Annotated in this window: 119 protein-coding genes and 1 pseudogene (1 of these 120 running past the window's edge); 41 read left to right on the forward strand and 79 right to left on the reverse strand. The window is 61.1% G+C overall.

The features are described from left to right. From rpoA to argC, 32 genes are all read right to left on the reverse strand, one after another. A protein-coding gene (rpoA, locus tag GU3_RS00845; RefSeq protein ID WP_014290659.1) for a DNA-directed RNA polymerase subunit alpha crosses the window boundary here: on the reverse strand, positions 1-983 show its 5' portion. 7 nt of this gene lie to the left of the window's left edge; only the first 983 of its 990 coding nucleotides appear in the window; the start codon lies at positions 981-983; its stop codon lies beyond the left edge, outside the window. 24 nt (positions 984-1,007) lie between these two features. Beyond that, a complete protein-coding gene (gene rpsD, locus GU3_RS00850; RefSeq protein ID WP_014290660.1) occupies positions 1,008-1,628 on the reverse strand; it encodes a 30S ribosomal protein S4 in 621 nt (206 codons plus the stop codon). A gap of 30 nt (positions 1,629-1,658) precedes the next feature. Continuing rightward, the gene (rpsK, locus tag GU3_RS00855) at positions 1,659-2,051 is read right to left on the reverse strand and encodes a 30S ribosomal protein S11 (RefSeq protein ID WP_014290661.1); all 393 of its coding nucleotides are present in this window, start codon (positions 2,049-2,051) and stop codon (positions 1,659-1,661) included. A gap of 14 nt (positions 2,052-2,065) precedes the next feature. Then, entirely contained in the window at positions 2,066-2,422 is a 357-nt protein-coding gene (rpsM, locus tag GU3_RS00860) for a 30S ribosomal protein S13 (protein ID WP_014290662.1), read from the reverse strand. A gap of 146 nt (positions 2,423-2,568) precedes the next feature. Continuing rightward, entirely contained in the window at positions 2,569-2,685 is a 117-nt protein-coding gene (gene rpmJ, locus GU3_RS00865; RefSeq protein WP_014290663.1) for a 50S ribosomal protein L36, read from the reverse strand. 26 nt (positions 2,686-2,711) lie between these two features. Next, positions 2,712-4,043, reverse strand: coding sequence for a preprotein translocase subunit SecY (gene secY, locus GU3_RS00870; protein ID WP_014290664.1), 1,332 nt, complete (start codon positions 4,041-4,043; stop codon positions 2,712-2,714). 8 nt (positions 4,044-4,051) lie between these two features. Further along, positions 4,052-4,486, reverse strand: coding sequence for a 50S ribosomal protein L15 (rplO, locus tag GU3_RS00875; protein WP_014290665.1), 435 nt, complete (start codon positions 4,484-4,486; stop codon positions 4,052-4,054). 4 nt (positions 4,487-4,490) lie between these two features. After that, positions 4,491-4,673 (reverse strand): 50S ribosomal protein L30, encoded by a 183-nt coding sequence (gene rpmD / locus GU3_RS00880; RefSeq protein WP_014290666.1) that lies wholly within the window; start codon positions 4,671-4,673, stop codon positions 4,491-4,493. A gap of 6 nt (positions 4,674-4,679) precedes the next feature. Then, positions 4,680-5,180 (reverse strand): 30S ribosomal protein S5, encoded by a 501-nt coding sequence (gene rpsE / locus GU3_RS00885; protein WP_014290667.1) that lies wholly within the window; start codon positions 5,178-5,180, stop codon positions 4,680-4,682. Between the two features lie 14 nt (positions 5,181-5,194). After that, on the reverse strand, positions 5,195-5,548 hold the full coding sequence (gene rplR, locus GU3_RS00890; RefSeq protein WP_014290668.1) for a 50S ribosomal protein L18: 354 nt from the start codon (positions 5,546-5,548) through the stop codon (positions 5,195-5,197). Positions 5,549-5,557: 9 nt separating this feature from the next. Beyond that, complete coding sequence (gene rplF / locus GU3_RS00895; protein WP_014290669.1) at positions 5,558-6,091, reverse strand: 50S ribosomal protein L6; 534 nt, start codon at positions 6,089-6,091, stop codon at positions 5,558-5,560. 9 nt (positions 6,092-6,100) lie between these two features. After that, complete coding sequence (rpsH, locus tag GU3_RS00900) at positions 6,101-6,493, reverse strand: 30S ribosomal protein S8 (RefSeq protein ID WP_014290670.1); 393 nt, start codon at positions 6,491-6,493, stop codon at positions 6,101-6,103. 22 nt (positions 6,494-6,515) lie between these two features. Next, positions 6,516-6,821, reverse strand: coding sequence for a 30S ribosomal protein S14 (rpsN, locus tag GU3_RS00905; protein WP_014290671.1), 306 nt, complete (start codon positions 6,819-6,821; stop codon positions 6,516-6,518). Between the two features lie 11 nt (positions 6,822-6,832). Then, positions 6,833-7,372, reverse strand: a complete 540-nt coding sequence (gene rplE / locus GU3_RS00910) for a 50S ribosomal protein L5 (RefSeq protein ID WP_014290672.1) — start codon at positions 7,370-7,372, stop codon at positions 6,833-6,835. Positions 7,373-7,384: 12 nt separating this feature from the next. Then, a complete protein-coding gene (rplX, locus tag GU3_RS00915; RefSeq protein ID WP_014290673.1) occupies positions 7,385-7,702 on the reverse strand; it encodes a 50S ribosomal protein L24 in 318 nt (105 codons plus the stop codon). Between the two features lie 10 nt (positions 7,703-7,712). Further along, a complete protein-coding gene (rplN, locus tag GU3_RS00920; protein ID WP_014290674.1) occupies positions 7,713-8,081 on the reverse strand; it encodes a 50S ribosomal protein L14 in 369 nt (122 codons plus the stop codon). Positions 8,082-8,241: 160 nt separating this feature from the next. Continuing rightward, positions 8,242-8,502 (reverse strand): 30S ribosomal protein S17, encoded by a 261-nt coding sequence (gene rpsQ / locus GU3_RS00925; protein ID WP_014290675.1) that lies wholly within the window; start codon positions 8,500-8,502, stop codon positions 8,242-8,244. A 1-nt stretch (position 8,503) separates the two neighbouring features. Beyond that, positions 8,504-8,695, reverse strand: a complete 192-nt coding sequence (gene rpmC / locus GU3_RS00930) for a 50S ribosomal protein L29 (protein WP_014290676.1) — start codon at positions 8,693-8,695, stop codon at positions 8,504-8,506. After that, complete coding sequence (gene rplP, locus GU3_RS00935; RefSeq protein ID WP_014290677.1) at positions 8,695-9,108, reverse strand: 50S ribosomal protein L16; 414 nt, start codon at positions 9,106-9,108, stop codon at positions 8,695-8,697. The genes rpmC and rplP overlap by 1 nt, the downstream gene beginning before the upstream one ends. Positions 9,109-9,120: 12 nt before the next feature. Beyond that, positions 9,121-9,816 (reverse strand): 30S ribosomal protein S3, encoded by a 696-nt coding sequence (gene rpsC / locus GU3_RS00940; RefSeq protein WP_014290678.1) that lies wholly within the window; start codon positions 9,814-9,816, stop codon positions 9,121-9,123. An 18-nt stretch (positions 9,817-9,834) separates the two neighbouring features. Then, complete coding sequence (gene rplV / locus GU3_RS00945; RefSeq protein WP_014290679.1) at positions 9,835-10,167, reverse strand: 50S ribosomal protein L22; 333 nt, start codon at positions 10,165-10,167, stop codon at positions 9,835-9,837. Between the two features lie 10 nt (positions 10,168-10,177). Next, positions 10,178-10,456 (reverse strand): 30S ribosomal protein S19, encoded by a 279-nt coding sequence (gene rpsS / locus GU3_RS00950; protein WP_014290680.1) that lies wholly within the window; start codon positions 10,454-10,456, stop codon positions 10,178-10,180. Positions 10,457-10,477: 21 nt separating this feature from the next. After that, entirely contained in the window at positions 10,478-11,302 is an 825-nt protein-coding gene (rplB, locus tag GU3_RS00955; RefSeq protein ID WP_014290681.1) for a 50S ribosomal protein L2, read from the reverse strand. A 17-nt stretch (positions 11,303-11,319) separates the two neighbouring features. Beyond that, on the reverse strand, positions 11,320-11,622 hold the full coding sequence (gene rplW / locus GU3_RS00960) for a 50S ribosomal protein L23 (RefSeq protein ID WP_014290682.1): 303 nt from the start codon (positions 11,620-11,622) through the stop codon (positions 11,320-11,322). After that, positions 11,619-12,224 (reverse strand): 50S ribosomal protein L4, encoded by a 606-nt coding sequence (gene rplD / locus GU3_RS00965; RefSeq protein ID WP_014290683.1) that lies wholly within the window; start codon positions 12,222-12,224, stop codon positions 11,619-11,621. Before rplD ends, rplW begins: the two co-directional genes overlap by 4 nt. 17 nt (positions 12,225-12,241) lie before the next feature. Then, complete coding sequence (gene rplC, locus GU3_RS00970; protein ID WP_014290684.1) at positions 12,242-12,880, reverse strand: 50S ribosomal protein L3; 639 nt, start codon at positions 12,878-12,880, stop codon at positions 12,242-12,244. Positions 12,881-12,901: 21 nt separating this feature from the next. Next, on the reverse strand, positions 12,902-13,213 hold the full coding sequence (gene rpsJ / locus GU3_RS00975) for a 30S ribosomal protein S10 (protein WP_014290685.1): 312 nt from the start codon (positions 13,211-13,213) through the stop codon (positions 12,902-12,904). Positions 13,214-13,646: 433 nt separating this feature from the next. Continuing rightward, positions 13,647-15,029: an argininosuccinate lyase gene (argH, locus tag GU3_RS00980; protein WP_014290686.1), complete on the reverse strand. Its 1,383-nt coding sequence runs from the start codon at positions 15,027-15,029 to the stop codon at positions 13,647-13,649. Between the two features lie 206 nt (positions 15,030-15,235). Further along, positions 15,236-16,447 (reverse strand): argininosuccinate synthase, encoded by a 1,212-nt coding sequence (locus tag GU3_RS00985; RefSeq protein WP_014290687.1) that lies wholly within the window; start codon positions 16,445-16,447, stop codon positions 15,236-15,238. Between the two features lie 6 nt (positions 16,448-16,453). After that, on the reverse strand, positions 16,454-17,362 hold the full coding sequence (locus tag GU3_RS00990) for an ornithine carbamoyltransferase (protein ID WP_014290688.1): 909 nt from the start codon (positions 17,360-17,362) through the stop codon (positions 16,454-16,456). A 10-nt stretch (positions 17,363-17,372) separates the two neighbouring features. Beyond that, positions 17,373-18,158, reverse strand: a complete 786-nt coding sequence (argB, locus tag GU3_RS00995) for an acetylglutamate kinase (RefSeq protein ID WP_014290689.1) — start codon at positions 18,156-18,158, stop codon at positions 17,373-17,375. Between the two features lie 6 nt (positions 18,159-18,164). Then, positions 18,165-19,178, reverse strand: a complete 1,014-nt coding sequence (gene argC / locus GU3_RS01000) for an N-acetyl-gamma-glutamyl-phosphate reductase (protein WP_014290690.1) — start codon at positions 19,176-19,178, stop codon at positions 18,165-18,167. A gap of 247 nt (positions 19,179-19,425) precedes the next feature. Between argC and argE the strand changes: the two genes are divergently transcribed. The 9 genes from argE to GU3_RS01045 all read left to right on the forward strand — a co-directional run bounded on the left by argE (position 19,426) and on the right by GU3_RS01045 (position 29,801). Continuing rightward, a complete protein-coding gene (gene argE, locus GU3_RS01005) occupies positions 19,426-20,577 on the forward strand; it encodes an acetylornithine deacetylase (RefSeq protein ID WP_014290691.1) in 1,152 nt (383 codons plus the stop codon). 113 nt (positions 20,578-20,690) lie between these two features. Beyond that, positions 20,691-23,312, forward strand: a complete 2,622-nt coding sequence (gene ppc, locus GU3_RS01010) for a phosphoenolpyruvate carboxylase (RefSeq protein WP_014290692.1) — start codon at positions 20,691-20,693, stop codon at positions 23,310-23,312. A 219-nt stretch (positions 23,313-23,531) separates the two neighbouring features. After that, positions 23,532-23,993, forward strand: coding sequence for a Cys-tRNA(Pro) deacylase (ybaK, locus tag GU3_RS01015; protein WP_014290693.1), 462 nt, complete (start codon positions 23,532-23,534; stop codon positions 23,991-23,993). Between the two features lie 90 nt (positions 23,994-24,083). Continuing rightward, entirely contained in the window at positions 24,084-25,343 is a 1,260-nt protein-coding gene (locus GU3_RS01020; RefSeq protein WP_014290694.1) for an imelysin family protein, read from the forward strand. A gap of 67 nt (positions 25,344-25,410) precedes the next feature. After that, on the forward strand, positions 25,411-26,796 hold the full coding sequence (locus tag GU3_RS01025; protein WP_014290695.1) for a di-heme oxidoredictase family protein: 1,386 nt from the start codon (positions 25,411-25,413) through the stop codon (positions 26,794-26,796). Continuing rightward, complete coding sequence (locus tag GU3_RS01030) at positions 26,793-27,791, forward strand: imelysin family protein (RefSeq protein WP_014290696.1); 999 nt, start codon at positions 26,793-26,795, stop codon at positions 27,789-27,791. Before GU3_RS01025 ends, GU3_RS01030 begins: the two co-directional genes overlap by 4 nt. Then, the gene (locus GU3_RS01035) at positions 27,791-28,867 is read left to right on the forward strand and encodes a DUF1513 domain-containing protein (protein WP_014290697.1); all 1,077 of its coding nucleotides are present in this window, start codon (positions 27,791-27,793) and stop codon (positions 28,865-28,867) included. Before GU3_RS01030 ends, GU3_RS01035 begins: the two co-directional genes overlap by 1 nt. Positions 28,868-29,071: 204 nt before the next feature. Next, positions 29,072-29,323 carry a GlsB/YeaQ/YmgE family stress response membrane protein gene (locus GU3_RS01040; RefSeq protein WP_014290698.1) on the forward strand — a complete coding sequence of 84 codons (252 nt, stop codon included), beginning with the start codon at positions 29,072-29,074 and terminating at the stop codon, positions 29,321-29,323. A 76-nt stretch (positions 29,324-29,399) separates the two neighbouring features. Then, positions 29,400-29,801, forward strand: a complete 402-nt coding sequence (locus tag GU3_RS01045) for an NUDIX hydrolase (protein ID WP_014290699.1) — start codon at positions 29,400-29,402, stop codon at positions 29,799-29,801. A gap of 45 nt (positions 29,802-29,846) precedes the next feature. Here the strand turns inward: GU3_RS01045 and metL are convergent, their stop codons facing one another. Then, positions 29,847-32,279 carry a bifunctional aspartate kinase/homoserine dehydrogenase II gene (gene metL / locus GU3_RS01050; RefSeq protein ID WP_014290700.1) on the reverse strand — a complete coding sequence of 811 codons (2,433 nt, stop codon included), beginning with the start codon at positions 32,277-32,279 and terminating at the stop codon, positions 29,847-29,849. Further along, a complete protein-coding gene (gene metB / locus GU3_RS01055) occupies positions 32,280-33,440 on the reverse strand; it encodes a cystathionine gamma-synthase (protein WP_014290701.1) in 1,161 nt (386 codons plus the stop codon). A 177-nt stretch (positions 33,441-33,617) separates the two neighbouring features. Here metB and metJ point away from each other — a divergent pair, with 177 nt between their 5' ends. Then, positions 33,618-33,944, forward strand: coding sequence for a met regulon transcriptional regulator MetJ (metJ, locus tag GU3_RS01060; protein ID WP_014290702.1), 327 nt, complete (start codon positions 33,618-33,620; stop codon positions 33,942-33,944). Positions 33,945-33,980: 36 nt separating this feature from the next. Here the strand turns inward: metJ and cysQ are convergent, their stop codons facing one another. Beyond that, positions 33,981-34,790 (reverse strand): 3'(2'),5'-bisphosphate nucleotidase CysQ, encoded by an 810-nt coding sequence (gene cysQ, locus GU3_RS01065; protein WP_014290703.1) that lies wholly within the window; start codon positions 34,788-34,790, stop codon positions 33,981-33,983. A 2-nt stretch (positions 34,791-34,792) separates the two neighbouring features. Further along, positions 34,793-35,350 (reverse strand): ADP compounds hydrolase NudE, encoded by a 558-nt coding sequence (gene nudE, locus GU3_RS01070; RefSeq protein ID WP_014290704.1) that lies wholly within the window; start codon positions 35,348-35,350, stop codon positions 34,793-34,795. 160 nt (positions 35,351-35,510) lie between these two features. Here nudE and hslR point away from each other — a divergent pair, with 160 nt between their 5' ends. The 3 genes and pseudogenes from hslR to pckA all read left to right on the forward strand — a co-directional run bounded on the left by hslR (position 35,511) and on the right by pckA (position 38,703). After that, a complete protein-coding gene (hslR, locus tag GU3_RS01075; RefSeq protein WP_014290705.1) occupies positions 35,511-35,903 on the forward strand; it encodes a ribosome-associated heat shock protein Hsp15 in 393 nt (130 codons plus the stop codon). An 18-nt stretch (positions 35,904-35,921) separates the two neighbouring features. Next, the gene (gene hslO / locus GU3_RS01080) at positions 35,922-36,785 is read left to right on the forward strand and encodes an Hsp33 family molecular chaperone HslO (RefSeq protein WP_014290706.1); all 864 of its coding nucleotides are present in this window, start codon (positions 35,922-35,924) and stop codon (positions 36,783-36,785) included. A 305-nt stretch (positions 36,786-37,090) separates the two neighbouring features. Next, positions 37,091-38,703, forward strand: a pseudogene (gene pckA, locus GU3_RS01085) (phosphoenolpyruvate carboxykinase (ATP)). Positions 38,704-38,763: 60 nt separating this feature from the next. On the opposite strand, the gene GU3_RS01090 reads toward pckA, so the two are convergent. Further along, positions 38,764-41,268 (reverse strand): bifunctional diguanylate cyclase/phosphodiesterase, encoded by a 2,505-nt coding sequence (locus tag GU3_RS01090; protein ID WP_014290709.1) that lies wholly within the window; start codon positions 41,266-41,268, stop codon positions 38,764-38,766. A gap of 116 nt (positions 41,269-41,384) precedes the next feature. Beyond that, positions 41,385-42,272: a LysR family transcriptional regulator gene (locus GU3_RS01095; protein ID WP_014290710.1), complete on the reverse strand. Its 888-nt coding sequence runs from the start codon at positions 42,270-42,272 to the stop codon at positions 41,385-41,387. A gap of 140 nt (positions 42,273-42,412) precedes the next feature. On the opposite strand from GU3_RS01095, the gene fdhD reads away from it, so the two are divergent. From fdhD to GU3_RS01110, 3 genes are all read left to right on the forward strand, one after another. After that, complete coding sequence (gene fdhD / locus GU3_RS01100; RefSeq protein WP_014290711.1) at positions 42,413-43,207, forward strand: formate dehydrogenase accessory sulfurtransferase FdhD; 795 nt, start codon at positions 42,413-42,415, stop codon at positions 43,205-43,207. A gap of 353 nt (positions 43,208-43,560) precedes the next feature. Next, positions 43,561-44,037, forward strand: coding sequence for an Lrp/AsnC family transcriptional regulator (locus GU3_RS01105; RefSeq protein WP_148265934.1), 477 nt, complete (start codon positions 43,561-43,563; stop codon positions 44,035-44,037). Between the two features lie 39 nt (positions 44,038-44,076). After that, positions 44,077-44,322 carry a Rho-binding antiterminator gene (locus tag GU3_RS01110; protein ID WP_014290713.1) on the forward strand — a complete coding sequence of 82 codons (246 nt, stop codon included), beginning with the start codon at positions 44,077-44,079 and terminating at the stop codon, positions 44,320-44,322. 4 nt (positions 44,323-44,326) lie between these two features. On the opposite strand, the gene GU3_RS01115 is transcribed toward GU3_RS01110, so the two are convergent. The 4 genes from GU3_RS01115 to GU3_RS01130 all read right to left on the reverse strand — a co-directional run bounded on the left by GU3_RS01115 (position 44,327) and on the right by GU3_RS01130 (position 48,250). After that, the gene (locus tag GU3_RS01115; protein ID WP_014290714.1) at positions 44,327-45,118 is read right to left on the reverse strand and encodes a hypothetical protein; all 792 of its coding nucleotides are present in this window, start codon (positions 45,116-45,118) and stop codon (positions 44,327-44,329) included. Between the two features lie 188 nt (positions 45,119-45,306). Further along, entirely contained in the window at positions 45,307-47,112 is a 1,806-nt protein-coding gene (locus tag GU3_RS01120; RefSeq protein ID WP_014290715.1) for a DUF4105 domain-containing protein, read from the reverse strand. Then, positions 47,112-47,477: a hypothetical protein gene (locus GU3_RS01125; RefSeq protein WP_014290716.1), complete on the reverse strand. Its 366-nt coding sequence runs from the start codon at positions 47,475-47,477 to the stop codon at positions 47,112-47,114. The genes GU3_RS01120 and GU3_RS01125 overlap by 1 nt, the downstream gene beginning before the upstream one ends. A 146-nt stretch (positions 47,478-47,623) precedes the next feature. Beyond that, positions 47,624-48,250 (reverse strand): DUF1826 domain-containing protein, encoded by a 627-nt coding sequence (locus GU3_RS01130; RefSeq protein ID WP_014290717.1) that lies wholly within the window; start codon positions 48,248-48,250, stop codon positions 47,624-47,626. Between the two features lie 94 nt (positions 48,251-48,344). Between GU3_RS01130 and zigA the strand changes: the two genes are divergently transcribed. The 7 genes from zigA (at position 48,345) to GU3_RS01165 (ending at position 56,739) form a co-directional block, all read left to right on the forward strand. Then, a complete protein-coding gene (gene zigA, locus GU3_RS01135; protein ID WP_014290718.1) occupies positions 48,345-49,544 on the forward strand; it encodes a zinc metallochaperone GTPase ZigA in 1,200 nt (399 codons plus the stop codon). A 59-nt stretch (positions 49,545-49,603) separates the two neighbouring features. After that, positions 49,604-50,086, forward strand: a complete 483-nt coding sequence (gene greB / locus GU3_RS01140; protein WP_014290719.1) for a transcription elongation factor GreB — start codon at positions 49,604-49,606, stop codon at positions 50,084-50,086. A 3-nt stretch (positions 50,087-50,089) separates the two neighbouring features. After that, positions 50,090-52,414: a Tex family protein gene (locus GU3_RS01145; RefSeq protein WP_014290720.1), complete on the forward strand. Its 2,325-nt coding sequence runs from the start codon at positions 50,090-50,092 to the stop codon at positions 52,412-52,414. Positions 52,415-52,646: 232 nt separating this feature from the next. Continuing rightward, positions 52,647-53,723: an ADP-ribosylglycohydrolase family protein gene (locus GU3_RS01150; RefSeq protein ID WP_014290721.1), complete on the forward strand. Its 1,077-nt coding sequence runs from the start codon at positions 52,647-52,649 to the stop codon at positions 53,721-53,723. A gap of 65 nt (positions 53,724-53,788) precedes the next feature. Further along, a complete protein-coding gene (locus tag GU3_RS01155; RefSeq protein WP_014290722.1) occupies positions 53,789-54,472 on the forward strand; it encodes a pseudouridine synthase in 684 nt (227 codons plus the stop codon). A 103-nt stretch (positions 54,473-54,575) separates the two neighbouring features. Further along, complete coding sequence (locus GU3_RS01160; RefSeq protein WP_014290723.1) at positions 54,576-55,001, forward strand: GNAT family N-acetyltransferase; 426 nt, start codon at positions 54,576-54,578, stop codon at positions 54,999-55,001. A gap of 175 nt (positions 55,002-55,176) precedes the next feature. Further along, on the forward strand, positions 55,177-56,739 hold the full coding sequence (locus tag GU3_RS01165; RefSeq protein WP_014290724.1) for a BCCT family transporter: 1,563 nt from the start codon (positions 55,177-55,179) through the stop codon (positions 56,737-56,739). A gap of 55 nt (positions 56,740-56,794) precedes the next feature. Here GU3_RS01165 and GU3_RS01170 read toward each other — a convergent pair whose 3' ends face one another. The 3 genes from GU3_RS01170 to GU3_RS01180 form a co-directional block, all read right to left on the reverse strand. Then, on the reverse strand, positions 56,795-57,733 hold the full coding sequence (locus GU3_RS01170; RefSeq protein ID WP_014290725.1) for a porin: 939 nt from the start codon (positions 57,731-57,733) through the stop codon (positions 56,795-56,797). A gap of 121 nt (positions 57,734-57,854) precedes the next feature. Further along, positions 57,855-58,151 (reverse strand): hypothetical protein, encoded by a 297-nt coding sequence (locus tag GU3_RS01175; RefSeq protein WP_014290726.1) that lies wholly within the window; start codon positions 58,149-58,151, stop codon positions 57,855-57,857. A gap of 402 nt (positions 58,152-58,553) precedes the next feature. Beyond that, complete coding sequence (locus GU3_RS01180) at positions 58,554-59,288, reverse strand: endonuclease/exonuclease/phosphatase family protein (RefSeq protein WP_014290727.1); 735 nt, start codon at positions 59,286-59,288, stop codon at positions 58,554-58,556. Positions 59,289-59,397: 109 nt separating this feature from the next. Here GU3_RS01180 and GU3_RS01185 point away from each other — a divergent pair, with 109 nt between their 5' ends. The 3 genes from GU3_RS01185 to GU3_RS01195 are packed head-to-tail and all read left to right on the forward strand — an operon-like array spanning position 59,398 to position 63,190. Beyond that, complete coding sequence (locus tag GU3_RS01185) at positions 59,398-60,906, forward strand: thymidine phosphorylase family protein (protein ID WP_041543428.1); 1,509 nt, start codon at positions 59,398-59,400, stop codon at positions 60,904-60,906. After that, entirely contained in the window at positions 60,903-61,838 is a 936-nt protein-coding gene (locus GU3_RS01190) for a ribose-phosphate diphosphokinase (protein ID WP_014290729.1), read from the forward strand. Before GU3_RS01185 ends, GU3_RS01190 begins: the two co-directional genes overlap by 4 nt. Beyond that, complete coding sequence (locus tag GU3_RS01195; RefSeq protein ID WP_014290730.1) at positions 61,835-63,190, forward strand: MBL fold metallo-hydrolase RNA specificity domain-containing protein; 1,356 nt, start codon at positions 61,835-61,837, stop codon at positions 63,188-63,190. Before GU3_RS01190 ends, GU3_RS01195 begins: the two co-directional genes overlap by 4 nt. Before the next feature lie 61 nt (positions 63,191-63,251). Here the strand turns inward: GU3_RS01195 and cyoE are convergent, their stop codons facing one another. From cyoE to GU3_RS01230, 7 genes are all read right to left on the reverse strand, one after another. Further along, positions 63,252-64,139, reverse strand: coding sequence for a heme o synthase (gene cyoE, locus GU3_RS01200; protein ID WP_014290731.1), 888 nt, complete (start codon positions 64,137-64,139; stop codon positions 63,252-63,254). A gap of 79 nt (positions 64,140-64,218) precedes the next feature. Next, the gene (gene cyoD / locus GU3_RS01205; RefSeq protein ID WP_014290732.1) at positions 64,219-64,536 is read right to left on the reverse strand and encodes a cytochrome o ubiquinol oxidase subunit IV; all 318 of its coding nucleotides are present in this window, start codon (positions 64,534-64,536) and stop codon (positions 64,219-64,221) included. Further along, on the reverse strand, positions 64,533-65,153 hold the full coding sequence (gene cyoC / locus GU3_RS01210; protein ID WP_041542827.1) for a cytochrome o ubiquinol oxidase subunit III: 621 nt from the start codon (positions 65,151-65,153) through the stop codon (positions 64,533-64,535). Before cyoC ends, cyoD begins: the two co-directional genes overlap by 4 nt. Next, positions 65,153-67,138: a cytochrome o ubiquinol oxidase subunit I gene (cyoB, locus tag GU3_RS01215; protein WP_014290734.1), complete on the reverse strand. Its 1,986-nt coding sequence runs from the start codon at positions 67,136-67,138 to the stop codon at positions 65,153-65,155. The genes cyoC and cyoB overlap by 1 nt, the downstream gene beginning before the upstream one ends. A 1-nt stretch (position 67,139) precedes the next feature. After that, entirely contained in the window at positions 67,140-68,048 is a 909-nt protein-coding gene (gene cyoA / locus GU3_RS01220; RefSeq protein ID WP_014290735.1) for a ubiquinol oxidase subunit II, read from the reverse strand. A gap of 134 nt (positions 68,049-68,182) precedes the next feature. Then, complete coding sequence (locus GU3_RS01225; RefSeq protein ID WP_014290736.1) at positions 68,183-68,587, reverse strand: hypothetical protein; 405 nt, start codon at positions 68,585-68,587, stop codon at positions 68,183-68,185. Positions 68,588-68,722: 135 nt separating this feature from the next. Then, entirely contained in the window at positions 68,723-69,331 is a 609-nt protein-coding gene (locus GU3_RS01230) for a LysE family translocator (RefSeq protein WP_014290737.1), read from the reverse strand. A 149-nt stretch (positions 69,332-69,480) separates the two neighbouring features. On the opposite strand from GU3_RS01230, the gene yjjG reads away from it, so the two are divergent. Next, positions 69,481-70,158 carry a pyrimidine 5'-nucleotidase gene (yjjG, locus tag GU3_RS01235; RefSeq protein WP_014290738.1) on the forward strand — a complete coding sequence of 226 codons (678 nt, stop codon included), beginning with the start codon at positions 69,481-69,483 and terminating at the stop codon, positions 70,156-70,158. A 425-nt stretch (positions 70,159-70,583) separates the two neighbouring features. Here the strand turns inward: yjjG and GU3_RS01240 are convergent, their stop codons facing one another. Beyond that, positions 70,584-71,597 (reverse strand): IS110 family transposase, encoded by a 1,014-nt coding sequence (locus GU3_RS01240; RefSeq protein WP_014290739.1) that lies wholly within the window; start codon positions 71,595-71,597, stop codon positions 70,584-70,586. A 439-nt stretch (positions 71,598-72,036) separates the two neighbouring features. On the opposite strand from GU3_RS01240, the gene GU3_RS01245 reads away from it, so the two are divergent. Then, complete coding sequence (locus GU3_RS01245) at positions 72,037-73,356, forward strand: IS4 family transposase (RefSeq protein ID WP_014290740.1); 1,320 nt, start codon at positions 72,037-72,039, stop codon at positions 73,354-73,356. A 47-nt stretch (positions 73,357-73,403) separates the two neighbouring features. Here the strand turns inward: GU3_RS01245 and GU3_RS01250 are convergent, their stop codons facing one another. Next, a complete protein-coding gene (locus GU3_RS01250; RefSeq protein WP_014290741.1) occupies positions 73,404-74,255 on the reverse strand; it encodes a bifunctional allantoicase/(S)-ureidoglycine aminohydrolase in 852 nt (283 codons plus the stop codon). A gap of 170 nt (positions 74,256-74,425) precedes the next feature. Here GU3_RS01250 and GU3_RS01255 point away from each other — a divergent pair, with 170 nt between their 5' ends. Next, on the forward strand, positions 74,426-75,295 hold the full coding sequence (locus GU3_RS01255; protein WP_014290742.1) for a LysR substrate-binding domain-containing protein: 870 nt from the start codon (positions 74,426-74,428) through the stop codon (positions 75,293-75,295). A 19-nt stretch (positions 75,296-75,314) separates the two neighbouring features. Here GU3_RS01255 and GU3_RS01260 read toward each other — a convergent pair whose 3' ends face one another. The 9 genes from GU3_RS01260 to bioH form a co-directional block, all read right to left on the reverse strand. Continuing rightward, positions 75,315-76,013: a GntR family transcriptional regulator gene (locus tag GU3_RS01260; protein ID WP_014290743.1), complete on the reverse strand. Its 699-nt coding sequence runs from the start codon at positions 76,011-76,013 to the stop codon at positions 75,315-75,317. Between the two features lie 188 nt (positions 76,014-76,201). Beyond that, entirely contained in the window at positions 76,202-77,635 is a 1,434-nt protein-coding gene (locus GU3_RS01265; RefSeq protein ID WP_014290744.1) for an NCS1 family nucleobase:cation symporter-1, read from the reverse strand. A gap of 36 nt (positions 77,636-77,671) precedes the next feature. Further along, positions 77,672-78,352, reverse strand: coding sequence for an aspartate/glutamate racemase family protein (locus tag GU3_RS01270; RefSeq protein ID WP_014290745.1), 681 nt, complete (start codon positions 78,350-78,352; stop codon positions 77,672-77,674). Positions 78,353-78,415: 63 nt separating this feature from the next. Further along, complete coding sequence (locus GU3_RS01275) at positions 78,416-79,804, reverse strand: NCS1 family transporter (RefSeq protein WP_014290746.1); 1,389 nt, start codon at positions 79,802-79,804, stop codon at positions 78,416-78,418. A gap of 88 nt (positions 79,805-79,892) precedes the next feature. Continuing rightward, a complete protein-coding gene (locus GU3_RS01280; RefSeq protein WP_014290747.1) occupies positions 79,893-80,627 on the reverse strand; it encodes an aspartate/glutamate racemase family protein in 735 nt (244 codons plus the stop codon). Positions 80,628-80,973: 346 nt separating this feature from the next. Continuing rightward, on the reverse strand, positions 80,974-81,690 hold the full coding sequence (locus GU3_RS01285; RefSeq protein ID WP_014290748.1) for a YebC/PmpR family DNA-binding transcriptional regulator: 717 nt from the start codon (positions 81,688-81,690) through the stop codon (positions 80,974-80,976). 66 nt (positions 81,691-81,756) lie between these two features. Further along, complete coding sequence (locus GU3_RS01290; protein WP_014290749.1) at positions 81,757-82,467, reverse strand: ferredoxin--NADP reductase; 711 nt, start codon at positions 82,465-82,467, stop codon at positions 81,757-81,759. Positions 82,468-82,485: 18 nt separating this feature from the next. Then, positions 82,486-82,806 carry a hypothetical protein gene (locus GU3_RS01295; protein ID WP_014290750.1) on the reverse strand — a complete coding sequence of 107 codons (321 nt, stop codon included), beginning with the start codon at positions 82,804-82,806 and terminating at the stop codon, positions 82,486-82,488. Between the two features lie 83 nt (positions 82,807-82,889). Further along, complete coding sequence (gene bioH / locus GU3_RS01300; RefSeq protein ID WP_014290751.1) at positions 82,890-83,660, reverse strand: pimeloyl-ACP methyl ester esterase BioH; 771 nt, start codon at positions 83,658-83,660, stop codon at positions 82,890-82,892. 27 nt (positions 83,661-83,687) lie between these two features. Between bioH and GU3_RS01305 the strand changes: the two genes are divergently transcribed. Together GU3_RS01305 and nfuA are read left to right on the forward strand one after the other, a co-directional pair. Beyond that, complete coding sequence (locus GU3_RS01305; protein ID WP_014290752.1) at positions 83,688-84,383, forward strand: ComF family protein; 696 nt, start codon at positions 83,688-83,690, stop codon at positions 84,381-84,383. 71 nt (positions 84,384-84,454) lie between these two features. Then, the gene (nfuA, locus tag GU3_RS01310) at positions 84,455-85,033 is read left to right on the forward strand and encodes a Fe-S biogenesis protein NfuA (RefSeq protein WP_014290753.1); all 579 of its coding nucleotides are present in this window, start codon (positions 84,455-84,457) and stop codon (positions 85,031-85,033) included. Positions 85,034-85,109: 76 nt separating this feature from the next. On the opposite strand, the gene gpsA is transcribed toward nfuA, so the two are convergent. Genes gpsA through GU3_RS01325 form a run of 3 tightly spaced genes read right to left on the reverse strand, consistent with a single transcriptional unit; the run spans position 85,110 to position 87,061 of the window. Next, positions 85,110-86,114: an NAD(P)H-dependent glycerol-3-phosphate dehydrogenase gene (gpsA, locus tag GU3_RS01315; protein ID WP_014290754.1), complete on the reverse strand. Its 1,005-nt coding sequence runs from the start codon at positions 86,112-86,114 to the stop codon at positions 85,110-85,112. Further along, entirely contained in the window at positions 86,114-86,599 is a 486-nt protein-coding gene (gene secB / locus GU3_RS01320; RefSeq protein ID WP_014290755.1) for a protein-export chaperone SecB, read from the reverse strand. Before secB ends, gpsA begins: the two co-directional genes overlap by 1 nt. Positions 86,600-86,632: 33 nt before the next feature. Continuing rightward, positions 86,633-87,061: a rhodanese-like domain-containing protein gene (locus GU3_RS01325; protein ID WP_014290756.1), complete on the reverse strand. Its 429-nt coding sequence runs from the start codon at positions 87,059-87,061 to the stop codon at positions 86,633-86,635. A gap of 220 nt (positions 87,062-87,281) precedes the next feature. Here GU3_RS01325 and gpmM point away from each other — a divergent pair, with 220 nt between their 5' ends. Both gpmM and envC read left to right on the forward strand, forming a co-directional pair. Continuing rightward, positions 87,282-88,814, forward strand: coding sequence for a 2,3-bisphosphoglycerate-independent phosphoglycerate mutase (gene gpmM, locus GU3_RS01330; protein WP_014290757.1), 1,533 nt, complete (start codon positions 87,282-87,284; stop codon positions 88,812-88,814). A 10-nt stretch (positions 88,815-88,824) separates the two neighbouring features. After that, complete coding sequence (gene envC / locus GU3_RS01335; RefSeq protein WP_014290758.1) at positions 88,825-90,051, forward strand: murein hydrolase activator EnvC; 1,227 nt, start codon at positions 88,825-88,827, stop codon at positions 90,049-90,051. Between the two features lie 6 nt (positions 90,052-90,057). On the opposite strand, the gene GU3_RS01340 is transcribed toward envC, so the two are convergent. Together GU3_RS01340 and GU3_RS01345 are read right to left on the reverse strand one after the other, a co-directional pair. Then, a complete protein-coding gene (locus GU3_RS01340) occupies positions 90,058-90,309 on the reverse strand; it encodes a YkgJ family cysteine cluster protein (RefSeq protein ID WP_014290759.1) in 252 nt (83 codons plus the stop codon). Further along, the gene (locus GU3_RS01345; protein WP_041542831.1) at positions 90,309-90,881 is read right to left on the reverse strand and encodes a gamma-glutamylcyclotransferase; all 573 of its coding nucleotides are present in this window, start codon (positions 90,879-90,881) and stop codon (positions 90,309-90,311) included. The genes GU3_RS01340 and GU3_RS01345 overlap by 1 nt, the downstream gene beginning before the upstream one ends. A gap of 107 nt (positions 90,882-90,988) precedes the next feature. On the opposite strand from GU3_RS01345, the gene GU3_RS01350 reads away from it, so the two are divergent. Together GU3_RS01350 and GU3_RS01355 are read left to right on the forward strand one after the other, a co-directional pair. Beyond that, positions 90,989-91,360, forward strand: coding sequence for an acetyl-CoA sensor PanZ family protein (locus tag GU3_RS01350; protein ID WP_014290761.1), 372 nt, complete (start codon positions 90,989-90,991; stop codon positions 91,358-91,360). A gap of 30 nt (positions 91,361-91,390) precedes the next feature. Then, positions 91,391-92,767 carry a lyase family protein gene (locus GU3_RS01355; protein ID WP_014290762.1) on the forward strand — a complete coding sequence of 459 codons (1,377 nt, stop codon included), beginning with the start codon at positions 91,391-91,393 and terminating at the stop codon, positions 92,765-92,767. A gap of 348 nt (positions 92,768-93,115) precedes the next feature. On the opposite strand, the gene GU3_RS01360 is transcribed toward GU3_RS01355, so the two are convergent. From GU3_RS01360 to phnW, 4 genes are all read right to left on the reverse strand, one after another. Then, positions 93,116-94,465: a DASH family cryptochrome gene (locus tag GU3_RS01360; RefSeq protein ID WP_014290763.1), complete on the reverse strand. Its 1,350-nt coding sequence runs from the start codon at positions 94,463-94,465 to the stop codon at positions 93,116-93,118. Positions 94,466-94,533: 68 nt separating this feature from the next. Beyond that, positions 94,534-95,544 (reverse strand): putative 2-aminoethylphosphonate ABC transporter substrate-binding protein, encoded by a 1,011-nt coding sequence (locus tag GU3_RS01365; RefSeq protein ID WP_014290764.1) that lies wholly within the window; start codon positions 95,542-95,544, stop codon positions 94,534-94,536. Positions 95,545-95,712: 168 nt separating this feature from the next. Then, positions 95,713-96,543 carry a phosphonoacetaldehyde hydrolase gene (phnX, locus tag GU3_RS01370; protein ID WP_014290765.1) on the reverse strand — a complete coding sequence of 277 codons (831 nt, stop codon included), beginning with the start codon at positions 96,541-96,543 and terminating at the stop codon, positions 95,713-95,715. A gap of 14 nt (positions 96,544-96,557) precedes the next feature. Continuing rightward, positions 96,558-97,652: a 2-aminoethylphosphonate--pyruvate transaminase gene (gene phnW, locus GU3_RS01375; RefSeq protein ID WP_014290766.1), complete on the reverse strand. Its 1,095-nt coding sequence runs from the start codon at positions 97,650-97,652 to the stop codon at positions 96,558-96,560. A gap of 214 nt (positions 97,653-97,866) precedes the next feature. On the opposite strand from phnW, the gene GU3_RS01380 reads away from it, so the two are divergent. The 4 genes from GU3_RS01380 (at position 97,867) to GU3_RS01395 (ending at position 102,795) form a co-directional block, all read left to right on the forward strand. Further along, on the forward strand, positions 97,867-98,568 hold the full coding sequence (locus GU3_RS01380; protein ID WP_014290767.1) for a UTRA domain-containing protein: 702 nt from the start codon (positions 97,867-97,869) through the stop codon (positions 98,566-98,568). Between the two features lie 95 nt (positions 98,569-98,663). Then, positions 98,664-99,719, forward strand: a complete 1,056-nt coding sequence (locus tag GU3_RS01385) for a putative 2-aminoethylphosphonate ABC transporter ATP-binding protein (protein WP_041542833.1) — start codon at positions 98,664-98,666, stop codon at positions 99,717-99,719. Beyond that, positions 99,716-101,392, forward strand: coding sequence for a putative 2-aminoethylphosphonate ABC transporter permease subunit (locus tag GU3_RS01390; protein ID WP_014290769.1), 1,677 nt, complete (start codon positions 99,716-99,718; stop codon positions 101,390-101,392). Before GU3_RS01385 ends, GU3_RS01390 begins: the two co-directional genes overlap by 4 nt. Beyond that, positions 101,392-102,795: an FAD-dependent oxidoreductase gene (locus GU3_RS01395; protein ID WP_014290770.1), complete on the forward strand. Its 1,404-nt coding sequence runs from the start codon at positions 101,392-101,394 to the stop codon at positions 102,793-102,795. The genes GU3_RS01390 and GU3_RS01395 overlap by 1 nt, the downstream gene beginning before the upstream one ends. 51 nt (positions 102,796-102,846) lie before the next feature. Here GU3_RS01395 and glpX read toward each other — a convergent pair whose 3' ends face one another. The 6 genes from glpX to ftsY all read right to left on the reverse strand — a co-directional run bounded on the left by glpX (position 102,847) and on the right by ftsY (position 108,943). After that, positions 102,847-103,854 carry a class II fructose-bisphosphatase gene (glpX, locus tag GU3_RS01400; protein WP_014290771.1) on the reverse strand — a complete coding sequence of 336 codons (1,008 nt, stop codon included), beginning with the start codon at positions 103,852-103,854 and terminating at the stop codon, positions 102,847-102,849. Between the two features lie 28 nt (positions 103,855-103,882). Further along, positions 103,883-104,536 carry a carbonate dehydratase gene (can, locus tag GU3_RS01405; RefSeq protein ID WP_014290772.1) on the reverse strand — a complete coding sequence of 218 codons (654 nt, stop codon included), beginning with the start codon at positions 104,534-104,536 and terminating at the stop codon, positions 103,883-103,885. 103 nt (positions 104,537-104,639) lie between these two features. After that, complete coding sequence (gene rpoH / locus GU3_RS01410; RefSeq protein WP_014290773.1) at positions 104,640-105,497, reverse strand: RNA polymerase sigma factor RpoH; 858 nt, start codon at positions 105,495-105,497, stop codon at positions 104,640-104,642. Between the two features lie 174 nt (positions 105,498-105,671). Beyond that, a complete protein-coding gene (gene ftsX, locus GU3_RS01415; protein WP_014290774.1) occupies positions 105,672-106,622 on the reverse strand; it encodes a permease-like cell division protein FtsX in 951 nt (316 codons plus the stop codon). Next, on the reverse strand, positions 106,619-107,284 hold the full coding sequence (ftsE, locus tag GU3_RS01420) for a cell division ATP-binding protein FtsE (protein WP_014290775.1): 666 nt from the start codon (positions 107,282-107,284) through the stop codon (positions 106,619-106,621). Before ftsE ends, ftsX begins: the two co-directional genes overlap by 4 nt. Continuing rightward, positions 107,285-108,943 carry a signal recognition particle-docking protein FtsY gene (gene ftsY / locus GU3_RS01425; protein WP_014290776.1) on the reverse strand — a complete coding sequence of 553 codons (1,659 nt, stop codon included), beginning with the start codon at positions 108,941-108,943 and terminating at the stop codon, positions 107,285-107,287. It abuts the gene before it with no gap. Positions 108,944-109,075: 132 nt separating this feature from the next. Between ftsY and rsmD the strand changes: the two genes are divergently transcribed. Further along, positions 109,076-109,675, forward strand: a complete 600-nt coding sequence (gene rsmD / locus GU3_RS01430; RefSeq protein ID WP_041542840.1) for a 16S rRNA (guanine(966)-N(2))-methyltransferase RsmD — start codon at positions 109,076-109,078, stop codon at positions 109,673-109,675. Next, the gene (locus tag GU3_RS01435) at positions 109,672-109,956 is read left to right on the forward strand and encodes a DUF1145 domain-containing protein (protein ID WP_014290778.1); all 285 of its coding nucleotides are present in this window, start codon (positions 109,672-109,674) and stop codon (positions 109,954-109,956) included. The genes rsmD and GU3_RS01435 overlap by 4 nt, the downstream gene beginning before the upstream one ends. A 155-nt stretch (positions 109,957-110,111) precedes the next feature. Here the strand turns inward: GU3_RS01435 and GU3_RS01440 are convergent, their stop codons facing one another. Next, a complete protein-coding gene (locus tag GU3_RS01440) occupies positions 110,112-110,426 on the reverse strand; it encodes a DUF2007 domain-containing protein (RefSeq protein WP_014290779.1) in 315 nt (104 codons plus the stop codon). Positions 110,427-110,467: the final 41 nt, after the last annotated feature.

Raw genomic sequence — 110,467 nt, forward strand, 5'->3', positions numbered from 1 at the left:
TCAGCGATGCTGGCAGGCGGCCAGTTCTCCAGGCGCATGCCCAGAGACAAACCACGAGACGCCAACACGTCTTTAATCTCGGTAAGAGACTTTTTACCCAGGTTGGGAGTCTTCAGCAGCTCCACCTCGGTACGCTGTACCAGATCACCAATGTAATGGATCGCTTCTGCCTTCAGACAGTTCGCAGAACGAACTGTCAGTTCCAGATCGTCGACAGGACGCAGCAGGATAGGATCGAACTCAGGCTTGTCTTCTTTCTCTTCCGGCTCGCTGACGTCACGCAGATCCACGAAGGCTTCCAGCTGTTCGGCCATGATAGTGGCCGCGCGGCGGATGGCTTCTTCCGGATCCAGGGTGCCGTTGGTCTCCATGTCGATAACCAGCTTGTCCAGGTCGGTACGCTGTTCAACACGGGCCGCCTCTACATTGTAGGCGATACGAACCACGGGGCTGTACGCCGCATCCAGCAGCAGGCGGCCAATCGGACGCTCGTCGTCTTCGGTGTGGGCACGGGCGGAGGCAGGTACATAGCCCCGGCCACGCTGCACCTTAAGACGCATGCTGATGTCGGCGTCGTCCCCTGTCAGATGACAGATGACGTGCTCTGGGTTAACGATCTCGACGTCATCACCATGGGTGATGTCGCCTGCAGTTACGGGACCTGCACCAGTTTTGGTCAGTGACAGGGTAACTTCGTCCTTGCCTTCCAGCTTGATAGCAACCTCTTTGAGGTTGAGCAGGATTTCCAGAATATCTTCCTGGATACCTTCCTTGCTGCTGTACTCGTGCAGTACACCGTCGAGTTCAACTTCGGTGATGGCACAGCCCGGCATGGAAGAAAGCAGAATACGACGCAGCGCATTACCCAATGTATGACCAAAGCCACGCTCCAGCGGCTCGAGAGTCACTTTGGCATGAGTCTGGCTGACTTGTTCAATATCAACCAGACGCGGCTTAAGAAAATCTGTTACAGAACCCTGCATTGTGTCCTCTCTTAGAAGCCAGCTTTACTTGGAGTAAAGCTCGACGATCAGCTGTTCGTTAATCTCGGCAGACAGGTCGCTACGCTCAGGCAGGCGCTTGTAGGTGCCTTGCATGTTGGTAGCGTCAACTTCTACCCAAGTCGGCTTTTCACGTTGACCGGACAGCTCCAGGGAAGCTTTGATCCGGGCTTGCTTCTTGGCCTTCTCGCGAACGCTGACAACGTCTTCGGGAGAAACTTGGAAGGAAGGAATGTTAACAACCTGACCGTTTACCAGGATGGCCTTGTGGCTCACCAGCTGGCGAGACTCGGCGCGGGTAGCACCAAAGCCCATGCGGTATACGACGTTGTCCAGACGACCTTCCAGCAGCTGCAGCAGGTTCTCACCAGTGTTGCCTTTCAGGCGCGCAGCTTCTTTGTAGTAGTTGCGGAATTGCTTTTCCAGCACGCCGTAGATACGACGAACTTTCTGCTTTTCACGCAGCTGTACACCGTAGTCAGACAGACGGGGCTTGCGAGCGCCGTGCTGACCGGGTGCGGTATCAATTTTACACTTTGAATCAATCGCGCGAACACCTGACTTCAGGAAGAGGTCAGTGCCCTCACGACGGCTCAGTTTGAGCTTGGGACCCAGATATCTTGCCATGTTCTTTCTCCAACTATCCTACAAGAAACGTTATACGCGGCGTTTCTTGGGAGGACGACAACCGTTGTGCGGGATGGGAGTCACATCGGTGATGTTGGTGATGCGGAAACCTGCCGCATTCAACGCACGGATGGATGACTCGCGGCCCGGACCCGGACCTTTAACCATTACTTCCAGGTTCTTCACACCGTATTCCTTGGCAATTTCACCGGCGCGCTCGGCAGCTACCTGAGCCGCGAACGGGGTGGACTTGCGGGAACCACGGAAACCTGAACCACCGGCAGTTGCCCAAGACAGAGCGTTACCCTGACGGTCAGTGATGGTTACGATGGTGTTGTTGAAAGAAGCATGAACGTGGGCGATACCGTCGCTCACCTGCTTTTTGACGCGCTTACGAGCGCTACGAGCCGGAGTTTTAGCCATGATCTACCTTCCCGTTATTTCTTGATCGGTTTACGAGGACCTTTGCGCGTACGCGCGTTGGTCTTGGTGCGCTGACCGCGAACGGGGAGGCTGCGACGATGACGCAGGCCACGGTAACAACCCAGGTCCATCAGACGCTTGATGTTCATGGAAACTTCGCGACGCAGGTCACCTTCAACGGTGAACTTGGCCACTTGCTCACGCAGAGATTCTACCTGAGCTTCATCCAATTCTTTAATTTTCACATTCTCGGCGATACCGGCTGCGGCACAAATGGCCTTGGAGCGGGTACGACCGACGCCATAAATAGCGGTCAAAGCGATGACGGCATGTTTATGGTCAGGAATGTTAATGCCAGCGATACGGGCCACTATGCACTCCTACATATTAACGAATAAAAAGCCATTACAAAGCCCGTCGAGGATACGTAATGGCTGAACTTTCACCTAACGAAGGTGGCTGGCTACTTTAGCCAGCCTGCCTTCAATTTTCAAGCTAAACCGTAACTTTTTTAACCTTAACCCTGGCGCTGCTTGTGCTTGGGGTCAGAGGTGCAGATCACGCGGATCACGCCGTGACGCTTGATGATCTTGCAGTTACGGCAAATAGCCTTAACGGAAGCACGGACTTTCATTGCTTAACTCCGTAAATAACCGAACCTTAACGGTTGTAACCCTTCAGGTTCGCTTTTCTCAGGACATCGCCATACTGATGAGACATCATGTGGGTTTGCACCTGAGCCATGAAATCCATGATGACGACCACAATAATTAACAGCGAGGTTCCGCCAAAGTAAAACTGGACGTTCCAGGCTGTCATCAGGAACTGTGGAACCAGACAGATAAAGGTAATGTACAGGGCACCGACCAGGGTCAGGCGAGTCATTACTTTATCAATGTAGCGCGCTGTCTGTTCACCCGGGCGAATACCCGGAATGAAGGCACCGCTCTTCTTCAGGTTGTCTGCCGTCTCGCGCGGATTAAACACCAGCGCGGTATAGAAGAAACAGAAGAAGATGATGGCAGCGGCATACAACATTACGTACAGCGGCTGGCCGGGTTGCAGCGTGAGCGAGAGCTCCTGCAGCAGGTTGGCAAACCACCCTTCGCCCTGACCGAACCAAGAGGCCACGGTACCCGGGAAAAGAATAATGCTGGATGCAAAAATCGCTGGAATAACCCCCGCCATGTTCACTTTCAGGGGCAGGTGTGTACTCTGTGCCGCGAACACCTGGCGGCCCTGTTGACGCTTGGCATAGTTCACCACAATGCGGCGTTGGCCACGCTCAACAAACACCACGAAATAGGTCACGGCAAACACGATCACGGCCAGCAGCAACAGCAACAGAATGTGCAATTCCCCCTGACGCGCCTGCTCTGCCGTGGCACCGATGGCCGAAGGCAGACCGGCAACAATACCCGTGAAAATAATCAACGAGATACCATTACCAATGCCCCGCTCGGTAATCTGCTCACCCAACCACATCAAAAACATGGTACCGGTGACCAGGCTCACCACTGCCGTAAAGTAGAAAGCGAGCCCTGGGTTTATCACCAGGCCCGGCATCATGTTCGGCAGACCGGTGGCAATACCGATGGCCTGAATGGTGCCCAGAACCAGCGTGCCATACCGGGTATACTGACTGATTTTGCGGCGGCCCGCTTCACCTTCCTTCTTGAGCTCGGCCAAGGGAGGGTGAACCACAGTCAGCAGCTGGATGATAATGGACGCAGAAATATACGGCATTATCCCCAGCGCCAGTATGGACGCTCGTTCCAGAGCGCCACCACTGAACATGTTGAACATTTCAATGATGGTGCCCTGTTGTTGCTGGAACAAGTCGGCAAGTACGGCGGCGTCAATACCAGGAATAGGCACATAGGAGCCGGCGCGGAACACGACAATCGCGATCAGAACGAAAAGCAGACGGCTTTTCAGTTCACTCAGCCCGCCCTGTGCGTTTTTAGCTTCTAATCCTGGTTTCTTGGCCATAGTACTTATTATTCCTCGATTTTTCCGCCGGCGGCTTCAATGGCAGCACGGGCACCTTTGGTGACACCCAGGCCGACCACAGTCACTTGACGGTCAATGGTACCGGACAGAACGACCTTGGCAAACTGGATGTTCTTGGTCAGAACGCCAGCCTGCTTCAGGGTGTTCAGATCCACCACGTCGCCTTCAACTTTCGCCAGTTCACTCAGACGGACTTCGGCACTGACCAGAGACTTGCGCGAAGTAAAACCAAACTTCGGCAGACGCTGTTTCAGCGGCATCTGACCGCCTTCAAAACCATTGCGAACCTTACCACCGGAACGGGACTTTTGACCCTTGTGGCCGCGGCCGCCGGTCTTGCCCAGACCGGAACCGATACCACGGCCTACGCGCTTGGCGGAAGGCTTGGAGCCGGCGGCAGGAGACAGAGTATTCAAACGCATGCGATTACTCCTCTACCTTAACCATGTAGTAAACCTGATTGATCATACCGCGTACGCAAGCTGTGTCTTCCAGCTCAACGGTGTGACCAATGCGACGCAGACCGAGGCCACGCAGCGTTGCCTTGTGCTTAGGCAGACGGCCGATGGAGCTACGAGTCTGAGTAACTTTTACAGTCTTGTTAGCCATGGCGCATTACCCCAGAATTTCGTCAACGCTCAGACCACGCTTGGCAGCGACCTGCTCGGGCGACTTCATATGAGCCAGAGCGTCGATGGTAGCGCGAACTACGTTGTTCGGGTTGGTGGAACCGTAGGTCTTGGCCAGCACGTTGTGCACGCCAGCCACTTCCAGAACGGCGCGCATGGCGCCACCGGCGATGATACCGGTACCCTCGGAAGCGGGCTGCATGTACACGTTGGAGCCAGAGTGACGACCCTTGACCGGGTGGAACAGGGTGCCGTTGTTCAGGCCAACGGTACACATGTTACGACGAGCCTGTTCCATCGCCTTTTGAATGGCGGCGGGTACTTCACGGGCCTTGCCGTAACCAAAACCAACGCGACCGTTACCGTCACCTACCACTGTCAGTGCAGTGAAGGAGAAGATACGACCACCTTTTACCACTTTTGATACACGGTTTACTGCAATGAGCTTTTCCTGCAGTTCACCGGCTTGAGCTTCGATTTTTGCCATTTTCGACTCCACCCTTAGAACTGAAGACCAGCTTCACGGGCAGCAGCAGCCAGAGCGGCTACACGACCGTGATATTGGAAACCGGAACGGTCAAAAGCGACCTCTTTAACACCTTTCTCGAGCGCACGCTCAGCGATGATTTTACCGATCAGCGCGGCGGCATCGATGTTACCGGTGTACTTCACCTGTTCGCGAACAGACTTCTCGACGGTAGACGCGGAAGCCAGAACAGCGGTGCTGTTCGGTGCAATAACCTGGGCATAGATGTGGCGCGGAGTACGGTGAACCACCAGGCGAGTAGCACCCAGTTCCAGCATCTTTTTGCGTGCTTTAGTAGCACGGCGGATACGAGCTGCTTTTTTGTCCATAGTGTTACCTTACTTCTTCTTAGCCTCTTTGCTGCGAACCTGTTCACCAAAGTAGCGAACACCCTTGCCCTTGTAGGGCTCCGGCTTGCGGTACGCACGAATGTTGGCAGCAACCTGGCCGATCAGCTGCTTGTCGGCAGACTTGAGAACGATCTCAGTCTGGGACGGACATTCAGCGGATACACCTTCAGGCAGCGCATGCTCAACCGGATGAGAGAAACCCAGAGACAGGGCAACGGCGTTGCCTTTCATCTGAGCACGATAGCCCACACCAACCAGCTGCAGCTTACGCTCGAAGCCTTGGGTAACACCGATAACCATGTTGTTGACCAGAGCACGGGCGGTACCGGCCTGGGCATTGGCGCCGGCCACGTTTTCGCGCGGGGCAAAGGTCAACTGGTTGTCGTTCTGGCTGATTTCAACAGCAGCATTGAGGGTACGATTCAGCGTACCTTTGCCGCCCTTGATGGTAATTTCCTGACCGTTCAACGTCACTTCTACGCCGGCAGGAATTTCGATAGGTGCCTTAGCAACGCGAGACATATCTACTCCTTAAGCAACGTAGCAGATGATCTCACCACCCATACCGGCTTTACGCGCGGCACGGTCGGTCATCACACCTTGAGACGTGGAAACGATGGCCACACCCATGCCGGCCATTACTTTCGGCAGCTCGTCGCGCTTCTTGTAGATGCGCAGACCGGGGCGGCTTACACGCTGCAGCAGTTCAACCACGGGGGCGTCCTGGAAATACTTCAGAGTAACTTCCAGTTCGGCCTTGGTGTCACCGGATACAGCGTAGTCAGTGATATAACCTTCTTCTTTCAGGACCTTGGCAATCGCTACCTTGACCTTGGAGGAAGGCATGGAGACAGCAACTTTGTTGGCTGCCTGACCGTTGCGGATGCGGGTCAGCATATCCGCGATCGGATCTTGCATGCTCATTGTGTATTACTCCCGTGTTCGCTTACCAAGAAGCCTTCTTCAGGCCCGGAATTTCACCCTTCATCATCAGTTCGCGCACCTTGATGCGGCTCAGGCCGAACTTCCGCAGGAAACCATGCGGACGACCAGTGATGTTGCAGCGGTTACGCTGACGAGAGGGGCTTGCGTCACGGGGCAGTTGCTGCAGCTTGAGCACCGCATCCCAACGGTCTTCATCAGAAGTCTTAACGTCGGAAATGATGTCTTTCAGTGCCTGACGCTTGACTGCGTATTTGGCAGCCAGCTTTGCGCGCTTGACTTCGCGAGCTTTCATTGATTGTTTTGCCATAACCCTACACCTTACTTACGGAATGGGAAGTCAAAGGCAGCCAGCAGAGCACGACCTTCTTCGTCTGACTGGGCAGTGGTAGTGATGGTGATATCCAGACCACGTACACGATCTACCTTGTCATAATCGATTTCAGGGAAAATGATTTGCTCACGCACGCCCATGGAGTAGTTACCACGACCATCGAACGACTTAGGGTTCAGGCCACGGAAGTCACGAATCCGGGGAATAGAGATGCAAATCAGACGCTCCAGGAACTCCCACATACGCTCGCCGCGCAGAGTTACTTTACAACCAATGGGGTAGCCTTCACGGATTTTGAAGCCAGCAACGGATTTACGAGCTTTGGTGACCAGCGGCTTTTGACCGGAAATGGCAGCCAGATCGGCAGCAGCATTATCCAGGATCTTTTTATCAGCCAGCGCTTCACCCACACCCATGTTCAGGGTGATTTTCTCAATCCGAGGGACTTGCATGATAGACTTGTACCCGAACTGGCTCATCAGTTCTTTTACTACATTTTCGTTGTAGTAATCATGCAGTTTCGCCATCGTATACTCCAATTACTTCACAAGTTCGCCGGTGGATTTGAAGAAACGGACTTTCTTGCCGTCTTCAATCCGGAAACCTACGCGGTCAGCCTTGCCAGAGGCAGAGTTGAACAGCGCTACGTTAGAAACGTCAATCGGTGCTTCCAGGTCGATAATACCGCCAGCCTGACCCAGTTGGGGCACGGGCTTCTGGTGCTTCTTGACCATGTTGATACCAGAGACGATTACCTTACCTTCCTCGGTCAGGACCTTGGTGACAGTGCCACGCTTGCCCTTGTCCTTGCCGGTAAGAATGATGACTTCGTCATCGCGACGGATTTTTGCTGCCATCGTTGACTCCTTACAGTACTTCCGGTGCCAGTGAAACAATCTTCATGAACTTCTCAGAACGAAGCTCACGAGTCACCGGGCCAAAAATACGAGTACCGATCGGCTGGTGATTGTTGTTAAGAATCACGGCCGCATTACGGTCGAAACGGATGACAGAGCCGTCCGGACGACGAACGCCTTTACGGGTGCGAACGACCACCGCGTTCATTACATCACCTTTTTTAACCTTACCGCGCGGAATTGCTTCCTTGACGGTAACTTTGATGATGTCGCCGATGCCGGCGTAACGGCGGTGCGAACCACCCAGGACCTTAATACACATTACGCTGCGCGCGCCGGAGTTGTCGGCCACGTCCAGCATACTTTGCATTTGGATCATGTTAGTGCTCCGCTAAAATTACTACGTTAAAACCCCTTTCAGGGCATGTTGGCTGCCAAAGAAGGCGCGGCATTATAGCACCGCCAAATGCGAAAGGGTAGCGTAAAAAACAAACGGCCCATCGCTGGGCCGTTTGACCGGGTTAGTATATCAGAGAACGTTAGGCCTTGACCGGACGCTCAATGATTTTTACCAGGGTCCAGGACTTGGTCTTGGACAGAGGACGGCATTCGCGAATGGTCACGACGTCGCCGGCCTTGCACTCGTTGTTCTCGTCATGAACGTGCAGTTTGGTAGTACGCTTGATGTACTTCCCGTAGATCGGGTGTTTCACGAAGCGGTTGATAGCCACAGTGATGGACTTGTCCATCTTGTCGCTGACTACACGGCCCTGCAGAGTACGAATGTTTTGTTCGCTCATCTTAGGCACCTGCCTTTTCATTCAGAACAGTCTTCACACGCGCGATGTCGCGACGTACCGTTTTGAGGTTGTGAGTCTGAGCCAGCTGGCCAGTGCTCGCTTGCATGCGCAGGTTGAACTGTTCGCGCAGCAGACCCAGCAGTTCCTGGTTCAGCTCTTCAACACTCTTCTCACGCAGATCTTGTGCTTTCATCACATCACCGTCCGAGTTACAAAAGTGGTTCTAACGGGCAGTTTGGCAGCAGCCAGGGCGAAGGCTTCGCGAGCCAGCGCTTCCGGTACACCATCCATTTCGTACAGAACACGACCCGGCTGGATCTGTGCTACCCAGTACTCCACGTTACCCTTACCTTTACCCATACGTACTTCCAGGGGCTTTTCGGTAATCGGCTTGTCCGGGAAGATACGGATCCAGATCTTGCCTTGACGCTTGACGTGACGAGTCATGGCACGACGCGCTGCTTCGATCTGACGAGCAGTGATACGTCCACGAGTGGTCGCTTTCAGACCAAAGGAACCAAAGGATACCTGGTTGCCTGAGGTCGCCACACCGCGGTTACGGCCTTTGTGGACTTTACGGAATTTCGTACGTTTTGGTTGCAACATGTCCGAGTCTCCTTACTTACCGCGGCCTTTGCGCTTGGGCTTGGACGGGGCTTGCGGCTCCTGGGCAACGGCTTGCAGGCCGCCCAGTACCTCACCCTTGAAGATCCAAACCTTTACGCCGATGATGCCGTAAGTGGTAGATGCTTCAGAAGTTGCGTAGTCGATGTCGGCACGCAGGGTGTGCAGAGGCACACGACCTTCACGGTACCATTCGGTACGCGCGATTTCAGCGCCGCCCAGACGACCGCTCACTTCTACCTTGATGCCCTTGGCGCCAATGCGCATGGCGTTCTGAACCGCGCGCTTCATGGCACGACGGAACATTACGCGACGCTCCAGCTGGGAAGCGATAGAATCGGCAACCAGCTGACCGTCGAGCTCAGGCTTACGCACTTCGGAAATGTTGATCTGAGCAGGTACGCCAGCCAGTTTGGCGACGTGCTTGCGCAGTTTTTCAACGTCTTCGCCTTTCTTGCCGATCACCACGCCGGGACGAGCAGTGTGAATGGTCACACGGATGCTCTTGGCCGGACGCTCGATCACGACGCGAGAAACGGAGGCGTTCTTCAGTTCCTTGTTCAGGAACTGACGTACCTGAAAATCGCTGTGCAGGTTGTCAGCGAAGTCCTTGGTATTCGCAAACCAGGTCGAATTAAAAGGCTTGGTGATACCTAAGCGAATACCATTCGGGTGTACTTTCTGGCCCATTGCTTGTCTCCTAGCCTCTTAGCGGTCGGACACAACCACAGTGATGTGGCTGGTACGCTTCATGATACGGTCCGCGCGGCCCTTGGCACGAGGACGAATACGCTTCATGGTGGGACCTTCGTCAACGAAGATCTTGGTCACCTTCAGCTCATCGATATCCGCACCTTCGTTGTGCTCGGCATTAGCAATGGCAGATTCCAGTACCTTCTTGACCAGAACGGCAGCCTTTTTCGGGCTGAACGCCAGGACATTCAGTGCCTTGTCTACGGACAAGCCGCGAACTTGATCGGCTACCAGGCGCGCCTTCTGGGCAGAAGTACGAGCAAAGCGGTGTTTAGCTATAGCTTCCATCTTTTACCCCTTAACGCTTCTTGGCCTTCTTATCAGCGACATGGCCGCGATAAGTACGAGTCGGTGCAAATTCACCCAGCTTGTGACCGATCATTTCATCGGAAACGTAGACAGGTACGTGCTGACGACCATTATGGACAGCGATGGTCAAACCGATCATGTTCGGAATGATCATTGAACGACGGGACCAGGTTTTAATTGGCTTTTTATCCCCGCTTTCCACCGCTTTCTCTACCTTCTTCAGCAAGTGCAGGTCGATAAACGGACCTTTCTTGAGAGAACGTGGCATGGTGATACCTCTAAAAAACTATTACTTGTTACGGTGACGTACCACGAACTTGTCGGTACGCTTGTTTTTACGGGTTTTGGCGCCCTTAGTCGGTTTACCCCAGGGGGTAACCGGGTGACGGCCACCAGAGGTACGACCTTCACCACCACCGTGCGGGTGGTCTACCGGGTTCATCGCCACACCACGTACGGTCGGGCGAACACCACGCCAGCGCTGTGCACCGGCTTTACCCAGCTGACGCAGCATGTGCTCAGCGTTGCCCACTTCACCCAGGGTGGCACGGCACTCGGCCAGCACCTTGCGTACTTCGCCGGAGCGCAGACGCAGGGTCACGTAGTTGCCTTCGCGAGCCAGGATCTGGGCGTAAGTACCGGCGGAACGGGCGATCTGCGCGCCTTTGCCAGGCTTCATTTCAATCGCGTGAACGGTAGAGCCCACGGGAATGTTGCGCATCGGCAGGCAGTTGCCGGCCTTGATCGGAGCAGCGTCACCGGACAGCAGCTGGTCGCCGGCCTGAACGCCTTTCGGGGCCAGGATGTAACGACGCTCACCGTCTGCGTACAGCACCAGGGCGATGTTGGCAGAGCGGTTCGGATCATACTCAAGACGCTCAACCTTGGCCGGAATACCGTCCTTGTTGCGCTTGAAGTCGATGATACGGTAGTGCTGCTTGTGACCACCACCGATATGACGGGTGGTGATGCGACCGTTGTTGTTGCGGCCACCAGACTTGGACTTTTTGTCCAGCAGGGCTGCAAACGGCTTGCCTTTGTACAGTTCCGGGTTGCTTACCTTGACCACATGACGGCGACCCGGAGAAGTAGGCTTACATTTTACGATTGCCATTGTTAATTACTCCTCTCTTACTCGGCGCCGCCGATGAAGTCGATGTCCTGACCTTCTTTCAGGGTCACGTAGGCCTTTTTCCAGTCGGAACGTTGGCCAACACGCATACCGGTACGCTTGGTTTTACCCTTGACCAGCAGAGTGCGAACATCTTTTACTTCAACTTCGAACAGCTTCTCGACCGCCGCCTTTACTTCGGCTTTGGTAGCATCCTTGGCAACCTTGAACACGATAGTGTTGGTCTTTTCGGCAACCATGGTGCTTTTTTCAGAGATATGCGGCGCCTTCAGAACTTTCAGAATACGCTCTTCACGGATCATGCCAGCATCTCCTCGATTTGCTTAACTGCGTCGGCAGTTACCAGTACCTTGTCGAACGCGATCAGAGAAACCGGGTCGATACCGGCCACGTCACGCACGTCAACCTTGTACAGGTTGCGAGCGGCCAGGAACAGGTTCTCGTCCACTTCGCCAGTCACGATCAGAACGTCGTTCAGATCCCACTGCTTCAGCTTGGCAACCAGCTCTTTGGTCTTCGGCGCTTCCACACCGAACTTCTCTACCACGATCAGACGCTCTTGACGTACCAGCTCGGAGAGGATGCTCTTGATGGCACCACGGTACATCTTCTTGTTGACCTTCTGGCTGTGATCTTGCGGTTTGGCCGCGAAAGTCACACCACCGGAACGCCAAATCGGAGAGCGGATGGTACCGGCACGGGCCCGGCCGGTGCCCTTCTGGCGCCACGGCTTCTTGCCGCCGCCGGACACTTCGGAACGGGTCTTCTGAGCACGAGTACCTTGACGAGCACCGGCGGCATAGGCCACAACAACCTGATGCACCAGAGCTTCGTTGAACTCACGCCCGAAGGTAGTTTCGGAAACTTCAAGAGCGCCTTGCGCGTCTTTCATTACCAATTCCATTACTATCTCCTCAGACGTTACGCTTTAACGGCAGGTTTAACGATGACGTTGCCGTTAGTCGCACCCGGGACTGCACCTTTGATGAGCAGCAGGTTACGATCAACATCAACGCGAACCACTTCCAGGTTCTGAGTGGTTACCCGCTCAGCACCCATGTGACCGGCCATTTTCTTGCCCTTGAACACGCGACCCGGAGTCTGGTTCTGACCAATAGAACCCGGAGCGCGGTGAGACAGAGAGTTGCCGTGAGTCATGTCCTGAGTGCGGAAGTTCCAGCGCTTAACAGCACCAGCGAAACCCTTACCCTTGGAAGTACCGGTAACGTCTACTTTCTTGACATCAGCAAAGATGTCGACTTTCAGCTCGGCACCAACTTCGATGCTGTCGCCTTCGCCTTCACCCAGGCGGAATTCCCACAGACCGCGACCTGCTTCCACACCGGCTTTGGCGAAGTGGCCAGCTTCCGGTTTGGTGATGCGGTTCGCTTTCTTGGTGCCAGCGGTCACCTGGATGGCAGCATAGCCATCCTGTTCCAGTGTTTTCACCTGGGTAACACGGTTGGCATCTACTTCGATAACGGTGACCGGGATGGACACGCCGTCTTCGGTGAAGACACGGGTCATACCCAGCTTACGACCTACTAGACCGATTGCCATTGATAAAACCTCTTTCCGTTATTAGCCCAGGCTGATCTGGACGTCGACGCCAGCAGCCAGATCCAGACGCATCAGCGCATCGACAGTTTTGTCGGTGGGCTCAACGATGTCGACCAGACGCTTGTGAGTACGAATTTCGTACTGATCACGTGCATCTTTGTTCACGTGTGGAGATACCAGTACGGTGTAGCGCTCTTTGCGAGTCGGCAGCGGGATAGGACCGCGAACCTGGGCGCCGGTGCGCTTGGCAGTTTCTACGATCTCCGCAGTAGACTGGTCGATCAGACGGTGATCGAACGCCTTCAGGCGGATACGAATTCTTTGGTTCTGCATTACCAGAGCTCCAATTGGATAAAGAACATAAAATCAGCACCGCCTGCTCTTTTAGGTAAAAGAGGGGGTGTGATTTAACAACGGTGCCCACCATATCGGGGGCCTGTAAGAGCCAGGAGCTACCTGGCATGAACCTTTCGGCTCGCTCGGTAAAGTTAACCAAGCGAGCGGCATTATACGGAATTGGCGCAGGCTTGCAAGTCCGGGCCGTTATTTTTTAACCAGCCGCTGCGTGAGGGGGTAAGGGGTAAGGGGTAAGGGGTAAGGGGTAAGGGGTAAGGGGTAAGGGGTAAGGGGTAAGGGGTAAGGGGTAAGGGGTAAGGGGTAAGGGGTAAGGCGTCAGGAGTGAGGCGTGAGGTGACTGGAGTGGCCCAGACAAGATCAAAAAAGAGCCCTGGCGGGCTCTTCCTGAGGTATGGCGCTGTCTTGCGAATTACTTGCGGGCCTTGAGGTGCTGCTCGGCGTTGGCCAGGGCCACTTCCACCTGTTTCGGGGCCACCCCACCCAGGGCACAGCGGCTGGCCAGGCTGGACTCCAGGGTCAGGCGCGGGTAGACGTCGTCTTCAATCACATCGCTGAACTGTTTGAAGTCTGCCAGCGGCAGCGCTTCCATCGGCAGCTTCTTGCCGATGGCGTGTACCACGATAGCACCCACGATGTGGTGCGCTTCCCGGAACGGAATGCCCTTGGACACCAGGTAATCGGCCATTTCGGTGGCGTTGGAATAGCCGCCCTGGGCCGCTTCCCGGGTCTTGTCTTCATTGACCTTGAGGTCATGCAGCACCATTTCGGCCATTTCCAGGCAGTCGTACCAGGTGTCGAGGGCGTCGAACAGGCCTTCCTTGTCTTCCTGCATGTCCTTGTTGTAGGCCAGGGGCAGGGCCTTCAGGGTCATCATCATGCCGGCATAGGCGCCGAACACCCGGCCGGTCTTGCCGCGGATCAGCTCCAGGGCGTCCGGGTTCTTCTTCTGGGGCATCAGCGAGGAGCCGGAGGTCACGGCATCGGACAGCTCGAGGAAACCCGCTTCACCGGAGTTGTAGAAGATCAGATCTTCGGCAAAGCGCGACAGGTGCATCATGGAGTTCACGGCACAGTTGATCAGCTCCAGCACGTGGTCCCGGTCGGAAACGGAGTCCAGGCTGTTGCGGGTGGGGCCGGCAAAGCCGAGAGACACAGCCAGCGCATGGCGGTCTACCGGAAAACCGGTACCGGCCAGGGCACCAGAGCCCAGCGGGCAGGTATCCATGCGAGCAGCGGCATCCTGTAGCCGGGTGTAATCCCGCTCCAGCATTTCCACGTAGGCGAGGCACCAGTGGGAAAAGGTCACCGGCTGGGCGCGCTGCAGGTGAGTGTAACCGGGCAGCACGGTCCCCTGCTGCTCCCGGGCCACGGCCACCAGCTGCTGTTGCAGGGCGTCGATCTTTTCCAGCAATTGCGGCACCTGCGCCTTGCACCACAGCTTGAGATCGGTGGCCACCTGATCGTTGCGGCTGCGGCCGGTGTGCAGCTTCTTGCCCAGATCGCCCACGGCGGCGATCAGCTCCCCTTCCACCCAGGAGTGAATGTCTTCGGCGTCGGACTGGAGAATTTGCTCTGGATCGGCCACTACCCGCGCTTTAAGATCGTTCAGCGCCTGTTCCAGCCGCTGCTGCTCATCGGCGGTCAGTACCCCTACCTTGGCCAGCGCCTGGGACCAGGCCACGGAGCCGACGATGTCCTGCTCCGCCAGCCGGTAATCAAAACGCAGCGAGTCGTTGAACTGCTTGAAGCGGGTATCTGCGGCCTGAGTAAAACGTCCACCCCAAAGTGCCATAATTTTGTTACTCCTATAAACAAAGCTGGAAACAAAGCCGTAAGCTTTAAGCTATCAGCGCCCCAAGTGGCTGATGATTATTGACTTCCGTCTGCCGGTCCGGCGTCGCTGTAAAAACGGTGAATATAACGTGTTTTTTCTTACAGCTGACAGCTTATAGCTTACAACTCGGAAAAAGGGGGCCGAAGCCCCCTTTTTATCGGTGTTTACTTCTGCTGGGCCTTGAGCGCCTTGATGCGGCTGGCCAGCGAGTACAGACGAATAAAGCCTTCGGCGTGGCTCTGGTCGTACACCTCGTCTTCGCCAAAGGTGGCGAACTCTTCGGAGTACAGGCTGTTGGGCGACTGCTTCTGAATGGCAGTCACCTGGCCCTTGTACATCTTCAGTACCACTTCACCGGACACGTCCTCGGCAATGGCTTCGGCAGAGGCCAGCAGCGCCTTGCACAGCGGGGTGAACCAGCGGCCGTCGTACACCAGGTGGGAGAACTCGGCGCCCACGCGCTCGCGCCAGGCGCGGGTCGGCTTGTCCAGCACCAGCTCTTCAATGGCGCGCAGGGCGGCCATCATGACGGTACCACCGGGAGTTTCATAGCAACCGCGGGACTTCATGCCCACCAGACGGTTTTCCACGATGTCGACCCGGCCCACGCCGTGCTTGGCGGCACGCTCGTTCAGGTGGACCAGCACCTGGTACGGGGTCATGGCCTTGCCGTCCACGGCCACGATGCGGCCTTGCTCAACGGTCAGAGACACGGTCTCGGCCTTGTCGGGCGCCTGCTCGGGCGACACGGTCCAGGTCCAGGCCTGCTCGGAGGGCTCGTTCCAGGTGCTTTCCAGCTCGCCACCTTCGGTGGAGATGTGCCAGGCGTTGGCGTCACGAGAATAGATCTTGGTGGCGCTGGCGGTGGTCTTGATGTTGCGCTCTGCCAGGTAATCCAGCAGGTCTTCACGGCTGCGCATGTCCCAGATCCGCCACGGGGCGATCACCGCCAGTTGCGGGGCCAGGGCCGCCACGGCGCCTTCAAAACGCACCTGGTCGTTGCCCTTGCCGGTACAACCGTGGGAGATGGCGTCGGCGCCTTCGGCCAGGGCCACTTCCACCATCGCCTTGGCGATCACCGGACGGGCCATGGAGGTACCCAGCAGGTAGGTGCCTTCGTAGATGGCGCCGGTGGTCAGGGTGGGGTAAACGTAGTCGTTGACGAATTCGTCTTTCAGATCGGCCACAATGCACTTGGAGGCGCCGGAGGCGATGGCCTTTTCTTCCACGCCTTCCAGGTCTTCCGCGCCCTGGCCCACATCGGCCACAAAGGCCACCACTTCACAGCCTTCGTAGTTCTCTTTCAGCCACGGAATGATGGCGGAAGTGTCCAGGCCGCCGGAATAGGCCAGCACGATCTTTTTGAATTGGCTCATTAACAATTATCCCTTCATCAGTGTCAGCAGCACGGCGTTCTGGGCGTGCATGCGGTTTTCGGCTTGGTCGAGGATCAGGGAGGCAGGGCCGTCCATGACCTCGGAAGTAATTTCCCACTCCCTGTGGGCGGGCTGGCAATGCAGCACCTTGGAGGCTCCGGTTTTGTCGAGCAGGGCCTGGTTGATCTGGTACGGCATGTAGATCTCCTTCACCTGCTCCAGCGGCGTATTATCACCCATGGAAACCCAGGTGTCTGTATAGATCACATCCACGCCTTCGATATCGTCCAGGCTATCGGTCACTCGAATCTTGGCGCCGCTGACGGCCGCCAGGGCCTCGGCTTCCTTCAGGATCTGGGCATCCACATTATGGCCGCGAGGGCTCACGGCGGTGACGGTGGTGCCCAGAATGGCGCCGCCCAGCAACAACGAGTTGGTCACGTTGTTGCCCTCGCCCACATAGGCCAGGTGCACCTTGCTCAGATCATCGAAGTGCTCGGAAATGGTCAGAAAATCCGCCAGTGCCTGACAGGGGTGATAGAGGTTGCACAGGGAGTTGATCACCGGCACGGTGGCGTGCTCGGTCATTTCCACCAGGGTCTGGTGGTCATACACCCGGGCCACAATGGCATCGCACCAGCGGGACAGGTTGGCGGCGAAGTCCTGCACGGTTTCCCGCTTGCCCATGGCGCCGTTCTGGCTGTCCAGGTAGACGGCATGGCCGCCCAGCTTGTTGACGCCGATATCAAAGGTCACCCGGGTACGCAGCGACGGCTTTTCAAACAGGGTCACCACGCTCTTGCCCTTGAGGGCATCGGCATACTTGGCCGGATTGGCCTTGACGTCTTTGGCCAGTTCGAGGATTTGCTCGATTTGCGCCTTGCTGTAGTCCTTCAGGCTCAGTAAATGCTGCATGGGACCTTCCTTAGTGAGAAATACGGGTGCCGTGCTCGGACTCGCCGGCCAGCAGCGACAGCAGCTGCTCCGGGTAACGCCAGCTGCCCACGGCCACCGGCTTGCCCAGGGTCTTGGTGGCTTTGAGCGCCGCCTTCACCTTGACCGCCATGCCGTCCTTGATGATGTTCTTTTCCATCAGCTCATTGGCCTCGGCCTCGGTCAGATGGGCAATGCGCTGGCCCTTGCCATCGAGAATGCCGCTGACGTCGGACAGCATCACCAGCTCGGCTTCCAGAATTTCAGCAATGGCAGTAGCGGCCTGATCGGCGTTCACGTTCATCAGCTTGCCGTCAAAGGTAATGCCGATGGAGCTGACGATGGGCAGAAAACCACCGGCCAGCAGCGAGCTCACCAGGGTGGCGTCGCCGCCTTCAATCTGGCCCACGGCGCCCAGCTCGGGATCCAGCTGGCTGACCCGACACAGGCCGCCATCGGCCAGGCACAGGCCCACGGAGGGGATCTCATGGGCAATGGCCTGGGCCAGCAGCAGCTTGTTGGCGGTGCCGGCCAGGGCGCCGGCGATCACCGGGATCTGCTCAAAGGGGGTCACCCGCAGGCCGTTTTTCTTGGTGGAGGTCAGCCCCATGGCCTTGAGCTGGTTGTCCACCAGCACGCCGCCGCCGTGCACCAGCACCAGCGGACGGTTGGATTCATTAATAAAGGTCTTGAGGGTGGAAAACAGGGCTTCCAGCGCCTTGTCGCTTTCCAGCAGGGTGCCACCCAGCTTGATCACCAACGGTTGTTGCACGGACATCGTTTGTTACTCCTTGACCAGACCCGCCAGCGGCGAGAATCCCTGATGAATGTTGATGCACTGAATGGCCTGACTGGCGGCGCCCTTCAGCAGGTTGTCGATGGCCGACACCACGATCAGCTGGTCGCCGTCCCGGCTCCAGTGCAGATCGCAGAAGGGGGTGCCGGCCACGTCGTTGATCTGGGGCCACTGCCCTGCCAGCCGCACGATGTGCTGGCCGTTGTAAGCCTGCTGATAGGCGGCGGCGATTTGCTCGTCGCTCACGCCGTCCTTCAGCTGTACATAAATGGTGGCCAGAATGCCGCGGATAAAGTTGCCCAGGTGCGGCTGGAACACCACCTGGCAGCCCAGGTGATGGCTGATCTCGGGCTGGTGGCGGTGGCTGAACACGCCGTAAGGCTTGAGGCTGACCTCGCAAAAACTGTTGGCCATGCTGGCCTTGCGGCCGGCGCCACTGACCCCGGACACGGCGCTGATGATGGGCTTGCGACTGTCGTCGAGCAGTCCGGCCGCCTGCAATGGCTTGAGCGCACTCAATGACGCGGTGGGATAACAGCCGGGCACGGCAATCAGCTTCGCGGCCCGAATGGCGTCCTGGTTCCACTCCGCCAGCCCGTAGGCGGCATCGGCCAGCCAGTCGGCGTGCTGGTGGGCAAAGCCGTAAAACTGATCGTAGAAGCCCTCCCCCGGTACCCGGAAGGCACCGGACAGGTCAAACACCGGCAGGCCCTTGGCCAGAAAACCCGGTGCCAGGTCGTGACTCACTTCATGGGCGGTGGCCAGCAGCACCAGATCCGCCTCGGTGTGAATGCGGCTGATGGCCTCGTCATCCAGCGGCAGCAAGGGAGCCTCAATCACGCCGCGCCAGCGGGGGTGAAGGCTGGCAAACGGCTTGTGGGCGTCCTGACTGCCCTCGGACACATAGAGTCCGGCCAGGGTCAGGTTGGGATGGCCTTGGATCAGTCCGGCCAGCTCGGCGCCGGTATAACCACTGGCACCTATGATTGCAGCTTTCAACATGGTCGTGTCCGTAGTCTCGATTCAGCTTGTTATAAATAAGCAGGCATCAGCCTAGCGTGTTTGCAGGGCCTGTGTCACCCTGAGGCAAATCGTCGGGCGGGCCGTGCCCGCCGGCGGGCGACAAGGAAAACACCTGCCCGCTTGCCGCCGCTGGTAACTGAATAATGACAGAGTGGCAGACTAGCAACAAAAACATATTTATGCAATTGTGTTGAATTTAAATTGGGATATTTTCAACGGAGGATCCATGACATCTCTCAATCTGCTGGACATGTACCGCGACATCATCGCCCTGCCTTCCATCAGCAGCACCGACAGCAGCTGGGATCAGAGCAACGAGCAGGTCATTCGCCTGCTGGCCGACTGGTTCAGCCAGCTCGGTTTTGCGGTGGAAGTGACCGAGCTGCCCGACCTGCCCGGCAAGTTCAACCTGCTGGCCACCAAAGGCGAAGGCGACGGCGGCCTGCTGCTGGCCGGCCACACCGACACCGTGCCCTTTGACCCGGGCCGCTGGAACAAGGACCCGTTCACCCTCACCGAAGAAGGCAACCGCCTCTACGGCCTGGGCACCATCGACATGAAGGGCTTCTTTGCCTTTATTGTGGAAGCGCTGAAAGACCTGGATCTGAGCAAACTCGACAAGCCCATTCGCATTCTCGCCACCGCCGACGAGGAGACCACCATGGCCGGGGCCCGGGCCATTGCCAGCGCCATGGCGATCAAGCCCGACTACGCGGTGATCGGCGAGCCCACCGGACTGGTGCCGGTGATGATGCACAAGGGCCACATGTCGGAAGCCATTCGCGTCACCGGCAAAAGCGGCCACAGCTCGGATCCCGCCAACGGCGTCAACGCCCTGGAGATCATGCAGCAGGTCATGGGCCGGCTGATCGATCTGCAGCGCCAGCTCAAGGAAAAATACGCCAACCCCCACTTCAAGGTGCCTCAGCCCACCCTTAACCTGGGCCATATTCACGGCGGCGACAGCCCCAACCGCATCTGTGCCTGCTGTGAGCTGCATTTTGACATGCGCCCCATTCCCGGCGTGGGCCCCGACGAACTGCTCGGCCTGCTGCACCATGCCCTGGCCCCCATCAAGGAGCAGTATCCCGGCGCCCTGGAGCTGACCCACCTGCACGAGCCCATTCCGCCCTACGGCACCGACCCGGACGCCGAGCTGGTGCGCGCCGCCGCCGAGCTCACCGGCAATCCGGCGGAAGCGGTGAACTACTGCACCGAAGCGCCCTTTATCAACCAGCTGGGCTGCCAGACCATAGTGCTGGGGCCGGGTCATATCGCCCAGGCCCACCAGCCCGACGAATACCTGGATCTGTCCTTCGTCAAACCCACGGTGGCGGTGTTGCAGCATCTGGTCAGCCGCTTCTGCTTAAGTAATTAAATTACGAAATGTGATGTCAATCCGGTGGAAGGATTGACCGTATTGGGGAAAGCTGGCTGAATGGAACAGGGAAACGTGACTGTTTTGTAATAAACAAACAAAAAGAGGCGAATATGGATAATCATGCGGCACTCAGGGCCAATGTCGGCCTGCTGGGGCAGTTGCTGGGCGATGCCATTCGGGATCATCACGGACAGGCCTTCCTCGACAAAATAGAAACCATTCGCCAGCTGGCCAAATCGGCCCGCCAGGGCAACGACGAAGATCAGCAGCGACTGCTGACCACCCTCAAGCAGCTGAGCGACGACGAACTGTTGCCGGTGGCCCGGGCCTTCAGTCAGTTTCTTAACCTGGCCAACGTGGCCGAGCAGTTCCATACCATTTCCCGGGGCTACCGTCAGGACGCCGGTCCCAGCCCCCTCGATCAGGTCTTTGAACGGCTCAGGACTGCCAACGTCGGCGAGGCCGCCATTCGCGAGGCGGTGGCCGCCCTCGACATCGATCTGGTGCTCACCGCCCACCCCACAGAGGTGACCCGCCGCACCTTTATTCACAAGCACGTGCAGCTCAACGACTGCCTGGCGGCGCTGGAACTGGAGCTGCCGGAGGAAGAAAAGGCCGGGCTGCTGGCCCGGGTGGATCAGCTGATCACCCAAGCCTGGCACAGCAACGAGATCCGCGCCCAGCGCCCCACGCCGGTGGATGAAGCCAAATGGGGCTTTGCGGTCATTGAAAACAGCCTCTGGCCCGCCCTGCCCCGGTTTCTGCGCCAGCTCGACCAGCGCCTGGAAAACGAGCTGGGCGAACGCCTGCCCCTGGACGCGGCGCCGGTGCGCTTTACCTCCTGGATGGGCGGCGACCGGGACGGCAACCCGTTCGTGACCGCCAAGGTCACCGAAGAAGTCCTGCTGCTGGGGCGCTGGATGGCCAGCTCGCTGTTCCTCGCCGACATTCAGGAGCTGGTCTCCGAGCTGTCCATGTCCGAGGCCAATACCGAACTGCGTGCCGCCAGTGGTGACAGCGACGAGCCCTACCGGGCGGTGCTGCGCGTGCTTCGGGAAGAACTGCGGGAAACCCTGCTGCACCTCAACGCCCGAGTACAGGGCCAGAAGACCGACGCCCGGGATCTGATCACTCAAACCGAGCAACTGCGCCAGCCCCTGGAGCTCTGTTACCGCTCGCTGCAGCAATGCGGCCTGGGCAAGATCGCCGACGGCCTGCTGCTGGACGTGATCCGCAAGGCGGCCTGTTTCGGCATTCACCTGCTCAAGCTCGACATTCGTCAGGACGGCGAGCGCCACACCCAGGCCCTGGCGGAAATCACCCGCTACCTGGGCCTGGGCGACTACGCCGAATGGAGCGAGGCCGACAAGCAGGCGTTTTTGCTCAACGAGCTCAACTCCCGCCGTCCGCTGCTGCCCCGCCAGTGGCAACCGAGTGCCGACACTCAGGAGGTGCTCGACACCTGCGGCGTGATTGCCCGTCACCCGCGGGATGCCTTTGGCATCTACATCATCTCCATGGCCGGCGAGCCGTCGGACGTGCTGGCGGTGCAACTGCTGCTGAAGGAATGCGGGGTGGATTTCCCGCTGCCGGTGGCCCCGCTGTTTGAAACCCTGGACGATCTCAACCAGGGCGCCGCGGTGATTGAGCGGCTGTATCAGCTGCCCTGGTACCGAGGCTATATGCAGGGCCGCCAGTACGTGATGATCGGTTACTCCGACTCCGCCAAGGACGCGGGCATGCTGGCCGCCGGCTGGGCCCAGTACAGCGCCATGGAAAAGCTGGTGGCCATCAGCGCACGGGAAAACGTCACCCTTACCCTGTTCCACGGTCGCGGCGGTAGCCTGGGCCGGGGCGGCGGTCCGGCCCGCCAGGCCATTCTGGCCCAGCCGCCGGGCTCCACCCTCGGCGGCCTGCGGGTGACCGAGCAGGGCGAGATGATCCGCTTCAAGTTCGGCCTGCCCCAAGTGGCCATCGACAGCCTGGCGCTCTATGCCAGCGCCGTGCTCGAGGCCAACCTGTTGCCGCCTCCCGAGCCCGAGCCCGAATGGCGCACGCTGATGAACTCCATGGCGGAGGTGTCCTGCGCCCATTACCGCAGCCTGATCCGCGGCGAGCCCGACTTTGTGCCCTACTTCCGCGCCGCCACCCCGGAGCTGGAGCTGGGCAAGCTGCCCCTGGGCTCCCGCCCGGCCAAGCGCAAGCCCGACGGCGGCGTGGAAAGCCTGCGCGCCATTCCCTGGATCTTCGCCTGGACCCAGAACCGGCTGATGCTGCCCGCCTGGCTGGGCGCCCACAAAGGGCTGGAACAGGTGATGGAAGACGGCCACGAGGCCACCCTGCGCGCCATGAACAAGGGCTGGCCCTTCTTCCGCGCCCGCCTCGACATGCTGGAAATGGTGTTCCTCAAGGCCGACCTGGGCTTGGCCGCCTATTACGACAGCGTGCTGGTGCCCGAAAAGCTCAAGCCCCTGGGCAAGCGGCTGCGGGACGAGCTGCGCGCCAGCACCGAGCTGGTGCTGCAGCTGAAGGAAAAATCGGAACTGTTGTCCAGCGAGCCCTGGATTCAGGAGTCCATCAAGCTGCGCAACCCCTACACGGATCCGCTCAACGTGCTGCAGGCCGAGCTGCTCAAGCGCTCCCGGGAGCAGGGGGACATTCACCCGGTGCTGGATCAGGCGCTAATGGTCACCATCGCCGGCATCGCCGCCGGTATGCGTAACACGGGGTAAACCAGTCGTACACGGTTGCCGCTGCGGCGGCAATATGCGGGCAGGCTGCCCGCGCTCCATCAACGAACCGGTGGAGCGCAGGCTGCCAGCCTGCATTAGTGCCGAAGGCGCTCAAAACCAGTATCAATGATTTTCCCAGTCCCACTCCCATGATTCCCCCTTTTCTCTCCTTCCCGTTCCCTGCATAATTTTTGCTTCATTTATTCACCGGACTGCGCCATGACCCCCGCCATTCTGTTTCTGGAAAAGCAACAGGCCACTTTTACCCTGTACCAGTACGAGTGCACGGCCCAGGACGACTTTGGCGCCCACGCCGCCGGCCAGCTGGGCGTGCCGCTGAACCGGGTATTCAAGACCCTGCTCACCGAAGGCGAGCAGGGTGCCGTGGTGGCGCTGGTGCCGTCCTCGGGCAAGGTCAACCTCAAACGGCTGGCCAAGGCCGCCGGGATGAAAAAACTGGAGATGATGCCGCCGCACAAGGCCGAGCGGCTCACCGGCTTCAAGGTGGGTGGCATCAGCCCCTTTGCCCAGAAAAAGCGCCTGCCTACCGTGATCGACGCCTCCGCCCACGATCACGACAGCGTGCTGGTCTCCGGCGGCAAGCGCGGTCTGTCGGTGGGGCTGGCGGCTCAGGACATCGAACGCCTGCTGAACGCCGTCAGTGCCCCCATTGCCGAATAAGTCCGCTCTGGGTCATTGTTTTCCTGTCCTTGCTGCCGTTAGAATCACAGTACCAATGTAAACGATTCTCAAATACATAAGGATAACCAGATGCCCTTCCGCAAACTCGCGCTGGCCGCCGCCATCGGTGGCCTGCTGAGCGCCTGCGCCCAGACCAGCACCCCTGCCGTGACCCAGGAGCAGGTGGTAACGCACTACACCGATATCGCCCTGGCCGTGTACAGCGACTCGCTCAGCACCGCCCAACAGCTGGACCAGGCCATTGTCGCCCTGCTGGCCACCCCGAGCGAGCAGACCCTGCATGCCGCCCGCACCGCCTGGCTGGCCGCCCGGGTGCCCTACCAGCAGTCGGAAGTATTCCGCTTCGGCAATGCCATCGTCGACGACTGGGAAGGTCAGCTCAACGCCTGGCCGCTGGACGAGGGCCTGATCGACTATGTGGCCCCCGGCTACCAGCATGAGCTGGGCAACCCCGGCGCCACCGCCAACCTCATTGCCAATACCAGGCTGCAGGTGGGTGGCGAACTGCTGGATGTCAGCAACATCACTCCCGAGCTGCTGGCCAGCCTGAATGAGCTGGCCGGCTCGGAAGCCAACGTGGCCTCCGGCTACCACGCCATTGAATTCCTGCTGTGGGGCCAGGATCTGAACGGCACCAACGCCGGTGCCGGTGAGCGTCCCTGGACCGACTTCGCCCTGGGGGCTGACTGCACCAACGGCCACTGTGACCGTCGCCGCGATTACCTGCAGGCCGCAAGCCGGCTGCTGATCAACGATCTGCAGTACATGGTGGACCAGTGGCAGCCGGGTCAGGACAACTACCGCGCCGAGCTCACCGCCCTGCCGGCGGAAGAAGGCCTGCGCCGCATGCTGTTCGGCATGGGCTCCCTGTCTCTGGGCGAGCTGGCCGGCGAGCGCATGAAGGTGGCGCTGGTGGCCAACTCGGTGGAAGACGAGCATGACTGCTTCTCCGACAACACCCACCATTCCCACTACTACAACGAGAAAGGCATCAGCAACCTGATGTTCGGCACCTATCAACGCGCCGACGGCAGCACCCTGCAGGGCCCCTCCCTGCTGCAACTGGTGGCCCAGCAGGATGACCAGGCCGCCGCCCAAATCGGCGATCAGTTCCGCACCAGTGAACAGGCGGTGTACCAGCTGGTGCAGTCCGCCGAGGTGGACCAGGTGCACTTCGATCAGCTGATCGCCGCCGATAACCCCGAAGGCAACCAGCTGGTGATGAATGCCATCAACGCCCTGGTGGAGCAAACCCGCGCCATTGAGCTGGCCGCCAATACCGTGGGCATCAGCAACCTGAACCCGGACACCGCCGATCACGAGTTCTGAGCCGGCGGCACTGACACAATAAAAACCAAGGGGCCGGCACTGCACGGCCCTTTACTCTGGAGTCCTTATGTCGTTTCGGCTCATCAGCCTGTTGCTGGGCGCGGCTTTTGCCCTGGGCGCCCAGGCCAATCCCGCCCGGCCCGGCGGCGATACCACCACCCCCAAAACCGGCGCCAACGCCTTTTCCATGCCCGCGGCCAACCTGGGCTTTGACAAGCGGCTCGACTTTTCGGTGGGCAACAGCTTTTTCCGCAATCCCTGGGTGGCGGCCCCGGCCACCACCGACGCCCGCGACGGCCTAGGCCCGCTGTTCAACACCAATGCCTGCCAGAGCTGCCATATCAAGGACGGCCGCGGCCATCCGCCCGCGGTTGACGGCGACAACGCGGTCAGCATGCTGGTGCGGCTGTCCATTCCCGCCGGCGAGAGCGAACGGCACCAAACCTACCTGCGCACCCTTGGGGTGGTACCCCACCCGGTGTACGGCGGCCAGTTGCAGGACATGGCCATTCCCGGCGCCGTGCCCGAAGGCCAGGTGAGGATTCGCTACACGCCCGAAACCCTGCGCTTTAATGACGGCAGTGCGGTGGAATTGCGCCGGCCCCATGTGGCCATCGGCCAGCCCGGCTACGGCGAACCCGGTCCGGATCTGTTAACGTCTGCCCGTATCGCGCCGCCCATGATTGGCCTGGGCCTGCTGGAAGCCATTCCCGAGTCGGCGCTGCTGTCGCGGGAAGACCCCCAGGATGAAAACCAGGACGGCATTCGCGGTCGCGCCAATCGGGTGTGGGACCACCACCTTGAGCAAACCGTGGTTGGCCGCTTTGGCTGGAAGGCGGGCCAGCCCAGCCTGCGCCAGCAAAACGCCCACGCCTTTGCCGGCGACATGGGGCTGGCCTCCGGCCTGGTACCTGCCGACGACTGCACTCCCACACAAGCGTGCGACCGCTACCCGGACGGCGGCCAGCCCGAGGTGAGCGACGACATCCTCGACGCGGTCACCTTCTACAGCCAGCACCTGGCGGTGCCCGCCCGGCGTCACCTGAACGACCCGCAAGTGCAAGCCGGCGAGCAGCTGTTCCTGGCCCTCGGCTGCGCCGGCTGCCATACGCCCTCTTACACCACCGGCGAACACGACAGTCCGGCCCTGAGCGGCCAGAACATCTACCCCTATACCGATCTGCTGCTGCACGACATGGGAGAAGGTCTCGCCGACAACCGCCCCGAATTTGCCGCCGGTGGCCGCGACTGGCGCACCCCGCCGCTGTGGGGCCTGGGTTATGCCAGCGAGGTGGCCGGCGAGCCGGCCCGCTATCTGCACGACGGCCGCGCCCGCACCCTCATGGAAGCCGTGCTCTGGCACGGTGGCGAGGCCGAGGCCGCCCGCAACCGGGTGCTGGCCGCCAGCGCCAAAGAACGTGACCAGCTCATCGCCTTTCTGGAGTCCCTATGACCTTTCGCCTGTTTTCCCTCGCCGCCCTGGGCCTGCTGACCGCCTGCCAGAGCCCGCCGCCGGCTGATCCGGCACTGAGTCGGCTCACCGCCGCCCACCTCGGCCTGATGCGCCAGCAGGCGGACGAACTGGCTCTGGCCCTGACCCGGCTGGACGAAACCGGTCGCGCCTATTGCGCCGGCGAACAGCCCCTGTCCGACGTGCAGCAACAGTGGCGCGACGCCTTTGCCGCTTGGACCGCCCACCAGGGCCAGAGCGGCGGCCCCCTGGACGCCGCCGGCCTGAGCTACGCCTTTCAGTTATGGCCCGACAAAAAAGACACCACCGGCCGCCAGCTGACCGGCCAGCTTGACCAGTCCGGTCCGATCAAGGGCGCCAGCGTCACCCTGGGGGCAGTGGAATACCTGCTGTATGAAGATCTGCCAACGCCCCAACGCTGCACCCTGCTGCCCAGGGTGAACGCGCAGCTGGTGCAACACGGCGAGCAACTGCAGCTGGCCTGGTACAACCCGTCCACCTATGAGCAACAGCTGGAGCAAATGGCCTTGCAGGGCGGTGAGCAGGTGCTGCTGGGGCAGATCCTCGGCCAGCTCGCCCACCGTTATGACCGTATCGAGAAAAAACTGGATTTGCCGCTCAACACCGTGGACCATCCCCGGCCGCTGTTTGCCGAGGCCTGGCGCAGCGGGCAGTCGCTGCATTTTATGCGCACCAGCCTGCGCAGCCTGGAGCGGGAATACCGGGAAGGCGGCATTCGCGCCTTTCTGCAGCAACGGGGAGAGACCGCCCTGACCGGTGAGCTGGACCAGGCCTTTGCCGACACGCTGGCGCACCTGCCCGAGGGCGATAGCTTGGCCCACTGGTTGCAGGGAGACAACTACGCCGCCCTGCTGCGCTTCAAGCTCTCCTTTGACCGCCTGGGCAGCCAGCTGAAGCTGCGCCTGCCCGACGCCCTGGGGCTGAGCCTGGGTTTTAACGCCACGGACGGCGACTGATGCACCGGCGGCAATTTTTAAAAGGGCTGTCCGCCGCCGGTGTGCTGTGCAGCCTGGGTCTGGCGGGCTGCGCCCTGCCCAACTCTCAACGTGGTTATCTGGTGGGCGGTGGCCGGCGCGACGGCGGCCGGCGTTATGTGGTGCAGGCCCTCAACCTGGACGGCAGCCTGCGCTATGCGCTGCCGCTGCCGGACCGGGGCCATGGCCTGGCGGCCCACCCCAGCCGGCCACTGGCGGTGTGCCATGCCCGCCGCCCCGGAAGTTACCTGGCGCTGTTCAATCATCAGCAGGGCCGGCTGCTACAGTTGCGCGAGGCCGATGCCGGGCGCCACTATTACGGCCACGGCGTGTTCAGCGCCGACGGCCGGCGGCTCTACACCACCGAAGGAGTGCGCGCCACCAGCGAGGGCATTATCGGGGTGTATGAACTGGAAGGGGAGCGGCTCGTTAAGGTGGACGAGTTCACCGGTTTTGGCCTGGGCCCTCATGAAATCCGCCGGCTGCCCGACGGCCACCTGGTGGTGGGGGTGGGGGGCGTGCATACCCAAGGGCGCACGCCGCTGAATCTCGACACCATGCAGCCCAGCCTGAGCTATCTCGATGCCAGCACCGGCGCCGTGCTGGAGCAACGCGGCCTGGCCGACCGGCATCTGTCCATCCGTCACCTGGCGGTCACCGCCGACGGTGAGGTGTTCACCGGCCAGCAGTATCGTGGCCGCCCCGATGACTCTCCGCCACTGATTGTGCGCCACCGCCGGGGCAGTGAACTGACTCCGCTCGGCGGCACGCCCCTGGACTGGGCCCGCTTCAACCATTACATCGCCAGCATCGCAGTCACCGACGATCACATTGCCGCCACCTCGCCGCCGGGCAACTGCTACGGCCTGTGGCACCGCCGCAGCGGCGAGCTTATTCGCATCGCGCCCCTGCCCGATGCGTCCGGCGCCTCGGCGGATGGAGGGCACATCTGGCTCGGCAGCGGGCTGGGCGGCATCAGCCGGCTGAATGAGCGGGGCGAGGAAAGCCGCTGGTATTCCCCCTGGCAATGGGACAATCACTGGACGCTGATCGGCTAGCCATAAGAAGAGAGACGAGAGACGAAAAATTGTCACTTTCGTGAAGAAACGTCATCAGCAAAGGCGGGGGCCATTTTATATGCTGCGCCCGACTCCTGGATTTCCGCCTTCGCGGAAATGACCAGGCATGAAAGACAAAGGCCGGCGGTGGGTTCCACTGGGCTATGCTTGAGTCAGGTCAAAAAATAACCAATGGAGTGCATCATGGGAATATTGAGCTGGATTATCTTCGGGCTGTTCGCCGGCTTTATGGCCCGCTGGATCATGCCCGGCCGGGACGGCGGCGGTTTGATTCTCACCACCCTGCTCGGCATTGCCGGCGCCTTTGTGGGCGGCTGGGTGGGCGTGCGGCTGGGGTTTGGTGATATCAGCGGCTTCAACCTGGGCAGCATGCTCACCGCCGTGATCGGCGCGCTGTTTTTGCTGTTTGTGTACCGCCTGATCAGCCGCTCCTGAATGCGCCATTAAATTCGCCAAAGCCATTCGGGCTTTGGCACAATACTCCCCTACTTCATTCAGCCAAGGACCCCTCATGAAGGCTCCCAAGGTCGGCGTTATCGCCGTGATCTGGCACCAGCAGCGAGTGCTACTGGTGAAACGCAAGCACGCCCCTCACGCCGGGCACTGGGGCTTTCCCGGTGGCAAGCTGGAATGGGGCGAAACCATGAGCGCGGGGGCCGCTCGGGAACTGCAGGAAGAAACCGGGGTAACCGCCCGCATGGACGCCCCCTTTGCCTGTTACGACGTACTGGCCGAGGACGCCGGCCAGCTGGCCCATCACTACGTGATGGTGGCGGTGCGCGGTCACTACCAAAGCGGTACTCCAGTCGCCAGCGACGACGCCGACGCCGTGGCCTGGTTCAGCCCCGAGGCCCTGCCCTCCCCCCTGTGCCCGGATCTGCAGGATATTATCGAACGCTCTCAGCGGAACTGACACCGGCCCCGACGTAAATCAGGCTCCCGCGGGAGCCTGATTCGGTTACAGCGCCGCCAGCAACTGCCACAGATCCGCCTGCACGGCGGCGGCAGTGACCTCCCGGCCGGCGCCGGGTCCCTGGATCACCATGGGGTTCTGGCGATAGTGGCGGGTTTCAATGGCAAACACATTGTCGCCCGGACGCAGGGGAACAAAGGGGTGGTTCAGCGGCACCACTTCCAGCCCCACGCTGGCCTCGCCGCTCTCGGCATTGAAACGGGCCACATGGCGCAGCACGCCGCCCTGCTCCTGCGCATCGGCCAGCCGTCCAGCCAGGGCGGCATCGAGCCGATGCAGGCGGTCCAGGGCCTCGCTTTTGCCGAGGCTGGCCATGTCGTCGGGTACCAGGCTGGCCACCGTCACCCGCTCCGGATCGAGATCAAAGCCGGCTTCCCGGGCCAGGATCACCAGCTTGCGCTTGACGTCCTGGCCGCTGAGATCGTCCCGGGGGTCCGGCTCGGTCAGGCCCTGCTGCCAGGCCTGCAGCACCAGCTCGGAAAACGGCTGGCTGCCGTCATAATGCTGGAACAGCCAGCTCAGGCTGCCGGAAAAGATACCGCTGATGGCCCGCACCGGCTCCCCCGACTGGCGCAACTGGTGCAGACTGCTCTGTACCGGCAGGCCGGCGCCCACGGTGGCGTTACTGAGAAACTTCACCCTGTGCTCGGCCAGCGTCTGCTTCAGTTGCAGGTAAAAAGGCTGGGCGCTGGCACCGGCATGCTTGTTGGCGGCGATCAGGTGAATGTGCTGCTGCACCAGGGCCGGATAATACTGCACCAGCTGCTCGGAGGCGGTGCAGTCCAGTGCCACCATGGTATCAAAGCCGTGCTCCTCCAGGTTTTCCAGCCAGTCGGGCCAGGCCAGGCGCTGGTGCTCAAAGTCATTGAGCACGCGATCCACCTCCAGCCCCTGGCTGGCGAGCATGGCCCCTTGCGAGTCAAACACCCCATACAGAGTCAGACGCACATTAAGCTCCTGCTCCAGCCGGGCTTTTTGCTCCTTGTACAGCCGCAGCCAGGCCTGGCCGATGTTGCCCCGACCAAACAGCAGCACGCCCACCCGCCGGGGGCGGCTGAACAGGCTCTGGTGCAACCGCAGCAACAGCGGGTCCAGGGTGGTCTTGCGCACCACACCCACCAGGCTGAGGCCGTTTTGCGCCGGCTGAATAAACTCCAGCGGTTGCTCATTGAGGGCATGATAAAACTGCAGGCACTGCTCGGCCTGGACGGTGACGTTCTTGCCCACCAGCGCCACCAGGGAGAAGCCTTCCCGCTGCTGCAGGCCTTCAAAGCCACCGGCGGGCTGATGATCCCTGAGCTGCAAAAACGCCTGTTCGGCCTGCTCCCGGGTATAGGCAATCTGCCACAGCTTGCGCTCGGGCCGGCGCTTGCAGGCCAATGGCGCCAGCTCCCGCCGGGCAAGCCAGTCGGTAAGGGCATCCACCCGCTCCTGATAACGGTCGGGAATGGTCATTTCCACCAGCACGGTGTCGTCCACCGCGGTGACAATGCGCGCGCCCTGCTCCCGCCGCGACCGGCGCTCGATACGGGTATGGCCGTCGTCCGGGTGGTAACTGCAGCGCAGCATCAACTGCTGGCGACTGGCGGCCACCGGCCCCAGGGTGCGGCTGTGCAGCACCGGCGATCCCAGCCGGGCCAGCTCGGCGGCCTCGGGCAGCGCCAGCCGGGTCAGCAGCCGGGCCTCGGGAATACGCCGCGGATCGGCACTGAACACCCCGGGCACATCGCTCCAGATGGTGGTGTGGGAGCTGTCGGCCAGGGCCGCCAGCAGGGTGGCACTGAAGTCGGAGCCGTTACGCCCCAGCAGCCGGGTATTGCCGTCGTCGTCGGCGGCGATAAAGCCGGTCACCACCAGTATTTGCTGCCCCTGCCTGGCCAGAATATCGGCCAGCAACCGGCGCGACTGCTCTTCCTGCACCCGCACCGGGGCACCGGACACCCGCAGAAAACGGCGCGCATCCAGACTGGCGGCAGACAGCCCCTGGCTGCACAGCACCTGCGCCAGCAGCCGGGATGACCAGACTTCGCCGAACGACTGAATAAAGCTGCGCTGATGGTCGTCAAGCCGGCTCTGCTCCAGCACTCGGGCAATGGTGGCAATGTCCTGGTCCAGTGCCGCCAGCAGGGGTGGGGTTTCGGTGGCGGGCAGCGCGCTTTCAATCAGGTTGCGCTGAAAGGCGTGCAGCCCCGCCAGCGCTTCGCCCGCGGCGGTATCGCCACTGGCGAACAGGCTGAGCAGCTCAATCAGCCGGTTGGTGGTCTTGCCCGGGGCCGACACCACGATCAGGGCGTCGGGCTGCTGCAGCCGGTGAATAATGCCGGCAACCCGGTGAAAACAGGCGGCATCGGCCAGGCTGCTGCCGCCAAACTTGTGCACCGGTCGCTGGGCGCCGGCCTCGGGCTCGAGAGTGGTCATTTACTTGCTGAGTACCTTGAATGCGTTTTCCAGATCGTGGATCAGATCGCCACTGTCCTCAATGCCCACCGATACCCGCAACAGCTGCGGGCTGATGCCGGCCTCGGCCAGGGCTTGCGGGCTCATGGCGGCATGGGTCATGGTGGCCGGGTGGGCGATCAGGCTTTCCACCCCGCCCAGGGATTCGGCCAGGGAGAACAGTTGCAGCTGCTGCAAAAAGGCCTTGAGGCCGGCTTCGTCTGCATCCAGCTCAAAGCTGAGCATGGCGCCAAAGCCGCTTTGCTGGCGGGCGGCAATGGCGTGGCCCGGGTTGCCCGGCAGGCTGGGATGATAGACCGCTTTCACCTTCGGCTGGCTTTGCAAAAAGGCCACCAGCGCCTCGGCGTTTTCACAGTGCTGACGCATGCGCACCCCCAGGGTACGCAGGCCGCGCAGGGTGAGGTAGTTGTCAAAGGCGGAGCCGGTCAGCCCCAGGCAGTTGGCCCACCAGCGCAGCTGCTCAGCCAGATCCGGATCCGCCGCCACCACGGCGCCACCCAGGGCGTCGGAGTGGCCGTTGATGTACTTGGTGGTGGAGTGCAGCACCAGATCGGCGCCCAGGGCCAGGGGCTGTTGCAGCGCCGGCGACAAAAAGGTGTTGTCCACCACGCTGAGGGCACCCACTTCCCGGGCGGCGCGGCACAGCGCCTGAATGTCCACCACCCGCAGCAACGGGTTGGACGGGGTTTCAATCCACAGCATGCGCGGCTGGCGGGCCATGACCGCCGCCAGGGCCTCGGCGTCGGTCTGATCCACATAAGCCAGCTCAAACAGGCCCTTGGCGGCCAGGGAGTTGAACAGCCGCTGGCTGCCGCCGTAGCAGTCGTGGGGCACCACCAGCAGATCGCCGGGTTGCAGCTGGGAGGTCACGATCAAATTGATGGCGCCCAGGCCGCTGGCGGTCACCGCCGCGCCAGCGCCGCCTTCCAGGTGGGTCAGGGCGTCGAGCAAGGTCTGGCGGGTAGGGTTGCCGGAGCGGGCGTAGTCGAACTGGCGCTTCTGATTAAAGTCGGCAAAGGTGTAGGTGCTGCTCAGATAGATGGGCGGCACCACGGCGCCGTGCTGAGTGTCGCTCTCAAGGCCGGTACGAACGGCATAAGTCTGAGTCTTGTAGTCTGGCATGTCCTTCTCCTTTGCGCACGGCAGCCTGAAACGGGAAAATTTCGCGTAGCGCACAGTACCCCAGCAGGAAAAAGCCGTCAAGCCATCCGGACATCCATAAGGCTTTGCCGTTGGATTGCCAACACAAAATGCAGGGGTTACAATCCGCCGGAACCAATTCCCGAACGCAGGTGGACGATGAAAACTGAATGGAACGGCGACTATATCAGCCCTTACGCCGAGCACGGCAAGAAAAGCGAGCAGGTCAAAAAGATCACCGTTTCCATCCCGCTCAAGGTGCTCAAGGTGCTCACCGACGAGCGCACCCGCCGCCAGGTCAACAACCTGCGTCATGCCACCAACAGCGAGCTGCTGTGCGAGGCCTTTCTGCACGCCTACACCGGACAGCCCCTGCCCCAGGACGAGGATCTGCGCAAAGATGTGCCCGATCAGATCCCCGCTCACGCCCGAGAGATCATGACGGCGCTGGGCATCGAGATTGAGGATTTCGGGCAGGATGACTGAACGGAACAGGGGCGGCCATGGCCGCCCCTGTTGCATTTAGACCTTCGCTTGCAGAATGTCCTGCCAGGGCAGGTTTTCATCTCCCAGAGTAATAAAGTTGGGGTTGATCAGGCTGTCGCGCTCGTTGTAGCTGAGCCGCCCCAGTCCCAAATCCAGAATACGGCCCCCCGCCTCTTCCACGATGCACTGGGTGGCGCCGGTGTCCCACTCGCCGGTGGGGCCGATGCGCATGTACAGATCCGCCTGTCCTTCCGCCACCAGGCACGACTTGAGCGAGCTGGAGCCCAGCGGCAGCAGGCGGTAGTCCAGATCGTCGGTGAGCCGGGAGCGCACCCAGTCCACGTTCTGCCGCCGGCTGATGGCAATGCGCAGGCTGCGAACCGGCTGGTGGTAATGGCGGGCACGTATGGGGGTGGTCTCGCCGTTGGCTTCCTTGAAGGCACCGTGACCGCGCACCGCGTAATACATCAGATCGTGCACCGGGCCGTACACCACCCCCAGCACCGGCCGGCCGTGCTCGATCAGCGCAATCATGGTGGAAAAGTCGCCACTGCCGGCAATAAACTCCTGGGTGCCGTCCAGCGGGTCCACCAGCCAGTAGCGGGACCAGGCGCGGCGCTCGGCCAGCGGAATGTCGCCGCCCTCTTCCGACAGCACCGGAATATCCGCCAGGGCGCGCAGGGCCCGATCAAGGTAGGCGTGGGCCGCCAGATCGGCGCTGGTGACCGGGCTGTCGTCGTCTTTGCTTTGGGCCTGATAGCGACCGCTGTTGTAGAGCGACAGGATCAATTGGCCGGATTCACGGGCTGCCGCCTTTACCCCCGGCAGCAGGGCACAGGTATCCATGCTTATTCCTCTTTGTTGAGCCAGTCCTGCAACAAAAACAGACCACAAATGCTGCGGGCTTCGGAAAAATCGGGCCGGGCAATCAGCTCGTCCAGCCGGGCCAGGGGCCAGGGCACCACTTCCAGCGGCTCCGGCTCGTCCCCTTCCCGCTGTTCCGGATACAAGTTCCGTGCCAGCAAAATATCCATGCGGCTGCCAAAATAACCGGGTGCCAGGCTCACCTGCTTGAGCGGAATCAGTTCCCGGGCACCGTAACCCACTTCTTCCATCAGCTCCCGGTTGCCCGCCTCAAGGGGGGTTTCCCCCGGATCGATCAGCCCCTTGGGAAAACCGAGTTCATAGCTGTGGGTGCCGGCGGAGTATTCCCGGATCAGCAACAGGGTGTCGTCGTCGAGCATGGGCACCAGCATCACGGCCCCGCGGCTGCCCCCGCGCATTCTTTCATAGATACGTTCGACACCGTTACTGAAACGAAGGTGCACCGATTCCACCCGGAACAGGCGGCTTTCCGCCACCAGCTCGGTATGCAGTATTTTGGGTTTCTGTTTGTTTCCGGTCATGGCCATCCCGTGTTTTGACTCGCCCTTCCATGAGGTTATCGCAACTGGCGGCCAACGTCTGCCGCAGAATGGCCACAAAGCGTGATTTGCCGCGCCCTTTATACGCCGGTGCGGACCATCTGGTATAATCGGGGTCCCGGTTTTGACGAGAGCGAGTACCATGAACGGAAAAACGGATTCCGTACGGCTGGACAAATGGCTGTGGGCCGCCCGCTTTTACAAGACCCGCAGCCTGGCCCGGGAAATGATCGACGGCGGCAAGGTGCACTACAACGGCCAGCGCACCAAACCCGGTAAGGTGGTGGAAACCGGTGCCCTGGTTCGCCTGTGGCAGGGCCACGACGAACGGGAAGTGGTGGTGCAGGCCCTGTCCGACAAGCGCGGCAAGGCCGAAGCGGCGCAACAGCTATACCAGGAAACACAGGACAGCATTGAACGACGGGAACGCAACGCCCAGGCGCGCAAACTCAACAGCCAGTTTGCCCCCAGCCCCGAGCGGCGGCCCGACAAGAAAGAAAGACGTACCCTGCTTCGCATCAAGCAGGGCAACTGAGCCGAGACAGGACCCATTATGAACAAACCCGATCAACTTCACCGTTATCTGTTCGACCATTACCAGGTTCGCGGCGAGCTGGTACAGCTGCAGCACAGCTTTCAGCAGGTGCTTGAAGGTCAGCCCTATCCGCTGCCGGTGCAACGGCTGCTGGGCGAGCTGCTCACCGCCACCAGCCTGCTCACCGCCACCCTCAAGTTCGAAGGTCACATCACGGTACAACTGCAGGGCGACGGCCCGGTCAGCCTGGCGGTGATCAACGGCGATCACAATCAGCAACTGCGTGGCGTGGCCCGCTGGCAGGGGCAGGTTCCCGACAGCACCCGGCTGGCCGACCTGGTGGGCAAGGGCTATATCGCCATTACCATTACCCCCGACGACGGCGAACGTTACCAGGGCGTGGTGGAGTTGCATGAAAGCTCCCTCGCCGCCAGCCTGGAAAACTACTTCGCCCAGTCGGAGCAGCTGGCCACCCGTATCTGGCTGTTTACCGGCCTGCAGGGCGCCACCCCGGCCGCCGCCGGCATGCTGCTGCAGGCCCTGCCCAGTGAGGAAGAGGGCCAGCAGGACGACTTCGCCCATCTGGAAGCCCTGACCGATACCGTCAAGGCCGAAGAGCTGCTGCAACTGGATGCCCAGGAAGTGCTGTACCGGCTTTACAACCAGGAAGCGGTGCGGGTGTTCGATCCGCAAGCCGTCAGCTTCAAGTGCACCTGCTCCAAGGAAAAGTGCGAGCAGGCGCTGCTGCAGGTAGGCCAGCAGGAAGCCATGGAAATCATTCAGGAGCAGGGCAAGATCGAGATGCACTGCGACTACTGCGGCCATCACTACCGCTTTGACGGCAGCGACGTGCAGAGCCTGTTCGAGCAGACCCTGCACTGAGCAGAGAAGGTCAGCGCTCAGTCCCGGGGCGGCCTCACCGGCCCGGGTTTATTTTTTAACGTTTCCCTTACTCACACCGCCCAACTTGCCCTGTTTGTTCATTAATAATCAAAATAAAAGCACAGCACATTAACAGTACAGCAGCATAAAAAACGCCATTTTCACCAACATTCTCTTAATTCGTGTCGCAAAATTATAAATTTTGAAGCAGATCCCCTAATTGATATTTAAATCTTGATATCCTCAGGTTTCAAAAAATTCAAATAACCAAGCAAACCCCTCTGTACCAAATCCAGGAGTGAACAATGACGCCCAAGGCGCAACAACTAGGCTTGTCCCGCTACGGTATTACCGACGTCACCGAAGTGCTTTACAACCCTTCCTACGATCTGCTGTTTGAAGAAGAAACCCGTGCCGATCTGGAAGGCTTCGAGAAGGGCGTGGTCACCAGCCTGGGCGCCGTGGCCGTGGATACCGGTATCTTTACCGGCCGCTCCCCCAAAGACAAATACATAGTGCGCGACGACGTGACCCGCGACACCGTGTGGTGGGCCGATCAGGGCAAGAACGACAACAAGCCCATGAGCCAGGACACCTGGGAACAGCTCAAGGGCCTGGTCACCCAACAGCTGTCCGGCAAGCGCCTGTTTGTGGTGGACACCTTCTGTGGCGCCAACGCCGACACTCGCCTGGCGGTGCGCTTCATCACCGAGGTGGCCTGGCAGGCGCACTCGTGAAGAACATGTTCATTCGTCCGAGCGATGCCGAGCTGGAAAACTTCGAGCCCGATTTCGTGGTGATGAACGGTGCCAAATGCACCAACCCCAACTGGCAGGAGCAGGGCCTGAACAGCGAGAACTTCGTGGCCTTCAACCTGACCGAGCGGGTACAGCTGATCGGCGGTACCTGGTACGGCGGCGAAATGAAAAAGGGCATGTTCTCCATGATGAACTACCTGCTGCCGCTGAAGGGCATTGCCTCCATGCACTGCTCCGCCAACGTGGGCCAGGACGGCGACGTGGCCGTTTTCTTCGGCCTGTCCGGCACCGGCAAAACCACCCTGTCTACCGATCCCAACCGCCAGCTGATCGGCGACGACGAGCATGGCTGGGACGACGACGGCGTGTTCAACTTTGAAGGCGGCTGCTATGCCAAGACCATCAAGCTGAGCCAGGAAAACGAGCCGGAAATCTACGCCGCCATTCGCCGCGACGCCCTGCTGGAAAACGTCACCGTGCGGGAAGACGGCACCGTCGACTTTGACGATGGCTCCAAGACCGAGAACACCCGGGTGTCCTACCCCATCCACCACATCGACAACATCGTCAAGCCGGTGTCCAAGGCCGGTCACGCCAAGAAGGTGATCTTCCTCACCGCCGACGCCTTTGGCGTGCTGCCGCCGGTGGCCAAGCTGACCCGGGATCAGGCCCAGTATCACTTCCTGTCGGGCTTTACCGCCAAGCTGGCCGGTACCGAGCGGGGCATCACCGAGCCCACCCCGACCTTCTCCAGCTGCTTTGGTGCGGCCTTCCTGAGCCTGCACCCGACCCAGTATGCCGACGTGCTGGCCAAGCGCATGGACGCCGTGGGTGCCGAAGCCTACCTGGTGAACACCGGCTGGAACGGCACCGGCAAGCGGATTTCCATCAAGGCGACCCGTGCCATCATCAACGCCATCCTCGACGGCTCCATCGAGAACAGCGACTTCGTTACCCTGCCCTATTTCAACGTGGCCATTCCCACCGAACTGCAGGGCGTGGAAGACGCGTCCATCCTGGATCCGCGCAACACCTATGCCGACGCCGATCACTGGGATACCAAGGCCCAGGATCTGGCCCAGCGCTTTGTGAACAACTTCGAGAAGTTCACCGACACCAAGGAAGGGCAGGCCCTGGTGGCCGCCGGCCCGCAGCTGTAAGCTCGGCTCAATACAGCCCATAAAAAACCCCGGCTTCGGCCGGGGTTTTTCGTTTGGGCATTACTGTAACGGCAACTGCTGGTTCCATTCACTCAGCCAGCCGGCAATGGCCTCCGCCGGCATCGGATGGGAGATGCCGTAACCCTGCACATAATGGCAGCCCAGCTGCTGCAGCCGCTCGCCCAGCTCAGGCGCCTCCATGCCCTCCGCGACCACCACCATGCTCAGCGCCGCCGCCAGCTGCACCACCCCTTCCACCATGCTGACATCGGTGGGGCTGGTCAGCAGATCGGTAATAAAGCGCCGGTCGATCTTGATGATATCCACCGGCAGGCTGTTGAGGTGCACCAGAGAGGCATACCCGGCACCGAAATTGTCGAGAGAAATGGTCAGCCCCAGCCGGCGACAATGCTCCAGCACGCCGGCCACCCGCTTGATGTCGCCGCTGACCGCCGTTTCCTGAAACTCCAGCTCCAGCCGCTCCGGCGCCACCGCCGGATAGAGGCCCAGCAGGTATTGCAGGTTGCTGTAAAAGTCGTCGTGCAGCAGCTGGCCGGCGCTCACATTAAAGCTGGCATGATAGTTCTGGCCGCTTTCCAGCCAGACGGTCATCTGCTGCAACAGCCGCCGAATCACCCACTGGCCCAGCTCAAACTCCATGTCGCTGTCGAGCACCGCAGGCAGAAACTCCGCCGGTGTGAGCATGCCCTTTTGCGGGTGCTGCCAGCGTAACAGGGCTTCCACCCCCATCATGCGCCGGCTGAACAGGTCGATTTTAGGCTGGTAATGCAGCAGAAACTCGTCGTTGGCCAGGGCCCGGTGCAGCTCTTCATAGAGCCGGTGGCGCTCCTGATCCTGCGCATGCAGGCCGGGTTCAAAAAACACATGGCGGCGCTTGCCCTGCTTTTTGGCCTCGTACATGGCCTTGTCGGCATAACGCAGCAGGGTCTGGCCATCCTTGCTGTCTTGCGGATACACCGCCACCCCGATGCTCGCCGACACCCGCGCCTGGTGCCCGTCCAGCCTTACCGGGGCATCAATGGCGGCCAGCACCCGGTCCAGGATTTCGGTGCATTCCAGCGGCTGGTGCAGCCCGGTGATCATCAGCGCAAACTCGTCGCCCCCCAGCCGGGCCACCACGTCGCAGCTGCGGATCACCAGCGCCATGCGCCGGCCCATTTCCACCAGCAGCCGATCACCGGCGGCATGCCCCAGGGAATCGTTGACCTGCTTGAAGCCGTCCAGATCCAGGTAGCACACCGCCAGCATGGTGCCGTCCCGGGTCGCGGTGGCCATGGCCCGCTCCAGCAGCTCGCTGAACAGCTGGCGGTTGGGAATGCGGGTCAGGGAATCATACAAGGCGCGCTGGCGCAGCTCGGCCTCGTGCCGTTTGATATGGCTGATATCGGTCAGAATAATGGCATGGTGCTGTACTCGGCCGCGCTCGTCGCGGATCACCGACACCGACAACAGCAAGGCGCAGCGGCTGCCATTGCGCCGTCGAATGGTGCACTCACCCTGCCAGTGCGCCGGGCTGTGCAGATCCGCCGGCAGGGTTGGCCCCTCCTGGCTGTCGGTATCATGCTCAAACAGGGTCGCGGCACGCCCTATCATGTCCTCGGGCTGGTAGCCGGTAATACGGGTAAACGACGGATTGATGTGGATCACGCTGTTGTTGGCATCAGTCAGCACTATGCCGTCGTAGCTGGCCTCAAACACACTGGCTGCCAGCCGCTGCTGGGTTTCCAGGGCGCGTTGCTCGGTGATGTCGTGCCCCACGCAGATCATGTCGCCGTTGGGCAGCATGATATTGGCCCACAGGGTGGTCAGCCGGCGGCCGTTGCGATCAGCCGGATGCCATTCGCGAAACTCTGACCCCTTCAGCTCCCGGAAGGTGGCAATCACGCCGCTGCGCTCTTCGGGATCCGGGTAAAACAGTTCTATGGGCGCCGGGTGCTGTTTTAGCTCCTCGAAGCGCCAGCCAAACACCCGCTCGCATTCATCATTCCACAGAATGCAGCGCCCCTCGGTATTAAAGCCGTTGATCAGTATGGGCACGTGCATAAACAGCGTCTTCAGCCGGCTGAGCAGGCGCCCGGACGACTCATCCAGCTGCAGCTGGCGCGCATCCAGCTCGGTTTCCCGCCACAGCAGGGCGCCGTGGCGGGCCAGGATGTCGAGCCGTTGCCGGCCCGAGTCGGTCAGGGCGGCGGGCGCCCCGGCAAACTCCAGCAGCAGCAGGCCGCGCTGAGTGCCCCGCGCCACCGGCACCGCCATAAAAGCGGCCTGACTGTCGAGCTGCAACTCGGGGCCGGTGAGCCCGCAGTAAAACCGCCGTTGCCGCCACACGGCCAGGTAATGGCACTCGCGCCAGCCCCGCAGGCGGCGCCCCAGCACCCGGCTGACACCGCCGCCCCCGTGGTGAAAAAAGACGAAACAGGCCCGCTCTGCGCCGGCGGCGGCGGCGGTCTGCTCACAGAGCTGACGCCACTCCCGAACCTGCTCATCGAGCACCTCGGCTGCCTTGCCTGCGCGGTTATCGTCCTGATGGTTCTGCGCTCGCATCTTGCTGCTGATCCTGATGATTCGCTCTGTCGAAGCGGCTGAGTCCACTGCTTACGTCACCGTGACGGCGGTGATTGATATTCAAGCATAGAACAGCTCCTGCACAACGCGCTGCCTCAGCGGCGCTGCCACAGCTCCCGGGCGACCTCGAAAAATCCCTTTGCCAGCAGGCTGGCCTGGCCGTCATTGCGCATGACCAGGGCACCGACCCGGGCCATGGCCGGCAGGATCAGCGGCCGGCACTCCACCCCCGGCAACTCCCTGAACAACACACTGCCCGCCGGGATCAGGGCACAGCCCAGACCGGCGTGCACCCAGCGCATCAGGCGGTAAACGGAATCGGACGTCAGCACCGGATTGAGGGTCACGCCTTCCCGCGCAAACTGGGTGTCGAGGTAATGGCGAAAATACATGCCTGGCTTGGGCAGGCATAACGGCAGTCCGGTCAGATCCATCGGCCCTGGCCGGGCCGGCAAGTGCTCACGCCAACCCGGCCCAAAGGCCACCACCACCCCCTGCTCGGGCAGGGCCAGGCTGTCGAAACGGGCCAGCACCTCGGGCTCGAAAAAGCCGCCGCCAATGTCGAGGGTATTGTGATTGAGCCCGTCGAGAATGGCGTCGGCGGTCATGTCGTTGATCTCAAAACTGACCCCGTCATGACGGTGACGCAGCTCGGCCAGCACCGGACTCAAATCCATGCAGCTGAGGGGCACCAGCCCCAGCCGCACCGTGCCGGTAAGCCGCCCCTTCATGGCGTCCACTTCCAGCCGCAGGTTGTCATACTGGCTGAGCAGGGTGCGGGCCCGGGCCAGCACCCGTTCACCTTCCGGGGTAAAGCCCTCGAACTGCCGACCCCGGCGCACCAGGGCCACGCCCAGCTCCTCTTCCAGCTGGCGCAGCCGCATCGACAGGGTCGGCTGAGTCACACAGCAGGCCCGAGCGGCCCGGCCAAAATGACGCTGTTCGGCCAGGGTACATAAGTAGTGCAGTTGCTTGATATCCATTCAGCCAGGCCTTTCATCACGATTTAATATCGATAATCTTATCTTTAATAAATTATCTCTATCACTATATCGACTCTTTCAATTAGAAAGACACACGCCGGATCCTTACACTGAACCCAAACCGTCCGCCGGATACCGCCATGTTTGACCCCGACGCCCTGCCCGATTACCAGTTTGTCACCACCCTCAGCGGAGACAGTCACGCCCTGGCCAGCGAGGTGCCCCTGGCCGTGGTGCTGAATGGCATCAGCCATGCGGTCATGATGGTCAGCCCCAACCAGCTGGACGCCTTCGTGACCGGCTTTTTGCTGAGCGAGGGCATCATTCGCCATCACCGGGAAATTCACGATCTGGAGTTTCACTGGCGGGACCGGGCACTGGAGGCCAGTGTCACCCTGGCCAACGGCAGCCACTACCGCTGGCAGGAGCACCGGCGAAGCCTGGCCGGTCGCACCGGCTGTGGCCTGTGCGGGCTGGAGTCTATCGGACAGGCCCTGCCCGACCTGCCCCCCCTGCCCGCCACCTCCCTGCCGCCGCTGACCACGGTCGAAGCCCTGCGCCGCCAGCTGGACGACTGGCAACCCCTGGGGCAGGAGTGCGGTGCCCTGCACGCGGCCTTTTACGCCGACGACCAGGGTCGAATCCAGCATTCCTGCGAAGACGTGGGCCGGCACAATGCCCTCGACAAGCTGCTGGGCTGGCATCACCGCCACGGCTTGGGCTCCGGCGGCATGGTGCTGATCACCAGCCGCTGCAGCGTGGAGCTGGTGCAAAAAATGGCCCGCGCCGGCCAGCCCACCCTGATTACCCTGGCCGCCCCCACCGAGCTGGCGGTACGCCTGGCCCGGACCCTGGGCCTGAACCTGCTGCACCTGCCGCGCCGCCAGGGGCCGCGCGTGTATTCCTGTCATGCACCAGCACCTCAAACCCCGTAGGGGCGCGACCGGCGGGCAAGCCAGCGACGTCTCTGCCCCCCCAGAAACACCAAAGCCAGCCCCGAGTGGCTGGCTTTTTGTGCCCTTTACGAACTTGTGGTTCGTTGCTGCTGCGCTGCTGCACTCCTGTTTAAAGTACCGCGCTTGGGGTGCGCACCGGCAGGGTATGTCCGGCTTGCGGCAGGCTCCGGTGATGCCGGTCTGCTGTTCCCGTTAAGGTGAAATCATAGTAACCCCAAGCCGTGAGCGAGTGGTTGCAAAGTTACCCTCATCAAACACCCTTTCGGCAATCATTCACCCCATATACACTAAAAGACAATGAGTTATTGTTTTGGAGTGTGAATGTGAGCAAACTGATACAACTGGATCGCACCGACAGGCGCATTCTCGATCTGATGCAGCGCCACGGCCGCATCAGCAATCTGGAGCTGGCCGAGCGGGTGGGCCTGTCGCCTTCGCCCTGCTCGCGCCGGGTCAAGGCACTGGAAGACGCCGGCCTGATTGCCGATCACGTTACCCTGCTCGACGCCGCCAAGCTGGGGCTGACCCTGCAGGCCTATATTCATATTTCCCTCGACCGCCACACCCCCGAGCGCTTTGAAACCTTTGACGCCGCCGTGCTGAGCTTTTCCGAAGTGCTGGAATGCGACCTCATCACCGGCACCGAGGCCGACTACCAGCTCAAGGTGATCGTGCGCGACATGGAGCACTACCAGCAGTTCCTGCTGGGCAAACTGACCCGGCTGGACGGCGTGACCGGCGTGCGTTCCAGCTTTGTGCTGCGGCGCATCAAACACGACACCGCCCTGCCACTGGATCATCTGGCTTAAGAGCGTGAGGGACGAGGCGTAAGGAGTGGGGTGAAAATCATGATGAGCTGCGAGCAGCACGACTATATCGAAATCGCCTGTCTGTACCGTTATCCGGTGCGGCTTACCCTGACCAATGGCGAGCACATCGCCGGCGTGGCCCTCGACACCGCCCGTAATGATGACCAGGAAGAGTGCCTGAAGCTGCGCATCGGCGACGAAGTGCGGTTGCTGCCCCTGGCAAGCCTGGCCTGCATGATCGCGGCACGGCCCAACCCGCACTTCGTTCAGGTCGACTTCGACTGAGCCGTTACACCAGATTGCGGGCCGTGCCCTGACGGCAGAAGCGGCTGCTGTCGTAATACAGCAGGCCATGGCGCCGTGCCAGGGGCGCCAGCCGGCGGGCGATTTGCCGGCCCATGCGCTGGCCGTTGCGGCTGGTGTAGTCGGCGTCGAACTGCATGGCCGGCGGCGCCGGCAGGGCCTCGGGCAGCGCCTTGGCCAGCGGTGGCGACAGCACTCGGCACACCAGCTCGCTCACCACCCGGTTAACCGCCGAGCCCACGCCGTAGCCCTGCCATTCCGGCAGCAGATAGAGGCTGTTCAGGGTCATTTCCAGCGCCGGTGCCGGTCGCGCTTCGGGAATATCAACGGCAAAGCTCAGCACCCAGTTGCCCACCATGCGGGGCGTGCCGGTGTCGTGGTCCAGCAGCGCCACATTACAGCGATAGTCCATGCCGAAGTCATGAATACGCGGCGCCGCATCGGCCCACTGCTTGCTGGGCTGGGTTTCGCCCCAGAACAACGGGCGGGGCGCGTAGACATCCTCGTGCTCATTCAGGGCATGATGGCGAAAGCCTTCAAACAATGGCCGGTGTGCGGGATGGTGCCAATCCATCAGCTCGAGGGAGAGCCGGTCGAGCCATTCCGGCAGCAACCAGGGGTAATCGGAAAATTCGTCACGCAGCCGGGTGTGGTCCAGCAGGTGATTGAGGGTCCGGTGCCCGCGTTTAAGGTGAGTAACCTCGCGGACAAAGGCGTGTTTAAGGTGTTTGAACAGGGGATAGGTTTGGGCCGCCACCCGCCGGCGTTGGGCAGGCATCAGGTAAACCACCCCTTCTCGCTGTATTCACCGGTGGCCACACACAACAGGGGCCGCGCCGCCAGGCTGATTCCACCCGGCTCCATACAATGAGCAAACCGCATAGGCTTTGTCTCCATTTTCGACACAAAGCGAGCCATTGTAAGGCGAGGGGCAGGAAAGTAAAGACATGGCCTAGCGGGATGGAGTCAGTAAAACCTTCTTACATTAAATAATGCCTGTGGCTCGGAAAAATGCTGATTGCCCGCGTATGAGAAACCGATATCCAGTGCGTAGTCTGCAACTCGATAGGTATTGAGAATCTCAATATTATGGATGAAATCACTACGATTGAATTCATTGAAAATGAGGCGATACTTCAGGTTCAACTTGGAGTCATTGGCAAGGTACAGAAACGAGCCCATCTCGAGTTGCGGGTTCAGCCATACGCCATGACCACTGGCAGACAGGCCCGAGCCCAGTGTCACATAGTTCAATACACTTGGCCTGCTGTGACCGGCCATGCCCAGAGCCCCATCTACATGAAACCGACGATTGGTACTGTAGCTTTCGTAGCCGCCTCGCTCCCAGAGCAGCCGAAAACGACCAGACAGTCCGCCAATCACCTCATCGTGGGGAAGATAACTTTCAATGCCATACAGCACCACTTCGTCTAGGTAAGCGCGATCCTTGTCTATGCCTACTGTGCTTTTGAGCACCTGCAACGTCGATTCGCTGAATGCATTTCTGTTGTCATCAAGCTGCAAGTGTGAGGCTGGTAGCCAAGACAACAACACATTGGCATCATGCTCACGAGACCTGACTCCCATCATTAACTGCGAATCGGCAGCTCGTTGCACCGGATTCTTGTAATCGGAAAGATCAACTACGAAATGCTCGAAGTCTGCTCCGCTTCTCATCATGCTGGAACGGTTACTATCATACTGCCTTTTATTTATTTTCCCTTCAGAATAAAGCCACTCATTAAGAGCTTTTCTGTATTCATGCTCCAACATGGCACTAGTACTATCGCCTACCTTGACTGGCGGCAAGCTATTGTTAGCTTTGTCGGTAAGGCTCTGCAACAACCTCTGCTTTTCTGAAAAACCAAGGTTTTCACCAAATGCCCGGACTTTCCAGCCCAAAGATGGCGATATACTCACAGGACCAGCCAACTCACTTTCATTGACGTATTTAATTACATCAAGTGGACTTAGCCACTCTTCACTATGCTTCAGCAATGCAGGTTCGACAATGGCCAGAATATCTAGTGTCAGTGTTGCGCAATTATTGGTATGGAAATAGTAATCAATCTTCTTGCCTTTCAGCTCCCACAGATGCAGACGGATGAGTTCACGGTTGAAGTCGCTCATTACCAAGCTGTACTCGTAAACGTTCCTGCCCTCAATATCCTTATAATAACGCTTGGCTTCTTCATAGGGCGATACAATAAAATAACCGTCCTTGCCGGTTACAAGCGCCTCAAATAGGATCACTGGAAGATTGAATCCCTCTACCTCAGTGAAGTAGGAAACTGCATGGGCTCGGTGATCTTCCTTGTCTTTCATCTTAATGAATGAGTGCCCCATAAAGCTGCTGGGGCTGAGAAGGTTCTCTGATGCATAAACCAGGCTAATGTCATCCGCAGGAACCTGAAGAGTATACTCATACAGTTCCTCACAATGTTCAAAGTTCGGAGCCTCCTCACTCAGGAATCTGGACATCCACAGTGACCTGGCCGGAAAACGGCACAAGTAATGCGGCCTTTGCTCCATGCTCACATATGCTCTCAGATTACTCTCGAACTCTGCTTTCAGGTCTCCCTTGCTACCGGACAACAAAAACGCTGGATCAATGATCTTCGGCTTTCCACTCTGAAAATGAAATAGTGAAGCCAGTTGAGCCTTCTCATCAGCAGAAAGCTTCAGGAACTCGCTTTCTTCGGCTACAGCTCCTTGGAAAATCAAAAAAAAAGAAGCCCAGAGGCTTCTTTTTATCCAGCTGGTAAATGCCATTACTGAGGACACTTGATCTCGACGGAGTCCTGATAACGCCACATCTTTTCGGTTGCATAGTCGGTAGTAGAACCGAACGCGCCACCAGAAAGAATGTTGACAAAGAATGTCGGCTCAACTTCCTTGTTCAGCGCAATCTGCTGCTCACAACCTTGAGTTACAACAGAAAGAGTCTTGTCCTTGTTTTCTTTTTGAACGGTGATGATGCCAGGCGCATTCTGAGTACGTCCGTCAATCTGTACCTGCAGCTTCTGAGAAGAGGAAGAAACAACGTTAATACGCTGGGTCTTGTCGGTTAGAATACTGGCACAGCCAGACAGAGAGATAACAACACCGGCAGCAATAGCAAGCTTCATTTTGCTCATGGGGGATTTCCGTGCTTATTGATTTCCATTTGAGGACGGCAATTATGAAGGTGCGACAAATTTTGTCAACACCCCAAAGGAAGGGCGATAGCAATAGGTAAGCTATGCTTTGGACAGTAGCACATCAGCATAATTATTATGCCCCCTCACTCCCCAAAATCCATCGACAGAAACAGTCGGCGGTAACCGGTGGGCACCGGGGGTGAGCGATGCCACAAACCCCGGCCTTCCTCTCCTTCCCAGCCGTCACCCTTCATTAGCGCCACCTCGCCCACCGCCAGTTGCTGCCATTGCTCCGGCTCCTTGCCACCCTCTGCCAGCAACTGATCCCGCTGCGGCGTGTTCAGCCAGTGGGTGCCCGGTCCGGAATAGGTGCTCACCAGCCGGCAGGGCAACCGGTCCACGTGAAAGCGCGGGCACATGGCAGTTTGCAGGCTGGCCAGGCGCACCCCCACCCGCTGCAGTTCAAACAGGCAGGCAAACATTTCCGCCAGTTGCTGCACGTCCTCGGCCAGGGCCTGGCGGCCGGAGAAGTCCGGCAGCTGTTTGCTCAGCGCCTCGGCAACCGTGTCCGGCGGCAGCAGCTCTCGCACACTGATGCGGCTGCCCGCCTGCAGCAGCTGCTGAACATAACCCTCCACATCGGCCGGCAAAGGCCGCTGCCATACCGCCAGATTACAGTCGGGCTGGTAGATACGGGAAAAGATCCCAGGTTCGCTGCCCTGCATATCGACAGGGGCACCAGGGGACAACAGCGCTTCGGGAGTACTCATGACCGGAATTCCTTGCTGATACATGGGATAACTTATGTTACGTTATAACAACTACATTCATCATAAACCATGGCAAGCAAGCGGAGCAAACACCATGTCCAGCCCTTCCCCCCTACCCGTTACCGTGCTGTCCGGTTTTCTCGGCGCCGGCAAAACCACGGTGCTGAACCATATCCTCACCAATCGTCAGGGTCTGCGGGTAGCGGTGATCGTCAATGACATGAGCGAGGTGAACATCGATGCCGCCACCGTGCAGCAGCAGGTAAGCCTGCACCGGGGCGAAGAGCGGCTGGTGGAAATGAGCAACGGCTGCATCTGCTGCACCCTGCGCGAAGATCTGCTGCTGGAAGTGCGCCGGCTGGCCGACGAGGGTCGTTTCGACTGCCTGGTGATCGAGTCCACCGGCATTTCCGAGCCCATGCCGGTGGCAGAAACCTTTACCTTTGAAGGCGAGGATGGCCAGCGTCTCAACGACATCGCCCGGCTCGACACCCTGGTGACGGTGGTGGACGCGGTCAACTTTCTGGCCGACTTTCAGGCCGCCGAGGCCCTGGCCGAGCGGGGCGAGCACCTGGGTGAAGACGATGAACGCAGCGTCACCGACCTGCTGATCGAGCAGGTAGAATTCTGCGATCTGCTGCTGATAAGCAAGACCGATCTGGTGACCGACGCGCACCTGGCGGAGCTCACCGCCATCCTGGCCCGGCTTAACCCCGAAGCCGAGATCCTGCCCATTCGCCGGGGCGAGGTGCCGCTGAACAAGGTGCTGGGCACACAGCGTTTCGATTTCGAGCGCGCCGCCCGCGCCCCCGGCTGGCTGCAGGAGCTGCGCGGCGAACACCAGCCCGAAACCGAGGAATACGGCATTGGCAGCTTCGTCTATCGCGCCCGCCGCCCGTTTCACCCTCAGCGGTTCTTTGATTTTCTGCACCGGCCTAAAGAGCAGGGCCGACTGCTGCGCTCCAAGGGCTTTTTCTGGCTGGCCAGCCGAATGAATGTTGCCGGCCAGTGGAGCCAAGCCGGCGGCATCGCCTACCACGGCGGCGCCGGCCGGTTCTGGCAGGCGGTGCCCGAGCAAGACTGGCCCGAGGACGAAGAAAGCCGGGAGCACATTATGGCTAGCTGGGCCGAACCCTACGGCGACCGCCGCCAGGAGCTGGTGTTTATCGGCCAGGGCCTGGACCAGACCGGGCTGTGCCGCGAGCTCGACGCCTGCCTGCTCACCGACGAAGAGATGGAGCAAGGCGTTTGCGCCTGGCAACGGCTGCCCGATCCCTTCCCGGCCTGGGAGTAGACGGCACGGACCCCGCTGGCGCACAATACTCGCCATTGTCGAGCCATTGAGTCCGTTCAATGAAAACCAATTTGATCACCCGCGCCGGCTGGCACAAGCTGGACGACGAGCTCAAGCACCTGTGGAAGGTGGAACGTCCCGCCGTGACCCAAGCGGTGTCGGAAGCCGCCGCCCTTGGCGATCGCAGCGAAAATGCCGAATACATCTACGGCAAGAAGCGGCTGCGGGAAATCGACCGCCGCATCCGCTACCTGATGAAGCGGCTGGAAGCGGTGAAAATCGTCGATCACGACCCGCGCCAGAACGGCAAAGTGTTCTTTGGCGCCTGGGTCGAGCTGGAAAACGACGAGGGCGATATTGCCCGTTACCGCATCGTCGGCCCCGACGAAATCGACACCAAAAACAACCACATTACCATCGACTCGCCCATGGCCCGGGCGCTGATCGGCAAGCAGGTGGATGACGAAGTACAGGTCCGCACGCCCTCGGGCGTTAAGGAATGGTACGTCAACCACATTCGCTACACTCCGTTTGAAGATTAATTTATGACCAACATCAATCATATTCTGGCGCAGGAGCTGGGCGTGGCCCAGGCCCAGGTCAACGCCGCCGTGGGCCTGCTCGACGAGGGCGCCACGGTTCCTTTTATTGCCCGCTACCGCAAGGAAGCCACCGGCGGCCTGGACGACACCCAGCTGCGCAACCTCGACAGCCGGCTGGGCTATCTGCGCGAGCTGGAAGACCGCCGTGCGGTGATCCTCAAGTCCGTGGACGAACAGGGCAAGCTGAGCCCGGCGCTCAAGGCCGAACTGCTGGCCGCCGACACCAAAACCCGGCTGGAAGATCTCTACCTGCCCTTCAAGCCCAAGCGCCGCACCAAGGGCCAGATTGCCATCGAGGCCGGCCTGGCCCCGCTTGCCGATACTCTGTTTACCGACCCCAGTCAGGATCCACAGCGGCTGGCGGAGCAGTTCGTCAATGCCGAGGCCGGCGTGATTGATGCCAGGGCGGCGCTGGACGGCGCCAAATACATACTGATGGAGCGCCTGGCCGAGCAGGCGGATCTGCTGGAAGCGGTGCGTACTTACCTGCAACAGCACGGTCAGCTGCAGGCCCGGGTAGTGGAAGGCCAGGAGCAGAGCGGCGCCAAGTTCAAGGACTACTTCGAGCATAATGAGCCCATTGCCAAGGCACCATCCCACCGGCTGCTGGCCATGCTGCGCGGCCGCAACGAAGGTGTGCTGTCATTGGGGCTGGTGGTGGACAACGACGCCGAGCGTCATCCCTGCGAAAGCATTATCGCCCGCCATGCCGGCTGGCAGGACCAGGGCCGCCCCGCCGACAAATGGCTGGCGGGCGTGTTCAGCTGGACCTGGCGGGTCAAGCTGTCGCTGCAAATGGAAACCGAGCTGCTGGGCCAGGCCCGGGAGCGGGCCGAGGAAGAAGCCATTCGCGTGTTTGCCCTTAACCTCAAGGATCTGTTGATGGCCGCCCCCGCCGGCGCCCGCGTCACCATGGGGCTGGATCCGGGCATTCGCACCGGGGTCAAGGTGGTGGTGGTGGACCACACCGGCAAGCTGCTGGAAGCCGCCACCGTGTATCCGTTCCAGCCCCACAACAAGGTGGAGCAGAGCCTGCGCACCCTGGGGGAGCTGTGCCGCAAGCATGGGGTCAGCCTGGTGAGCATCGGCAACGGCACCGCTTCCCGGGAGACCGAGCGGCTGGTGGAGCAACTGATGAAGCAAAGCCCGGAGCTCAAGCTGCAGAAGGTGGTGGTGAGCGAGGCCGGCGCTTCTGTCTATTCCGCCTCGGAACTCGCCGCCAACGAGTTTCCGGATCTCGATGTGTCCCTGCGCGGGGCAGTAAGCATCGCCCGCCGGTTGCAGGACCCGCTGGCGGAGCTGGTGAAGATCGATCCCAAGAGCATCGGCGTGGGCCAGTATCAGCACGATGTGTCCCAGACCCAGCTGGCCCGCAATCTGGAGGCGGTGGTGGAAGACTGCGTGAACGCCGTGGGCGTGGACGTCAACATGGCCTCGGCCCCGCTGCTGGCCCGGGTATCGGGGCTCACCCCCACCCTGGCCCAGAACATCGTCGCCTGGCGTGACGAACAGGGCGCCTTTGCCGACCGCAGGCAACTGCTCAAGGTGCCCCGGCTGGGGCCCAAGGCCTTTGAACAGTGCGCCGGCTTTTTGCGCATTCAGGGCGGCAAAAACCCGCTGGACGCCTCGGCGGTGCACCCGGAAGCCTACCCGGTGGTGACCCGCATGCTGGAGCGGCTCAAGCAGCCGGTAAAGGAGGTGCTGGGCAATGCCGGCCTGCTCAAGACCCTGGATCCGAAAGACTACACCGACGAGCACTTCGGCCTGCCCACGGTGCAGGACATTCTAAAAGAGCTCGACAAGCCGGGCCGGGATCCCCGTCCCGAGTTCAAGACCGCACGTTTTATGGACGGGGTGGAAAAGCCCGCGGATCTCGTTCCCGACATGGTGCTGGAAGGGGTGGTGACCAACGTTACCAATTTCGGCGCCTTTGTGGACATCGGTGTGCATCAGGACGGCCTGGTGCATATCTCGGCGCTCACCGACCGCTTTGTGCAGGACCCGCGCGAGGTGGTGAAGGCCGGCGACATCGTCCGGGTCAAGGTGCTGGAGGTGGACTTGCAGCGCAACCGCATCGCCCTGACCATGCGCCTGGATCAGAGTGCCGCCGAGCATGCCGAGGGCAAGAGCGTGCCACGCCGGGATGATCGCGCCCGGAGCGGCAAGCCTGCCGGCCAGCGCCAACAGCGTCCAGCCCGTCGTGAGCAAGCAGCACCGCAAGGGGCCATGGGCGCGGCCCTGGCGGCGGCGCTGCAGAAAAAAAAGTAAGTTGGAACCAAGGAAGCGGTCTTTTGGTCATGCCCATGAAGATGGGCATCCAGAACAGACGTGCACAGTTTCAAACACAGCGCCGTTTGTGGCATGGGCACGGGGGTGACGGGAGAAAATGGGCGTGACCAAAGAGAGAAAAATCTGCTCGGACGCCTGCCATGGTTTGCCGGGCAGAGGTGGATTGGCTGTCATATAGTAAGGGCAGTCTGTTTGCCATTCGGAGACTGCCATGACACCACTGCAGGACAGGGCCGCCGGCGCCCTGATGGGCGCCTTTATTGGCGAGGCGCTGGGTGTGGGGCCGCACTGGTATTACGATCTCGGTGCCCTGCGCCGGGATCACGGCCACTGGGTAAGCGACTATCGCGCGCCCCTGCCCGGCCGCTATCACGAGGGCCTGCAGGCCGGTGACGGCTCCCAGCCCGCCTTTATTCTCAAGCTGCTGCTGCGCTCACTAACCGACTGCAACGGCTACGATCACACCGACTTCTGCCACCGGCTCGACACGCAACTGCTTCCCCTGCTGGACGGCACGCCCCGGGGCGGGCCCGGCGGTTATACCAGCCAGTCGATACGGGACGCCTGGCACAAGCGGGTGGAACAAGGGCTACCCTGGAGCGAGTGCGGCGGCCACGCCGACACCACCGAGGCCATGGAGCGCACTCTGGCGCTGGGAGTGCGCTATGCCCTAAACCCCACCCGGCTGGCCCAAACCGTGGCGGCCAACGCCGCCCTCACCCAAAGCGACGATAGCATACTGGCGATGACGGTGGCCTACAGTGCCGTGCTCGGCCAGCTGGTGCAGGGGCAGCCCTTCGACAGTCAGCTCTCAGCCCGGCTGATGAGCCTGGTGCAAAAGGGCGAACTGCCCTTTCATGCCGTGACCACTGGCGGGCTGAACCCGCCGGCGACCGGAGCCGAGCCGTCCCGGGCCGGAAACTTTGCTTCCCCCGATGCCCTGCTTACGCCATCCTGCCTGGCCATAGCGGCCCTTGATCCCGACGTGCGTATCGAACCGGCCTGGAAGGTGTCGCTGGTCTATGGCATGCCCTGCGCCAGCTATCATGTGCTGCCCGCCGTCTACTATCTGGTGGCGCGCTTTGCCGGCGACTTTGAGTCGGCGGTGCTGCACGCCATCAACGGCGGCGGCCAGAACCAGGCCCGGGCCATGCTGACTGGGGCGCTGGCCGGGGCTCAGTGCGGCCTGTCGGGCATTCCCGAGCGCTTTATCAACGGCCTGACCGATAACGGCCTGCTGCCCCTGTGCCGGACGCTGGCGCTGCAGATCGCGCCTTCGACGGGGTGAACCGGGTTTCTGCCTTTCATCCCGCCCTGTGCGATAATGATGCTCTTTGCCAGCTCAGGACTGCCATGCGCCTCGATAAATTCATCTGCAAAAGCACCGAACTGAGCCGGTCCGAGGCCCGGCGGGCCATTGCGGCCGGCGAGGCCCGGGTCAACGGTGAGCCAGTCACCCATGAGGCGGCCCAGGTGCACGAAAACAACCTGGTGACCCTGGCCGGCCAGCGGCTGGTGCCCCGCCCCTTCCGTTACCTGATGATGCACAAGCCCACCGGCACCCTGTGCTCCAATGTGGACGGCGTCTATCCGTCGCTGTTTCGCTGGCTGGATATCGACCGGCCCGATGAGCTGCACATTGTCGGCCGCCTCGACGCCGACACCACCGGCCTGGTGCTGCTCACCGACGACGGCCGCTGGTCGTTTACTATCACGCGCCCCGAGCAGCACTGCGCCAAGGTATACCGGGTCGGCCTGCGGGATCCGCTGGCGGAGCAGACCGCCGCCCGCTTTGCACAGGGCCTGTTGTTGCAGGGGGAAAACAAGCCCACTCAGCCCGCCAGGGTCGAAGCCAGCGGCCCCCGCGAGGCGCTGCTGACCATTACCGAGGGCCGGTTTCATCAGGTCAAGCGCATGTTTGCGGCGGTGGGCAACCGGGTTGTCAGCCTGCATCGAGAGCAGATTGGCGGCATTCGGCTGAATGTGCCCCCGGGGCAGTGGCGCCCCCTGAGCCAGGCCGAGATTGACGGCGTCTGATACCGCTTGCCCCCTTGCGCCGGCCTTGCGGGGAAAGCCTGCATCCCGTGTCAAACCCGGGTAAGATGCGAACGAGCCTTTTTATCCACCGCAGGAGCCAGCCATGTACCTTGAACTCGTTCCCTTCGATAACGACCATCAGCCGGCTATTCGCGCCGTGCGCAACGCCGTGTTTATTGAGGAGCAGCACATCAGCCCGGAGCTGGAATTCGACGGCCTGGACGACGACGCCATTCACGTGCTGCTGAGCATCGATGGCCAATGGGCCGGCACCGGCCGCATGCTGGATGACGGTCATATCGGCCGCATTGCCGTGCGCAAGGAATTCCGCGGCCTCGGGCTGGGGGCCAGGGTGGTGCAGGCACTGGTGGACGAGGCCGCCCGGCGGGGCCTGCCGCGGGTGTATCTGGGGGCGCAAAAATACGCCACCGGCTTCTACCGCAAGCTGGGCTTCACACCTTACGGAGACGAATTTCTTGACGCCGGCATCGTGCACATCGCCATGGAAAAGCCCCTGCACGGCTCCTAAGCCCGAAAAGCCAGAGCAACCAAAAATAACCATTTAACTGGAATTTAACACCACTATGGCATGGTTTTAACGCATAAAACCATGCCTTTCGTTTGTTTTGCACTCTAATTAAATTTCACTTTCCAGCGCTTTTTATGTACCATTGGCGCGTTCATGCATTGAATAAAGTGAATTGATGAACGTTTCCAACCTCAGCCTTGCCGAACAAAGGCTGGTCGCCGGACTCAGCGGCGGCTTCCTGCTCCTCTTCGTCATGCTCGCCTCTATCGACCTGCAACAGATGACCCACTGGATCAATCAGGGCTTTGCTTGGACTGCCGGCGTCTTTGGTCCCTTTTGGCAGTTGTGGATGCTGGCCAACCTGGTGATTGCCCTGGTGCTCGGTTTCTCCCGCTATGGCGACATTCGTCTGGGCGGCCACGAGGCCCCCGACAGCTCTACTTTTCGCTGGCTGGCGGTGATCATGTGCACCCTGCTGGCCGGGGGTGGCGTGTTCTGGTCCGCCGCCGAGCCCATGTATCACTATGTGACCACACCGCCGCTGTTTGCCGGCGGCGAGTCGGCGGTGTCGGCGGTCTCCGCCGCCCTGGCCCAAAGCTTTCTGCACTGGGGCTTTCTGGCCTGGGCGGCGCTTGGCACCCTGTCGGCCATCGTGGTGGTATACGCCCACTATCACAAGGGCCTGGCCATGCGTCCGCGTACCCTGCTTTATCCGCTGTTGGGCGAGAAGGTGGAAACCCACTGGCTGGGTACCCTGGCCGATGTGGTCTCCATTATTGCGGTGGCCGCCGGCACCATTGGTCCCATCGGCTTTCTCGCCACTCAGCTGGGCTTCAGCCTTGAGGCACTGCTGGGCTGGGAAAACAACTATGGCCTGCAATTGGCGATTCTGGGCGGTCTGGTGGCCCTTTACACCTTGTCCGCCTCGACCGGCATAGAAAAAGGCATTCAGTGGTTGTCGAGCGCCAATGTGGTGCTGGCGGTGGTGCTGCTGGCCATAATTCTGCTGGCAGGCCCGGGCCACTTCATCATTGATGCCTTTCTCAACGGCATGGGCACCTACCTGCAGGACTTTATGCCCCTGGCCCTGAACCGGCAGGACGAGGCCTGGCTGGGCTGGTGGACGGTGTTCTTCTGGGGCTGGTTTATCGGTTACGGCCCCATGATGGCGCTGTTTATCGCCCGCATCTCCCGTGGCCGCTCCCTGCGCGAGCTGGTGATGGCGGTGGCCATCATGGCGCCCCTGGTCACCAATTTCTGGTTCGCCAGCATAGGCGGCGCCGGCATCTTCTACGAGCAGGCCGCCGCCGGCGTGATCTCCGCACCTCTGCAGGAAAGCGGCCTGCCCGCGGCCCTGCTGGCGGTCACCCAGCAATTGCCCCTGGCCGAGCTGATGGTACCCGCCTTTTTGCTGCTCACGGTGATTTTCGTGGCCACCACCGGCGACTCCATGGCCTATTCCATCGCCATGGCCATCAGCGGCGAACACACCCCGCGCACCCGCCAGCGCATGTTCTGGGCTCTGACCATGGGGCTGGTGGCGGCGGTGCTGCTGCGCATGGGCGAAGGCGGCATCAATGCGCTGCAGTCCTTTATCGTGATCACGGCAGCGCCGGTGTCGCTGCTGCTGCTGCCGGTGCTCTGGACCGGCCCGCGCCTGGCCCACGCCATGGCCTATGAGCAGGGTATCGTGACTCAGGCGCCCCGCATCAGGGCCGCTGCCGACCGCGCATTCTGAGTGAGTTGCCGGTACCGCCTCTCCCGGCGGTACCGGCAGACTCAGAAGTAATACTTCAGAAGTAATACTGCAGCCCCACACCGTAGAGATTGTCTTCGTTTTCGGCGCGGTTCAGCAGATATTCGGCGTAAAGCTTGGCTCTGGGCATCAGGTAATATTCGGTGGCGAAAATCACCTTGTCTTCCCAGCGCTCGTGGGCGGGCTCATGCAGGCTCAGGCGATTGTAACCCAGGCCAACGGCGACCTGCTTATAGGTGTAGGACATCACCCCTTCCCAGTAATCAAAGCGAAAGCGGTCGATGCATGCCGGTCCGATCCAGCACACATCATCATAATTGGCCCGACCATGAGTCAGGGCGCCGTAAAACCCACCGGGGGAGCGGTAATTCAGGCCCAGCGCCAGGTTACGAATGTTGCCGTTGGGTTCGCTCTCTTGCCTGGTTTCCACCGCCAGCACCACCCCCAGGCCACTCTCCCCCTGGTAACCGGCAGACGCTCCGTACTGGGCCCGAGTACCCTGGTTATTATCCTGTTTGTTGGCATCATTAACGGCGTAGCCGGCGCGCAGATCCCAGCCATCACCGGCCCAGGTGACCTTGAGCTGGTCGTCCAGGGTAGTCTCGGTCATATAACCGTGGCCGCCAAACAGGTTAAAGACATCGGTCAGATCCCTGAGCTGGTTAAAGGGGCTGTCACTGCGCCCGACGGTCAGCTCCAGATCCTCTCGAATGCGCACCCCCAGCCAGACTTCATCCGCATAAATCCGGTCGCCGTAGCGGGAATCATTCAGCAGATCCCAGCTCAGTTCACCAATCAGGATCACATTGGCGTTCAGCCGGCCGGCACCGGACAGGCCCAACGAGGCCAGGGTATCGCCGCCGAAGGACTCGGCCCGATAGCCCTGCTGATAACCCAGAGCACCCAGGTTCTGCTCAACTTTACCGTGCAGCGCCAGCACCTGCTGCCGATCGTCCGTGCTCCAGGTCACGGCCATGGCCGAACTGGTCAAAAGAAAAAGGAAAAGGATTGCGCGCGTCATCACTGTTACCGGAAAAATCATGAAAAAGGGTGCTGACAACAGCACCCTTCTTGAATCGTCGTGTAATGACGAAAAGTTAACGGTAGAAGCTCTTCTTGTAAGAGTACTCGTTGCCGTTCACGTTCTTGTTGATGGTGACGCCCGCTTCAGAAACCTGCTTGTCAACGCTGTAGGTGTAGGTTTCACCGTTGGCCTTGGTAACGGTTTTGGTGAAAGACAGGGTGCCGTCTTCAGAGACGGTTTTGCTTACCTGAACATCGGCGTAACCGTTGTTATAGCTGTTGCTATAGGCGTTATTACCACCAAAACCGGCGTTGGCGGATGCAGCCAGTACCAGAGCAGCAGCGGAAATGACCCATTTGGCTTTTTGCATCTTTATCTTCCTTCTTAATGTGCTTTATGTGTTGGCCCGCGCTTACGTGACCACTGCGATAAAACGTTCACGGTGTAAGCTGGAGCCAGGGCCCTCTGACCGGTGAACGGAATAAATCCTACACCCACAAAATTGAACACAAAACACATTGATATTTGTATGCAAAATGTAAGCTGACGCAGTTTTTGCGACACCGACAGCGAATAAGCCCTGTCATGACGACAAGCCGGTTCTGTACGGAAGATAAAACCTGACCATAAAGACAAAAAAGTAAATTATGCTGGGTCAAACTTTGTCATTTGGTACTGATCTCATTCAGTTAGTAACGTTTTTAACTAAATCATTACGGTGGACGAAGACCGGGCAAGCACCAATTCGCACACAGTGACCGGCAACACAGTGCTAAAGCAAAAAGCGGGCATAGATGGGGTTGTGATCCGACACGCCGGGCATATTAATGGCCTCTGCCGAGCGCAGGTAAAGATCCCGGTAGAAGATGAAATCCAGCGGCTGACGCAGGTAGCTCTTTACATGGTGGGCATTTTCCATCACCGCCTGACGCAAGCCGGTGGCCCGGCAGAACTGCCGCAAGTAAAGCCGGCGCTGGCGGCTCCAGACATTGAAGTCGCCGGCCACGATAAGCGGCCCGACGTGGCGCAGCAGCTCGGCCCGCAGCAACTCCATCTCGTTCATAAACAGTCCGGCGTGCACAAAGTTGATGGCGTGCATGTTCACCACCAGCAGTGAGCCCTCGCCAGGCAACGGATGGCGAGTGAGGATCAGGCTCTTGTGAGTGGCGAAACGCAGCTCCCGGCTCTGGCTGAGCAGGGGCAGGACATCGTCAAAGGCGCAACGCCCGGCGGTGAGCACGCCAAACAATTGAGTGCGGGTCTGCATATTGGGCGACACCGCCCAGGACCAACCCTCCAGCCAGCTTTCACCCATGGGTGCCATACGGGCCTCCTGCAACAGCAGCAGGCCCGGTGCATAGCGTTCGGTCAGCGCCGTCAGGCTTTGCTGAAAGCGCGAGTCCTGGGTCAGCTTCTGGGTGTTCCAGCACAATACTCCCAGGCTGTCGCCGTCCAGGGGCAGGTGCTGGTGCAACAACCGGCTGGGAGTGACACGGGGCCTCAACATGATCTCTTCCGTTTCTGCTACAGGGCGTGTTGGCAAAGTGTAGGCCAGCAGCGGCGAGAACCGGAGCGGGCGGCTAGGCTTTAAACACCATCCATTGCCGGACAACAGCGTGCCTGCCGTTCACTCCCTGCTTGCCACTGCCATGGGCATCGACACTCACCAGGAACCGGTGGTGTTTCTGCGTGCCGACAGTGAAGTGTGCCGCGCCGAGGGGTTTATTGCCAACACCCGTATTCAGGTTACCGTCGGCGAGCACAGTCTGATCGCCACCCTCAACGTGGTCACCAACGAGGTACTGCCGGCCCGGCATATCGGATTTTCCCGCATCGCCTGGGAGCGCCTGGCCCTGCTCGGCGATGAGGAAGTTTCCGTACGCCACGCCCCGGTGCTGCACTCCATGAGCGCAGTGCGCAAAAAGATGTACGGCAACACCCTGTCGAAACGGGAAATGAACGACATCATTGCCGACATCAGCCAGCACCGCTATTCCGACATGCAGATCGCCGCCTTTCTGACCGCCTGTGTCGAACGGCTCGATACCGATGAGGTCATCGCCCTGACCCAGTCCATGGTGGACAGCGGCAAACGCCTGAGCTGGCCGACGCGGCTACAACTGGTCGACAAACACTGCATTGGCGGCCTGCCCGGCAACCGCACCACCCCCATAGTGGTGGCCATTGCCAGCGCCGCCGGTCTTATCATGGCCAAGACCTCGTCCCGAGCCATTACCTCCCCTGCCGGCACCGCCGATACCATGGAAGTGCTCACCCGGGTACACCTGGACCTGGCAGAAATCCAGGCCACGGTGCGCAAGGTCAATGCCTGCCTGGTGTGGGGCGGTGCCGTCAATCTGAGCCCGGCGGACGACATGCTCATTCGCATTGAGCGGGCGCTGGATATCGACGGCACCGGCCAGATGGTGGCCTCGGTGCTGTCGAAAAAAATCGCCGCCGGCTCCACCCACGTCCTGATCGATATTCCGGTGGGCCCCACCGCCAAGGTGCGCAGCCAACCCGACGCCGAGGCCATGAGCCGGCTGTTTGAAACCGTGGGTCAGGCCCTGCGGCTGAAGGTACGCTGTCTGATCACCGACGGCAGCGAGGCCATCGGCTACGGCCTTGGTCCCGCCCAGGAGGCCAGAGATGTGCTGGCGGTGCTGCAGAACCAGCCCGAGGCCCCCGCCGATCTGCGCGAGCGAGCCCTGCTGCTGGCCGCCCACCTGCTCAATATGGCGGGCAAGGGTGAGCTGGATGATACCTCCCGGCAAGCCCGGGAGTTGCTGGAATCGGGCCAGGCCTGGCACCAGTTCCGGCGCATTTGCGAGGCCCAGGGCGGACTCAAGCCCATACCCGAGGCGGCCTGTTCCCTGCAGCAGGGCGCCCGCCACAGCGGCACCCTGCTGGCCATGGACAACCGCCGCCTGTCCCGGCTGGCCAAACTGGCCGGCGCCCCCAATAGCCCTGCCGCCGGACTTCGGCTGCACGCCAAGCTGGGCCAGGCGCTGGCCATGGGGCAGCCGCTGTTTACCCTCTATGCCGACAGCCAGGGCGAGCTGGACTACGCCGCCGACTACTATGAGCACAATCACGACCTGTTCATGATTGGAGAGGCACCATGACCCCGCTGCTGTTTGCCCTTCCCGACAGCCATTCCCTGCTCGCGCCCCTGTGCCGGGCCCTGCCCGCCAAGGAAGGCCGGCTTGAGTATCATCATTTTCCCGATGGCGAAAGTTACCTGCGCATCCTCTCGGCCATGGAGCCGGGGCAACGCGTGATGGTGCTGGCGGACTTATCCCGCCCCGACGAACGCACGCTGCCCCTGTGTTTTTTGTGCGACACCCTGAAGGAGCTGGGCGCCGGCTGGGTGGGGCTGATTGCGCCTTATCTCTGCTACATGCGCCAGGACACCCGCTTTCACCCCGGGGAAGCAGTCACTTCCCGCAGTTTTGCCCGGTTGATATCCCAACGCTTCGACTGGCTGCTAACGGTGGACCCGCACCTGCACCGCTATCATGCCCTCAGCGACCTCTACTCCATTCCTGCCATGGCGGTGCATGCTACGCCCCTGCTGGCCGACTGGCTCAAGGCGCGCCGCGAGCCCCTGCTGCTGGTGGGGCCGGACGCCGAAAGCGAACAATGGGTCTCGGCATTGGCCCAGGCCAGCGGCCACCCGTTTGTGGTGGGCCGCAAGCAGCGCCGAGGCGACCGCGATGTGCAGGTACAATTGCCGGATCTGTCCGCTTACCGCCGGCACACCGCCATCATGGTGGACGACGTGATCTCCAGCGGCCGCACCATGCTGCGCTGTGCCGAGGCCCTGACCGAGGCCGGTCTCAAGCGCATCGAGTGCGCCGCCATTCACGGCCTCTTTGCCGATCGCATCGAAGATCAGTTGCAACAAGCCGGCGTGCGAAGGCTCGTCACCACCAACTCGGTGCCCCACCCGTCCAACGGGCTGGATCTCACCCCCCTGCTGCTGCCCCCGGCGCGGCGGCTGGCCGGCGGCGAGCCCCCCTCTCCCCCAGACAACCAGACAGGAGCAGGCAGATGAAAATTACCTTTCTCGGTGCCACCCAGACGGTGACCGGTTCCAAATTTCTAGTCAGCCACAACCACCGGCAGATCCTGGTGGACTGCGGCCTTTATCAGGGCTACAAGTGGCTGCGCCAGCGCAACTGGCAACCGCTGCCCCTGGAGCTCGACCAGCTAGACGCCATCGTGCTGACCCACGCCCACCTGGATCATTCCGGCTATATTCCGGTGCTGTACAAACAGGGCTACCGGGGCCCGGTATATTGCCATCCGGCTACACGGGATCTGTGCGAGATTTTGCTGTCGGACAGCGGCCACCTGCAGGAGGAAGACGCCGTTTATCTGGCCCGGCACCAGCTCAGCAAACATGAAAAGCCCGAGCCCCTGTACGACCGCAGAACCGCCGAAAACAGTATGAAGCTGTTTCGGCCACTGGAGTTTGACCAACCCAAAGCGGTGGGTGACATGCGCTTCTGGCTACAACCGGCCGGGCACATTCTCGGGGCCGGCAGCCTGATCCTGGAGTGCGACGGCAAAAAAGTGGGCTTTTCCGGTGATGTGGGCCGGCCCAACGATGTGTTTATGCGCCCGCCCCGGCCGCTGCCGGCGCTGGATCTGCTGCTGCTGGAGTCGACCTATGGCGATCGCCGCCACGAGCCGGGGGATCCCCTCGAACAGCTGGCCACCCTGGTCAACGACACCGTCGCCGCCGGCGGCGTCATGCTGATCCCGAGCTTTGCGGTGGGCCGGGCCCAGACCCTGCAACACCTGCTGGTACGGCTGATGGATGAACAGCGCATTCCCAAACTCAAGGTGTTTCTCGACAGCCCCATGGCCATTGAAGTCAGCGAAATTTACGAGCGTTTCGTGGATCAGCATCGGCTGAGCCGGGCCGACTGCCACCGTATGGGCCAGGTAATCACCCTGGTGCGCAGCGTGGAAGACTCCAAAGCACTGGCCGACGAAGTCTATCCCCATATCATTATCGCCGGCAGCGGCATGGTTACCGGCGGGCGCATATTGCACCACATGAAGCGGCTGCTGGGGGATCACCGCACCACCCTGCTGCTGACCGGTCACCAGGCCGGGGGCACCCGGGGGGCCAAGCTGCTGCAGGGCTGCGACAAGGTGCGCATTCACGGCGACTGGTTCGACAACCGGGCGCGCATAGAGCGGCTGCACGGCCTGTCGGGCCATGCGGATTATGCGGAGCTGGGGCAATGGCTGGCCGCCTCGGCGCTGGAAAAAGGTACGGCCATTGAGCTTATCCACGGCGAGCCGGAAGCGCTGGAAGCCATGCGCGACTACCTGCGCCAGACCACGGAGTTTGACGTCAATATCGGGGAGTACGAGCGTATTCTGACACTGTAACAAGAAGGACCGAGACGGCGGTTGCCGCCTCGGCCAAATGGGAGAAAAAACGGAAAGCGAGTTACAACTTCATCGCCAGCCAGGCGTCCGGCGCGGCACGAAAGTCCAGCGCCATGGTCACACTGATGGCAGTAATGGTCACAATGGACAGCACAAACACCCGGCGGGCCCAGCCCAGCTCCTCGGCCCCCCGGCGATAGCCGTTAAAGGCCATCACCAGCCACCACAGACTGGTGGCGCAGGCCACCGTCATAAAGGTGAGGCCGGTGTAGCCACCGAGCGGCAACAACACGGTCACCAGACAGAACAGGGCAATGTAGAGCACTATCTGCCGCTTGGCCTTGGCCACCCCTTCCGCCACCGGCAGCACCGGAATGTTGGCGGCCGCATAATCTTCATAACGGAAAATGGCGATGGCATAGGAATGGGGCATCTGCCACAAGCTGAACATCAGCAGCAAAATGGCGGCACCGGCATCAAACTGACCGGTCACCGCGCAATAGCCCACCACCGGTGGTACGGCCCCGGACAGACTGCCCACCAGGGTGCCGTACACGGAAGCGCGCTTCAGCCACAGGCTGTAAAAGCCCACGTACACCGCGTAGCCAAAGGCGGCAAAGCCGGTGGCCACGGGGTTGGTGAAACACGCCAGCAGCGCGAAACCCAGCACACCCAGCACCAGGCCGTAGACCAGGGCGGTGCGTGCCGGCAGCTCGCCGGTCACGGTCACCCGGTTTTGGGTGCGGCGCATGCGCGCGTCGATATCGCGGTCGATGCAGTTGTTGACGGCACAGCCGGACGCCACCACCAGCGACAGTCCAAGCAGGGTGGCCCACATCAGCGACCCGTCGATGTCGCCGCGGGCGGCCATAAAGAAGCCGCCGGCCACCGAGATCAGGTTGCCCATGATGATGCCCGGCTTGGTGACCTTGAGGTAAGGCCGAATCATAAAATGCCCCTTGGGAAGACCCCGTTGTTCGCGTGTTTATGCCTGTAAAGGGCCCGGGTTACCCCGGGCCAGAGCTGCCTTAATACATCATCATTTCGTTAGAGCTGATGATGATCCACACCGACAGGCCTACCACCATCACGATAATGAGGGCGGAGAACAGGAAGGCCACGGTGTTTTCCCGGCTGTTGGGCTTGAAGCTCAGGTGCAGGAAGTACTTGAGGTGCACCACGATTTGCACAATGGCAAGCAACACTACGGTGGCCAGGGTGGCACCCGGGCTCAGCTGCTCGGTCATTACCGCCCAGAACGGAATGGCGGTCAGGATCACCGACAGCACAAAGCCGGTCAGGTAGGATTTCACACTGCCGTGATCCACGGCGTCATGGTTACTCATGCCATTGCCCCCATCAGGTACACCACGGTAAACACACAGATCCACACCACGTCGAGGAAGTGCCAGAACATGCTCAGGCAACCCAGACGGGTCAGGGTGCGGGGGCCGGTGCCCCGCTTCATCAGCTCGACCATCAGCACCAGCATCCACACCAGGCCGGCGGTCACGTGCAGACCGTGCATACCCACCAGGGTGAAGAAGGACGTCAGAAAGGCGCTGCGGCTCGGGCCATTGCCAGACTCAATCAGGTGATGGAACTCATACAGTTCCATACCGATAAAGGTGGCCCCAAGAGCAAAGGTCACCAGCAGCCACAGCAGGGTCAGACCCCGCTGGTGGTTGTGGCCGGCCAGCATGGCAAAGCCGTAGGTGATGCTGGACACCAGCAGCACCGCGGTTTCCACCGCCACGAACTTGAGATCGAACAGCTCGCGGCCGCCCGGGCCACCGGCGGTGTTCATGTACAGCACCGCATAGGTGGCGAACACGGACGCGAACAGCAGGCAGTCGGTCATCAGGTAGAGCCAGAAACCGAACAGGGTGTTGCCCCCGGTATCGTGGTGCTCTTCTTCGTGGTGCAGCTGCACCTGTTTGAGATCGACGGATACGGCTTCCATCAGGCCTCCTTCATCATCACGTTACGCAGGTGTGCCTGCTCGATGCGCTCGACTTCGTCGGGCTGCACGTAATAGTCGGTGTCGGTGTCATAGGCCCGGCACAGGAAGACAACAAAGCTGGCCACCAGACCGGCAATCACCATCCACCAGATATGCCAGATGGCACCAAAACCGGCGGCGGTGGCTGCGGCGGCGATCAGCACGCCACAGGCGGTGTTCTTCGGCATGTGGATCGGCTGATAGTTGCCCTGCACCTTGTAGGCGGTGCCCTTTTCCTTCATGTCGGTAAAGGCATCGATGTCGCTGACGTGCGGCAGTTTGGCGAAGTTATAGAACTGGGGCGGTGAGCTGGTGGACCACTCCAGGGTGTGGCCGTTCCAGGGGTCGCCGGTCAAGTCTTTATTCTGCTCACGGTCACGGAAGGCTTTATAGAGCTGGTAGAACTGCACCAGAATGCCGACAAGGATGAAGACAGCACCCACCGCGGCCAGGTACAGCCAGAAGTTCCAGGCCGGGTTGTCGGTGCTGTTGAGGCGACGGGTCATGCCCAGGAAACCCAGCACGTACAGCGGCATAAAGGCCACGTAGAAGCCGATTTGCCAGCACCAGAAGGATACCTTGCCCAGCTTCTCATCGAGGTGGAAGCCCATGGCTTTCGGGAACCAGAAGGCAAAACCGGCCAGGTAGCCGAACACGGCACCACCGATGATGGTGTTGTGGAAGTGGGCGATCAGGAACAGGCTGTTGTGCAGCACGAAGTCGGCACCCGGTACCGCCAGCAGTACGCCGGTCATGCCGCCAATGGTAAAGGTGGTCATAAAGCCCAGCGTCCACAGCACCGGTACCGTCATGCGCAGACGACCGCGATACATGGTGAACAGCCAGTTGAACAGCTTCACCCCGGTGGGCACGGCGATGATCATGGTCATCACGCCAAAGAAAGCGTTCACATTGGCGCTGGAGCCCATGGTGAAGAAGTGGTGCAGCCACACAATGAAACCCAGCACCGAAATGGCGCCGCTGGCATACACCATGGAGTTGTAACCAAACAGGCGCTTGCCGGTAAAGGTGGAGATCACCTCGGAGAAAATACCAAAAGCCGGCAGGATCAGAATGTACACCTCGGGATGACCCCAGGCCCAGAACAGGTTGATGTACATCATGGCGTTGCCGCCGGCGGCATTGGTGAAGAAGTGGAAGTCCAGGTAGCGATCCAGGGTCAGCATGCCCAGTACCGCGGTCAGGATCGGGAAGGACGCCACAATCAGAATGTTGGCCCAGGTACAGGTCCAGGTGAAGATTGGCATCTGCATCAGCTTCATACCGTGAGTGCGCATTTTGAACACGGTCACCAGGAAGTTAACGCCGGTCAGCAGGGTACCGATACCCGATATCTGCAGGGCCCAGATGTAGTAATCCACCCCCACGCCCGGACTGAAATCCAGCTCGGACAGCGGCGGATAGGCCACCCAGCCGGTCTTGGCGAACTCACCCAGACCGAGGGAGATGTTCACCAGCACGGCGCCGGACACCGCCAGCCAGAAGCTAAGGTTGTTCAGGAAAGGGAAGGCCACATCGCGGGCACCGATCTGCAGCGGCAGTACGATGTTCATCAGGCCGATCATGAATGGCATGGCCATAAAGATGATCATGATGACACCGTGGGCGGTGAAGATCTGGTCGTAGTGCTCCGGCGGCAGGTAGCCGTCGGCACCATTGGTCGACAGTGCCAGCTGGGCTCGCATCATGATGGCGTCGGCAAAGCCGCGGATCAGCATGACAAAGGCCAGAATGATATACATGATGCCCAGTCGCTTATGGTCCACCGAGGTGATCCAGTCGCGCCAGAGCACGCCCCATTTCTGATGACGGGTGATTAGAAAGGCGATCACCACGGCGGCAATGGCCACCACGCCCAGAGTGACCATGATAATGGGCTCATGGTAGGGCACGGCGTCGAGCGTGAGTTTACCTAATAACGACATATTATTTCTCAGCCTCCATCATGGTGCTGGCTGACAGATGATGTTGGTGTTCATCGCCCGCCACGGGGTGATGATCCTGCATAAACTTCATCACAACGTTGTGGAAGAGATCCGGGCTGACATCGCCAAAGTATTCCACCGGGTGGTGTTCGCTGGGCTCGGCCAGTTGCTGATAGGCGCTCATGTCGAGGGTGTCCGGATCGGCCTTGACCTTCTCCACCCAGGCCTCAAAGCCGGCTTCGTCTTCGGTGGCAATGGCGTCAAACTGCATGCCGGTGAAGCCTTCGCCGCTGTAGTTGGCGGAGATGCCATCAAAACGGCCGGGTTCATTGGCAATCAGGTGCAGCTGGGTCTCCATGCCCGCCATGGAGTAGATCTGGCTACCCAGTTGCGGAATGAAAAACGAGTTCATGGTGGTGTCGGAAGTGATGCGGAATTCCACCGGCACATCGGTGGGGAACGCCAGTTCATTGACGGTGGCAATGCCCTGCTCCGGATAGATAAACAGCCACTTCCAGTTGAGCGACACCACCTGGACCACCAGATGGTCCTTGTCGTGCTCGAGTTTCTTGTACGGATCCAGAGCATGGGTGGAGCGCCAGGTAATGGTGCCCAGAACCACGATGATGATGATGGGGATCACCCACACCACGGTTTCAATCTTGGTGGAGTGTGACCACTTGGGTGCGTAGATTTCGTTGCGTCCTTCCCGATATTTCCAGGCGAAGTACAGCGTCATCACGATCACCGGCACCACCACCAGCAGCATCAGGCCGGTGGCGACGATGATCAGGTACTTTTCGTCGGCGCCGATCTGACCCTTGGGGTCCAGCACGCCGCCTTCGCAGCCGGCCAGCGTCAGCGACGCCACCCCTGCCAGCAGCAGGTTAACTAACTTTCGAATAAACAAAGGAAACCTTCCCCTATTCCTATGGGTGCTAGCTTGCCGACAGCGCGGCAAGACCATGTTGGGAATGTCGGGCATGACCCGAGCGCGGAGAACCGGACAGACAGAGCGGGCGTGATCAATACGCCGTCAGGGTGTCAGACTCCGCAGGGAAGAACAGGCGGTGCGCGGCAGCCGTGCGCCCTCAGCAGGGCACGGCGCGGCTTGGAAGACGCAGAAAAAGAAGGTTTGGGCTGGGTCAGCCGGGGCCAGTTGAAGGTCTGCAGCAGCAGGTGCAGCAACAGCAGCAGCCACTGCAGCAACAGCGGCGCAAACACCAGCAAGGAAGTACACAGCAGCGCTTTTAGCGCCTCAACCGGTTGCAGATCCGCCAGCTGGGCCTGGTATTCCAGTACCTCGGCGGAGAGGCCGGTCCAGCTCAGCAGCCAGTCGCCCACCAGCTCCAGCATCATGATGGCGCCGAGGAGGCCAAATCCGTCCATGCCGGTGCGTGACAACGACGCCAGGTCGTGCCATCTCTCGGCTAGGGACAGGTGCAGCATCGGGCTCAAGGGCAGCTTCCGTTGGTGATAACTGTTATTAAATTGGTGATGCAGGCCACAAAGGCCGCTTTTTTGACCGCGAAAGGCTACCAAACTTTGATCCAGCACACAACTGCGGTGCTGGCTTTACAGTAGCTACAGCACCACTTTCAGTGCCAGTGCCAGCAGCACCAAGCCGCTGAGCCGATCGATAACAAAGGACTTTTCACGCAGCCAGCTCAGCACCGGCCCCCGGGACAGCAGCAGCGCCACCAGCACATACCAGAGCGCGTCAATGCCGCCGGCAGTGAGCATCATGATGCCGCCCTGCTGCCAGCCGGTGTCGGCGCGCACAAACTGGCTGAACAGGGCCACAAAGAAAATGGCCAGCTGCGGGTTGAGAAAGGCCACCATAAAGCCTTCAAAGGCACCCTGCCGGCCGCGCACGCCATGGCTGCCTTCTTCCGCCGCTGCCGGTTGCGGCCTGGCCAGCAGCGCCTTGATGCCGAGCCAGGCCAGAAAGGCGGCTCCGCCATAGCGAATGATGTCGAACAGCAGCGGATTACGGGTAATGAGCAGCGCCAGCCCCAGCGCCGTGATCAGCGCATAAAGCCCCACTCCCAGACCGTGGCCCAGGGCGGTGAGCACGCCATGGCCCTGACCGCCGCGCACCGTGTTGCGAATAACCACCGCCAGACTCGGGCCGGGGCTGACCGCCCCCATGATGCAGATGGCCGCCAGGGCCAGCCAGCTGGAAAACTCCATGCTCGTTCCTCATTAGGGTTATTTACGCCATATCTTATGACAGTGCGGAAGGTGCATTTAAGCATAATTTGCTGGCGCTATTGAGTTTGACCCCGTGAGCTTTCTACACTGGCCCCTTCTGCCGGCCACTTGCTCTGGAGTTTTTACCAATGCGCTACGACTGGATACTGTTCGACGCCGACGACACCCTGTTTCATTTCGACGCATTCAGCGGACTTAACCGCATGTTCGCCGACTTTGGCGTGCACTTCGATGAACAGGCCTTTGCCCGCTATCAAACGCAAAACGCGCCGCTGTGGGTGGCCTACCAGAACGGCGAGATTGATGCCGGCGAGCTGCGCCACCGCCGCTTTGCCGAGTGGGCCGAGCGACTGGCGGTGAGCACGGAGCGGCTGAACGAGGCCTTTATGACCACCATGGTGGAGGTGTGTACCCTGCTGCCCGGCGCCAGCGAACTGATTGCCGCGCTGCAAGGCAAGGCACGCTTAGGCATCATCACCAACGGTTTTGCCGCCATGCAGCAGGCCCGGCTGCAGCGCGCCGGCTGGGAGCAGGCCTTTTCACCTTTGGTGGTCTCGGAAGAAGTGGGCGTGGCCAAGCCCCACGCAGGCATCTTTGAACACGCCCTTGACCTGATGGGTAACCCCGAACGCGACCGGGTACTGATGGTGGGCGACAACCCCCACTCCGACATTCTCGGCGGCCTCAACGCCGGTCTGCACACTTGCTGGCTCAACACTCAGGGCAAGCTCGCGCCCGAGGGCATTACTCCCCACCATGAAGTGACGTCCCTTGGCCAGCTGCAGCAGTGGCTGCTGGAGGCATAAGCTCTTCGCTTAAATACCGTGCAATATTCGTTGTCTGAAAAGCCAAGCCAAACGAAGCAGCAGCAGGGTTACCTCCTTCGACACGCTTCAAGCCCATCCATGGGGCGCTCGGCAAATGCCATATATGGACACCTCGCTTTTCGCCAGTGGGGTTTCCGTGTTTTGGCGACCAGGATTAACTGCATCCGTATATTCGGCCTGTCGTTGATGAGTGAGTCATTGGCTCACTCTGGCCCTAATGAGAACCGCGCCCTTGCTGCCTATCGTCCTTACGGAGTTCAGACTCCTGACATTTTCTCGGCGTTTGCAAGGGCCGGTTTAACCTGTTGCCTCATTCACGTTTTCCACATCGCGTTTCGTCGGGGTGATAACCTCTTGTTTTCCTTCCTGTTAAACGGGGTTTAATTCAGTTTCTTTAGGTCAGCTCAGGCTGCCCGATAGTGCTCCTGCCTGAACAGCATGACCCAGATAATCCGTGCCAGCTTGTTGGCCGTGGCCACCGCAGCGCGTTGCTTGCCTCTGCGCTCGGCCAGCTGTTTGACCCACAGCGATAACCGGTCGGTGGCCTTGTTCAGGTGCCGGATAATCGACCAGGCACCTTGTATCAACAGCTTGCGCAAGTACCCATTACCACGCTTGGTGATACTGCCCAGCTTTTGTTTGCCGCCACTGGAATGCTCTTTCGGTACCAGCCCCAGGTTGGCAGAAAAGTGCCGGGCATTGCGGTACTGACTGCCGTTGCCGACAAAGGCGACCATGGCGGTCGCGGTCACCGCGCCTACACCTCGAATGTCAGTGAGTCGGGCGCAGGCCTCGTTATCGCGACATTGCTGTTCGATGTCTTTATCCAGGCACCGAATAGCCTCATCCAGTTGCTGCCATTCTTCCAGGATGTCACAACAATAGGTCCGAGCCCGTGGCGTCAGTTCGTTACTAGCATCCTCCAACAGCAAGGGCATGGCTTGCTTTAACGTCTCTTTACCGCCAGCCAGAACGATGCCGTACTCATTGAGCAAGCCCCGTAACTGATTAATCAACCGGGTTCGCTCGCCGATGCGGCGCTCTCGCAGCCGGTGTACCAGGCTGATGTCGGTCTGCTCCAGCGTGCGCGGCGGTACAAACGTCATGTTGGGGCGCCGTGCCGCCTCACAGATAGCAAAGGCATCATTACGGTCGTTCTTGTTCCCCTTGACGAAGGGTTTCACATGCTGGGGCGGCAGCAACATCACTGGGTGACCCCGCTGCTGCAGGGCTCTGCCCCAGTAATTGGAGCCGCTGCAGGCTTCCATCGCAATGGGCACCTGAGGGTACTGACTAAGCAGCTCCAGTACCTTGTGACGGGTCACGCTGCGATTGAATACCGCCTTGCCAGCTTGATTAACACCACAAATCTGAATCACATTCTTTGCCAAATCGAGACCAATGAGCGTAATGTTCATAGTGGACACCTTTTGTGGTTATTTGAGCTTCAACCCAAATATGGCGCATCGCGACGCCGCTTACCCAAGAGGTGTCCATCTCATCATCCCTGGCATTTGACGGTCGAATCCGGCAATCCCTGCTGCTGCTTCACGATATATCTGCGCCGTATGTTAAATATTATCTGGCAACTCGGTACCGAATCAGGAGGGCAAAGGGTGTCTGCTTCGCCGTGCCCTTTGCGCCAAGGATGGCGCAACGGAGCCCCCAAGGAGGGGTTCACGGCGTGCCGGCGAAGTAGTGCGCTTTGGCCGACGATTATGCACGATATTGACTGTTTTAAAGCCCTGAACGCAAAAAGGCAGCCCGAAGGCTTAATGCCGATCAGTTAAGCCAAATCGCTTGACGATCCCGCTCAGAAGATCAAAATCCGATGATCACAGGTCATCGGATTTTTTTATGCTGCTTTCTGACGCACTGGCTCGCACCTCCCTCAATCGCACCGTTGAATTTCACAGCCTGGCTGAGGTGCTCGACCCCGAGATAATCCAAGCTTGTCTGGCTTCAAACGGGGTGGCGACGGTGCGCAAGCGCAAACTTCCGATGGAAGCCATGGTCTGGGCAGTCATTGGCATGGCGCTGTTTCGTGGCGATTCCGTACGCCAGCTCATCAATAAGCTGGATATCGTCCTGCCACAAGAAGTCGACTCGGTGGTGCGCAGCGCGGTCACACAAGCACGTAAAAAGCTGGGCAGCGACGTGGTGCGCGATATCTTCAGGCAAACCAGTGCCAACTGGCATGCGCAGGCTCAGCATCCGCACTGGAGCGGACTGAACCTGTATGGTGTTGACGGCGTAGTCTGGCGCACTCCGGACTCACCACCGAATGCCGGTGCCTTTGCCCGCACCGCCAACCAATCCACGGACGCCGCTTATCCCCAGGTGCGCATGGTGTGCCTGATGGAGCTGAGCAGCCATTTGTTGGTGGACAGCGCCTTTGACAGCGTCGCGGTCAATGAAATGCAGCTGGCGGTCCGCTTGCTGCCGAGCATACCGGACCATAGCCTGACGCTGTTTGATAAAGGGTTCTACTCATTGGGGTTGCTGCATGCCTGGCAACAAGGGCAGCAACGGCACTGGTTGCTGCCGTTGCGTAAAGGCACGCAGTATGAGGTGGTGCGCAACCTGGGCCGCGATGACAAACTGGTGCGGTTGACCCCCAGCCCGCAGGCAAGAAAAAAGTGGCCCGACTTATCGGAGACGCTGGAAGCGAGACTGCTGAGTAAAACCGTCAAGGGAAAGCTCGTTCATATCCTGACCTCTCTGACCGATGCCATGGCCTATCCGGGTCGGGATATTGTGGATTTATATGCCCATCGCTGGGAAATCGAGCTGGGCTATCGAGAAATGAAGCAGCACCTGCTGGACAGTCGCTTCACCTTGCGTAGCCAGTTGCCGGAGCTGATACACCAGGAGTTATGGGGTGTGCTGCTGGCCTACAACCTTATCCGCTACAAAATGATCTTGATGGCTCGAGTGTTACCGGCGACCTATCCGAATCAGCTGAGCTTCAGGGAAGCCTCGTCCTACATCATCTTCAAGCTGAGCCAGCTGCCCAGTGTGGCACCGGGCAACTTGCCAAGAGAGGTATTTGCCCCAGAGAAACAGGCCAAACAGTTCAAGCTGGAGGGGAAACGAGAACGAAGTTATCCAAGAGTGCTGAAAGCTTCCAAAAACACCTATCCGGTCAGAAAGAAAAATGCCGCTCACCTTAAGTGAACGGCATTAGCCCGAAGGCTGCCTTTTTTTATCGTTCCAGCTGCTGCTTAGCGACGGTTGCCGCGGTAAGCAGGGGACGAGTTCAGCACCATGTGGCGGTTCACGTCCTTGTACAGCAGGTAACGGAAGCGGCTGGGACCGGCGGCGTAGCAGGCCTGCGGGCAGAAGGCGCGCAGCCACATGTAGTCACCGGCTTCCACTTCCACCCAGTCCTGGTTCAGGTGGTAAACGGCCTTGCCTTCCAGCACGTACAGGCCGTGTTCCATCACGTGGGTTTCGTCAAACGGGATCACGCCGCCAGACTGGAAGGTCACGATGTTCACGTGCATGTCGTGACGCAGATCGGTCGGATCGGTGAAACGGGTGGTGGCCCACACGTCGTTGGTGTCCGGCATGGAGGTCGGGGCGATGTCGTTTTCGTTGGTCACAAAGGCTTCCGGCACGTCGATGCCGTCTACGTATTCGTAGGCCTTGCGCAGCCAGTGGAAACGTACCGGCGCGTCGCTGTTGTTCTTAACGGTCCAGTTGGCACCCGGCGGCAGGTAGGCATAGCCACCCAGCTCCATGTGGTGCTCTTTGCCTTCCAGGTTCAGGGTCATTTCACCTTCAACGATGAAGATAACGCCTTCGGCACCGGCATCCAGCTCGGGCTTGTCGCTGCCACCATTGGGAGACACTTCCATGATGTAGTGAGAGAAGGTCTCGGAGAAACCGCTCATCGGACGGGCAATCACCCACAGGCGGGTTTCGTCCCAGAACGGCAGGAAGCTGGTCACGATGTCGCTCATCACGCCTTTCGGGATCACGGCGTAAGCTTCGGTGAACACGGCACGATCATGGATCAGTTGAGTCTGCGGGGGCAGACCGCCCTTGGGGGCATAATAGGTATTACGGGCCATTACTCTGTCCTTTATGCTAGGTGGTTGGACACTGCCAACGAAAGCCGCACGGCACTGCATGGTTGCCATACCGCTTAAATGCTGAACACTCGGATTGTAGAGCATGGCCAAATGATTTATAAATTAAATAATCCAATGGAAGCCAGTGCATTTACCACTGAAAGGGCAGAATGACTCAACTGACAACGCTCGATCCGGTGCTGCTGCGCAGCTTTGTGGCCGTGGCCGACACCGGCAGCTTTACCCGGGCCGCCGACAGCACTCACCTCACCCAGTCCACCGTCAGCCAGCAGGTACGCAAGCTGGAATCCCAGCTCGGCTGCGAACTGCTTAACCGCAAGGGCCGCTATATTACCGCCACCCTGGAAGGAGAGCGGGTGCTCAACTATGCCCGGCGCATCCTGCAACTGATGCAGGAAGCCGTGGCCCAGACCAGCCTGAGCATAGAGCAGCAGAAAATTCGCCTAGGGGTGCCGGAAGACTTCGCCACCCACGCCATCATGCCGGCGCTGTCGGCCTTTGCCGATCAGTATCCCGGCATTCGGATGGAGGTGAAAAGCGGCCTGTGCAGCGATATCTGGCGGGAATTTCAGCGCGGTGAGCTGGATCTGGCCCTGGTCAAACAGCGCCCGGGCAGCGTGCCGGGACTGGCCAGCTGGCCCGAGCCGCTGTGCTGGATAGATGGCCTGGACAGCAACAACCTGGCCAACCAGCCGGTGCCGTTGGTGACCTTTCCCATCGGCGGCCTGTACCGGGGCGAGATGGCCCACACCTTTGACCGGCTGGGCCGCAGCTGGCGACTGGCCTATGTGAGCACCAGCCTGTCGGGGGTCTGTTGCGCGGTGGAAGCAGGCTTTGGCATCTCGCTGCTGCCCCGGCGGCTGGTCACCGCCCGGCACCGTATTCTGAACGAGGCCGACGGCCTGCCCGCCGTGCCGGATCTGGAACTGACCCTGCACACCGGCGACCAGCTTTCCGCTCACAGCAAAATACTTGCCGACCGCCTGATCAGCGCCTGCAACGACACCTGCCGCCAGTAACAACGGTTAACAGCCGCCCTCAGAGCTCGGCAAAGATGTGCTTGAGGTTGACGTCTTCCTCGGCCGGCGGCTCCAGCTGCAACTGGGCTTCGATCTCGTTGAGGTGGTCAATCATCAGCGTCACCGCCCGCTCGATGTGATGACCGGCAATGGCTTCCAGCAACTCGTTGTGTTCACTGCAGGAGGGTCCGGTGCCATGGTGGTGGCCCTTGCGCGAACCGTTCTGATAGAGCGCCACGATCAGCGAAGAGCGGGGAATGATTTCGTGCAGAAAGGAGGTCAGCACCGGCTTGTTGGCCAGCTTGCCGATGAGCAGGTGAAACTCCCCCGACAGCCGAATGCGCAGGCTCTGATCCCCCTGCTCTGCCGCCTGGTGTTCTTTTTCCAGGTGCTCCTGCAGCAGTTTTTTCTCCCGCAGGGTGCACTTGCTCGCCAGCTCCCGCACCAGCTCGGCTTCGATCAACCGGCGCGCCTGGAAAATATCCCGCGCCTCTTCCGGCGAGGGCTCGGCCACAAAGGCGCCGCTGTTGGGCACCAGGTTGACCAGTTTGTGGTAGGACAGCTGCAGCAACAATTTGCGCACGAAGCCCCGGCTTAACCCAAAGGTGTCGCACAGCTCTTCTTCCTTCAGCCGGGTGCCCGGCAACAGCTTGTGGGCGACGATCGCCTCCCAGATGCGCTGATAAACCTTGTCCAGATCCTTGTTTTTGTTATTCATGGGCTTGTCCTGTGTGCTCGGCCGGGCGAGCCCCTCATGGCCTCGCCGCCATCCCGTTAATCACGGTGAAAACCTCACCATTTAACCTGAGATTAACATGGCTTTTCATTGTCAACAATCATGTACTTATTCGTTAAAAACAAGAAGGCGGCTTCACTGAAGCCGCCTGTCAAGGTCAGCTCAGCGTATCAGGACACGTTACGAGGAGCCAGCCAGTAGTAGAAGATTCCACCCAATGCCGCTCCAATTAGCCAGCCATAACCGTTGAGCTCACTCAGCGCCGGCACCCAGACCGAGGCAATGGAAAACAGCGCCGCCAGGCCAAAGGCGATCAGCGCCTTTTTGTTCCAGCCATTCTGGTAGAAATAAGCCCCCTGGGGATCCCGAGAAAACAGCTGCTGCATGTTCAGGCTCTGGCGTTTGATGAGGTAGTAATCCACCACAATAATGCCGTAGAAGGGCGCGACGATGGCGCCCAGAGCGTTCACGAAGCCGGGAATGCCAATTTGGCTTATCACCGACACCCAGAGCGCGCCCACGAAAAAGGCCACCACGGCGGTGATGAGGCCACCGATGCGAAAGCTGATCATCTTGGGAAACAGGTTGGCCAGATCGTAGGCCGGCGGAATGAAGTTGGCGACCAGGTTGATGCCCACGGTGGCCGCGAAGAAAGTCAGCGCCGCCACTATGGTCAGTGCCAGTGAGTCGACCCGCTCCACAATATCGGCCGGGTTGGTCAGCGCTTCCCCAAACAGCACCAGGGTGCCGGCGGTGATGATCAGGGCAATAAAGGAGAAGAAGGCCACGTTCAGCGGCAGGCCCACCAGGTTGCCGATTTTCATCTCCCGCTCGCTGCGCACGAAACGGGTAAAGTCACCGAAGTTGATCACCACGGCGGCAAAATAGGCCACCATGGTGCCGACAATGGCGGAAAAGGCCGCCAGATCGCTGCCCTGGTAGTTGCCGCCCCCACTGAAAATGGTGGCCACCGCCGGCAACAACTGGTCACCGGCCTGGTACCAGACAATGGCCATCAGCGCCAGCATCACCACGTATACTAAGGGGCCGGCCCAGTTGAGGAAGGTCTTGATCTTGTCGATGCCCTGCCAGAACAGCAGGATCTGAAACAACCAGACGATAACGAACGACAGCCAGGCGGTGCCCGACAGCCCCAGGAATTCGCTGTGGCCCGCGCCCCACAGGGTGGTCAGCAGCAGGGTCACCGCGGTGGAGGCGAAATAGGTCTGCACCCCGTACCAGAAAATACCGATGATGGCCCGCAACAGGGCCGGAAAGTTGGCCCCCCGTACCCCCATGCTGGCGCGGATCATCACCGGAAAGGGAATGCCGTATTTGACGCTGGGCTTGCCGGTCAGGTTGACCAGCACCATGACGATAAAGCCGGCCAGAATAATGGCCGCCATGACCGCCCAGCCGTTGAGGCCGTAACTGAGAAACAGCGACGCCGCCAGGGTATAGCCAAACAGGCTCTGGATGTCGTTGGACCAGACGTTGAAAATTTCAAACCAGCCCCAGCTGCGATCCTTGTGCTTGATGGGGGCCAGATCCTCGTTGTAGAGCAGGGGGTCGTGATGGGTGATGTCGAGCTGTTTGTCATCCATGGTGTTTAGCTCCCTTAAACGCAAATAAGGACAGGGTCAGTCGGACTGCATGGCGGCCAGCGCCGCCCCCGTGGCGGCCAGCACCGGCACAATCAACGGAATGTCGAAACGGGATTGCAGCCGCAGTGCCGCCTCGGTGAGCGGGCCACCGCCGATGATCACGGCAGTGGCCCCGTCCTGGTTCACTGCCTGACGCACCGCCTCGGCCAAGGCGGCGTCCAGGGCCGCAGGGGTGCGCACCAGCGCCTTCGGACAGCCGGGTGTGACCCGGGTACCGCTGTATTGTTGAGCATAGCCAAAGTCACGGGCCTTTTGCTCAAAAGAGGCCAGCAAGTCCGCATCGGGGGTAATGGTGGCAATGCCAAACCGCCGGCCGTTCATCGCCGCCGCATGAAAGGCCGATTCGGCAATGCCGAACACCGGCACGGACACCCGGGCACGCAGCTCACTCAGGCCGGGATCCCCAAAGGCCGCCACCACCAGCGCCGACGCCCCTTCGGCCGCGGCCGTCATGCCCAGCTCAATCACCCCCAGCGCGGCGGCGGCGATCTCGGCGGGGGTGGTCAGCAGCGCCGGAGCACCCGGATTGCTGAGCCCCCGGACCCGGGCCCGATCCCCCGCTTGCCGTTGTGCCAGGGCCACCATGGCGGCGGTGGTGTGTGTATTGGCATTGGGGTTGATCAGCACCAGCTCGGGCGGACAGGCAGGCGTGGACATGGCATCAGGCTCCTTTGGTGAAAACGAAAGCGGCCCCGCACCGGATGGGCGGGGCCGACGTCATTACTGACGGAAGCGCTGACAGGGCTGCCAGTACTGCATCAGCAGGTAGTAGGTGAGGCCGGCCGGCACCAGGCTGGCATACCAGGAGACCGAGGTGAAGGTCAGGGCCACCAGGGCGCCGGTGAGGGCGGCAATCACGGCGGCGTAGTTCACGCCCTTGTAGGGACCATTCTCGTCATACAGCTTGTCGATATCCAGCTTGCGCCGGCGCAGAATAAAGTAGTCCACCACCATCACCGCAAAGATGGGGCCGAGGAAGGCGGAGTAAGTCTGCACAAACAGTTGCAGGCCGGCGGACGACTCTTCCTTGACCAGCTCCCAGGGGAAGGTACAGAAGGCCAGCAGACCCACCAGTATGGTGGAGGTACGGAACTTCAGCTTGAACACGTCCATCAGGATATAGGTGGGCGGCACCACGTTATTGAGCACGTTGGTGGTGACCTGAGCAAAGGCGATAAACAGCAGGGTGATGACCAGCAGCGGCGTGTTGTCTACCGCACTGGAGAAGACCTGAATGGGATCGGACACCCCGGTGGCGCCGGACACCATCAGGCCAATCAGCCCCATAAACAGGGTGCAGGGCAGTATGGACATGGCGTAAATCACGGTCAGCAGGCCGGGCTTGGTGCCTTCCTTCAGCTCACGAGAATAGTCGCTCACGTTCAGCATCATGGTGCTGTAAATGCCGAGGAACAGCATGGTCGCGCCCCAGAAGGGCACCCCCCAGGTACCTTCCATGTTCACCAGGTTGGCGGTGATTTCATCGCCGTAGCGGTTGATCACGCTCCAGAACATGTACACCAGCGCCAGCAGAATAAAGCCGCTGCCCACGTTTTCCAGCCACTTGATGCCCTGGAAGCCGAAGATGGACAGGCCAATCTGCAGGAACTGGAACAACACGAAGAACAGCACCAGGTTATCGAACCCGAACAGGGTGGCCGACACCGCGTTCAGCGCCCCCGCCCCGATCCAGCTCTGAAAGCCGTACCAGACGATGGCCGGCACCGCCCGTACCAGGCCGGGGAAGCGGGTCCCGGCAAAGCCGAAGGCGGCTCGGGCCTGCACCATGAAGGGAATGCCGTACTTGTAACCGGCCGCGCCGTTCAGGGCAAGGGCAATGCCGATCACGAAGCAGCCGATGGCGATGGCCGCCACCGCCTGCACCAGGTTAAGGGTGCCCACAATGCTGGAACCCATGGTAAAGGTGCCAATCGACACGCAGCCACCGAACCAGGCCAGCAGGTAGGAGACCCGCCCCATGATGCGATGCTTCTGGGGCGCCAGGGATTCTTCCCCGGCCTTCTTGTCGTGGCCGGCGGCCGGAGCCGGTTCGGCCTTGCCGGTAGTCATGGGAATGGCGGCTTCGCTGTTGATATTCTGAATAGCCATAGTCTAGTCCTCGGTATTCCATCACATGAGAGCATCGCTGCCCTCATTCATGCACCGGCCATCATGGCCGTGCGTGTTGCGGGTGGGCTCAGGCAATTTTCAGCCCGCGTCCCGAAACGGCCAGCTCGGGGCGTGGCCAGTTAAAGGTCAGCACCTTGCTGGTGCCCAGCTTCATGTCCACCATGGCCTCGCACAACTTGAGTGCGGCCACGGTACCATCAATCACCGGAATGCCAATCTCTCGTTCGATAAACGCCCGGTGGGCCGACATGCCGGCACAGCCCAGCACAATGGCTTCGGCCTTGTCTTCTTCCATCGCCAGCCGGCACTCGGCAATGACCTTGGCAATCGCGGTGTCCGGCGACTCGGCCAGATCCAGCACCCGCATGGGGGTGGTGCGAATGCGCTTGCAGTGCTCGCCGAAACCGTAGCGGCTGACCAGGTGCTCGGTCATAAAGCGAACTCGGGGCGCCGTGGTCACCACGCTGAAACAGGCGCCGGCCATGCTCGCCAGGTGAAAGGCCGCCTCGGCGATGCCCAGCACCGGCTTGTCGGTCAGCTCCCGGGCGGCATACAGGCCGGGGTCGCCAAAGCAGGCCAGCACGTAGGCGTCGATGTTTTCTTCCCGCTCGCCCTTAGCCACCTCTTCCAACACCCCGGGCACCGCCAGCGCTTCGTCGTAAAAGCTTTCAATGGACGCCGGACCGCTGGCCGGGCTGACCGCCAGCACTTCGGTGTCGGGCCGGGCCACCTCGTCCGCCAGCCGCTGCAGCGCATCGGTAAACGACCAGGTGGTGTTGGGGTTGATGATCTTGATCCGCATACAGACTCCTTGTTTACACAAAACCTAACAAATTGTTAACGATTATGATTATGGGGCAATCGTTAACGATCTGTAAACATGTCTGTGAAGTGTATCTTCGTCACTGCGAACCCTGAACAGCGGGAAAGCCGCACTGAAAACGCCATCACCAAGAACAATAAAACACTGATTTAAATAGATATATGTTGCCTTCACCCCTTGTAAATATCGACTCAAACAACACCATGTGTAAGAGCCTACCCTTACAAAAAGCAAATAAATTGTTAGCGATTTTGTGATCCGAGCCACGCAAGCAGGCAATAAAAAACCCTCCGACTGGAGGGTTTTGGTGAGGTAAAAAGCGAACTCAGTATTCGGCGTTGTGATAGACGTTCTGTACGTCGTCCACGTCGTTGAGCATGTCGAGGAAGCGCTCGAGCTGGGCCACGTCGTCGCCGGCGATTTCCACCGTGGTCTGGGGCACAAACTGAATGGCGTCCACCTCGAAGTCGATGCCTTCAAAGGCGTCGCTCAGGGCCTGCTTGGCCTTGAAGTATTCGGTGTGCGGCGCAAACACGGTGATTTTGCCGTCTTCCAGCTCGATGTCGGTCACGTCCACGTCGGCCATCATCAGGGCTTCCAGCACCGCTTCCTCGTCGTCACCATCAAACACCAGAATGGCGCAGTGATCAAACATGTGGCTCACGGTGCCGGAGGTGCCCAGCTTGGCCTTGACCCGGTTGAAGCACTGGCGCACATCGCCGATGGTGCGGTTGGGGTTGTCGGTCAGGCAGTCCACAATCACCATGCAGTTGCCCGGGCCAAAGCCCTCGTAACGGGCCGGAGAAAAGTCTTCGCCGGCGCCGCTGGTGGCCTTTTGCAGGGCCTTTTCAATCACATGGGAAGGCACCTGGTCTTTCTTGGCACGTTCGATCAGACCACGCAGGCTGAGGTTACCATCGGGGTCGGCGCCGCCCGCTTTGGCGACCACGTAAATTTCGCGGCCGTACTTGCTGTAGACCTTGCTCTTGGCGTTGGCGGTCTTGGCGATGGATTCTTTGCGGTTTTGGTAGGCTCTGCCCATGGCGTGATCTCGTTGTTCAACAAAAAGAGCACGAATTTTACACACAGAGCCGAAGCAGGTCTATTTTCAGTAACCGGCAAATTCCTCGGTGCGCACCCTGTCGTCGGGCACGCCGGCTCCCACCAGCACCGACTTCATGGCGCTCACCAGACCGGGCGGGCCGTCGAGGTAATAGAGCGGCGCGGTCAGGTTCGCCACATGGCGGCGCAGCATGGCCTCATCCAGGCGCCCCTTTTCTCCCTGCCAGCCCGGATCCTGAGTCAGAATGGTCACCAGTTCATAGTTGCTGCGTCCGGCGCAGGCCTGCTGCAGCTCATGCAGAAAAGCGGCATCGCCGAGACGCCGGTTGGCATAAAACAGGGTGATGGCGCGGTTATCCCCCTCATCCAGCGCCTGCAGCACCATGCTGCGCACCGGGGTTATGCCGATGCCGCCGGTGATGAACACCACGGGTACATCGCCCTCTGCGGGCAGCATAAAGTCGCCATAGGGCCCCTTGAGGGTGAGCTCGGTCCCCGGCCTGAGTCCACTCAGTACCCGCTTGAAGGCGGTATCCCGCAACCGGGTGGCCACCATCAGCTCACTCTCGGCAGGCGCCGAAGCCAGCGACAATATGCGCCCATTGCCCTCGTCGTCGGTTTCTGGCGGGTCCTGCAGCACCAGCCGTACACACTGGCCGGCCCGAAAGGTGAAGCCGTCGGGTTTGTCGAAAAACAACGCCAGGGTGCCGTCGGCCACCGGCTCGGTGCGCTTGAGGGTAATGTCGTAACTGGCCATGAACGCTCTCCCGCTTGATCAGATCTCGATATCCAGCACGGCGTCGGCATGACCATCCAGGCCGTGATAACGCCGGTTGATCACCGCCAGCCGGCGGCTCATGGCCGGACTGGTGCCAATCAGACACACCGCACCCTGATGTCGGCTGAGCCAGGCCTCAAAGGCCTCTTCACGCCGGCCGCGCTGGCGCTGGCGATCCCGCTGGCGAATGGCGACATAGGGCTGCACCGCCCGAATGACCGGAATGGCCGGGCGGCGCACGTTATCGGCATGAGCCGCCTCGGTGGCCGGCTGGGCCAGATTGGGCGGCAGATTGGGCAGGATCACCGGTATCGCCATTCAAGACTCCTTCATCGGGCGGTTGCCTTGCTGACTGTGCCTTTGACTATAGCCCAGCCCGGGGCTTAACCGTGCCCTGGGGCTCAGCCTTTATCCTGCAGAAACCGGCGAATGTGCCCGGCGGTGGCCTCGGGATGGGAAATAAAAGGCGCGTGGGAGGCTTTAGGCTCAATATGACTGTGGCTGTTCGGGGCCAGGGTGTCGGTCAGCGCCGCCGCCTTGCGTGGCACCAGGCCGTCGAGCCGGCCGTAAAGCCGCAGCAACGGCACCTCCAGCTCCGCCAGTTGCGCCCGCAGATCCACCTCTCCCAGCAGGCCGAGTCCCGCCGCCAGGGCGAGTGGATCCGGCGCCGGCTTGCTGGCCAGACTGTCCCGCAGCCGGCGAATGTCGTCCCGGGCGTGTTCGCTGCCCATGGCCTGCAGCGCCAGAAAACGGTTCACCACCTGATGATGATCCTCCGCCAGTTGCTGCTCAAAGCCGCTCAGGACTTCGGGCTTGATGCCGGGCCAGCCGACTTCGCTGACAAACCGGGGGGAGCTGGCCAGGGTGATCAGGGCACTGACCCGCGCCGGCGCCTGCAACGCCGCCTGGGTCGCCACCAGGCCGCCCAGGGACCATCCCAGCCAGGCGGCCCGCGCCGGCACCACCGCCAGCACGCTGTTGGCCCAGTCGGCCAGGCTGCTGCCAGCGGGCAGCGGGGCACTGTGGCCAAAGCCGGGCAAGTCGACAATATGCAAACGAAAGTCCGCTTCCAGCCGGGCCGCCAGCTCGCGCCACACGGCCCCGTTCATGCCCCAGCCATGGAGCAGCACCAGGTCCGGGCCGCGCCCCTGTTGTTCTGTATATACACTCATCTCATGATCCCTCGTCGGTACCGGTCCATGATAAGGCCCCTGCTTACCCGCTTACAATCCGGCCCGCTGTGGTGGGGGCAGTGCCTGTTATGTCGGCAGGACTGCCACGATACCACGCTGCTGTGCCGGCACTGCCGCAGCGACCTGCCCGTGCTGGCACATCCCTGCCCCGGCTGCGGCCACCCCCTGCCCGTTGCCGACGCCCACTGCGGTCGCTGCCAGAAACGACCACCCCCCTGGCAGCGCATGCAAGTACTGGCACCCTTTGAAGCCCCCTTCAGCCGGCTGGTGCACGACCTCAAATATCACCGCCGCATGCTGAACGGCAGGCTGCTGGGGCAGTTGCTGAGTGAGCGGCTGGCGCCGCCCTGGCCCGAAGCGGTATTGCCGGTGCCCCTGCACTGGTGGCGGCGGCTGCGCCGGGGCTATAACCAGGCGGAGGAGCTAGCCCGCGGCCTGAACCCGGCGCCCGCGATCAGGACGGATCGCCATCTGCTGCACCGGGTACGGGCCACCGCGTCGCAAACCCACCTGAACAAGGCCGAACGCCGGCGTAACCTGAAAGGCGCCTTTACCGCCGCCCCCTGCCCCTACCGCCATGTGGCACTGCTGGACGATGTGATCACCACAGGCGCCACCATGGCCGAGCTGACGCGACTGCTGCATGCCCAGGGGGTGGAGCGCGTGGAAGTGTGGGCGGTGTGCCGTACTCTTGAACACTGACGGCTATTCAAGGCCCGGCAACAGGAGTATGATAAAAGTTGAGTTGTTTAGTCAGGTTTACGAGGATAGCAATGATTAAGATTTCCGAAACCGCCCAGGGACACTTCCGCAAATTGCTGTCACAACAGCCGGAAGGCACCAATATTCGCGTCTTTGTGGTCAACCCCGGTACTCCCAATGCCGAGTGCGGAGTCTCCTACTGTCCTCCCGATGCGGTGGACGGCGACGACACCCACCTGCCGTTCGACGGCTTTGACGCCGTGGTCGATCCCCAGAGTGCGCCCTTCCTGGAAGAGGCCGAAATCGACTTCGTCACCGATCAGATGGGCTCCCAGCTCACCCTGAAAGCCCCCAACGCCAAAATGAGCAAGGTGCCCGACGATGCCCCCCTGGCCGACCGGGTGGAATACGTGCTGCAGTCCCAGATCAATCCGGGTCTGGCCAGTCACGGCGGCAAGGTGGTGCTGACCGAAATCACCGAAGACGGCCTCGCCATTCTGCAGTTTGGCGGCGGGTGCAACGGCTGCTCCATGGTGGACGTGACCCTGAAGGAAGGCATCGAGAAGCAACTGCTCGAGCTGTTCCCGGGTGAACTCAACGGCGTACGCGACGCCACCGAGCACCAGCGCGGCGACCACTCTTACTACTGAGTGGGGTTGCCCGAAACAAAAAGAGGAGCCGCAAGGCTCCTCTTTTTGTTGGTGCTGAATCGTCGGCCAAAGGGCACTACTCCGCCTTGCGATCCCGGCTCAGCAGGGCCATCGCGGCTTCCTTGGCGTTCTTGCCTTCATACAGCACCTGGTAGACCTGCTCGCAAATGGGCATTTCAACGCCGTGGCGGCCGGCCAGCTGGTGCACTTCGGCGGCGTTGCGGTAGCCTTCCACCACCTGGCCGATCTCGGCCATGGCGGTGTCCACGTTCTTGCCCTGGCCCAGGGCCAGGCCAAAGCGGCGGTTGCGGGACTGGTTGTCGGTGCAGGTCAGCACCAGATCTCCCAGTCCCGCCATGCCCATAAAGGTCTCCTGCTGGGCACCCAGGGCCACGCCCAGCCGCTTCAGCTCCGCCAGGCCACGGGTAATGAGCGCGGTGCGGGCGTTGGCGCCAAAGCCCAGGCCGTCGGCCAGGCCGGCACCAATGGCGATCACGTTCTTGACCGCGCCGCCCAGCTGCAGGCCCACCATGTCGTCGTTCAGGTACACCCGGAACGAACGATCACAATGCACCAGATCCGCCAGCTCCCGGGCAAAATCCTCATCGGTGGCCGCCAGCGAAATGGCGGTGGGCAGGCCCATGGCCAGCTCTTTGGCAAAGGTCGGGCCCGACAGCACCGCCAGCGGGCGATCCCGGCCGAGAATGTCTTCGGCCACGCGCTGCAGCAGATTGCCGGTGGCGGGGTCCAGCCCCTTGGTGGCCCAGGCAATGCGGCTGTCGGGGCGCAGAAAGGGCTTCACCTGGTGCAGCACATCCGCAAACACATGGCTCGGCACCACAATCAGCAAATTGCGGCTGGCCTGCACCGCCCGCTGCAGATCCGCTTCCGGCTCCAGGCTGGCGGGAAAGATGGCGTCGGGCAGGAAAACACGGTTGCAGCGGTCTGCCGCCAATGCCGCCACCTGCTCGGGCCGGTGGCTCCACAGCAGCGTGCGATGACCGTTGCGGGCCAGCGCGATGGCCAGGGCCGTGCCGTAGGAACCGGCCCCCAGCACGGTAATGGCGGCATCCGCTGCCATCAGGCGTCGGCCTGCTGCTGTTGCTGCTGAGCGCGCTGCACGTGAGCAGCAAACAGGGCGTCGAAATTGACCGGCGCCAGGTTCAGCTGCGGGAAGGAGCCCTTGTTCACCAGGCCGGACACGGTCTCCCGGGCGTAGGGGAACAGAATGTTGGGGCAGAAGGAGCCCAGGCAGTGGGCCAGCTGGGGCTCGGCCATGTTACCGATGGTGAACACGCCGGCCTGCTGGATTTCGCACAGGTAAACGGTTTCATTCTCGCCCATGTTGCAGGTCACGGTCAGGGTCAGCACCACTTCAAACACGTTGTCACCCAGGCGGGCACTCTTGGTGTCGAGATCCAGCTTGACCTCGGGCTTCCATTCCTTCTGGAACACCAGGGGGGTGCCCGGGGCCTCAAAGGACACATCCTTCAGATAGATGCGCTGGATCTGGAATTCTACCTGCTGTTGCGCCTGGGCATCGGCGCCGTTTGCTGCTTCGGCCATGAAACTATCCTTTTGCTCAATGGGTGATAAAAATTAACGCTTGGTGACGGGCAGGTTCTGGGTGCGCCAGTCGGTCATGCCGCCACGCAGGGTGAATACCTGGCTGAAACCGGCCTTGCTCAGTAACCGGCCGGCGCTGGCGGTGGTCATGCCGCTTTCGCACACCAGCACCAGGGGCTTGTCCTTGTACTTTTCGATCAGGTTCAGGTTGTTGGCCTTGAGCTGAGCGTGGGGTACGTTCACGGCACCGGCGATATGGCCCTTGCGGAATTCTTCCACGGAGCGAATATCGACCACGGCGGCGCTTTGCTTGTTGATCAGCATGACCGCTTCCTGGGCCGGAACCACCTTCACCTTGGACAGACGGGAAATGATCGAGGTGTACACCACCGCCGAGGCCAGGCCCAGCCAGACCATGGTCAGCAGCGGATGCCGGGCGGCGAAATCAAGGTACTCTTGCATGATATTACTTCTTGCGTTGCGAAAGACGGAAAAGCCCGAGTATACATGGGGACTCATCAAATAACAGCCGCCTTGGGCGCCCCCTGCGAGGCCCGGATCACCCTATGGCAAATACCCCTGCCCCTTGTCTGGTGACCAATTCGGCAGTTGTAGTAATATGACAGACAGTTTCAGTTGCTCGCGTCACGCGCTCAAAATAACAACATCATAGGGTTACACCATGAACTCGACCAAAAAGCCCCTGGTACTGCTCATTCTCGACGGCTGGGGGTACAGCGAAAAAACCGAACACAACGCCATTCATACCGCGCGCACCCCGGTACTCGACAACCTGATGAAAACCAGGCCCGCCACGCTGATCTCCACCTCCGGCCACGACGTGGGCCTGCCCGATGGCCAGATGGGCAACTCCGAAGTGGGCCACGTCAATATCGGCGCCGGTCGCATCGTCTATCAGGAGCTGACCCGCATCGGCAAGGCCATTGCCGACGGCGACTTCTTTACCAACCCGGCGCTGACAGGCGCCGTGGACGGCGCGGTCAGCAAGGGCCGCGCGGTGCACATCATGGGCCTGCTGTCGCCGGGTGGCGTACACAGCCACGAAGATCACATCGCCGCCATGATCGAACTGGCCGCCCAGCGGGGCGCGACCGAAATTTACCTGCATGCCTTTCTCGACGGCCGGGACGTGGCCCCGCGCTCGGCCCGGAGCTCACTCGAATGTTTTGACGGTTTGTTTACAAAACTGGGCAAGGGCCGGCTGGCCACCGTCATTGGCCGCTACTACGCCATGGACAGGGACAACCGCTGGGAGCGAGTGCACGCCGCCTATGACCTGCTGACCCAGGGCCAGGCCGAGTTCAGCGCCGCTTCCGGGGTAGACGCCCTGCAGGCCGCCTACGATCGGGGCGAAAACGACGAGTTCGTTCAGGCTACCGTGGTGGGCAAGCCGGTCACCATGCAGGATGGCGATGCCGTTATCTTTATGAACTTCCGCGCCGACCGGGCCCGGGAGCTGACCCGCGCCTTTGTGGAGCGCGATTTCGCCGGCTTTGAGCGCGGCCTGCACCCGGCGCTGACCGACTTCGTCATGCTCACCGAATACGCCGCCGACATTCACACCAGCTGCGCCTTTCCGCCGGAGCGACTGGAAAACACCCTGGGGGAATGGCTGGCAGATCACGGCAAGACCCAGCTGCGCATTTCGGAAACCGAGAAATACGCCCACGTCACCTTCTTCTTCAACGGTGGCATTGAGGAATGCTTCGAGGGCGAGCAGCGCGAGTTGATCCCCAGCCCCAAGGTGGCGACCTACGATCTGCAGCCAGAAATGAGCGCCGAGCTGCTCACCGACAAGCTGGTGGCAGCCATTGAGGGCGGTGAGTTCGATGTGATCATCTGCAACTACCCCAATGGCGACATGGTGGGCCACACCGGCGTGTTCGAGGCGGCGGTCAAGGCCTGCGAAGCGGTGGACCGCTCGGTGGGCCGGGTGGTTGAGGTCCTGGAAAAGGTGGGGGGAGAAGCCCTGATCACCGCCGATCACGGCAACGCCGAGCAAATGGTGAATCCGCAAACCGGTCAGGCGCATACCGCCCACACCAATCTGCCGGTGCCGCTGATCTACATCGGCCGCGATGCCACCCCGGTGGAAGGTGGCCGGCTGTCGGATCTGGCGCCCACCATGCTCACCCTGATGGGGCTGGAGATCCCGCCGCAAATGACTGGCAAGCCGCTGATGGTTCTGAAATAATCACTGCCCTATGGGCGCATCCAGACTGATTATTTCGTTCTTGCTGAGCACCGGCCTGATGGCCGGTGCTTGCGCATGGGCGGAAGACAGCAAGGATCTGAGCAACGTCAAGGGCCAGATCAACCGCCAGCAGCAAGACATCCAGGCCCAGCAGCGAGAGCTGAAGGCCTTGCAGCAACAACTGGCGAAAGACGAAAAGGCCATTTCCAGCCTGGCCCGGGAGCTGAACCAGACCCGCCACCAGCTGAAAGACAACGAACGGGAGCTGGCCCGGCTCGACCAGGAACACCAGTCCCTCAATCGCCAGGCCGACGAACAACGGCAACAGCTGGCGACCCAGGTGCGCGCCGCCTACCAGAACGGCCGCCACGACTACCTCAAACTGCTGCTCAACGGTCAGGACAGCAGCGACATCGACCGCCTGCTGCATTATTACGCCCACCTCAACCAGGCCCGCGCCGACGCCCTGCAACAGCTGGCCGGCCTTCGCCGGCAACTGGCCGACAACCGTCGCCAGGCCGAACAGGGTCGCACCCGGCTCGAGGAATTGCTGGCCAGCCAGCAGCAACAACAGCAGTCATTGCAGCAGCGTAAGAATGAGCGCAACCAGACCGCCAAAAAGATCAACGCGCAACTGGAGCAGGGCAACCGCCGGCTGGCCAACCTGCAGCAGGCCGCCAGCCACCTGGAGCAGCAGATCAAAATGGCCCGGGAGCGGGCCGAGCGGGAAGAACGCGCCCGGCTGGAACGGGAGCGCCGGGAACGGGAACGCCTGGCCGCAGCCAGCAATCAGGGCCGGCCGTCGGGCCACACCCCGGTGGTAGCCAAGACTCAGGGCAACTTTGGCGGCCTGGCCAAGGGCAGCCTGCCCTGGCCGCTCAAGGGCGCCCTGCTGCATCGCTTTGGCTCGGCCCGCACCAGCCAGCTTAACTGGAAAGGCCTGCTGATCGGCGCCCCCGCCGGCCGGGAAGTGAGCGCCGTGGCCAACGGCCAGGTGGTGTATGCCGACTGGCTCAACGGCTTTGGCATGGTGATGGTCATTGACCACGGCAAGGGCTATTTAAGCCTGTACGGCCACAACCAGTCGCTGCTGCTGGGCCCGGGGGACAAGGTCAGCGCCGGCCAGGCCATTGCCCTCAGCGGGGAAAGCGGCGGCCAGGAAAAACCCGGGCTGTATTTCGAAATCCGCTACCGGGGCCAGGCCATCGATCCCCTGCCCTGGCTTCGCCGGGGGTAAGCGGTATCAGGCCGTCGCCGCCTCCAGCTCGCCAATCAGCCAGAGCGCTTCTTCCCGGCTGTTGCCGCAGACATCGGCGGCGGGCTGGAAGCGGGCACACAGCGCCGGGCGTTCGGGCCGGCCGAACAGTTCACAACGCATGTCGTCCAGCAAATGGGCACAGCGTACCCCCGCCGGCTTGCCATCGGGCATGCCCGGCAGGGGGGCACTGATGCTGGGCGCAATGCAGCAGGCACCACAGTTTGGCCGGCATTCCATTAACACTCTCCTTCCACCGGCGGCAACAGCGTCGCCAGTCCGGTTACATGCTCGTCGTGCACGCCCTGACTCGCCAGCGCCTCGGCCAGCTTGAGCAGGTAGTCCCGGTTGCTGCCGCTGGGTCCGTGAGCCCCGGCTATCTGCGCCGCCATCTCCGCCAGGGGCGCCGCCCCCAAAAAAGCGGCATTGTGTTCGGTGGCGAGGTAAATCAGCCCGTCTTCGGCCGCGCCGCCTTCAAACTGTACCGCCACCCGCTCCCGCAGGTAACCGTTCTTCTCGCGCAGGTCGAGCTGGGCCAGCACCGCAGGCTCAATGCGATAGGCCATGCCGTGGCACAGGGCGCCCGGCTCGCGCACCAGGGTCGCCACCCGGCCAGGTGCTTCCGGCGTGCCACGGTGATCGTGAGAGCCCTGCCAGAACCGGCGCGCCCAGCCGTGTATCCAGGCCGGACGGCGCTCGATAAAGGGGAAGTCCGCCTTCCAGATAAGGGAGCCATAGCCAAACAGCCAAAAGCTGGGATGGCGATCGAAATGGGTCATGGCGCTATTCTGCGCCCGGGTGTCGAAACTCATGAAATTCATCGCGGTGAAAAATACCACGTCATAATGCCGCCGGACGGCCCGTTTGTCGAACCGGGAGCGTGGTAGAATATCGGCTTTTATGGCTAAGGAGCGGCACCATGCGCCTCACCGTACATCATCTCACTCAACTGCCCGATCAGCACAGTGCCCATGCAGCGCACATTCTGCAGGGCCAGCCCCTGCCCGCAGATCAGCCGTTTTTGCTGGCCACCTTTAACGACCGGGCCGTGGCCCTGGCCTGGCGCCGGCACGAGCGCATCGGCTTTTTCGCAGTGCGCGACATCACCCGCCGCCGGGGCGTGGGCAGCGAGCTGTTGCGCCGGCTGGCAGAAGAAGCCAGGGCTGAGGGGCTGACCCGGCTTGAGCTGGATCTCGCCCAGGCGCCCGCCGCTGAAGTGGACAGCCTGGTGGCTTTTTTCAGTGCCCGTGGCTTTGCGCAAAAGGACGGAGTGCTAAGCTGTTCCCTGTAACCTGAGGCTCTGAAACAGAGGGGAACGAGCATGAAAACACGCATCGAACGGGATTCCATGGGCGAGATCGAGGTGCCGGCCAAGGCGCTGTACGGTGCCCAGACCCAGCGCGCCATCAACAACTTCCCCATTTCGGGCCAGCCCCTGCCGGCGGCCTTTATTCATGCGGTGGCCCTGCTCAAGGCCGCCTGCGCCCACGCCAACAGCGATCTGGACCGGCTGGGCCAGGACAAGGCCGACGCCATACTGCACGCGGTCCACAGCGTGATCGCCGGCGAACACGACGATGCCTTTCCGGTGGACGTGTTCCAGACCGGCTCCGGCACCAGTACCAACATGAACGTCAACGAGGTGCTGGCCCACCTGGCAAGCCAGCACCTGGGCCAGCCGGTGCACCCCAACGACGACGTCAACATGGGCCAGAGCTCCAACGACGTTATCCCGTCCGCCATTCACGTCAGCGCCGCCCTCGCTTTCAGCCGGGAGCTGCTGCCGGCCCTGTATCAGCTGGAGCAGACCCTGCTCGGCAAGGGTGAGCAACTGCAGGCCAAGGTGAAAACCGGCCGCACGCACCTGATGGACGCCATGCCCCTGCGCTTTGACCAGGAGCTGGGCGGCTGGGCCACCCAGGTGCAGTATGGCCGCGACCGGCTGCAGGGCATGCAGAGCCGGCTGCAGCAACTGGCCCTGGGGGGCACCGCCATCGGCACCGGCATCAACGCCGATCCGCGCCAGGCCCAACTGGCCTGTGACTACCTCAACCGCCACACCGGGCTCGACTTCTGCCCGGCGGAAGACTACTTCTACGGGCTGAGCTGCCAGGACACAGCGGTGGAGCTGTCGGGCCAGCTTAAAACCCTGGCGGTGGCGCTGATGAAAATCGCCAACGATCTGCGCTGGATGAACTCGGGCCCGCTCACCGGCCTGGCGGAAATTCAGCTGCCGGCGCTGCAACCGGGCTCCTCCATCATGCCCGGCAAGGTCAACCCTGTGGTGCCCGAGGCGGTGGCCATGGTGGCGGCCCAGGTGATCGGCCTGGATGCGGCCAATACGGTGGCGGGGCAGTCGGGCAACTTTCAGCTCAATGTGATGCTGCCGCTGGTGGCCAGCAACCTGCTGACCATGATCCGGCTGCTGGCCAACAGTGCGCCGCTGCTGGCCGAAGTCATCGACGGCTTTACCGTCAACGAATCCCACCTCAATGAAAACCTGGCCCGCAATCCCATACTGGTGACGGCGCTGAACCCGGTGATCGGCTATGCCAAGGCGGCGGACATCGCCAAAAAGGCCTATGCGGAATGCCGCCCCATTCTGGAGGTGGCACTGGAGGAAACCGAGCTGTCCGAAGCCGAGCTGCGCGAACTGCTGGACCCGGCCGCGCTGACTCGGGGCAGCCAGCGGGGCTAAATAATACATCTTCGGCACCGTGCGCTACGTCGGACAGAGGGCACTACTTCGCCGGCACGCCGTAAACCCTTCCGTGGGGGCTCCGCTGCGCCTTCCCTGGCGCAGAGGGCACGGCGAAGCAGACACCCTTTGCCCTCCTTGGGGCACTCGGCGCTGACTGACCGCATACAGGCAGCGTCGATGTTGCCCGAAGCAGCAGTGGGGATTGCCGTAGCCGACCGTCAAATGCCATGAATGGCATTTGACGAGCATCCCAGGGAAGGGCTCGAAGCGTGTCGTGAAGTGCAACCGCACTGCTGTTTCGCACGGCAGTCATTCTCAGCAACCTGTGACTAAGACAGGTGATGCCTACAGCGTCCTGAGCGGCACCAGAGGGGCCGGGTAATTCAGCAATTGCTCGCCGCGCTGATGGGCTTCCACTTGCGTCAGGGTCACCGGGCCCAACTCGGGCAGCCACTGGTGCAGGTGGGTCAGTTCGGGGTCGTACTGGCGCCACTGGCGGTGCGGGTTGAAGAGACGGCCGTGACGGGGATCGTGACCGGCGCCGGCAATGTAGGCCCAGTTGCCCCAATTGCTGGCCACGTCGAAGTCCAGCAGATGCTGCTCAAAAAAGCGCGCCCCCAGGCACCAGTCCAGCCCCAGCTCGTGAATAAAACAGCTGGCCAGGTTCTGCCGCAGGCGATTGGAGCAAAATCCCGTGGCCATCAGCTCTTTTAAGCCCGCATCTATCATGGGCCAGCCGGTGCGCGCCTCACACCATGCCTGCCAGTATTCAGCATTAAACACACCCGGCCCCGCCTTGCCGGTCAGGCCACCGGCCGCAAACAACTGGCTGCCATGCACCCGCAGTGACCAGTGAAAATACTCCCGCCACAGCAGCTCAAAGCGCAGCCAGTAACTGTGCTCGTCACTGCCCCACTGCTGTTCGTACTCAAGGATTTGCTGCCAGACTTCCCGAGGCGACAGGCAGCCCCAGGCCAGCGCCGCACTGAGGTGACTGGAAAAATAACGGCCGGCAAGATCATTGCGGCTGGCCTTGTAATGGGCCAGCGCTCTCTGTTCAAACAGATAATGCTGCAGCCAGGCCCGGGCATGAGTTTCGCCGCCTTGCCAGGCAGGATGGGCCAGCTCTGCTGGTGTGACCGGCCAGTCGATACCAGTGGTTAAGGGACACGCCGCCGCTCGCAACCGGCTGACGTCAGCCGCCGCTTGTGGTGCCGGCACCGGCCAAGCCGGGACTTTTTCCACTTTTTTGCGAAAACCAGTAAAACTGGCAGGAAACTTTTTAAACAAGGGTGCTATCTGCTCAGGCTCAAACAGCGGCTGAGCTTCCACCGTATGCACCTTTACGCCGGCATCACACAACCGGGCCAGCCAGCCGGCTTCTTCCGGCGCCTGCGCCGCATGAGTCACCAGCTCAAAGGGCTGCAGGCGATGCCAGGCCAGCAGCAACTCGACCGGCTCGCCCTGCAACAGAGTGAGTGGAAACGGGGCCAGCCGTGCGCTTAAATCCGCCAGTGCCTGCTGCAGATACGCCGCCTTGGCAGCACCCAGCCGGTGCAGCCCGGCGGCATCGGTGGTTAGCCAGTGCGCCGGCAGGATAAACACTGCCGCCGTCTTGCCCTGATAATCCGCCAGTGCCTGCCAGCCGGCATGATCGTCCAGCCGTAAATCGTTGCGTAACCACAGCAGCCGCATGGCTTTCTCCCATAAAAAAAGCGCCCGGTACGCTGACCGGGCTTCGCATGGCTGTCGTTCACTGCTGCCTACTTGGCTTCGCTCTTGCCGTCGTAGCGCCGCTGCCATTCGGCCAGAATGGCCTCGCGCTGCCCCGCCGCCCAGGCGAAGTCGTTGTCGATCATCACCTTAGCCGGCTCTTTCGGGAAGTACGGCACCGGCTGGGCCACCCCCGGCAGTCCCACCACCGCAAAGCTCTGGTTATACAGCTCGTTGGCTTGGCGGGTCACGGCGAAGTCCAGCAGCTTTTGCGCCGCCGCCTGCTGGTCGGTGCCCTTGACCATGGCCGCGGCTTCCATTTCCCAGCCCACCCCTTCGGTGGGGAAAATCAGCTCCAGGGGCGCCCCCTGCTGTTTGAGGCTGGCCCCCCGGTAGGCCATCGAAATACCAATGGTTGCTTCACCCGAGGCCGCCTGCACGCAGGGCTTGGATCCGGAGTGAGTGTAGTTGGCGATGTTCTGGTGCAGACCATCCATGTAGGCCCAGCCCTGCTCTTCACCAAACTGCTGCAGCCAGGCCGACACATCGAGAAAGCCGGTGCCGCTGGAAGCCGGATTGGGCATCACGATATGGCCTTTATATTCCGCTTTGGTCAGGTCCTGCCAGCTGGTGGGTGGCGTCAGGCCGTGCTTTTCGGCTTCGATGGTGTTGTAACAAATCACCCCCAGCCAGGCATTCATGCCAACCCAGTGCGGCGTGTCGCGCAGGTCACGAAACTCCGGCGACAGCTTTTCCAGACCGGCCGGCGCATAAGGTGCCAGCATGCCGTGTTGATCCATCAGCATCAGGCTGGTGGCGGCCAGTCCCCAAATCACGTCGGCCTGGGGGTTTTCCTTTTCCGCCAGCAGGCGGGCGGTGATAATGCCGGTGGAATCCCGCACCCAGCGAATGGCAATGTCCGGGTTTTCCTGCTCAAAGGCGGCCTGATACGCCTTCAACTGATCCAGCTCCAGCGCGGTGTAGACGGTCAGCTCGGTCTTGGCCTGGGCGCCGGCGGCGGCCAGGGTCAGCAGCAGGGCCAGGGGGGTCTTCTTCAGCATCATTTTTCTCCAATTGGTATATACCAAAAAACAAACCCAGCTTAAAAGTGACGCATGACAGGCCGGTGACAGTTCCGTGAAAAAACCGGGTCTTCGCGCCGGCGCCGGTCAACAAAAAACGGCCGGGCAAGCCCGGCCGTTTTTTTGCTTTTTACCTTTCATCCGCCCTCAGGGGCGCTCGCCCCGGGCCAGGCGGCCGTTGATGTCGTCGATCACCCCCGGCAACTCGGCAATGGTGTCGATCACATAGTGAGCACCGGTACCGGCCAGGCGAGCATGGGCCTGGCTGCACAAACGCTGCTGCTCATCGGGTGCCAAGGCCTGCCAGTCTTCCAGTGACAGTCCCACCTCGTTGCCCGACACCGCCAGCGCCACCGTCCACATGCCGGCGTTCAGACCTTCCTCAATGCCCACACCGGTGTCATCCACCTTGACGCAGGCCTGCATGGCGCCCGCTTCCAGGGCACAGGCTGCCCGCAGGCTCATTTCCGGCCAGGGCCGGCCGCGCTGCACGTCACTGGCGGTGATCACCACCTCGGGGGCATAGCCCTGCTCGGCGGCATGCTGCACCAGCTCGGCGATCATGTCGCGGCTGTAGCCGGTATTGGCACCCAGGCGAATGCCGCGGCCGGTGAGCTCAGCGGCCACCTCGGCCATGCCCGGGATCAGCACGGCGCTGTCGCGAATGCACTCGATCTGGATCTGCACGAAGTCCTGATACAGGCGATCGATGTCCGCCTCGCTCGGCGCCTCGCCCTTGCCCTGGATCCAGGCCGCACCAATGCGGGGCATGGCCAGCATTCGGCAAATATGCTCGCGCTTTTCGCTGCCCATGGGGGCACGGCACTCGGCCAGGGTGACCTCGATGCCTTCGCCGGCAAACAGCCGCTGAAAGGCGCGGATCGGCGCCATGGAGCCAAAATCCACCGTGGTGCCGGCCCAGTCCATGATCACCGCCTGCACGGATCCGGTGTAACGACGTTCAAAACGATAGCTCATTGTGGTTTCCTCATTTACCAGAAAATGACGTCTTCAATGGCCGCCAGCAGGCCGGCCACATCCTGTTGATACACTTCGCCGATGGTGCCGATGCGAAAGCAGTCCACCGCCGACACCTTGCCCGGATAAATCACGTAACCCCGCTCCTTCAGGCCCGAATAGAAACGCTTGAAGTCATAAGCGGGGCTGGTGGGCGCGGCAAACACTGTGATAATGGGCGACTGCCAGTCCCGTGCCACCAGCGGCTCAAAACCCAGCCGCTCCATGCCGGCCACCAGGGCGCGCTGGTTGCCTTGATAGCGCTGATGACGGGCGGCCACGCCCCCTTCCCGCTCCAGCTCGGTCAGCGCCTGGGCAAAGGCACGCACCACATGGGTCGGCGAGGTAAAGCGCCACTTGCCACCCTGGCGCTCCATGCACTGCCACTGGTCGAACAGGTCCAGGCTGACCGAACGGGCTTGCCCCTCGCACTGCGCCATGGCCGCTTCCCGGGCGATAATGAAACTGAAGCCGGGCACGCCCTGAATGCATTTATTGGCGCTGGAGATCAGAAAGTCGATGGCCAGTTCGCCCACCTCCATGGGCACACCGCCAAAGGAGCTCATGGCGTCCACAATCAGGGTCTTGCCCGCCTGTTTGGCCGCTCCGCACAGCTCGGCCAATGGGTTAAGAATGCCGGTGGTGGTTTCACAGTGCACAAAGGCCACGTGGCTGATGGCCGCGTCCGCCGCCAGTGCCCGGGTCAGCAACCCGGCGGACAGCGGCTCGGTCTCCGCCACGTCCACGGTAGCCAGGTTCAGTCCCAGGCAACGGGCGATATCGGCCATGCGCCGGCCATAGGCACCGTTGCTCAGCACCAGCAGCTTGCCCTCGGCCGGAACCGCCGAGCCCAGCACCGACTCCACGCCGGCGGTGCCGCTGCCCTGCATCAGCACACTGGTATAACCAGGCTGACGGGTGGCCAAACGCACCAGCTGGCGGCGAATAGGCTGCACCACGCCCTGGTTGTAGTCGTCGTCCCAGGTACACCAGTCCTTCATCATGGCGTCGCGCACGGTGGCGGAGGTGGACAGGGGGCCGGGGGTCAGCAGCAGATAGGGATTGTTCACGTTTACTCCTGGTATATACCAAACTTGCAAACACGATAGACGCCCCACCGACACGGAGCAAGACGGCAAGCCCCACTGCAATAAAAAATTCATCTGCCACGGGCCTGTGCATCCCCGCCGGCAGGAGTAATAATGGCAACAGATTTCAATGCGTTGACGACGACCACAGCGCCCCTGCAACAACGCAAGTGGTGTAGTCCATATGGAAGGAACAATGACCAAACCCCACTACCAGCAGATCAGCGACAGCATAGAGGCCCAGATCCGCAGCGGCGCCCTGCTCGCCAACAGCAAGCTGCCCTCGGAGCGCCAGCTGAGCGATGCCTTCGCCACCACCCGGGTCACCCTGCGCGAAGCCCTGTCCCGGCTCGAAGGCAAGGGCCTGATCTACCGCGCCAACCGCCGGGGCTGGTATATCACCCCGGGCCGCATCAACTACAACCCGACCCAGCGTCTGCCGTTCAACGAAGTGGTTTCCGGTCAGGGCCGCCACCCCGACACTCAAGTGCTGGCCCGTCAACTGACCCCGGCCGAGCCGGCGGTGCATAAGGCACTGGGGCTGGCGCCCCTGACCCCGCTGCACCGGGTACGCCGGCTGCGCTCCATCGATGGCCATGCCGTGCTGCTGGAGGAAAACCACCTGGATCCGGCCCGCTTTCCCGGCCTGGAGCGGCACGATCTGAGCCGCTCTCTGACCCGGCTGTTCGAGCAGGAATACGGCGTGCGCATCGCCACCATGGAGCTCAATATGTATCCGCTGGCGCTGGATGAGGAACGGGCTCAGGCCCTGGGCGTGGCCACCGGTGCGGCCGCCCTGTTTATCAGCCGGCTGTCCCGGGATGAAGAAGGCAGGGTGATCGAGCTGGACTGGGAATACTGGCGCCACGACGCCCTCAATATTCAATTGTCGGTGTGAGCAGGGACATGGCTTTTTCAATAAAGTGTCACACCATCGTCACATAGACTTTGTAGATTGCTCGAAACTGGTCTAAACCAGATGAGGGTAATCTGATGACATATCTAGCAATCGACAATGTGGTAAAGAACTTCGGTGACTTTCGCGCCCTCAAGGGCGTCAGCCTGACCGTGGAAGAAGGGGAGTTCATCTGTTTTCTCGGCCCCAGCGGCTGTGGCAAGACCACGCTGCTGCGCGCCATCGCCGGGCTAGATCTGCCCAGTGACGGCCTCATCGAGCAGGCCGGCCGCGATATCACCCAGGCGCCGCCGGAGCAGCGGGACTTCGGCATCGTGTTCCAGTCCTACGCCCTGTTTCCCAACCTCAGCGTTTACCAGAACATCGCCTTTGGCCTGGAAAACCTGCGCCTGCCCAAGGCCGAGATTCAAGGCCGCGTGCAGTCCCTGCTCGAGACCATAGGCCTGCCCGACAGCGGCAACAAATATCCGGGGCAGCTTTCCGGTGGTCAGCAACAGCGGGTAGCGCTGGCCCGGGCCATCGCCCTGTCGCCGGGCCTGCTGCTGCTGGACGAGCCGCTGTCGGCGCTGGACGCCCGGGTGCGCGTGCAGTTGCGCGCCGAGATCAAACGGCTGCAACGGGAACTCAAGGTCACCACCATCATGGTGACCCACGATCAGGAAGAAGCCCTGGCCATGGCCGATCGCATCGTGGTGATGAACCACGGCGACATCGAGCAGATCGGTACCCCTGAAGAAATCTACTACCAGCCCGCGACCCCCTTTGTGGCCCGCTTTATCGGCGCCATGAACTTCTATGCCACCGTCGCCGACTGCGATGGCCGCCTGAGCCTGGGTGAACATACCCTGCCCCGCCAGGTGGCCCCGGGCAGCCGTCATTTGCTGGCCTGGCGGCCGGAGCTGACCCGGCTGGCCGGCGCCGGCGAGGGCCCGGCTCTGCGCGGGCGTATTCGTGAGCTGTCCTTTCTCGGTGCCTTTGTGCGGGCCGAAGTGGCGGTGGACAGTCATCCCGAGCCCATCCTGGCCGATTTGTCGGCCCGGGACTGTGACCTGCGGCGGCTGCAGCCGGGTCAGGAAATCGCCCTGGCGCTGCCGCTGGAACACACTCATCTGTTCAGCGAGGCCTGTGCATGATCAGCCTCAGCCTGCCCCGGCCGCTGAGCCGGGACGACAAGCTGCAGCGGGGCCTGTTGCTGCTGGCCTGCGTGCTGTTTCTGCTGGCCCTGGTGCTGCCACTGGGGCAGATACTGCATACCGCCCTGGTGGACGACCAGGGCCGGTTCGCCGGGCTCGACAACATTCGCCGCTACCTGACCACGCCAGCCCTGGGCCACTCACTGCTCAATACCCTGACCATGGGCCTGCTGGTCACCGGGCTGGTCACCGGCCTGGCCTTTCTCTATGCCTACGGCCTGACCCGCACCCGGCTGCCGGCCCGCACCCTGTTCAAGGTGGTGGCCATGGTGCCGATACTGGCACCGTCCCTGCTGCCGGCCATCAGCCTGATCTACCTGTTCGGCAATCAGGGTGTGCTGCGCCACTGGCTGGGCGGGGAAAGCATCTATGGCCCCATCGGCATCGTGCTGGGGCTGTCGTTCTGGGCCTTTCCCCATGCGGTGATGTTGCTCAGCACCGCCATGGGCGCCACCGACGGCCGCCTGTTCGAGGCCTGCCGGGTGCTGCGCGGCGGCCCGGTGCGCGCCTTTTTTCAGGTCACCCTGCCCGGCATCAAGTACGCCCTGCTCAGCACCCTGATGGTGGTGTTCACCATGGTGATCACCGACTTTGGCGTGCCCAAGGTGATCGGCGGCCAGTATTCCATGCTGGCCACCGACATTTACAAGCAGGTGGTGGGCCAGCAGAACTTCACCATGGGTGCCCTGATCAGCACCCTGTTGCTGCTGCCGGCCCTGCTCGCCTTTGCCGCCGACAGCTGGCTGCAGCGCCGCAACAAGCAGCTGATCGACAGCCGCTCCCTGCCCTACCAACCCGAGCCCAATGCCTGGCGTGACGGCTTTTTCCTGCTGTTCTGTAGCCTGATGGCCCTGGCCCTGCTGGGCGTGATCGCCATGGCCGCCTACGCCTCCCTGGTGCAGTTCTGGCCCTATAACCTGAGCCTGAGCCTGGATCACTACCGGTTCGATCTGATCGACGGCTGGCAGGCCTATGGCAACTCGCTGCGCATGGCCGGCCTGACCGCCCTGTTCGGTACCCTGATCATTTTCCTGGCCGCCTACCTGGTGGAGAAAGGTCAGGGCCAGGGCGGCCTGCGCAAGCTGCTGCACGGCCTGGCCATGGTGCCCCTGGCGGTGCCGGGACTGGTGCTGGGCCTGGCCTATATCTTCTTCTTCAACCAGCCCGGCAACCCGCTCAAGGTGCTGTACGGCGGCATGACCCTGCTGGTGGTGTCGACCATAGTGCACTTTTATACCGTCGGGCACCTCACCGCCATCACCGCCCTCAAGCAGCTGCCGGCAGAAATCGAGGCCGTGGCCGCCTCGCTGCGCATCAGCCGGTTCAGGGCCATGTGGCGAGTCAGCCTGCCCATGTGCCTGCCGGCGGTGCTGGACGTGGCCATCTACCTGTTCGTCAACGCCATGACCACGGTGTCGGCAGTGGTGTTCCTGTACGGCCCCGACACCATGCTGGCTTCTATCGCCGTGCTCAACCTGGACGACAGCGGCAATATCGCCCCGGCGGCCGCCATGGCCATGCTGATTTTCATCACCGCCCTCGGCGCCAAGCTGCTGCACCTGGCCGCCGGGCGCGGCCTGCTGCGCCTGACCCAAGGCTGGAGACAACCATAATGACCACCCCCCAATGTCCCTTCTGGCTGCAACAGGCCCTGGAGCGGGAGCAGCCAGCCCCGGCCATGCCGCTGCAGGCGCATATCGAGGCCGATATCTGCATCATCGGCGGCGGCTACACCGGGCTGTGGAGCGCCATTCAGCTCAAACAGGCCGAGCCGGCGCTCAACATAGTAGTGCTGGAACGGGCGCTGTGCGGCAGCGGGGCGTCCGGGCGCAACGGCGGCTGCCTGCTGACCTGGTCCACCAAGTACCCCTCGCTGCGCCGCCGCTACGGTGCGCAGGAGGCAGCCCGGCTGGTGCGGGCCTCGGAGCAGGCAGTGCTGGAAATTCGGGACTTCTGCGAGCAGCACGGTATCGACGCCGAGCTGCGCATCGACGGCACCTGCTACACCGCCACCAACGGCGCCCAGCGCGGCGGCATGGACAAGCTGGTGACCGGGCTGGAACGGGAAGGGCTGAACAGCTGGTCGAGCCTGAGTGAAGCTGAACTGCTGGCCCGCACCGGCTCCGAGGCCCATCTTGAAGGCCACTTTTCGCCCCTGGCCGGCTCGGTGCAGCCGGCCCTGCTGGTGCGCGGGCTGCGCCGGGTCGCGCTGGAGCTGGGAGTAAGTATTTTTGAGCACAGCCCCATGACCCGGCTCAGCCGCAGCCGGCCGGCGCTGGTGGAAACCGCCCACGGCAGCGTGACCGCCGACCGGGTGATCCTGGCGCTCAACGCCTGGACTCCCGGCCTGTTCCGGGAGTTCGACAAGCACCTGGTGCTGGTCTCGTCCGATATGGCGATCACCACCCCGGCACCGAGCGAGCTGAAGCGCCTGGGGCTGAACCACGGCACTGCCGTGGTCGACGGCCGCACCTTTGTGCACTATTACCGCAGTACCCCGGACGGACGGCTGATGCTGGGCAAGGGCGGCAACCTGTTCGCCTTCGGCAACCGCCTGCACCGGGCCTTTGATCGGCCGAGCCGCTACCAGCGCCTGCTGAAGACGGCACTAACGCGTTTCTTTCCCGATCTGAAGGCCGATATCGCCGCCACCTGGACCGGACCGTCGGACCGCTCCGCCACCGGCCTGCCGTTTTTCGGCCGGCTCGAGGGCGACGGCGACATCTATTACGGCCTGGGCTATTCCGGCAACGGCGTGGTGCAGAGTCTGCTGGGCGCCAAAATACTCACCAGCCTGGTGCTGGGTCGGAACGACGACTGGGCCAACTGCGGCCTGGCACAAGGGCCCCAGGGGCGGTTTCCGCCCGAGCCGGTACGCTGGCTGGGCGCCATGACGGTGCGCAACGCCATTCGCCGCAAGGAAAACGCCGAAGACAGGGGGGAAACACCCTGGCCCTGGGACCGCTGGCTGGCCCGCTTTGCCGACGCCGCCGGCAAGGCCGACAAGGAGGCCTGAGCACAAAAAAAGGGATGCCGAGGCATCCCTTGTTCATTCGCGGCATTCATCTTACAGAATGATTTCCTGCAGCCTGGGATCCTTGCGCGACAGAATGTGGGTGGAGCGAATGCGGCGCACGGTGCGGGACTTACCCCGAATCACCAGGGTCTCGGTGTGGGCATAGTTGCCGTCACTGCTGATGCCTTCCAGCAGATCCCCCTTGGTGATGCCGGTGGCGGCAAAGATGACGTTGTCGGTACGGGCCATGTCTTCCAGCTTCAGCACAGTACCCACTTCTATGCCCATTTCCTGGCAGCGTTCAATCTCAGCCTTACCCGCAGCCAGATTTTCCTCGCTCGGGCCCTTCACCTCGTAACGGGGCAACAGACGGGCCTGCATGTCGCCGTCCAGAGAACGGACCACGGCGGCGGAGATCACCCCTTCGGGCGCGCCACCCACGCCGTAGAGCATGTCCACTTCGCTTTCGGGAATGCAGGCCAGAATGGACGCGGCCACGTCACCGTCGGGAATGGCAAACACCCGCACGCCCAACGCCTGCATGGTCTTGATGGCCTTGTCGTGACGCGGCTTGGCCAGGGTGATCACGGTAAAGCGGGACAGCGGCTTATTCAGCGCCTTGGCCACCGATTTGATGTTCTGCTCAATGGACTTGGTCAGATCGATGGCCCCCTTGGCGCCGGCACCGACAATCAGCTTTTCCATGTACATGTCGGGGGCGCGCAGAAAGGCGCCCTTTTCACCCACCGCCATCACCGCCAGGGCGTTGGACTGGCCCATGGCGGTCATGCGAGTGCCTTCGATGGGATCGACGGCGATGTCGACTTCATCCCCACCCAGGCCGACTTTTTCGCCGATGTAGAGCATGGGCGCTTCGTCGATTTCGCCCTCGCCAATCACCACTTCACCGCTGATTTCAATTTCGTTCAGCACATGACGCATGGCCGCCACGGCAGCGCCGTCGGCAATGTTCTTGTCGCCCCGGCCCAGCCACTTGTAGCCGGCCAGAGCGGCGGCCTCGGTGACCCGGGAAAATTCGATGGCCAGTTCACGTCTCATTCTTCTTTCCTGTCAATTCGGTTGCTTATTATTCTTCGCCCAGAATGCGCTGGCGGAACACGCGGTACACATCGGGGATCTGATCGATGCCAGATACACACACGTCCAGATCGTGCAGGCGGCCGTCCTTGATGCCATAGACCCAGCCATGCACCGACAGGGTCTGGCCCTGTTTCCAGGCGTTCTGCACTATGGTGGTGTGGCACAGGTTGGCCACCTGCTCGACCACGTTCAGCTCGCACATGTAGTCTTCCCGAGTCTGCTGATCCTGGATGGCGTTCAGGGTATCTTCGTGCTTGTGGCAGATGTCCTTGATGTTGCGCAGCCAGTTGTCGATGAGCCCCAGCTCCTTGTTCTGCATGGCCGCCAGCACGCCGCCACAACCGTAATGGCCGCAGATGATGATGTGCTTCACCTTGAGCACTTCAACGGCGTATTGTACCACCGACAGGCAGTTGAAGTCCGTATGCACCACCAGGTTGGCCACGTTGCGGTGCACGAAGACGTCGCCGGGCAGCAGGCCGGTGAGCTGGTTGGCGGGCACCCGGCTGTCGGAGCAGCCGATCCACAGGTATTCGGGCGCCTGCTGCAGGGACAGCTTTTCAAAAAATGCCGGATCTTCCGCCTTGATGCGCTCGGACCATTCCCGGTTGTTGTCAAACAGATGCTTCAGTATTTTCATGGTACTACCTGCCATGTTGTGGTTCGGTATTTTTAAAATAGGCGGAAAAAAGGCCCGCTAGGGGCCTTTTCAACACCGTCAGTCCGCCAATGTCCGCGGCGGCTTATGCCTCCATGGCGGCCTTGAGTTTTTTCAGTGCGGTTTTCTCCAGCTGGCGAATACGCTCGGCAGACACGCCGTATTCGTCGGCCAGGCTCTGCAGGGTGGTCTTGTCGTCTTCTTCCAGCCAGCGGGCCTGAATAATGCGCTGGCTGCGCTCGTCCAGGGTATTGAGAGCGGCCCTCAGGCGACGGTTGGCAGTGTGCTCCCAGTTGGCTTCTTCCACCTGGTGGGCCACGTCGGAGCTTTTGTCTTCCAGGTAGTGCACCGGAGCAAAGCTGCCGTCGCGCTCGTCGTCGTCGGAGGTCAGATCAAAGGCCTGATCCTGGGCGCTCATGCGCGACTCCATCTCCAGCACTTCGGCAGGCAGCACGCCCAAATCCTCGGCGACCCGGTTCACTTCCTGCTGGTTGAACCAGCCCAGGCGCTTCTTGGACTTGCGCAGATTAAAGAACAGCTTGCGCTGGGCCTTGGTGGTGGCCACCTTGACCACCCGCCAGTTGCGCAACACGTATTCGTGAATTTCGGCCTTGATCCAGTGCACCGCAAAAGACACCAGGCGCACGCCCACGGTGGGATCGAAACGCTTGACCGCCTTCATCAGGCCGATGTTGCCTTCCTGGATCAGATCCGCCTGGGGCAGGCCGTAACCGGCATAGCTTTTGGCAATGTGCACCACAAAGCGCAGGTGTGACATGACCAGCTGGCGCGCCGCGGCCAGATCGCCGTCATTCTGCAGGCGCTCGGCCAGGGACTTTTCTTCCTCCGCGCTGAGCACGGGAATGGTGTTCACTGCCTGGATATAGGCCTCCAGGCTGCCCTGGGGAACCAGGGCAAAATGGCGCTGAAAATCTGTCGTCATCAAACTCGTGTTCATTACATGACTCCGTCTGAGCGGCTTCGATTGTTTCTCTGCAATGACTTTGTCGACTCGGCCGGCCGCATGCCGGCGAGCAAAATTTATGGATTCACCATCAAAAGTCAAGGGAAGCGCCGGGTTTGCTGCCCCCATAAGACCACAGTCTGGCGCCAAGGTTCAAGCCGGCTCTATGGCTCTTATGTGACGGCGCACGGAAAAACCGGAGGCCAGCAGACTGAGTGAGGTGCCAATCAGCACAAGCCACAGGCTTTCATTCCAGCCCAGTCCCAGCAACTCGAAGTTGCTCTGGTACAGGGACGCCAGGGCACTGACCTTGTGACTGAGCCAGAACACCATGATCAGGGTCAGCCACCAGGCCAGCAGCCCGCCGATAATGCCGTACCACAGCCCCACATAAAGAAAGGGTCGGTGTATAAAACCGTCGGTGGCGCCCACCAGCTTCATCACTTCGATTTCATAGCGACAACTGAGAATGTTGAGGCGCAGGGTGTTGCTCACCACCAGCAGCACTCCGGCCAGCAGCAGGGCGGCCATGCCCACCACCGCCTGGCGCAGCAGTTCCACTATGCCCGACAACCGGGCCAGCCAGGCCATGTCGAGGCGGGCGGTGGCCACCAGGGGCTCGGCGTTCATGTCGGCCAGCAGCAGCTCGGCCATGTCGGGCTGACGGCCACTTTCCGACAGGTTCAGGATCAGCACCGCCGGCAGCGGGTTTGCTTCAAGCAGGTCCAGTGCCTCGGCAAAGCCGGCGGCGCCGCTGAAGTCCGTTAGTCCCTGCTCCGGGCTGATGTAGGTCACCTGGCGAATCTCATTCATGCCTTCCAGCCGGGTCTGAAACGCCTTGATCTGATCTTCCGGAGCCGTCTGCTGGAGATAGAGGCTGATCTGGGCCTGGCTCTGCCAGAAACTGCTCACCGACTCGGCGTTTTTCAGCAGCACGTAGAAACTGGCCGGCAGCGCCAGGCTGACCCCCAGCACCGCGATGGTCATCAGCGAGCTGAGCGGCGTGCGCCACAGCTCGCCCAGGCTGGCGAACAACTGGCGCAGGTGATCCACCCCGTACATGGCCAGACGCTGGTGCCAGCCCAGCTTGTGGGTTCGGCTCATGCTTGCTCTTCCTCCTGCAGGCGCCCGGCATTCAGACGAAGCGTACGGTAGCGCTGGGCATTGATAAGGCCGGTGTCGTGAGTGGCGATCAGTACACTCACCCCCACCCGGTTAAAGGCCTCGAACAGGCGCAGAATGTCCATCGACAGCTCCGGATCCAGGTTGCCGGTGGGCTCGTCCGCCAGCAGCAGCAACGGCTTGTTGACGATGGCCCGGGCGATGCCCACCCGCTGCTGTTCACCACCCGACAGCATGGGCGGAAAATAGCGATCCTTGCCGTGCAGGCCGACCTTGTCGAGGGCCGCCGACACCCGGCGCTGAATATCGTGATGGCCATAGCCTTCAATCACCAGCGGCAGCGCCACGTTGTCGAACACGGTGCGGCCATTGATCAGATGGTGATCCTGAAAAATCATGCCGATGCGCCGGCGTACAAAGGGAATGTCACCCCGGGCGATGCGGCTGACATTGCGGCCGTTGAAATAGACCTGGCCATCGCTGGGGCGCTCCATCACGCTGATCAGTTTGAGCAGGGTGCTTTTACCGGCCCCGGAGTGGCCGGTGAGGTATGCCATTTCACCCTTTTCCAAATGAAAGCTGACCTTTTGCAGCGCCTGAAAGCCGCCGCTGTATACCTTGCTAACCTGCTCAAAGCGGATCATTTAGTCTTCCCGGCTGAAAAGCGCCTCGATGAATTCGGAGGCATTGAAGGGACGCAGATCATCGATTTTCTCACCCACGCCGATATAGCGAATGGGAATGCCGAACTTGTCGGCCACCGCGAAGATAACGCCGCCCTTGGCGGTACCGTCCAGCTTGCTCAGGGTAATACCGGTAATGGGCACGGCGTCGTTGAAGATTTTGGCCTGACTGAGGGCATTCTGGCCGGTGCCCGCATCCAGGGTGAGCATGATTTCGTGAGGCGCCTGAGGGTCGATTTTCTGCATCACCCGCACGATTTTCTTCAGCTCTTCCATCAGGTGCGCCTTGTTTTGCAGGCGACCGGCGGTATCGGCGATCAGCACATCCACCTTGCGGGCCTTGGCGGCTTCCACAGCGTCATAAATCACGGAAGCGGCATCGGCACCGGTGTGCTGGGCAATCACCGGAATATGGTTGCGCTCGCCCCAGACCTGCAACTGCTCCACCGCCGCGGCGCGGAAGGTATCGCCGGCGGCCAGCATCACCGACTTGCCCTCGGCCTGGAACTGGCGGGCCAGCTTGCCGATGGTGGTGGTCTTGCCCACGCCGTTGACGCCCACCATCAGAATGACAAAAGGCCGGTGCTCAGTATTAATCTCCAGCGGCTGATCCACCTTGGCGAGGATCCCGCCCATTTCCTCCTTCAGCAGCTCATACAGGGCTTCGCCGTCCTTGAGCTGCTTGCGGCTGGCCTGCTGGGTCAGGTTGTCGATGATCGACAGGGTGGTTTCTACCCCCAGATCCGCGGTGAGCAGCTGGGTCTCCAGCTCTTCAAACAGATCGTCATCGATTTTCTTGCCCCGGAACAGGCCAAAAAAGCCCGAACCCAGGTTTTGCCGGGTTTTGAGCAGGCCGGCCTTGAGGCGGGCAAAAAAGCCTTTTTTGGGTGCTTTTTCAGCCTGCGCCGCGTCTTCGGCAGCCTGACGCTCCTGCTCTTCCGCTTCCCGAGCCAGACGTTCCTGCTCGGCGGCTTCCGCTTCCGCCGCCAAACGGGCTTCTTCTTCCACCGCCTGCCGGGCTTCTTCCTCGGCGGCCAGCCGCGCTTCTTCTGCCGCCTTGGCTTCCGCGGCCAGACGAGCTTCTTCCGCGGCCTTGGCTTCCGCCGCCAGCCGCGCTTCTTCCGCGGCCTTCGCTTCCGCCGCTAAACGAGCTTCTTCCGCCGCTTTCGCTTCGGCGGCTAAACGAGCTTCTTCCGCCGCCTTCGCTTCGGCGGCTAAACGAGCTTCTTCCGCCGCTTTCGCTTCGGCGGCCAAACGGGCTTCTTCCGCCGCTTTCGCTTCGGCGGCCAAACGAGCTTCTTCCGCGGCCTTCGCTTCGGCAGCCAAACGGGCTTCTTCCGCCGCTTTCGCTTCGGCGGCCAAACGGGCTTCTTCCGCCGCTTTCGCTTCCGCCGCCAAGTGAGCTTCCTCTGCCGCCTTGGCTTCGGCCGCCAGGCGGGCTTCTTCCGCTCGGGCCTCGGCTTCCTGTTGGGCTAACTGTGCTTCCACTTCCGCGCCATGACCGGCTTCCGCTTCCGATGCTACCGCGTCATGGGGTGTTTGTTGTTCCTGTGCTTCTTCCGGCTGCTCGTCTTTCTTTTTGCCAAAGCCCAGCCAGGAGAAAAAACCTTTTTTCGCCATGCTTGCCAATACTCGCTGTTGTTCGGGACGATTAGGACTGGCCGTGATTCGGCCGCTTCATTAGAATATCCGCCCCTTAATGGGTGCAAAACCGCCTTATACTAGCACTTTATTGAAAGACGGCGAAACGAGATGGCTAAAGCAAAACCGGCAAAAAAACACACCGCGGCCAGTGGCCAGATAAGGCTTATCGGCGGCCAGTGGCGTGGTCGAAAATTGCCGGTATTACCCAGTGAAGGACTCAGGCCCACCACGGACCGAGTCAAGGAAACCCTGTTCAACTGGCTGATGTTTGATATTCGCGACCGCCGTTGTCTGGATCTGTTTGCCGGCAGCGGCAGCCTGGGCTTTGAAGCCCTGTCCCGCTACGCCGCCGACGTGGTGATGGTGGAAAAGGACGCGGCCGTGGCCGCTCAGCTCAAACGCAACCTCGCCACCCTGCCGGCGGCCCCGGGCACCGTGGTTCAGGCCGATGCCGAGCAGTATTTGCAGCAAGCGGCAACGCCCTTTGACGTGGTGTTTCTCGATCCCCCCTTTCACCAGGCGTTGTTGCCCCGAGTGTGTGAGCTGCTTGAAACCCACGGCTGGCTCGCCGACGAGGCCCTTATTTATATCGAACGGGAACAGGGTCTGGCGCTGCCCACCCTGCCCCGCCACTGGCGGCTGCACAAAGACAAGCAGGCCGGTCAGGTCAGTTATCAACTCTATCAAAGGGAGCAAGTGAAAACATGAAGGTACTTAATCTGCTGATGCGGCTGGTGATGCTGGTGTTCTGGGCCGGCATTCTTTACGCCCTGCTCGGCCCCGGTTTTGAAGAAGCCGGCACCACGCCGCTGATCCTGGGCGCCGTCGTGCTGGTCATGCACCTGCTGCAAATGCTGATGCTGAAACAGGTCGCCAGCTTGCTCAACCCAAGCGCCGGCGATTATCTGGAAGTGCTGGTGTTCGGCTCCTTTGCCATGCACCGCCACCGTGCCCGCCTGAAAGCGCTGAGCGAACAGCAAAAGCGCTGATGTTCCCTTGCACGGCTTTCATGGGAACGCACATTAACTGCGCAGGCTGCCAGCCTGCATCTGCGCCCGCAAGGGCGCTTGATATGTTGAGGGTTGCCGCTTCGCGCCAAATGGCGGGCAAACTGCCCGCGTTCCATATGATCCGTACCAGCTGGCTATAACTCTTCCGGGCCGCCGCCGCACCGCCAGCAGATCTCAAAGCTGGCGTCGTTTTCTTCTCCACACCGCCCGCAATGCCAGGTTCGATGGCTTTTCTGCTGATAGGCCTGCACAAACTCCCGCGCCCGCGGCCAGTCCGGTGCCTGCACCAGCAGGGTTACCCGGGCCACGTCCATCGGCAGTTCACCCAGGGCGCCTGCCAGCGCCTCGCCTTTCAGTTGCACCGCCACGCCACGGCTTTCCAGTGCCCCCTTGAGGGTATGGGCCTCCAGGCTGTTGGCCGCTTCAAACACCGGTCTCCAATCGCTCATTCATTCTCTTCCGAACACGCAATAGAAAAAGGGGGTGACGT

It is taken from the genome of Oceanimonas sp. GK1, assembly GCF_000243075.1.
GTDB lineage: Bacteria > Pseudomonadota > Gammaproteobacteria > Enterobacterales > Aeromonadaceae > Oceanimonas.

What these genes read in the sequence shown, in the direction of transcription:
- argC (WP_014290690.1), bottom strand. Translation starts at nt 19,178, where the DNA reads ATGTTGAAAGCTGCAATCATAGGTGCCAGTGGTTATACCGGCGCCGAG.
- GU3_RS01360 (WP_014290763.1), bottom strand. Translation starts at nt 94,465, where the DNA reads ATGCGGCTGCTGTGGTTACGCAACGATTTACGGCTGGACGATCATGCC.
- hslR (WP_014290705.1), top strand. Translation starts at nt 35,511, where the DNA reads ATGAACGGAAAAACGGATTCCGTACGGCTGGACAAATGGCTGTGGGCC.
- GU3_RS01255 (WP_014290742.1), top strand. Translation starts at nt 74,426, where the DNA reads ATGACTCAACTGACAACGCTCGATCCGGTGCTGCTGCGCAGCTTTGTG.
- GU3_RS01340 (WP_014290759.1), bottom strand. Translation starts at nt 90,309, where the DNA reads ATGGAATGCCGGCCAAACTGTGGTGCCTGCTGCATTGCGCCCAGCATC.
- GU3_RS01295 (WP_014290750.1), bottom strand. Translation starts at nt 82,806, where the DNA reads ATGGCGATACCGGTGATCCTGCCCAATCTGCCGCCCAATCTGGCCCAG.
- GU3_RS01240 (WP_014290739.1), bottom strand. Translation starts at nt 71,597, where the DNA reads ATGAACATTACGCTCATTGGTCTCGATTTGGCAAAGAATGTGATTCAG.
- GU3_RS01395 (WP_014290770.1), top strand. Translation starts at nt 101,392, where the DNA reads ATGACCACCCCCCAATGTCCCTTCTGGCTGCAACAGGCCCTGGAGCGG.
- zigA (WP_014290718.1), top strand. Translation starts at nt 48,345, where the DNA reads ATGTCCAGCCCTTCCCCCCTACCCGTTACCGTGCTGTCCGGTTTTCTC.
- GU3_RS01035 (WP_014290697.1), top strand. Translation starts at nt 27,791, where the DNA reads ATGCACCGGCGGCAATTTTTAAAAGGGCTGTCCGCCGCCGGTGTGCTG.
- rpsC (WP_014290678.1), bottom strand. Translation starts at nt 9,816, where the DNA reads ATGGGCCAGAAAGTACACCCGAATGGTATTCGCTTAGGTATCACCAAG.
- GU3_RS01110 (WP_014290713.1), top strand. Translation starts at nt 44,077, where the DNA reads ATGATGAGCTGCGAGCAGCACGACTATATCGAAATCGCCTGTCTGTAC.
- ftsE (WP_014290775.1), bottom strand. Translation starts at nt 107,284, where the DNA reads ATGATCCGCTTTGAGCAGGTTAGCAAGGTATACAGCGGCGGCTTTCAG.
- rplC (WP_014290684.1), bottom strand. Translation starts at nt 12,880, where the DNA reads ATGGCAATCGGTCTAGTAGGTCGTAAGCTGGGTATGACCCGTGTCTTC.
- GU3_RS01245 (WP_014290740.1), top strand. Translation starts at nt 72,037, where the DNA reads ATGCTGCTTTCTGACGCACTGGCTCGCACCTCCCTCAATCGCACCGTT.
- nudE (WP_014290704.1), bottom strand. Translation starts at nt 35,350, where the DNA reads ATGACCGGAAACAAACAGAAACCCAAAATACTGCATACCGAGCTGGTG.
- phnX (WP_014290765.1), bottom strand. Translation starts at nt 96,543, where the DNA reads ATGAGCTATCGTTTTGAACGTCGTTACACCGGATCCGTGCAGGCGGTG.
- cyoB (WP_014290734.1), bottom strand. Translation starts at nt 67,138, where the DNA reads ATGTCGTTATTAGGTAAACTCACGCTCGACGCCGTGCCCTACCATGAG.
- GU3_RS01355 (WP_014290762.1), top strand. Translation starts at nt 91,391, where the DNA reads ATGAAAACACGCATCGAACGGGATTCCATGGGCGAGATCGAGGTGCCG.
- GU3_RS01380 (WP_014290767.1), top strand. Translation starts at nt 97,867, where the DNA reads ATGACCAAACCCCACTACCAGCAGATCAGCGACAGCATAGAGGCCCAG.
- GU3_RS01285 (WP_014290748.1), bottom strand. Translation starts at nt 81,690, where the DNA reads ATGGGCAGAGCCTACCAAAACCGCAAAGAATCCATCGCCAAGACCGCC.
- GU3_RS01225 (WP_014290736.1), bottom strand. Translation starts at nt 68,587, where the DNA reads ATGCTGCACCTGTCCCTAGCCGAGAGATGGCACGACCTGGCGTCGTTG.
- envC (WP_014290758.1), top strand. Translation starts at nt 88,825, where the DNA reads ATGGGCGCATCCAGACTGATTATTTCGTTCTTGCTGAGCACCGGCCTG.
- glpX (WP_014290771.1), bottom strand. Translation starts at nt 103,854, where the DNA reads ATGAGACGTGAACTGGCCATCGAATTTTCCCGGGTCACCGAGGCCGCC.
- cysQ (WP_014290703.1), bottom strand. Translation starts at nt 34,790, where the DNA reads ATGGATACCTGTGCCCTGCTGCCGGGGGTAAAGGCGGCAGCCCGTGAA.
- GU3_RS00990 (WP_014290688.1), bottom strand. Translation starts at nt 17,362, where the DNA reads ATGCAGCATTTACTGAGCCTGAAGGACTACAGCAAGGCGCAAATCGAG.
- rplV (WP_014290679.1), bottom strand. Translation starts at nt 10,167, where the DNA reads ATGGAAGCTATAGCTAAACACCGCTTTGCTCGTACTTCTGCCCAGAAG.
- GU3_RS01280 (WP_014290747.1), bottom strand. Translation starts at nt 80,627, where the DNA reads ATGCGGATCAAGATCATCAACCCCAACACCACCTGGTCGTTTACCGAT.
- GU3_RS01090 (WP_014290709.1), bottom strand. Translation starts at nt 41,268, where the DNA reads ATGCGAGCGCAGAACCATCAGGACGATAACCGCGCAGGCAAGGCAGCC.
- secY (WP_014290664.1), bottom strand. Translation starts at nt 4,043, where the DNA reads ATGGCCAAGAAACCAGGATTAGAAGCTAAAAACGCACAGGGCGGGCTG.
- rplD (WP_014290683.1), bottom strand. Translation starts at nt 12,224, where the DNA reads ATGGAATTGGTAATGAAAGACGCGCAAGGCGCTCTTGAAGTTTCCGAA.
- GU3_RS01040 (WP_014290698.1), top strand. Translation starts at nt 29,072, where the DNA reads ATGGGAATATTGAGCTGGATTATCTTCGGGCTGTTCGCCGGCTTTATG.
- GU3_RS01115 (WP_014290714.1), bottom strand. Translation starts at nt 45,118, where the DNA reads ATGCCTGCCCAACGCCGGCGGGTGGCGGCCCAAACCTATCCCCTGTTC.
- metL (WP_014290700.1), bottom strand. Translation starts at nt 32,279, where the DNA reads ATGACCACTCTCGAGCCCGAGGCCGGCGCCCAGCGACCGGTGCACAAG.
- nfuA (WP_014290753.1), top strand. Translation starts at nt 84,455, where the DNA reads ATGATTAAGATTTCCGAAACCGCCCAGGGACACTTCCGCAAATTGCTG.
- GU3_RS01275 (WP_014290746.1), bottom strand. Translation starts at nt 79,804, where the DNA reads ATGGCTATTCAGAATATCAACAGCGAAGCCGCCATTCCCATGACTACC.
- rplN (WP_014290674.1), bottom strand. Translation starts at nt 8,081, where the DNA reads ATGATCCAAATGCAAAGTATGCTGGACGTGGCCGACAACTCCGGCGCG.
- rpsQ (WP_014290675.1), bottom strand. Translation starts at nt 8,502, where the DNA reads ATGAGCGAACAAAACATTCGTACTCTGCAGGGCCGTGTAGTCAGCGAC.
- cyoC (WP_041542827.1), bottom strand. Translation starts at nt 65,153, where the DNA reads ATGGAAGCCGTATCCGTCGATCTCAAACAGGTGCAGCTGCACCACGAA.
- GU3_RS01155 (WP_014290722.1), top strand. Translation starts at nt 53,789, where the DNA reads ATGCGCCTCGATAAATTCATCTGCAAAAGCACCGAACTGAGCCGGTCC.
- rpoH (WP_014290773.1), bottom strand. Translation starts at nt 105,497, where the DNA reads ATGACGACAGATTTTCAGCGCCATTTTGCCCTGGTTCCCCAGGGCAGC.
- GU3_RS01180 (WP_014290727.1), bottom strand. Translation starts at nt 59,288, where the DNA reads ATGTTGAGGCCCCGTGTCACTCCCAGCCGGTTGTTGCACCAGCACCTG.
- argB (WP_014290689.1), bottom strand. Translation starts at nt 18,158, where the DNA reads ATGTCCGTGCAACAACCGTTGGTGATCAAGCTGGGTGGCACCCTGCTG.
- GU3_RS01045 (WP_014290699.1), top strand. Translation starts at nt 29,400, where the DNA reads ATGAAGGCTCCCAAGGTCGGCGTTATCGCCGTGATCTGGCACCAGCAG.
- GU3_RS01440 (WP_014290779.1), bottom strand. Translation starts at nt 110,426, where the DNA reads ATGAGCGATTGGAGACCGGTGTTTGAAGCGGCCAACAGCCTGGAGGCC.
- metJ (WP_014290702.1), top strand. Translation starts at nt 33,618, where the DNA reads ATGAAAACTGAATGGAACGGCGACTATATCAGCCCTTACGCCGAGCAC.
- GU3_RS01165 (WP_014290724.1), top strand. Translation starts at nt 55,177, where the DNA reads ATGAACGTTTCCAACCTCAGCCTTGCCGAACAAAGGCTGGTCGCCGGA.
- GU3_RS01125 (WP_014290716.1), bottom strand. Translation starts at nt 47,477, where the DNA reads ATGAGCAAAATGAAGCTTGCTATTGCTGCCGGTGTTGTTATCTCTCTG.
- GU3_RS01305 (WP_014290752.1), top strand. Translation starts at nt 83,688, where the DNA reads ATGATAAGGCCCCTGCTTACCCGCTTACAATCCGGCCCGCTGTGGTGG.
- rpsH (WP_014290670.1), bottom strand. Translation starts at nt 6,493, where the DNA reads ATGAGCATGCAAGATCCGATCGCGGATATGCTGACCCGCATCCGCAAC.
- fdhD (WP_014290711.1), top strand. Translation starts at nt 42,413, where the DNA reads ATGTTTGACCCCGACGCCCTGCCCGATTACCAGTTTGTCACCACCCTC.
- bioH (WP_014290751.1), bottom strand. Translation starts at nt 83,660, where the DNA reads ATGAGTGTATATACAGAACAACAGGGGCGCGGCCCGGACCTGGTGCTG.
- GU3_RS01260 (WP_014290743.1), bottom strand. Translation starts at nt 76,013, where the DNA reads ATGAATAACAAAAACAAGGATCTGGACAAGGTTTATCAGCGCATCTGG.
- rpsS (WP_014290680.1), bottom strand. Translation starts at nt 10,456, where the DNA reads ATGCCACGTTCTCTCAAGAAAGGTCCGTTTATCGACCTGCACTTGCTG.
- yjjG (WP_014290738.1), top strand. Translation starts at nt 69,481, where the DNA reads ATGCGCTACGACTGGATACTGTTCGACGCCGACGACACCCTGTTTCAT.
- argH (WP_014290686.1), bottom strand. Translation starts at nt 15,029, where the DNA reads ATGGCACTTTGGGGTGGACGTTTTACTCAGGCCGCAGATACCCGCTTC.
- rpmJ (WP_014290663.1), bottom strand. Translation starts at nt 2,685, where the DNA reads ATGAAAGTCCGTGCTTCCGTTAAGGCTATTTGCCGTAACTGCAAGATC.
- rplP (WP_014290677.1), bottom strand. Translation starts at nt 9,108, where the DNA reads ATGTTGCAACCAAAACGTACGAAATTCCGTAAAGTCCACAAAGGCCGT.
- greB (WP_014290719.1), top strand. Translation starts at nt 49,604, where the DNA reads ATGAAAACCAATTTGATCACCCGCGCCGGCTGGCACAAGCTGGACGAC.
- GU3_RS01250 (WP_014290741.1), bottom strand. Translation starts at nt 74,255, where the DNA reads ATGGCCCGTAATACCTATTATGCCCCCAAGGGCGGTCTGCCCCCGCAG.
- ftsY (WP_014290776.1), bottom strand. Translation starts at nt 108,943, where the DNA reads ATGGCGAAAAAAGGTTTTTTCTCCTGGCTGGGCTTTGGCAAAAAGAAA.
- GU3_RS01290 (WP_014290749.1), bottom strand. Translation starts at nt 82,467, where the DNA reads ATGGCCAGTTACGACATTACCCTCAAGCGCACCGAGCCGGTGGCCGAC.
- GU3_RS01130 (WP_014290717.1), bottom strand. Translation starts at nt 48,250, where the DNA reads ATGAGTACTCCCGAAGCGCTGTTGTCCCCTGGTGCCCCTGTCGATATG.
- GU3_RS01230 (WP_014290737.1), bottom strand. Translation starts at nt 69,331, where the DNA reads ATGGAGTTTTCCAGCTGGCTGGCCCTGGCGGCCATCTGCATCATGGGG.
- can (WP_014290772.1), bottom strand. Translation starts at nt 104,536, where the DNA reads ATGAAAATACTGAAGCATCTGTTTGACAACAACCGGGAATGGTCCGAG.
- rpsD (WP_014290660.1), bottom strand. Translation starts at nt 1,628, where the DNA reads ATGGCAAGATATCTGGGTCCCAAGCTCAAACTGAGCCGTCGTGAGGGC.
- GU3_RS01390 (WP_014290769.1), top strand. Translation starts at nt 99,716, where the DNA reads ATGATCAGCCTCAGCCTGCCCCGGCCGCTGAGCCGGGACGACAAGCTG.
- rplB (WP_014290681.1), bottom strand. Translation starts at nt 11,302, where the DNA reads ATGGCAATCGTAAAATGTAAGCCTACTTCTCCGGGTCGCCGTCATGTG.
- GU3_RS01175 (WP_014290726.1), bottom strand. Translation starts at nt 58,151, where the DNA reads ATGCAAAAAGCCAAATGGGTCATTTCCGCTGCTGCTCTGGTACTGGCT.
- rpmC (WP_014290676.1), bottom strand. Translation starts at nt 8,695, where the DNA reads ATGAAAGCACAAGATCTGCGTGAGAAGAGTGTTGAAGAGCTGAACCAG.
- GU3_RS01350 (WP_014290761.1), top strand. Translation starts at nt 90,989, where the DNA reads ATGCGCCTCACCGTACATCATCTCACTCAACTGCCCGATCAGCACAGT.
- rpmD (WP_014290666.1), bottom strand. Translation starts at nt 4,673, where the DNA reads ATGGCTAACAAGACTGTAAAAGTTACTCAGACTCGTAGCTCCATCGGC.
- GU3_RS00985 (WP_014290687.1), bottom strand. Translation starts at nt 16,447, where the DNA reads ATGAGCCAATTCAAAAAGATCGTGCTGGCCTATTCCGGCGGCCTGGAC.
- ybaK (WP_014290693.1), top strand. Translation starts at nt 23,532, where the DNA reads ATGACCCCCGCCATTCTGTTTCTGGAAAAGCAACAGGCCACTTTTACC.
- rpsE (WP_014290667.1), bottom strand. Translation starts at nt 5,180, where the DNA reads ATGGCAAAAATCGAAGCTCAAGCCGGTGAACTGCAGGAAAAGCTCATT.
- rplE (WP_014290672.1), bottom strand. Translation starts at nt 7,372, where the DNA reads ATGGCGAAACTGCATGATTACTACAACGAAAATGTAGTAAAAGAACTG.
- gpmM (WP_014290757.1), top strand. Translation starts at nt 87,282, where the DNA reads ATGAACTCGACCAAAAAGCCCCTGGTACTGCTCATTCTCGACGGCTGG.
- hslO (WP_014290706.1), top strand. Translation starts at nt 35,922, where the DNA reads ATGAACAAACCCGATCAACTTCACCGTTATCTGTTCGACCATTACCAG.
- rplW (WP_014290682.1), bottom strand. Translation starts at nt 11,622, where the DNA reads ATGATCCGTGAAGAGCGTATTCTGAAAGTTCTGAAGGCGCCGCATATC.
- GU3_RS01160 (WP_014290723.1), top strand. Translation starts at nt 54,576, where the DNA reads ATGTACCTTGAACTCGTTCCCTTCGATAACGACCATCAGCCGGCTATT.
- GU3_RS01345 (WP_041542831.1), bottom strand. Translation starts at nt 90,881, where the DNA reads ATGAGTTTCGACACCCGGGCGCAGAATAGCGCCATGACCCATTTCGAT.
- cyoE (WP_014290731.1), bottom strand. Translation starts at nt 64,139, where the DNA reads ATGATTCGGCCTTACCTCAAGGTCACCAAGCCGGGCATCATCATGGGC.
- GU3_RS01120 (WP_014290715.1), bottom strand. Translation starts at nt 47,112, where the DNA reads ATGGCATTTACCAGCTGGATAAAAAGAAGCCTCTGGGCTTCTTTTTTT.
- rpsJ (WP_014290685.1), bottom strand. Translation starts at nt 13,213, where the DNA reads ATGCAGAACCAAAGAATTCGTATCCGCCTGAAGGCGTTCGATCACCGT.
- GU3_RS01385 (WP_041542833.1), top strand. Translation starts at nt 98,664, where the DNA reads ATGACATATCTAGCAATCGACAATGTGGTAAAGAACTTCGGTGACTTT.
- GU3_RS01325 (WP_014290756.1), bottom strand. Translation starts at nt 87,061, where the DNA reads ATGCAAGAGTACCTTGATTTCGCCGCCCGGCATCCGCTGCTGACCATG.
- GU3_RS01365 (WP_014290764.1), bottom strand. Translation starts at nt 95,544, where the DNA reads ATGCTGAAGAAGACCCCCCTGGCCCTGCTGCTGACCCTGGCCGCCGCC.
- ftsX (WP_014290774.1), bottom strand. Translation starts at nt 106,622, where the DNA reads ATGAGCCGAACCCACAAGCTGGGCTGGCACCAGCGTCTGGCCATGTAC.
- GU3_RS01195 (WP_014290730.1), top strand. Translation starts at nt 61,835, where the DNA reads ATGAAAATTACCTTTCTCGGTGCCACCCAGACGGTGACCGGTTCCAAA.
- secB (WP_014290755.1), bottom strand. Translation starts at nt 86,599, where the DNA reads ATGGCCGAAGCAGCAAACGGCGCCGATGCCCAGGCGCAACAGCAGGTA.
- gpsA (WP_014290754.1), bottom strand. Translation starts at nt 86,114, where the DNA reads ATGGCAGCGGATGCCGCCATTACCGTGCTGGGGGCCGGTTCCTACGGC.
- argE (WP_014290691.1), top strand. Translation starts at nt 19,426, where the DNA reads ATGACATCTCTCAATCTGCTGGACATGTACCGCGACATCATCGCCCTG.
- rpsN (WP_014290671.1), bottom strand. Translation starts at nt 6,821, where the DNA reads ATGGCAAAACAATCAATGAAAGCTCGCGAAGTCAAGCGCGCAAAGCTG.
- GU3_RS01435 (WP_014290778.1), top strand. Translation starts at nt 109,672, where the DNA reads ATGAAGGTACTTAATCTGCTGATGCGGCTGGTGATGCTGGTGTTCTGG.
- ppc (WP_014290692.1), top strand. Translation starts at nt 20,691, where the DNA reads ATGGATAATCATGCGGCACTCAGGGCCAATGTCGGCCTGCTGGGGCAG.
- metB (WP_014290701.1), bottom strand. Translation starts at nt 33,440, where the DNA reads ATGCCAGACTACAAGACTCAGACTTATGCCGTTCGTACCGGCCTTGAG.
- rplR (WP_014290668.1), bottom strand. Translation starts at nt 5,548, where the DNA reads ATGGACAAAAAAGCAGCTCGTATCCGCCGTGCTACTAAAGCACGCAAA.
- GU3_RS01025 (WP_014290695.1), top strand. Translation starts at nt 25,411, where the DNA reads ATGTCGTTTCGGCTCATCAGCCTGTTGCTGGGCGCGGCTTTTGCCCTG.
- GU3_RS01145 (WP_014290720.1), top strand. Translation starts at nt 50,090, where the DNA reads ATGACCAACATCAATCATATTCTGGCGCAGGAGCTGGGCGTGGCCCAG.
- GU3_RS01020 (WP_014290694.1), top strand. Translation starts at nt 24,084, where the DNA reads ATGCCCTTCCGCAAACTCGCGCTGGCCGCCGCCATCGGTGGCCTGCTG.
- rpsK (WP_014290661.1), bottom strand. Translation starts at nt 2,051, where the DNA reads ATGGCTAAAACTCCGGCTCGTAGCGCTCGTAAGCGCGTCAAAAAGCAG.
- GU3_RS01030 (WP_014290696.1), top strand. Translation starts at nt 26,793, where the DNA reads ATGACCTTTCGCCTGTTTTCCCTCGCCGCCCTGGGCCTGCTGACCGCC.
- GU3_RS01150 (WP_014290721.1), top strand. Translation starts at nt 52,647, where the DNA reads ATGACACCACTGCAGGACAGGGCCGCCGGCGCCCTGATGGGCGCCTTT.
- GU3_RS01095 (WP_014290710.1), bottom strand. Translation starts at nt 42,272, where the DNA reads ATGGATATCAAGCAACTGCACTACTTATGTACCCTGGCCGAACAGCGT.
- rplX (WP_014290673.1), bottom strand. Translation starts at nt 7,702, where the DNA reads ATGGCAGCAAAAATCCGTCGCGATGACGAAGTCATCATTCTTACCGGC.
- GU3_RS01170 (WP_014290725.1), bottom strand. Translation starts at nt 57,733, where the DNA reads ATGGCCGTGACCTGGAGCACGGACGATCGGCAGCAGGTGCTGGCGCTG.
- cyoD (WP_014290732.1), bottom strand. Translation starts at nt 64,536, where the DNA reads ATGAGTAACCATGACGCCGTGGATCACGGCAGTGTGAAATCCTACCTG.
- GU3_RS01190 (WP_014290729.1), top strand. Translation starts at nt 60,903, where the DNA reads ATGACCCCGCTGCTGTTTGCCCTTCCCGACAGCCATTCCCTGCTCGCG.
- rplO (WP_014290665.1), bottom strand. Translation starts at nt 4,486, where the DNA reads ATGCGTTTGAATACTCTGTCTCCTGCCGCCGGCTCCAAGCCTTCCGCC.
- GU3_RS01265 (WP_014290744.1), bottom strand. Translation starts at nt 77,635, where the DNA reads ATGGATGACAAACAGCTCGACATCACCCATCACGACCCCCTGCTCTAC.
- rplF (WP_014290669.1), bottom strand. Translation starts at nt 6,091, where the DNA reads ATGTCTCGCGTTGCTAAGGCACCTATCGAAATTCCTGCCGGCGTAGAA.
- GU3_RS01270 (WP_014290745.1), bottom strand. Translation starts at nt 78,352, where the DNA reads ATGTCCACGCCTGCCTGTCCGCCCGAGCTGGTGCTGATCAACCCCAAT.
- rsmD (WP_041542840.1), top strand. Translation starts at nt 109,076, where the DNA reads ATGGCTAAAGCAAAACCGGCAAAAAAACACACCGCGGCCAGTGGCCAG.